The following is a 115,343-nucleotide window of genomic DNA, read 5'->3' as shown; positions in this document are numbered from 1 at the left end:
AAAGTATTTAGATTTATATCGACGTAAAAAACGTTATTCTGAAATTATTGAAGAAAATTTTTTATCTTTGCCTAATTGGCAACTTCAACCGGAACAAAATGAACTTCTATATACCGCTTTAAATCAATTAGATCCTTCTAGTGCTTCTTTATTAATTATGAAATACGAACAAGAACTCTCTATTAAAGAAATGATGAGCATTCTAGATGCTAGCGAAAGTAAAATAAAATCAGATTTATTTCGCGCACGAAAAAAATTAGTTCAAATCCTTGAGAAAGAAGGCTATTAAATGGAAAACACTGACAATTTAGATCAACAATTTAAAACTTTAGCTCGAAAAACGAAGAGAAAGCGCTGGCTAATCACGATTTTAATTTCGTTCATCGTCTCACTTTTTGTAGTTTTTGGCAGCTATAAGCTAACACAATTTTTCGCTAAAAAAAGTTACCTCCAATTAGATCAACAATTTGAATTGGTTGCTGATGTTGCCTCTCCAAATATCCATTCTGATTCACGTTACATTTCTTTGAGTAATGTATTGGGCGGTACCCTGGTTAGTAATCGCTACAAAAATGTGAATGGCTATCAAATTCCTTGGGAGCAAAAACAAGGCAGTTATGATTGGATTACTTACTCAGCAGATAGCGGAACAGATGCTGTTGTTGAAATTTCCAATGATCAACAAATAGTTGGTTATAGAAATAAAGCAACTCGTAACAAAATTCCAGTTTTCTTCAATCCGCATGCAAAAGACTCTTTGATTCCAGCTTCAAATGAGGCCCAGTCTTTAAAAGACATGCCTAATCATCTAGCTGAAGTTGGGATTACTTTTGATAAACCTTATACCTATCAAGAAATTCAAAAAATGATTCCAAAAAACTTATTAATCAACTGGTATTGGATTGGAACAAACGCTCATTTCGATACAACTGTATTAAGTTCTTATCTAGGGATTAACGCTAATGAAAAAAATGGTTCTTTAACAAAAAGTGACTATAACCACTTCATTAAACAATTGAATAAGGCTAATAAACAGATGGGTTATCAATTAAATAATGATGCTGTTTCTTACTCTCTTTACGAAGATGGTGTTGCTGTTACTGAAGAACACTCAACTCTTGAGACAGCTAAATTTAGCGGAATTATTTTAAGTGGTTCGACCGAAAACTTTAAATCTTTAGAAAACAAACCATGGCTTTATGCTTCATCTGTTGGTATTGTCATTGAAAAAGTTCCTTTTATCCAACCAACTAAATAAAAGAACCTCAACAAACCAATAGTTTATGATGCTATAACAACAAGAAAAGAGCCAAACTGAAAAATCAGCGTGGCTCTTTTCTATTAATCAATAATCACATGAAAGTTTTGGTTAGTTGTTGCTTCAATGACGGGATGCTCAACTAAATAATCGGCAATTAATTCTGTCATATCGGTTTGGACTTCACGAATAATCTTACTTGCATCATACATACCGTAGTCTCCACCACCTACTGCTCGATATTGATTAGCGGTAACTTCAAGACTATCTGTTGGTCGTACTGGCTGACCATGATACATTAATTTTTCAATACGTTGACCAATTGGATTTTTTACGTTAATCGTATAATCAACGCCTTCATACATATCATAGTTATAGTACTGCGGCTTAGGATTAATGAATTCTGGATTAATCCCTATTGATCCATCCTTTTCTATTTGGAAAAAGGCAGCAGATCGCTCTAAAGCGGCTTTTAAATCAGCACCAGATACATTTAAAACAGCTAATGTATTCGGATAAATGTAATTTGTAACTACATCTCGCATTGTAATGATTTCTCCAAATCCTTTTCCTTCATTATTAAACAAGGCGGTTCCTGAAATATCCGTTCCAGTAGCTGCCATTTGCACTTTCTGAATAAATTCGACATATGGATGCTCAACCATTCTCGCTTGATTAGAATCTTTAATTGTCATATCTCCTGAAACTTTTCCTAATGGTTGATCCAACCAATCTTCAACTTCCTCAGAAATTGAAGCAATTTGCTTCATAATGGTTTCATCTGGCAAAGCCTCACCTGTTGCAACCAGGCTAGCTTCTCCGGTCTTGACTTTAAAACCAGTGGCGTTTTTTTCTAAATCTAATTTGATTTCTCCCACATATTCTCCACGAAAGCCAGGTTGAATTACAGGTACACCATTAATTTGTGTCGCAATTACGCGGTGTTGATGTCCAGTAATTAATGCATCAATTCCAGAAACTTCCATCAATAATTGATAGGCTTCATTTTCACCGGTTAGTACTTCTGTTGGTTTTCCTGTTTCTAAATCTTTTTCAAACCCACCATGGTAACTAACAATCACTACATCAGCTAGCTGGCGTAACTTAGGCACATATTCTTTTGCTGTTTCAACAATACTTTTAAAGGTTAAGCCTTTAATATGATCAGGGTGTTCCCAATTTGGAATGTATTGAGTTGTCAAACCAAGAATAGCTATTTTAACGCCCTCTTTTTCAATAATTTCATAGGCATTGCCAAATGCAGGCTTTCCTGCCTCATTGAGTATATTGGCACAAATAACAGGATAATTCACAGCTTGGATTGCTTTTTTTAAATAATCGGTTCCATAATTAAACTCATGATTTCCTAACAAACCGACATCGTAACCAATTGTATTTAGTGTCGCCATCAAATCAGTTGGATCTTCTGTTTTACGTCTTTTAGCAATATAATAACTTAACGGTGAACCTTGGATAAAATCGCCATTTTCAATTAAAATAACTGGTCCTTGGGCTTTTTTTTGTTCCTCTTTTAAAATCGTCGCTACCTTGGCAACGCCAAAAGGTAAATCTTGCTGACGACTGCCAAAATTACTCGGTAGAATATAGCCATGCAAATCGCTTGTTGCTAAAATTGTTAATTCCATTTTTATTTACTCCTCCAAATTTATTTAGAAAAGAGAGGCTGAGACACTAGTTCTCAACCTCTTTTTTAAACTAATTTTTTCCGTAAAGCTCCTGAAATCAAATCGATACAGGTAACCATTACAATAATTCCAATTAAGATAATCCCCACACGATCCCATGAACGCGCATCAATAGCAAAAATCATCGGTGTTCCGATTCCTCCAGCTCCAACAATCCCAAGAATAGAAGCTGAACGAACAGCCAATTCAAAGCGGTATAGAGTATAAGAAATAAATTCAGGAACTAACTGAGGCAATGTAGCAAAAAATAGCACATTGACTTTGCTTCCGCCAGCACTAGTCACTGATTCACCAGGACCTTGATCCATGTTCTCAATTGCTTCGCTGTACAGTTTTGCTAGCATCCCGATAGAATGAATACTGACAGCTAAAACCCCTGCAAATGAGCCCGGTCCAACTGTTTTGATAAACATAATAGCTAGAACAATTTCTGGAAATGTTCGAATTGCAGTTAAAACGAATTTCCCACTAGTTGAAATAACTCGGTTGCTTTTTTTGTTCCGTGCTGCCCAAAAAGCAAAAGGTAAGCTTAGGATTGCCGAAATAAAGGTTCCTAAAAAAGCAATGGCAATAGTTTGAATTAACATACTAATTAAATCTTCTCCATCACCCGTATAAACATATGCCCAATCAGGATGAAACAGACCATCTAGAATCGATTTCGTTACCGTTCCAGCAGAATCTTTAATCCCATCAAAAGACGTTCCAGTGAATGCCCAGAAATAAATAAGTGCAATCATAATGATCAATGCGGCTGTTTTGTATCTATTTTTCTTTGGTTGAGTTGGCAACATTATAGTAATCTCTCCCTTAACTTGTTACTGATAGTATCGATTACTAATACCACCGCAAAAATAACTAAGACAATAATCGCAGTTCGATCATATCTGAATTGACTTAATGAACGTTGTAAATAAATTCCAATCCCACCTGCTCCAATATAACCTAATACGGTTGAAGCTCGGACATTAATTTCAAATGCATACAATAAATAACTAAAAAAATGACTACTTACTTGTGGAAAAATAGCATAGCGAATAATTTGCATTTTATTAGCGCCAGAGGCTGTTAAAGCTTCAACAGGTCCTTCGTCAATGGTTTCAATTGCTTCGTAAAAAAGTTTTGAAATCATCCCAAATGAGAAAATTGACAAGGTAATAATACCGGCTACAGGTCCAATTCCAACAATTGCCACAAAGACAGCGGCTAACATTAAATCAGGAATTGTACGAATAATATTTAAGATAAAACGCAAAATACCATTGATAAATTTATTTTTTACAATCGTACGTGCGGCTAATAATGAAAACGGTAATGCGACAATTGCACCAAAAGTTGTTCCTAAAATAGCCATACGAATGGTTTCTAGTAAGGGTTCAATCACAACCTCAACATAGCTCCAGTCAGGACTAGCCATTTTTTTCAAAATAACTGTCATTTGGTTTCCATTGGTAAAAAGCTTGGACATATCAACGCCAGACAAATTTGCACTATAGATAAAAGCAACTAGAAATAAGCCTAACCAAATTAAGTTTTTTAGCTTACTTTTTCCTTTTGGCAATAAGTTGGATTCTGTGTTCATACAACAGCCTCCTCATTTGCCTCAAGTATTTTCTCGCCATATATCCCGCGTAAGGTTTCATCTGTCGCCTCAGCAACGGAGCCATCAAAGACAACTTGACCATCACGTAACCCAATAATTCTTGAACCATATTGGCGTGCTAATTCAACCGAATGCAAGTTAACTACAATTGTAATACCTAATTCTTGGTTGATACGACTTAAATCGTCCATCACCTTTTCTGTTGTTAAAGGATCCAAAGAAGCAACAGGCTCATCCGCTAAAATAATCTTCGGCTCTTGTGTTAGTGCTCTAGCAATTGAAACACGTTGCTGTTGTCCGCCAGATAATTCATCTGCTCTGGTATAGACTTTTTCTGCCAAATTAACCCGTTGTAAAGCTTCATAGGCTAATTGTTTATCTTCCTTAGGGAAAAGACCAAACATAGTACTAAGTGTTGAATGATACGCCACTCGACCAGTTAAAACATTTCGTAAAACACTTGAACGTTTTACAAGATTAAAGCTCTGAAAAATCATTCCAATATCGCGACGGATTAAGCGCAAATTCTTTCCTTTAGCGCGAGTGATTGATTGTCCATCAATTTCAATATCTCCAGAAGTGATTTCATGCAATCGATTTATTGCTCGTAACATCGTACTTTTTCCAGCACCAGAAAGACCAACAACAATTACAAATTCACCTTTTTCTATCTCAATATTTAAATCTTTCAAACCTTGAACACCATTAGGATATACCTTACTCACATTCTTAAAAGAAATGATTGATGTCTTTTGTTCTGCAGTAGCTGCCATTCTGCTTGGTCCCCCATCTATATAATAATTATTAATATGAATTTTCTGCCTATCAGCAAGATAAACTCAAAATCATTATAACAAATTCTCCGCCATCAATCAGTACATTTTTAATTATTTCTGACATTTGCTAAAACGTTTTACGTAAAACCTTGATTCTATCAAGTTAGGTAGATTTAAAATGGCATTTAAGGATGTAAATTTAGATAATTCTGAATCTTTAGAGGTAGACTAACTTTTGAATTTTCACTTACTTTGCTACCACGATAAATCTCGGTAGTTATTTTTAATACTGCATTAAAACCTTTCACTTAACAGCTAAAATAATGAAGTTTTAATGATTTATTGCTATAATTGATTCAACTAGACTGACTATAGGAGAATCTGCCATGTTAAAATCACAACGTATCCAAAAAATTAAAGAGTATGTCAATGCTCACCAAACCGTCTCTTTAGATAAACTTATGGAAGAATTTCAAGTTTCTAAAAATACAATCCGCCGAGATGTACAGTACTTAGTGCGGAATGAAGAACTAAAAAAAGTTTATGGAGGTGTTTCAACCATCCATTCTGAACTAATTCCATACACTGAAAGAGCAGATAAAAACCAGTCAAAAAAACAAAAGATTGCTGAATTAGCTGCAACTTTCATCAAAAATGGCGATGTTATTTTTTTAGACTCTGGAACAACAACTTCTGAACTAATTCCTTTTATTAAACACTTAGATTTAACCATTGTCACCAATAATATCACAATTATTGTCGAGTGCTTGGCTTATGAAAATCTAACTGTTTTTTCGACTGGTGGGATGTTGGAACGCAAAACAAATTCCTTTGCGGGGTTTAAAAGTCTTGAGCTATTAAAAAGTTATAACATTAACAAAGCTTTTATGGCGGCAACTGGAATTTCTATTTCAAATGGAGTAACAAACTCCTCACCTTCTGAAAGCAGCATCAAAACGACAGTCGTTGAACGTAGCTCAGAAGTTTTTCTACTGGTCGACGACAGTAAATTTGATCGTTACGCCTTAACCACCTATTGTGATTTAAAAACAATTCCAATGATTATTACTAATGAAGAACCAAACGAACATTATATGACGTACGGAAAAGAACATGGTGTGACTTTTTTATATGACTAATCCATTTGTTCTTCAAACTAAAAAGCGCCAAATCATTGGCGTTTTTTAGTTTGTTTACAAAACTTTTTCTACTCCTCGCTTTTCCACTGACAGGCTCTTTAACAACAATTAAATCAAACTCTACCAGAACTAAATGACCTAAATTCTTTTGCTTCTTGAAATATTGCTAGTTTTTAAACTTTATGTACTAAAAAAATCACAACCAATTAGTGTGATTTTTTAGCTTCTTATGGATACAACCTATCAAAGTTATTTTTCAAAATAACTTTGATAAGTCAATAGTGCTGCAAATTGATCTGTTGCAGAAATCAGATCTTCTACTTTGTATAACAGTGAAACTCAAATCCATCAATACAGCTTACTTGCCATAGCTTTTATTCAAGTTTTTAACTTCAATAATTGGATGCATTATTTTTGTTTCTCTCTAAACTTTTTAATTTTCTTATTCATTTTGCTTTTACGATCTTCAATCCAAGTACTAGCAACTTCTCTAACGATTCCATCAGCAAATTCACCAACATCGTCCCCCGTTAAAGTAAAGACATCGACATTATTGGCTGCACCTTCTTCAAACATATCTAATAAATCGCTAAGAGCCTCCAATATTTTTTGGCCTGTAAAATCGGAAAAGGTCCACATATAATCTTGAATTTCCTTAAAAACAAATTTATAATCATCAGGCATTGCATCCACACGTTTAAGGTAAGCTTTATATTCTTTCTTTTCTTCACGCCAATTTTCAGTAACTCCAAATAATTTATATAGTTTCATCTTAATTCCCTCCCAAGTATTCTTTAATTGATGACATTTTTTCTGAAATAAAAGCCCAACGTTGCCAAAAACTTGCTAGCTCTTCCTGGCCTTTTTCATTCAAGGAATAGAATTTTCGAGCAGGTCCTTTTTCTGATGGCTTTTTCTCTACTGTCACAAAGCCCATTTTTTCAATACGAAGTAAAATAGTATAAACTGTTCCTTCGACAATATCAGTAAACCCTAGTTCATTTAATGTCTTTGTAATTTCGTACCCGTATGTTTCTTTATGGCTAATAATTTCCAATACCAATCCTTCTAAAATACCTTTTAGCATCTCTGTTAATTTATCCATATTTTTTCCACCACCTACTCTGTATTACTTAGTACGTCTATATAGTATTACTAAGTACCTTGAAAGTCAACTACTTTGTTTCACTAAGTAGTGATATTTATCAAATGAAAAACAAAATTTTCGGATTACTTCGTCCCTTTTCTGATCGATGTATAGTTTGTTTCTATAAAAGGATCACAGTCCATCTTTGATGGATGTGTATCATGTTTCTAAGTTGCTAAAGTAACAAGAACCATGATACAGCAGCAAGAACCTCTGTAAACCAACATTCATGGATCACAGTCCATCTTCGATGGATGTGTATCATGGTTCTAAGTTGCTAAAGCAACAAGAACCATGATAAAAAGGATAGCTAAGAAAAAATTCTTAACTACCCTTTCAAAATAACCTTATTTACAATAAAAAGCCTGATCTTTCGCTAAATAAAATGGGCGTAAATAAGCAACAGTATTGGATAATGGCAAAACATCTGGACTTAAATGAATGTTTAATTCATTTTCTAGATAGCTTCTTCTTGTTGCAATGCGTTCCCATAAGGTTGGATACTGCTCTTTAATCTCCATTTGTAATTCTTGATCTGCAATTGCGATGCACTCTTCAGCACTAACTCCAGTGTAACCTGCAATAGATGGAATAATGTCAATTTGGAAAATCATCCCACTTTTTAGTCTTTCTGTTGATCCTGAGTAGACTGGTGATGACATCCATTCTTCATCCGAAACTAAATGTCCTGGATTTAAATGCCAATTATAACTTGCTTTCGGGAAAACCTCTTCAACTAAATCGTATAATTCAGTGCCTTCCATGCCAATTTTAATGCCTTCCAACCAGCTTACAACAGCTTGATAATAAGGTTTTGCAACTCTATCCAAATAATCTTTTTGATTTTCTGGCAATTCTTTTTTTGAATGAATCACAAAACCAGCCCTGCTAGATAAACCACCCTTAAACGCTGTTGTTAGTGATAATGGATCGCCTAATTGAACTTTTTTATGTGTTGGATATAAATTTGCTTTTGCAAAACGTTGGCCTGCTGCTGCAATTGTAACGACTGAGTTAAATTGTCCTTCAGCGGTTAATAAATTCCCTAGTTCTGACTCTGTTACTCCACTGTCAACTGCATTCATCGCATTTAATATACAGGTAGAAGCCAAATTCGCACCATATTCATAATGAGCAATCTCGTTCGCATTATTGGTTGTCCTAACACCTTTCTCGCCACCAATAAATAAATACGTCGCATTCAGCAATTCAACTTCTGGATGCTTGACCTTTTTCAATGCTTCCACAATAAAATAAGGTAAATCAAAATAGGTTGAAGGATTGCTATTCTTAGTCGTAAACATTTTCCAGCCAACCAAACCAATTTTTTTATTTTTATCTAAGCCTAATTCAGTAAATAAATCCTCTAATGGTTGCTCATTGTCCATCGGTTGATTCGGTAAAGAAAGCAACGGGCTATGTTTCAATGTCACTGTTACTCGTGAAAAAGCGGCCATTTTCAAGTTTTCATTGCCTAATATAACCGTACATTCACCGGAATCTTCAACAATTAACAAACCTTCTTCAAAACGAGGAATAAAACCAGTTAGATATTCAAAATTACTGCCATGTTCTTTATCGGCATAAATGACCAATGTCTGGAATCCTTCTTTTTTCATTACGGCTAAAAGTTTGCTTTTACGCTCTACAATTGTTTCATCGGTTAATAAAGTTGGTGCTACATTTGAAAATAAAACTGGCTCATTAACTTTACCTAACACTATTTCTCTTTTATTTATCATAAACTATTCCTCTTCTCTAGTTAATAGTACTTCTACATTGCTTTTATTGAGACAATCCATTAATAATTCTTTTGGTTGTTTATCTGTAATTAAAATATCAATTTCAGATAATGAACAAATCTTAAAAAAACCAGTTGTATCCATCTTTGTATGATCGCAAAGGGCAATTACCTTACGTCCTTGAGCAATCATTTGTCTTTTGACTAATCCCTCTTCTTCAGTATGAATAAATAAACCCTCTTCAGATAAAGCAAAAACGCCTAATAATGTATAGTCAGGATTATATTGCTCAATCTTTTTAACTGTTTCAGTTCCTGATAAAAACAATTGATCTTTATGGAGTTTTCCCGGTAAAAGAGTAACTGAAGTTTTTTCATATTTTGCAAGTTCTATAGCCTGTGTTAAAGAATTTGTAATGGCATGTATGTCTTTATTTCCTAATTTTGAAACTGTCGCTTCGACAGTTGAAGATGAATCAAATAAGATACTTGAATGATCTTTAACAACCTCTGCAACCTTTTGCGCAATTTCCTCTTTCACATGATTAAGTTGACTTGCACGTTGTTGATACCCCATAATCAAAGCTTCTCGATTGGCTAAAACTGCCCCACCATGGATCCGTCTCACAATATTTTTTTGCTCTAATTTGATTAAGTCTCGTCTAATTGTATCCTTGGAAACAGACAAGTTTTCAGCCAAATAATCAATTGTAGCACTTCGATTTTCTTCAATGATTGTTGCTATTTTTTCTAGTCTCTCTTCGATTAACATCCTACTCTATCAACTCCTTTTGTCAACTTCTTATTAAGCTCTATCAAAATTCGAATAACAAATAGTCTCTCTTACTTCTATTGTTTTAAATCTATTATTAATTTAACACACTATGCATTCTTTTGCAAATACAATACCCAAAAACAGCAAATAATTGCAAAAAAACAACAGCCTAAAATAGCGCTGCTGAATTTCTCTACTATTAATGCCATTGGTCAAAAATTTTAACTACTTTCTTAACTAATGATAAGCCACCTTCCTCTTTCTTACGTTGACGCCATTCTGTACTACTAGCAATCGCAATCAATAGAACTCCACCTAGAATCAAATAAAACCACCAAGGTAAACTACTCCAAAAATGTCGTTGATTATAAACTAGGCTAATCGCAATTGTAGTCATTCCTACAATAAAGTAAGACTTAAATTTAAATATAAATCCCGTAATCATGCAAATTAATGCAGCAACAGAAAAAACAAGCAATTGACTCAGTGTTCCAACTTCTAGAGCCTGAACCATTAAAATACCCATACCAACAATTACATATCCCCATTCTAAAAGTAAATACTGTTGAGATACTTGCCAGACACGGCGTAAAATTAAACTCAGAATAATAAAAGCAACCGCAATTTGTGCTGTTTTATATAGAGGCTGGTAAAGACTAGCTTCAAAGTAACGCAACATCCAATAACTTAAATCAGCAATGCTTAAATAGAATGCTGTTTTAGTAATTAAAAGAATCATTGGTTGCTGTTTTTGTTTAGTCAGCATATACAAGAAGACAGTTGTAAATATAATAATAGCCAGTTCATAGATGACTTTATTATCACTCCATACTAATTGTCTTAAACTGAGAACTCCGACAAACAATCCAATTAAACCACTGTATTTGTACCCTTTAAAATGGAATTTATACCCAATTAAATAGCAAAGTAAACTAAATACTGTGAAACTTAAAAATTGCTTGATCGTGCCAGTCCATAATGCTTCTTGTAGCAAGATCATTAATCCTAATGCTACTATAGCCCATTCAACTTTTAATTGTTTTTCTGAAAGATGCCAAACATAACGAAGAATTAAAGAAACGACGATTAAACTGACTGTCACTTTCAGAGTTAAAACAGCTGGAATAGTTACAAATTTTTGTCCATAATGAATTCCCCAATAACAAAAATCCAATACACTGACTAGAAATGCTGTTTGTAAGATAGCTTTCGCCACTTTCCCCATTGTTTGTCGGGCAAATAGATAGGTATAGCACATGAAAAATAAAATTAAGCAAGCTTCTAAAAGAACCGCTCCCTCGATATAAAGTTGTATCCTTAGATAGCTAATACCAACTAATGTCACAATTAAATTAGGACTGAGTTGAAGTGGATTAACTGAAAGTAACGCTTCTTTTTTTAACCAAGTTAGAATCCCATTGATAACTAAAAATAGCAACAACGTTATGAAATACCACTTAAATTCTAAAACGTGTACATGCCACGCGATTAAAGTAAACCAACCTAGTAATTGACCAATTTTCAACCCTTTTAATGGATAATCCTTTAAATAATCGCACAATAAGAACCATAAAAACAGACTAACTATAAATGCTCCCCACATAATATGCTCAAAATAAATAGGTGTATTGATGGCTAATGCAATTAAAGTTGCACCCATGCCTAACCAACTAGCTACTATTTTCAGCTGTGGAATGCCACGATAACATCCATAAAGTAGCAAAGCCATAATCAATGAAATGACCGGTCCGTCTAGCCATGAAAAGCTAGCAAGTTGCCCTAGACTCATTAGAAAAAGAGTCATTAAGCTACTATTTATGCCTAAATAACTAAATTTAGATTGAATAGGACCTTCATTGATAGTAACCATTAATAACCAGCCATAACAAATCAATGGTAGCAAATAAATAATTGGAGCTGTTAACCATTGATTAAAACTTACTATACTTCCTAGGCTGACTAAAAATAAACTATGCATCCCCCAATGTACAGATTGTTTCAACTCCTTAATTAAAGGTGCGTTTCCTTTTAACTTCCAACTAACAATACCAAATAAAACGGCAATCACTTGGCTATATAAAATTATACCAATTGGTGTAACCTTGATTAGATGTAAGGGATATAAACTACTTAGCCCACTAAATAAAACTATTCCAATTGCACTAACTTTTACCGACAAATGAGATCTTAATAAATAACTAAACAAAATACCTAAAAGTAATACTCCAATGTTCAACCAAGTTCCTTCTATTAAATTTAGTTGAACAACTAAACTGATTAAACTCACTAAATAAATTACACTAGCTACTACTAAGCTACTAGCAGCCAAAATAGTTTGCTTAAAGTGAGTCAGAACAAAACTTAAAATCAGAAGGACTAAAGAAAATCCAGCAATCGCTAACCCATAGTTTTCTACATTTTTTACTAATGGTAATAAACTTATAACTAATGAAGTAGGAATTCCCCATTCTAGTAGCGGCCTGCTTTTTTCTTTTTCTACTAATTTGAAATAAATGGTTGTTCCTAAAATGACACTCCACAAAATAACTAACCAAAATGTTTGTTCCCAAGCGGTAAGTAGCCATAAAATCTTCGTTAAAGTACTTAAATACCAAATTAAACTAGCTGAACCTAACATTAATTTAGATTGAATGAATGGTTTTCTTAAGAAAATCAAACTATAGCCAATGATACTGCTAATCAATAATAGGCGCTGCCCAAAAATACCGTCTACTTGCATGAGCGTCAAACAACTTGCAATCGTTAGATAACTCATTCCGTAAAAATAGAAACAAGTAAATTTACTGTTTGTTAACTTCATAAATTGATAACTACCACCCAGAAATATCAAAGCTGCTACGCCTAAGAAAAGTTGATCAATAAATGGCTCCTTTAAATTTAAAGCTAACAGACTAAAGCCGTATAACGTTCCGTAAATTAATGTAACTAGACCTGAAGCCCAAACTTGACGTTTAATAAAAATAACTGATATTACTTGCAGTCTTTTTATTTTGCTTAACCAAAGAAAAGCGCTACTCAGCACAGCCATAACAACGACCGCTATACTTGGTGAGACTGGATAAGAAAGCAGTAAACTAATCAGTATCCCCATATTTAAAAAATATTTCCAATAATTTGTAATGCTAAATTTTCTTTTTTCAACTGGAGACTTAGACTAAAAAACAAGATTCCATAAAGCCCAAAATTAACAACTGTTAAAAAATTAGCCTGAATAGTCGTCAACAACCAAATACTACTGATTGAGAGGCTGCTAATTTGAAAAACTATTAGTTCCTTTTCGAAAAAATGGATTAAAGTCTGAATTTTTTTTTGTTTAATGATTCTACTTAAACTAATCACTAATAACAATAATCCTAAACTAAATAGACGATACCTTGTATAACCCGTCAGAGCCAATACTAAGAAGACCATAAAGCTATAGACAAAGAGTAACGTAATCCACTTAAATAACTTAGATTCATATTTTTTAGCCACACTACCATAAATAGCTATAAAGATTCCAGTGACTATCACACCTAACCAATCTCGCCCCTCTCCTGTTAAAGAAAAAAAGGAACCAAATAACTCATAATAAGCGGAACTGACCACGCTGATTGGTAGAAATAAAAAAGCCAGTGCCATAAAAGCAAAACTCGTTTGCTTAATTTTTAATTTCTGTGCAACAATGCCCATACCCCCAAAAACAATTGAAACTGATAAAATAAATAAGACCTTAATTACTGGGGCAAACATAAACCAACTTGTTGTAGCTAATACAAGTCCACCTAACAAAAGTAAAACAACCCCTGTAGATAAAATAAATGAAAGATTGCGACTACGTTGTTGCTCTTTTGTTAATGGTTTTGCTTTTGACGGTGTTTTTTCGTGATTTACAGAAATATTTTGTCTAGGTTCTTGAATTATTTTTTCAGCTTTAGCTTCAAAATCAACCTGAGATTCATCAGGTTCTATCTGATGGGAATTTGTTTTACCAACTAAACTATTAAGAAAAGCTCGACGTTCTTCTTCTTTCGTTGAACTATATTTTGTTTGGACTATTTTTTTACGATCAATAGATTCTAGCGGCTCTTTAGGTCCAACAGCTCCAATTTGCGAACGTCGTTTAGGAACCTCTTTCGAAATGGCTTGTTTTTTTAATACCTCCTTATTAGGAATCTCTACTTCACTGCTCACTTTATCTTTTTGATCTTCCACATAGCGCAAATAAGCTTCCGTTACTTGCTGACTCACATAAGCACCCAAATATTTTTTAGTTTTTAATTCTTCTATTTCTTCTAAGAAAATCAATTGCCGAGCTTTTATCGACTTGTCTTCCTCTTCATTATCTACCAAATAGTCCAACTCCTTCTCCATATATTCACTGCTTTTAGTTTACAGCTTTCATTAATAGCATACATTATTTCATAAATTAAGGCTATTTATTTTTTTATATTTCCACAACTAAAAAATAAGTATTTTTAGCCTTCTCAGACTAAAAATACTTATTTTCACTTTTATTTACTGCAAGATAGTTTAAAAATTTAGTCCATTCCACAAACCAGGCTCTTTTCAAAAAACACGATTATTCTTAAACTCTCTAATTTTTTCTTTTACAACTTTGCCAAGAGCTTCTTTAGCTGGCAATAAAATCGCTTGAGGATTATAGCTTTCAGGATTCTTCATGAAACTTGCTTTTACAGCTTGCGCCCAAACTTGATTTAATTCTGTATTTATATTTATTTTAGCATGCCCAAGCTCAATGGCTTTTTTGATTTGTTCCTTTGGAATTCCAGAAGCCCCATGTAAAACTAAAGGAATATTTGTCGCCTGTGAAATTTCCAGCATTTCAGTAAAACCAAGAACTGGTTCACCATGATAAGCTCCATGAACTGACCCTAAAGCTGCAGCTAAAGCGTCAATTTGCGTTTCCTCAACCATCCTGCAACAATCAGTTAAACGAGCATATTGAATCCCACCAGTAATGCCATCTTCGACTCCACCGACTGATCCAACCTCTGCCTCAACCGATACTCCCTTTAAATGGGCGTAATCAACTACTTGCTTAGTTAACTTAATATTCTTTTCTATCGGATATTTTGAACCATCAAACATAACTGATGAAAAACCAGCATCAATTGCAGCAAAACACCTTGCAACACTTTGACCATGGTCTAAATGCAAGACAACTGGATTTGTCACGTTTAAGGTTTGAACTAATCCTCTTACAAGAGTGACCACCATCTTAAAGCCACCTAGATAATCAATAACTCGATCAGAAGCAGCAAGAATAACTGGTGCATTTTCTTCCTGAGCTGCTTCTATGATTGCTTGAGCCCATTGGTAACCATTGATATTAAACTGGGCAATGGCATAGTGTTTCTGTTTTGCCTCTTTTACTAGCTCAGTCATTGGAACCAGTCCCATTTCACCACTTCCTTTCCTATAATATTCTCGCTACTTTATTAATTTAGTTACTCTGACAGGCTTCCCTGTTGTTAATGAGAGCTTTGCAGCTTGTGCAATTCTTTGTGCCATAATCCCATCTTCAAAACTACAGGGTACCGCTTTATCCTTTTGAATTGCTTCAAAAAATTCTTGAACCTCACGAATATAGGCTTCGTTATAACGCTCTAAGAAAAAGTGTAAAGGTTGGTCTAATTCAACACCACTATTTGTAGATAATTTGGCAAGTGTCTCTGTTTCATTGCCAATCTCAACAGCTCCATTTGAACCAAATGCCTCTACACGCTGATCATAACCATAGACTGCTTTTCGACTATTATCAATCACACCTAACGCTCCATTGGCAAACTTCAAGGTAATAATGGCCGTATCGACATCTCCAAGACTAGCAAATTCTGGATTAATTAAAGCCGCACCTTGGACATAAACTTCTTCAACTTCTGATCCAGACACAAAACGTGCCATATCAAAATCATGAATAGCCATATCCATGAAAAGCCCACCTGAACTTTTCACATAGTCTAAACCTGGTGGTTCTGGATCTCGCGAAGTAATTTTCAAAATATGCAACTCGCCAATTTTACCAGTCGCAACACACTTTTTGACACGATCAAAATTTTTATCAAAGCGACGGTTAAATCCAATCTGTAATTTGACTCCTGCTTTTTCAACAGCTTTAAAGGCTTCTATTGTCTCTTCATCTGAAAAACTAATCGGTTTCTCGCAAAAAATATTTTTCCCCGCTTTAGCAGCAGCTTTAATCATAGTTGTATGGGTATCCGTTGGCGAACAAATAAAAACACAATTAATTTCGGCATCGTTAAAAATTATTTCATGATTTGACACTAGCTGCTCGATACCTAATTTTTCTGCCCAGTCCTTTGCATGTTCACTATAAGGATCAGCAACCGTTTTCACTCGAACACCTGCCATTTTTAACATATTCTCCACATGCAAGCGTCCAATTCTTCCTGCTCCAATCACACCTATAACGATATTTTCTGACATATTTTCAATCCTTTCTTTTAACAACCTTTTTAAATTTTGCATTCTTTTTTTAGATAGTTTCGTGCTTTCAGTGCATATTCAAAGGGATTGGCTACCGCCGGATCTTGTTCAGCCTCAACAACAATCCAACCTGTATAATTCGCTTTTTCAATTTCACTCATAATCGGTTTAAAATCAATTACTCCATCGCCAGGTACTGTAAACGCACACTGTTTAACTGCACTTAAGAAAGAATTATTTTCAGCTTTTACTTCCTGTGTTACAGTATCTCGAATATCTTTAAAGTGAATATGTTTAATTCGATCTTGGTAGGCCTTATAAATTTGAAGCGGGTTTTCACCTGAAAATACAAGATGCCCTGTATCAAATAATAAAAATACCTTTGTAGGATCTGTTTCTTTCATTAAACGATCAATTTCAGCCGTTGTTTGTACTCCAGTTCCCATATGATGATGATACACAATCTCCATGTCTTTTTCGTGAGCTAATTCTCCTAGCGCTTCTAGACCTTCTGTTAATTTTACCCATTCTGCATCGGTAAATTGTGGTTTATCTTTAAATAATGGCGTGTCCATTTTCCCTTGGATACTGTGACCTTGTTCGGCAACAACGATTACTTTTGCGCCCATTGCCCAAAGAAAATCACGATGTTGAATAAATGCTTCAGCTGTTTCAGTATAAGGTTTAGTCGTTAAAAACGTACTAAACCAAGCACTAGCTACCTCTAAATTTCTTAGCTTTAATTTTTCTTGCAAAGCTTTTGGGTCTTTAGGATACTTATTGCCTATTTCTGTCCCAGTAAAACCAGCTAAAGCCATCTCACTAATGCACTGTTCAAAGCTGTTTTCGCTCCCTAATTCAGGCATATCATCATTCGTCCAAGCAATCGGTGCAATCCCTAATTTAATTTTAGGTTGATTCGTCATTCTTTCTCCTACTTTCTACTTTAATTCAATTAATTGATTTTTTTCAAAAGATTCTTTACAAGCCAGCGCTACTTTAGTCGCTTGTAACCCATCATAACTCGTTACTTCTGGTTGTTTTTCAGTTAAAATACACTCAATAAATTCTTTCATTTCAGTAATGAAAGCCCCAGCAAAGCGCTCAGGAAAATCTTGAGAGCAAGGACGAACAACCCCATTACTATTCAAAACAGTGACTAAATTTTTTTCAGGAAAATTCGCAATTCTCAGCATACCTTTTGTTCCAATTAGTTCCGTTTCAACATGATAGCCATGGGCACAATTACGTCCAGCAACTAAAAGCCCCATTGTTTTATCCGTCAATTGCAACATAGCTGCCCCTGTCTCCAACTCATTAACTTGATCTAATTCTGGATAAGCAGCATTTTTGCCAATTGCCCAAACTTTAGCTACTTCTGCCTTAGTAAACCAACGTACCAAATCAATATCATGGATTGACATATCTGCAAATAAACCACCACTATTGCTAGCCCCTGCAAACTTTACAAAGCTTTCCATCCCTGAACTAGGATCAATTCCATAACAACGAACAACAGTCAATTCACCTAGTTCGCCAGCCTCAACTAATTCTTTTGCATAACGATAAGAGTCATCATAACGTCGCATAAATCCTAACATAAAAATCTGTTTTGAATGACGATTAATTACATCCATCGTAGCTTGAATTTCTTCTAAATCTAGACCAATTGGTTTTTCACTATATACATGCAGCCCTTTTTCTAAAGCTGCATTAATTTGTTGGCAGTGATAGCCCGATGGCGAAGCAATCGCCACCGCATCCAGTTCAGAATCTGCAATCATTTCCGCATAATTTGCATAACCTTTTTCAACACCTAATTCTGTTTTAGCATAAATTAATTCTTCTTCATTTAAACTACAGGCTGCATATAACTGACAATTTGGTACATTTTGTGCCAAATTTTGTGCATGAATTTTTCCTAAACGCCCTAATCCAACAATGCCTACTTTTATTGTTCTCAATTCAACACCCCTTCGCTGTCTTTTATAGTCAATAATCCCGAGCTTGCTTTAACATTTCTTGTTTCTTTTGATAATAAGATTTCGTTGTATTGCCTTCGCTAACTTCTGCAACACCAACATTCCACCAGCTTTCATACCCATCTGTCATCGTCTTTGGTAGAACTTTAATATCAATTAATGTTGAAACAGTTTGTTTTTGTGCATCTTCCAATGCTGCTTTAAGCTCATTTAGGGTTCGAACCGTATAGGATTTTGCGCCGTAACCTGCTGCAACCATTGCAAAATCAATCTTCATTAAGCTATCATCTGGTTTTCTAAATTCCGTTCCAAAACTTTGACTACCATTCCCCATTTGTAAGTTATTAATACAACCAAATCCAGAATTATCAAATAAAAGAATCGTGATTTTTTGTTGATACTGGATACTTGTAATAAATTCAGAATGTAACATATGAAAGCTACCATCCCCAATCATCGCATAAACTTCCTGATGAGGATGGGCAAGTTTCGCCCCTAAAGTTCCGGCAATTTCATAGCCCATACAAGAATACCCATACTCAACATGGTATGTGTTTGGCTTTTTAGGTTGCCAAATTCGTTGCAAGTCACCAGGCAATGAACCCGCAGCCCCAACAATAATGCTGTCTTCTTGTACAAAGTCATTAATAGCAAGTAGCGCAGTCGTTTGTGGCAATTCTGTTTTTAGGCTTTGAGCGTAATCATTTAGCTTATCCTGGGTAAATTGTTCCGAAATTTCTGGCACAAAGTCTTGTTGTTTAAATTCTATTTGGCTCAAGCGCTGCCGCTCCATTTGCCATTCTTTTTTTAAGGCCTCGATTTCATGATTAAATTCAGCATGATACTCCTCTAGTTGTTCTAAAAGTAAACGTAGTGTCTCTTTTGCATCTGCAACGACTTGAAAAGAATCTAATTTATAAGCCTGCATTCTGCTAACATTAATCGATAAAAATTGCTTTTCTTCATTTGCAAAAATGGATTTGGATCCAGTTGTGAAGTCTGTATAACGTGTTCCTACTCCAATCACTAAATCTGCTACATGGGCTGCTTTATTGGCTGCTAAAGTTCCTGTAACCCCAATGCCGCCTAGATTATTTTTAAAAGCTGCTTCAACCGTTGATTTCCCAGCTTGAGTTTCAACTAATGGAATTCCAAATTTCTCAGAAATTGTCATCAACTCTTCACGACAATCTGAATACTTCGCTCCACCGCCCACAATAATTAAAGGCTTTTTACTGTTGCGAATCAGTTCAATCGCTCCAATTAATTCCCGTTCTGTTGGTGCTTTTCGATCTAAATAATGGACTCTTTTATTAAAGAATTCAGCTGGGTAATCGTAAGCTTCCCCTTCAACATCCTGAGCTAAGCAAATAGTAACTGGACCAGCAGTCACTGGATTCGTCAACACTTCAAAAGCTCTAATTAAACTACTCATTACTTGTTCTGGTCTTGTGATTCGATCCCAATAACGCGATACTGGTTTTAAAGCATCATTAGTTGTAATCCCTGCGCTACTTTCTTGTTCAATTTGCTGTAGAACTGGATCGGGTTGTCTTGATGCAAATGTATCCCCTGGCAATAAAAGGACTGGAAGATTATTGGCTAACGCTGTTCCAGCAGCTGTAACTAAGTTCGCAGCTCCCGGACCTACAGACGTCGTAACAGCAAAAATCTTACGTCGCAGTTTTTCCTTACTAAAAGCAATGGCTGCTTGGGCCATTCCTTGTTCATTTTTACCTTGAATTATTTTTAGAGATCCCGGATTTTGTTCCAATGCCTGTCCAATGCCTAAAACATTACCATGTCCAAAAATATGAAAAACGCCGTCTACAAAAAGAGACTCCTTCCCATCAACAGAAAGGTATTGTTGATTTAAAAAACGCACCAAAGCTTGGGCTGTTGTCAGCCTGATTGTTTTTTTCATTCTCTCACCATCCTTGAATTCATTAGAAAACAGCTCAACTAGTCCTCTTGTTCCTGAATTAATTGTTCGATTTCTGCTACAGTTGGCATCGCTTCTGAAGAACTGTGTTTGCTAACAACAATCGCTGCAGAGGCACTGCCATACTTCAAAGCTTTTTCAATTCCTTTTCCACTATTTAATGCAAAGAGAAAGGCAGCAGCATAAGAATCCCCAGCACCAAAAGTTTTTAACACTTGTGTTTTATAGGCTTTCCCTTGATAAATTCCACCTGCTTTTGTATAGGCATATGAACCTTCAACACCATGTTTAATCACAATTAGTTCAGGTGAATGTTGGAATAAATAAGCAATTGTGGCTTCATTCGTACCATTTACAATGTTTTCCATACTATCATATTCATCTCTTGTTCCAATCACAATATCTGCTTGTTCAGCAACTAAAGAATAATAAACCGCCGTTTCTGCTGGATTTTTCCATGTGTAAGGACGATAATCCAGTTCAAAGACAACTTTTAACTGATTTTTTTTAGCCAAACTAACAGCTTTTAGCACGGCCTCCCTCGAAGGACTTTGGGCTAAAGCGGTTCCAGAAACGACTAACATTTCTGCTGATTTTAAATACTCCTCGTTAATTTCATTTGGTGTTAAATATAAATCTGCAACTTGTTCGCGATACATTAAAATACTGCATTCTTCTGGACTTTTAATTTCTGTAAAAGCTAAACCAGCCTTATGTCCTTCCGTATCAAGAATCATATTTGACGTATCAATACCACTTTTTTTCATATAATTTTCAATAAACCGGCCATGTTGATCATCAGGAATTTTTCCAATAAAGCCAACATTCAAACCAAGTTTTGCTGATCCAATCGCGATATTTGCCGGTGAACCTCCAACATACTTAGAAAAAGTCATCGTTTCTTCCATACCACGATTGTACTCAACTGCATTTAAGTCAATACAAGCTCGACCTAATGAAATCATATCAAAGTTCTTTTTTTTCATTCTTATTAGCTCCCTTTACTTTATTTACGATTTAAAATCCATTCATGTGCTGGATCATTATGAAACTGCCACTTTTTAATTGGTCCCGCCATGATGTTTAAATAATAAGATTCATAGCCATCAGGAACTCCAACGGGATGATAACCCTTGGGTACCACAACAACGTCTCCATTTTCAACTGTCATGGTTTCATCTAATGAACGGTCGTCTGTATAGACTCTTTGAAAAACAAATCCTTGCCTTGGGTTCATTTCATGGTAGTAGGTTTCTTCAAGTAAAGATTCCCTTGGCAAATCATTTTGATCATGTTTATGCGGCGGATAACTCGACCAATTCCCACTATCGGTTAGAACTTCAACTACTAGCAACGCATCTGAAATCGAAGATGTATCTGATAAAATAGTATGAACTAAACGTTTATTTTGGTACATACCACGATTTTCGATACTATTATCACTAGCTTTAATTAATTGAGTTGGTAATTTTTTTTCAGACGGTGCATAACAGAGAACAATCTTAGCCGCCGTTTTTGCTGTTACTCTAAATTTTTGTTGCGTGGATAGATAAACACTATCGGTTGGGATACGTTCAAAAACACTTTCTCTAGTGCCAATTTCTGAAAAAGTTTCTGCAAAATCTGTTACAGTTATCTTGCCAGTTAAAGCAACAAGACAACATTCAAATTGCGTTAAACTCTCTTCGTAGCTGGCACCACTTTCCATTTCAATAATTTTCAAGCGAATATAAGTGAGTGGAGCATTTTTCTCACTAATTTCTTGAAGTAGCGTTACTCCTTCTGTCAATTCTTTGGATTTAGGTGGGTATAACAATTTGCTCATTTAAAGATATCTCCTTTAAGGGGTCCCAAGCGCACAGAGGGAATTTGTATCGATAAGGTCTGGAAATTCCCTATATAACAACGTCTGATGACGGGCTATTTTTTATGTTCAATTTTCTTAAGTGTTTAGGAATAGATAACAAATCAAATTTGTATTCGCCAAGAAAAGTAATATGCTCCCAATTAATCGGAGAGATATGCCTCATATACTTAGTAACTTGGGGATCAATTTTAACTAAATAATTATAGGCTTCCTGTAAATACACAGCGTTCCATATACTAATCGCATTTATCAAGACATTGAGTGCGCTTGCACTTTGAAGTTGACGGCGAATGTCGCGTTCCATAAATTTTCCACGGCGACCAAAAAATAATTCTCTAGCTAAGGCATTAACAGCTTCTGTCTTGTTTAATCCATGAGTGATTTTGCGACGCAATTGATCATCCGTTACATATCTTATTATGAAAATACTTTTTTCAATACGTCCTAATTCTCTTAAAGCAGTAGCTACTTTATTTTTACGGGCATATGAGCCAAGTTTTCCTAAAATTAAAGAGCTTGATACTTTACCTGTTTGGATAGAATAGGCTATTCGTTTAATTTCTTCATAGTTTTCTTCGATAATCTTTACATTAATCCTACTATTTATAGAGCCGGATAAATCAGGATACTCTGAAGAAGGTTTTATAGAAAATAGTTGAGATTTTTTTATATTTCTAATGCGTGGTTCAAATTTAAATCCTAATAAAGCAGTCATACCAAACATTTGATCACTATAACCATTTGTATCAGTGAAGTGTTCTTCAATATCTAAATCCGTTTCATGGTAGAGTAAACCGTCAAGTGTATGAGTAGCTTCTCTTGTGTTTGTTGAAACAACTTCAACATGATGCGAGGTATTTCTATCATTTATTGAGCGGATCATTGAAGCCCCTTTTTCTAGACTTTTATAGTGCGGGTTAACATCAGATTTGAGAGCGGAGACACCTACGGGTACGCGCATGCCATCTGAAGCACTTGTTTTTCCTTCTCCCCAAAAATCAGCAATTGGAATATCCAATTGATAGTTAACTAAAACAGATTGTGCACGAGTTAAGGCTTCTTTATAAAAACGCCATTGTTTAGCATTTGCCAATTGAGGATACGTGATTCCAGGCGTGGATTGTGCCATTTTTTCAAGACCTATATTGATTCCTAATCCCAGTAAAGTGGCAAACACAATTTTTTTCTCGGTTTCATTTGGTGGCTTTCCAGTTGAATCATGAATAAATTCTTGTGAAAATTGGGTCCAGCTATCCACTTCAATTAAAAGATCACTTAACCTTATTTTTGGAATCATTGAGTAGAGTCTTTTCCTAAAGATTTCGGCTTCATCTGGAGTAATCTTTTCTAATTTTTTAAGTGTCATTTTAGCTGTTTTTTTATCAGATTTTGCATAAAATTGAAGGTGAGAGTCTAAAAAAGATCCCCTAGCTTCAAGGTATTCATCAAAGGTGTCTGGTATGGTTAATGATCCAAGGCAACTATCAGAAGGAACTAAGTAGTCATCAATATTTCGATGGGCTAGACTTCCTTCAACAGAAATATTACCTGAACGAATGTTGTTTTTAAGTTCTGTGAAGGCTACTAATTCATAGAATGAGCGATCTATTTTTCCGTTTTGTGGTCGAACAAGGTTTTCCCATTTTTTGCTTACAAAATCAATAGATGTGTCTACTGGTAGTTTTCTTTTTCCATCATTGTGTAGTTCACTTAATTGAGTGAGAGCCGTAAGGACAGGTTTTGCTGACGTTGTTGCTTTAAACGATAGAGTTTTTAGCAACATCGGCGTGTATCTACGGAGATAAGTGGCTTTGTTCCTTACCATTTCTAAATAGCCATACTTTTTATGGCCAGTAATTTGTTTCGCTTCCTCTCCATCTTGAATTAACTCATTCCAAGGAATAATTCGTTCAATTTCGTCAAAGGGGTTACTATTGTTATCCTTTGCAAAATGAAGAGCATCAATTAGGGACACATAGTGTTCTAATTTTTCAGTAGTCAATTTGCCTTTTTCTTTTAGCTGTTCTTGTGAATCACGTGTTCCTTTCCGTTTAATGCTACCTAGAATACGATCGTTAATCTCAATTAATTGATCGATTAGATATTGATGATGATCTACTAAAAAAGCAATCAGTAAGGCATATTTTTTTTCAAATTCAAAACGAGAAAAATCATAGGCATCATAATTATCACCTAATCTAGCTAACTGAAGGAATCTATTACGATGAATATGGGCTACGTTAATTGTTCCAAGCTCAATAGCATTAATCGCTTCAACCTTTTTACAAATACTCATAAAACTCTCTGGATTAGCTTTCCCTGGAATATCTTTCAGCCAGGCAAGTTTAGTCATCTTTGTTTCTTTAAAAAGATGAAGTAAATCATCTAATTTTTCCATTTGTATTCCTTTTAATGGTTGGAGTAAAATTGAAAACAGAGTACTTTCTGCCTTAGATCGGCAGTGACTAATAACATCTTCAAGTGTGGCAATCGATGGAAAGATAATTCTATTACAAGATAAAAAATCTAGAGTTTCTTTCATCAGAAAAGTAGAATCATCATTTTCTAATGAAAGATTAACTAAATACTCTATTAGATGTTCTCGATTGCCATTACTCCCAAATCGTTGGTACCTAAACGTTTCTAAAATTTCGTTAAAATGATTGGCACGAGTGTTTCTGTGATTGTATGAAGCTAATTCGATTGGGCCCAGGTGAAGTTGATGTGTCACATAAGAAGTCAATCTATCTGGTTTAACAGACCAGTTGCTTAAAGAACAACCAGGATATCGAGCTAAGCAAAGTTGTATGGCAAAGCCTAATTTATTAATATTCCCTCGGTGTTGATTGATAATCTCTAAATCTGAATCCGAAAAACTAAAGTATGCTTTAAAATCTTCCTCTGATAGGTGTTCTACAGAAAGCAGTCGTTCACGTTGCGCAGCTGTTAAAATGATTTTTAAACCCATACTTAGTCCTTCCTTCCATTAATATAACGTAAAAAGTCGTTTTACTTAGTTTAGAAGCTTTAAGAATTTGCGGGATTGAATACTCCTTGCTTTCGTACATCTTTAAAGCTAAATCAACTAAAATACTATCTTTATGTGCCCGCCAACCATTTTTCTCGTGCTCTAACTACATCAAGGCCAGATTTGATTCGTTCAATAATGAGGTTACGTTCCAATTCTGCTAAACTAATCATCACTCGCAAAAAGAGTCTGCCCATAGAAACCGATGTATCAACATTATCTTGTATGGAGATGAAATTAACATTTTTTAAATATCCTTTGAACTTTATTCTTATAACTAAAGAGGGATGACTAAATCGGTCTCATTTTGTTTTTCTCCATCTTTCGACCGGATTTCTATTATTAATTTGTGTGGTAGACAAATACTGGTTTCTCCAACTTTACTAATCCAACCAGTTTTCACTGCGATTTGATCTGGGCTATTGTCTTTCTTATTTCTAATTCTTGTTCCGTCTACTTCAATGATATTATATTGATTCTCTGAGGGGTAAAGTGTAAACAGTTGATATTTTGTATTTGATGACAGTTCAATTTCTCTCACTGTCACTCCGTCAATCGAAATGACTGCTATATTTCCAAGTTTATTAGCTATATTTTGACTATACTTATTGAAAACAGCTAAAGGAATGAAAGAAATTATAACTAACAAACTAATAATCAAAACGTCGTATGGGCGAATAAAAACCAGGAACTTCTTCATATTTCCACCTCTCAATGATCTGCCTACTTTACTAGATATTCTTCTCAATATCAAAAGCTTTTGTAATTTTTTCAGTTGCTTCAGACATTGTTACTTCTTCTATTAATGTACCTTGGACAACTAATCTTTTAGATCCATCTTGATTACAAGTAACTAATGTAACTAAATTTTCACCATCCACTGGTTCAATTAAATCAACTCTTGTTGGATCAACAATTTCAAGAAACGTTGTTTCATAGACATAGACTTTTTTTAAGTCAGTTAGATAGATCACTTCTCCCATTTTCAAGTCATGTAATGGACTAAATAATAAATTTGTTTGATCTAAATTATGTCCTGCAAGTGAATAATTCCCATTTCCCATGGCCTGATTTTCTACCATTGTACCTGCACCAACTGCAAGATTGTAATTTGAAAGACCCTTTAAAATAGGTAAATTTATTTTCACACTTGGAACTGCTAAACCACCTATCACAGCCATTTTGTCCTGATATAATCTAGCACGAGCAACACTTTCAAAATCAAGACTTTCAACTTGATCAAAATCAAATTCTCCTTTTTTTTGATTGTTTTTCTCGATTTTTTTAACAGTCACTGTTGATACATTATTGTTCTGTCCTAAGTAGTCAATGAGCCAGTTTCTAATAGGTCGATTAAATATTAATAACAAACCTGCTACTAATAACACGATTGTCAGTACATTAATAAAATAAAGCTGAAATTTCTTTGATTTTTTAGTTTTCAATAATTACTCCACCTTTATATTCTATTATTTTTAGAGTCTATTCTTTATTGGTAGTTTTATAAAAAAACAACTCCCGGTACCTAAGTTGCTTTCAACTCGAATGGATCCAGAATGAGCCTCTACAATACTTTTAACAATCGCTAATCCAATTCCTTGACCACCTTGAGAACTGCTTCTCGCTGGATCTGCCATATAAAATCTGTCAAAAATATGTTCTACCTCTTCCTCATTAATTCCAATCCCATTATCTTTTACTTTTATCTCAACATTATTCCCTACTTTATTTAAACTAATGGATATCTCACCATATTTTTGAGTAAATTTTATAGCATTAGCAAGTAAGTTGGTCATAACTTGACTAAATTTATCTTTATCTGCAAATACAGAAATTTCTTCTCCATATAAATTAAACTGAATTTCTTTTTGTTTAATACTAGAATCAAAATTTGTAACCACTTGAAAAATCAAACTATTTAAATTAAAGTTAGATTTAATTAATTTCTCATAATTTTTTTCTAACTTAGTTAATTTTTCGATGTTACCAATTAATCTAGTTAAGCGAGTAACCTCGTCATAACAACTTTGAAGCCTCTCAGTAGATACATCCCATATTCCATCTAGCATTCCCTCAATATTGCCTTTTAAGGTTGTAAGAGGGGTTCTTATTTCATGTGCAATATCTGTAGAAAGTCTTTTGCGTAGTTCTTGCTGCTGCTCTAACTGTCTAGTTAATTCATTTACAGAGCTAATCAGTTCATTTATTTCTAATATAGACGTTTCTTGGGGGATTTGTTGTGAATAATCACCATTTGCAACTTTTTTAGTAAAATCATTCACATGGGTTAATGGGATACTCATCTTTCTTGATACCCATGTCGCAAATATAAACGAGATAAATAATGCAGCGAAAGAGACAATCATCAAATTCTTTTTCATATCGGATATAAAAACAACATCATGCTTCGTATAGGATAACGGACCTACATGTCTAAAAAGCACTTTACCAATTGTAGATTCTTTATATGTTAGATTTTTTTCAATTTTAACTACATTAGTATTAGTAATATCCAATTTGTTTTTTAAGTATTTTGCATATATGTTCATTTTTTTAGTTGCTTTGCTTTTCTCTGTTTTACTAGGGGCCCATAATATCTTGTTGTTTCTGTCATAGACTTCAATAATAATATTATTTTCCAATGCTTTTTTACCGATATCTCCGATTCCTTGTGTTTGCCAATTTTGTTCACTATAATTAAATAAAAGTTCAATCGATTCTACATATTGAGTTAGCGTCTCTTCTTGACGTTCCTTTACATATTTTTCGAAATGATTATTCATTAAACTTATTGTTATAAAACTTAATGAACCAATTATCAAAGAAGATAGCAACAAGAACGAAACAATTAATTGCCATTTTATCGTTCTTTTCATTTTCCCTCACCAAAACGATAACCGCTACCATGAACTGTTACAATATAATTTGGTTTTTTTGGATCTTTTTCTATTTTATGGCGTAAATTTTTTATATGTGAATCAATTGTTCTTTCTAATCCAGAAAACTCCATTCCCTTTACTATTTCTATCAACTGACTTCTAGAAAAAATACGATTTGGATTAGAAGCAATAATAGCTAAAATATCAAATTCAGAAGAAGTTAATGCTAACTCATTATTTGTTAAAAATACTTGTCGAGTACTTGGAATAATAATTAACTCACCATCGTTAAAGATTAATTTCCCATGACTAGAAAATGTTGAAGACCGTCTTAAAACGGTCTCAACTCTTGCAACAAGTTCCTTTGGACTAAATGGTTTCACTATATAATCATCTGCACCTAGAGCAAGTCCTTTCAAAATGTCTTCTTCTCCCGATTTTGCTGTTAGCATGATGATTGGTGTTTCCGTTTCTTTTCTAATTGTTTCGCACACATCAAGACCACTGATATCTGGCAACATTAAATCTAGTATAACCAAATCAGGGGAAATAAAATGATATTTTTCTAAAGCTTCCTTTCCTGATGTTGCTTTATATACTGAGTAGTTTTTTGATATCAAGTACGCATCCACGATTTCTAGTATTTTAGGCTCATCATCAACAATCAGAATTTTCATCTCAATTCCCCCTCAATTATCTATTAGTTACATATATTTTCGTTTTGCTAAATACTCTTCTTCTGTTATAGCCCCTTTTGCAAATTCTTTTAATAAAATATCCACCGGTGATTCTTCAAAATTTTGTTTCTGATTCTTTTTTTCAAAAGTTTTTAGCACTAGAATCACTATTAAAACAATTAAACTTACCCAAATTATCCCCATAAACATCATATTGAATCCACCTCCCATAAAAGATATACACTTATTCAACATTATACACACGCCTCCTTTCTATTTAGTAACTTTTACTTGTCCCATCATTCCATTTTCTTCATGCTCCAAGTTATGACAATGATACATAAAAATTCCAGTATTTTGGAATTGTACTTCTAATTTAACTGTTTCATCTGGGTTTAATGCAACAGTATCTTTCCATCCCGCTTCGTTTTCAGGAGGTGTTTTTCCATTTCTTGATAAGATTCTAAATTGGACCCCATGAATATGAAAAGGATGAATCATTCCACCCATCATATCAGGTGCATTGTAAATTTCCCATATCTCTTTTTCATCTTTCTTTTTTTCCAAATCAATTCTATTCATGTCAAAAGTTTTTCCATCAATAGACACCATGTGTGACATACCTTTTAATGTGATTTTTTGTTCAGGTAGTGATGAAGTATCTTCATTTGCAATTTCGTTTAACTTAGTTGGCAATTCTACTGATTTTAAATTATCTTTGGTAATTTTTAGAGATAAAATTTTAGAATCACCATCCATAAGATTTAGTACATCCCCTTTTTTGTATTTTTCAGTATTTACAATTATTTCAGCACGTTCTCCAGGAGTTAACATAACCTTATCCAAAGAAATTGGATTCGCAAGAAATCCACCATCAGACGCAATTTGTTTAAATTCTGACCCATCGTCAAAAGAAAACTCATAATTTCTTGCATTTGATCCATTTAACAAACGCAAACGTATATTCCCATCTGAAACATTAATATAAGGATTTATTGTTCCATTAACCAACAATGTATCTCCTTGAGTTCCGTCTTCATTTCGATCTGATTCATAATTCAACTGATTGTTATTATCAAAAACCCTATCTTGAACAATTACAGGTATATCATCCTTACCATAATTTTTTGGTATATCTAGTTTGTCAGAATTTTCATCTTCTACTAACAAAACGCCAGCTAAACCATCATATACTTGTTTAGCTGTTTCACCATCTGGATGTGGATGAAACCAGAGTGTTGCAGCTTCTTGTTCTACAGTGAAATCTACTTTTTTAGTCTCATTAGGTTTTACTGGTTGGTGTGGTCCACCGTCAACGTCTGAAGGGATTTTTAACCCATGCCAATGAAACGATGTGTCACTAGTTAACTTGTTTTCAGTGTTAATCGTTACCTTTTGGCCATTTTTAACTCGTAAAACAGGTCCAAGAAAGTTACCATTGTACCCAAGAGTCTTAGTTTTTTCGCCATCAATAAAGGAAGATTCTCCCTCTTGCGCAGTTAGAGTATATTCTACTGCTGAGTCTGTTTCAGAATCTGCCTTTAATAAAGGAGGAATCGCCAACTCTTTTTCTTTTTGATTTTTTTCCACAATTTCAACATTATTTTCGCTTTCTTGGTCCATCATTTCCATGCTACTGTTACTACTTGAATTTCCCTCAGACATACTCATATTCATTTTTTGTTTAGATTGATTATTTTCTGTTTTAGTATAATTTTTATCATACAAAAACCATCCAGTAACTGCTATGAAAGCTACAATTACAATTAATAAAACTGTTGTTAATTGTTTTTTACTCATAAACTCACTCCTCTATTTTCTATACACTATTTTACTATAGCCTAAAGTTTTGTAGATTTTATGGAGATTACTCTGAAACTAGTCTTCTATTTACTTATTTTCAATTAAAGAATTTAAAATTCTTCCTTTTCCTCAAAAACAATTAAATTAACAGCTCTTCTATCCCCCATAATTATAATCTACTTTTAATTAACTATCTTTTAATTAAATTAGCCTACTAAATCCTATCAAAAAAAGGATTCAGTAGGCTATTTCATTACATTTTAATTACTTGTGAAACTTTATAGTGAGAATCAATAAAAACTGAATCTAACTCTTTTTGACTAATTTGTTGAGAACTATCAATTGTTGCAGAATTATCTTCCAAACTTAAAGAAACACTTTCTACCCCACTTATAGAATGAAGTCTTCTGAAAACATTTTTAGCACATCCTTCACACTTCATACCGTCAATAATTAGTTTTTCCTTCATAATTAAAAACCTCTTTCCTAGTTATTTTGATGGTTTAAATTTTTTTAGTCGTAATGCATTTAATAAAACTGAAACAGAACTAAAGCTCATAGCAGCACCCGCAATAATAGGACTCAATAAAGGCCCGCCAAACAAGAATAATAATCCCATTGCTACAGGAATTCCTAGCGTGTTATATGCAAATGCCCAAAATAAGTTTTCTTTAATATTTCGAATTGTTTTTTTGCTTAATTCTATGGCGGTTGGGACGTCCATGAGGTCACTTCGCATCAGAACAATGTCTGCAGATTCTATCGCAACGTCAGTGCCTGATCCTATTGCAATCCCAATATCTGCCTGAGCTAATGCAGGAGCATCGTTAATCCCATCTCCTACCATAGCTACTTTTTTTCCATTTTTTTGTAGATTTTTGACTTCAGAAGCCTTATCTTCAGGTAATACTTCACTTAAAACTCTCTCAATACCTACTTGCTTTGCAATCGCTAAAGCAGTTTGTTTATTATCACCCGTTATCATAGCTACTTCAATTCCCATTTTATGAAGTTTATTAATTGCATTTAAACTGCTTGATTTCACAGTATCTGCAACAGCTATTATTCCTGCTAATTGACCCTCAATAGCGATATACATGGGCGTTTTCCCCTCAGTTGCTAGTTTGTCAGAAGTATCGGATAGGTATTCTTGGTTAATATTATTTTTGTCCATCAACTTTTTATTTCCTAATAGAAGAGTCTTATTTTCAATTTGAACCTCAATTCCATGACCAGGAATTGCCTTAAATTTTGAAACCTTTTTTAATGTAACTTTAGCAAACTCCGCTTCTTTTACAATGGATTCGCCTAAAGGGTGTTCCGAACCTTTCTCAGCAGAAGCCGCAAAACTGAGTAATTCATCTTTTGATATAGGATCTACAACGATAACGTCCGTAACTTTGGGTTTCCCTTCAGTAATTGTTCCAGTTTTATCAAACACTATCGTTTTAATTTGATGTGTTGTTTCAAGCGCTACCCCACTCTTTATCAAAACACCATTTTCAGCACCTTTACCAGTGCCTACCATAATAGCTGTAGGTGTTGCTAATCCCAGTGCACACGGACAAGCAATGACTAAAACTGAAATAAATATTGTTAAAGCGAATACACCAGATTGACCCGCAATATACCAAGCTCCTCCAGATATTACTGCTAAAGCAATGACTACTGGTACAAAATAACCAGAGATAATATCCGCAAGTTTAGCGATTGGAGCTTTTGATCCTTGGGCATCTTCAACTAATTTAATTATTTGAGAGAGTGCTGTATCTGTTCCGACTTTAGTTGCCTTATACTGAATGGTTCCATTCTTATTGATACTAGCACCAATGATTGAATTTCCAACATTTTTTTCAACTGGTAGACTTTCGCCAGTTAACATAGACTCATCAACAGAAGTTACTCCCTCTATCACAACACCATCAACTGGCATTTTATCCCCTGGTTTTACAATTAATATGTCACCAACTTCTACTTCTTCGATAGGAATAATTTTTTCAATTCCATTTTTTATAATTAAGGCTGTTTTTGGGGCTAATCCCATAAGCTTTTTAATTGCTTCAGATGTTTTTCCTTTAGAAAGTAATTCTAAATATTTTCCAAGTGTTATTAGTGTTAAAATCACTGCTGCAGCCTCAAAATAAAGTTCATTTGTATAACTATAATCTCCTTTAGCAATCATAATAGTTGCAAATATACCGTATAAGAATGCAGCACTAGTCCCTAACGCAATTAGTGAATCCATATTCGGGTGAAGCCGAACTAAGGTTTTAAAGCCAATTCGGTAATAACTATTACCAAGTACTATCACAGGAATAGTGAATATCAACTGAGTCATAGCAAAAATTTGCGGGTTTTTCATAGGATCGAGAATTTCCGGTAAGGGAAATCCAAACATATGGCCCACAGCCAAATAAAGAACAGGTAAAGTGAAAATTGCTGACCATACAAATTTTTTCCAAACTAATTTGATTTCTTTTTCTTTCATTTCACTTGTATCGTTAACTTTTTCTTCACTATTTATTTTTTTTGCACTGTAACCTGCATTTTTTACAGTTGCTATAATTATTTCATTTGATAACAAACTAGAATTATAGTCAACACTCATTTTTTCTGTTGCTAAATTTACAGAAACAGATACAATTCCATCTAATTTGTTTATATATTTTTCGATTGTTTGTGCGCATGAAGCACAAGTCATTCCCGTTATAGAATAAGAAGCCTTTATTTTTGATGTGGAGATTGTATAGCCTGCATTATCTACAGATTTTTTAATATCAGTAAAAGATACTTGGTTTTCATCAAATGAGATAGTTAACTTTTCTGTAGTCAAATTTACACTAGAAAACTCCACACCTTTTAATTTTTTTGTAGCTTTTTCAATTGTTTGTGCACACGAGGCACATGTCATTCCTTCAATTAAAAATACCTCTTTTTTCACAACATTCACCTCTATTTCTAATGATTTCTACATTCGCATTCTTCAGGAACACATTCACATGCTATCTTTGATTGGATTTTTTTTTCCAATTTATTTTTAATCAAAACAATATCATCACTGCTCAATTCGTATTCTGTAATAGCATTAGCAAGTGCTGTTCCAATTGATTTGTTGCATATAGTAGATAACAGTTTATTAACCTGAAATTTAATACATTCTTCTTCACTAATCGTTGCAGCATAAATAAATCTTTTTCCATCAGTTTTAGTTGATAAAATTCCTTTACGAACTAATCTGCCAATTAATGTTTTTGTCGTGGCTGGTTTCCAATTCATTTTATTGGTTAGAATCAAACTAACTTGTTTACTAGAGACCGTTCTTAAACTCCAGACAACGCGCATTACTTCCCATTCTGCTACAGTAATTTGAAGATCACAGTGATTTTCCATCCCTACCTCCCCTTTCATCTACAAGTGTAAACGAATTTACACTTGTAGTGTACACTTGTGCACTTTTCATGTCAAGTATCTATTTTTATATTGTTGAGATATCTTGATTCCTAAATTCATAAATGAACCTGTACTCTGCATATCTTTAATTATTTGAGCACTTAAAGTGGTTTCTGGATAATAAAATCGTTCTTGCATTTTCTTGAGGGTCCGTATATAGGTATTCGGTAACTTCAATTTTAGAACCATTTGTTCCATTTCCTGTAAAATAGAGACCCCTTTATAAAAATAGGTGGATTTTGAAAAAGGATCTTCAAGCGCAGTTACTTCATTCATTCCATGTCCTTCTAATATTTCAGCTTGACTGGCTGTCTCTTTTTTGTGAACTAAATATATTAAAAATAAATAAAGGAACTCCATATCATCTAAGTCAATTCCACAGGAACTGTATGGGTTGATGTCAATCATACGAATTTCAATATATTCAATTCCATCTTCTCTTAAGCTAGCCAACGTTTTTCCATTTTTCAAACGAATTGGTGAATAAAATTCTCTCTCATCATAAAGGTACTTTTTTTCAATAAACTCTTCCAATGTGGTTACGTAGCTATCTAATGAGTCAAAAGATACCTTTTGACTCGTTAGATTTCTATAACCGTAACTACTATTTCTTATACTCCTAACAGGAGTATAAGAAGGAAATATTTTTTTTTCGCCCACAGGTGAAGCACCAAACAAATAAGTAATTAACCATTTATCTTGTAGAAAATTTTTAGCTAACTTTAAATAGAACATGTTTTTAAATTCTTTAAATGAACACTTTTCTTGTCTTTCATCATATAAAATACGCAATAAACTATCATCAAAACCAAAATTATAATGAATACCACATATTAACTGTTTTGACTTCCCATATTTTTTTGCTAAATATTCTCTGTAAAGGATTTTATCTGAATCACTATAGGTAGCAATAGGAACCATCACCTCTTCTTTGTTTAAGGTAGGCATACTAAATGGCCATAAATATTCGTCTTCTGGCAAATTTTGATGAATATAACGTGTCATTTCAAGCATTAAGGCATATGTTTTTTTTAAGCTATTTTGTACAGGTATTACTAATTCAAGTTGCGCTTCACTAAAGTCTTTTTCTATTCCTTTTATATTCAATTTAGAGGGGTGCAATGAAAGTGAAAGTTCCCCATCTTTTTTTACTCTTAATGTTTCTCTTTCAATTCCGAATGTCCCTTCAGTGAACTTAGACATTAATAACGGGCTGATTTTTTTCATAATTTCTCCTTAAATTCTTTTTTAATAACAAATAAGTTAGAATAAGTTGCACTTCGAATAAAATAAACACGAAAATAAAGCAGGCAAGAAAAAATGATTGTGGCAGTACATTTATAATAGGATCAATTGACGGATTAAAAATCCACGCTTCATTATTAAAAAAAACTTCGTGAAAAAGTATGAATATCCTATCAAAATTTACTAATAATAAAATTAAAACGATTAATGGACCATACATTGTGTAGCTCATCAATTTAATCAATGCTGAAAGTTCGTTTTTCTTTTTTAAATACCGAATCAAAAAAAAACCAAAAATCAGTGAAAAAGCAAGGATACTATAATTAAGCATAAATAATTTTTTAACTTCACTAAAATGAAATAATCCTTGCGCTGAACTTTCAAAATTAGGCATATTTAATCTTTGTATCCAAGGATTATTTAAATAGTTAAGTAATATAGTATAATTTTTCATGATTACTTCCCTAGATAATTCACTAGTAGACAAATCTGTTAAACTCCATTTGAAAAGTGGTGTAAAATTTATCGCTACTGCAATTGAAAAACTTAAATTACCCAATAATATAACAAGCAAAGCCAAATATGTCCTTAATTTTTTCATAGTATCATCCTCTCTTATTAAAACTTATTTTACTAGTATCTTATGGAGATTCTATGAATTTGTTTTTTTTTTTGAATCTACACACAAAATCCATATTTCTTTGATAAATTATTTAAAAGAAGCACTTTCATATTTTCACTACACTGTAAAAGAGAAAAATAGTTTTTATCTGTTAAATTATTTTTAGTTTTTACAAAACTCGGAAGTGTGTCAATTTAATTTTAAGGAGGCTAATTAAGTGGAACCACTTAATCGTATTTTTATTTCCATAGGACCAATTACAATTTATTGGTATGCAATTTTCATGATTTCTGGGGCTTTTTTAGGATATTTACTAGTTGCAAAACAAGCTGAAAAAGAAGACATTAACGATGATACTATTCTTGATTTATTGCTGATTGCTTTTCCAATAGCTATCCTGAGTGCTCGAACCTATTATGTTCTATTTGAATGGTCAGATTATTCAACTAATTTTTGGGATGTTTTCAAAATCTGGGAAGGTGGCTTAGCAATTCATGGAGGGTTAATTGGCGCTATAATAACAGGGTACTTTTTTTCAAAAAAAAGAAATATTCCTTTTTTTAAACTTGCAGATTTAGTAGCACCTGGAATACTAGTCGGTCAAATAGTTGGCCGTTGGGGAAATTTTATGAATCAAGAAGCTTTTGGTGGTATCGTACCAAGAACATTTTTGGAAAGTTTAAATCTTCCTAATTTCATAATCAATCAAATGTACATTGACGGTGCATATCATCATCCCACATTTTTATATGAATCGCTTTGGAATAGTTTGATCTTAATAATTTTGTTGCTTGTTAGAAATAAAAAACATTTCCAAGGTCAACTCTTTTTCATGTATCTAATGGGCTATTCTATTGGCAGATTTTTTATCGAAGGATTACGTACAGATAGCTTAATGCTTACTTCAACTATTCGAATGGCTCAATTCATTTCTGTGATCTTAATCATTTTATCTACCGTAGCAATGATTGGACTTGCAAGAAAAGAAAAAAAAAGCACCTTATTGGAGTAGGGAAATTTACTATTTAAACAGAATATAAAAACAGATAAAGCAATTAAATGGCTTTATTGAAATACAAACTTTTAAGGAGGAATTTATATGAATTTAATTGTCTCTATTTTACCGTTTTTACTACTATTAATTTGTCCAATTATGATGTTTTTTATGCATGGGAAACATGGTCACAGTTCATCCCATGACCACTCTAATCATAACGGGATTTCAAAATCTGATTTTGAAGCATTAAAAGAGCAAAATGAAAAAATGAATTCTGAGTTAACTTTATTAAAACAAAAAATTAAATGAAATTAAGAACGGAGGATTTTTATGCAATGGCTTTTACTGTTAGTGTGTCCAATTATGATGATTTTTATGATGTCTGGAATGACACATGGAGGAAAAAATAAAGATAATGTTTCTAAAGATGAATTTGATCAGCTTAAACAGCATAATGAAAAATTAAGCGAAGAATTACAAAAAATTAAATCTAAATTAAATTAATTGTTTCTAGGAGGTTCATTTTGAAAAAAATTTTAAAAACTATTATCATTGGTTCTGTTTCTTTATCCTCTTTATTTTACAGTCAAGTTTCATTTGCAGTAAATTATGAGGAAGAAATTAGCAAAAGCACAACAGAAATTAATTCTATAAAAAATGAAATTGAAAATGAGAAAGTTGCCTTGGGGCAATTACTTACTGAAATCGAAAAAAAAGAAGACAAAAGTAACCAACTATTAGAGGAAATAAAACTTATTCAAATTGAAATGAATACTTTAAAAATAAGCAACGATGAGTTACAAGATAAAATTACTCAAAGAACTGAAAAATTAAATTCCCAACTCCAAACGATTCAAATTGAAGGTAATGCTTCGACTTATACAAATTTCATTTTGAATTCAGAATCATTTACTGACTTTATTGGACGAATAGAAGTATCTTCAAAACTAATTTCTGCGAATAAAGAAATTGTACTGCAACAAAAAAAAGATAAAGAAAAAATCGAATTACAAGAAAATAAAACAAGCGCGAATCAAAAAAATCAAAAAAAATTAATTTCTGAATTGCAAGAAGTACAAGTTAAATTAGAAAATCAAAAAAATTTAAAAGAAGCTAAGATAGTCACTTTAGCACAACAACAAGCTACCGCAGAAGATGAAAAAATTATTCTTATTTCTAATCAGGAAAATGAAAAAATTCAACTAGAAGCTAACGCTAATAAACCTGTAATAGCTAAGACTAGTGTTGATTTGACGAATATGACTTCTGCTAGTGAGACTCCGGAACCTCCAGCACCTTCACTAACTGTTGGAAGCTCGGGTTATATCTATCCACTACAGGCACCTATTTCTTCACCTTTTGGTGCTAGAGAAGGCTTAGATGCAAATGGATTTCATAAAGGTGTGGATTTTAGTGCTCCTGAAGGAACGCCTATTGCTGCATCTATGGCTGGTGAGGTTGTTGTTGCTCAGAATGATGGTATGCCTGTTTCTGGTTATGGAATTGCAACTATTATTAAGCACAGCAATGGCATGTATTCTCTGTATGGTCACCAATCTGAACTACTTGTTTCTGTTGGAGATAGTGTTCAACAAGGACAAATCATTGGAAAAGTCGGGAACACTGGAATTTCTTTTGGGGCTCATTTACATTTTGAAATTCGAACCTCTTTATATGGGGGAATGGGAAATGTGCTTGATCCTATGAATTTCTTAAATTAAAATACAGCTATGTTCGATTGTTCCTGGTTCCTATAAATGATTAGGTTAAAAGATAAATTTCTTGACAAAAATCGTTTACAGTTGTAGACTTTGTTTATCAAATGCAACTATAACAATACTGGAGGTAATTAATATGGGGGATAAAACAAATCATAGCCACATGAATCATAGCGAGATGAAACATGGAACAGGAACTATGGATCATTCAATGCACATGGGGAATTTAAAACAAAAATTTTTTGTTTCTTTATTTTTAGCTATTCCAATTATCTTATTTTCACCAATGATGGGGGGGAAACTTCCTTTTCAAATTAAGTTCAATGGTTCTGAATGGGTCGTTCTTATTTTAGCCTCTATTCTTTACTTCTATGGGGGAATGCCTTTTTTAAAAGGGGCTAAAATGGAGCTTGAAGCTAAAAGCCCAGCAATGATGACCTTAATTTCATTAGGTATTTCAGTGGCTTACATTTATAGCGTGTATGCTTTTATTGCAAATAATATTTTAACAAATAAAGTTCATGTAATGGATTTTTTTTGGGAACTAGCAACGTTGATTCTTATCATGTTACTTGGGCATTGGATTGAAATGAATGCTATAAGCAACGCTGGAAATGCATTACAAAAAATGGCAGAATTATTACCAGGGACAGCAAGCGTGCTTGATGCCACTGGAAATACAAAAGAAGTTGCTTTACAAGATGTCAATGTTGGAGATAAAGTGATGGTAAAAGCTGGTGAGAAAATCCCAACTGACGGAGTACTCATTTCTGGAAAAACAACCGTCAATGAATCAATGGTAACTGGTGAAGCAAAAGACGTTACCAAAAATATAAATGACAAAGTTATTGGTGGTTCAGTGAATGGTTCTGGAACAATTACTATAAAAGTTACCGGAACAGGTGAATCAGGATATTTATCTCAAGTAATGGCTTTAGTAAGTAGTGCGCAACAAGAAAAATCAAGTGTCGAATCGCTATCTGATAAGGTAGCCAAACTCCTATTTTACGTTGCTTTAATTGTTGGGATTTTATCTTTTACAACCTGGATACTCCTAACTGGTGATGTGAATATTGCTTTAGAGCGAATGGTTACTGTCCTGATTATTGCATGTCCACATGCACTTGGACTGGCTATTCCATTAGTAACAGCACGTTCCACCTCGCTTGGAGCTCAAAATGGATTACTAATTAAGAATAGACAAGCCTTAGAAGTAGCTAAAAAGGTTGATGTTATTATGATGGACAAAACAGGCACTCTTACTGAAGGTAACTTTTCAGTATCTACTTATAAATCATTTTCAGATGACTATACGGATACTGAAATTCTTGAATATATGGGTTCTTTAGAAAAAAACTCGAGTCATCCACTTTCAATTGGTGTTTTGAAAAAACTTAAAGAACTAAACTTAAATACACCCCTGGCTACCGACATTACAACAATTGCAGGTACAGGAATTGAAGGAACAATTTTAACTAAAGATGTCAAAATTGTAAGTGTTGCTTATTTAAATAGACATGCCCTAGATTATGATAAAAAACTCTTTTCCGACCTTTCGAGTAAAGGAAACTCTGTTAGTTTTCTTTTAGTTGAAAATAAGAATGTTGGGATAGTTGCGCAGGGTGATCAAATTAAACCAGAAGCTAAATCTATGATTGAAGCATTAAAAAAACAAGGTATTAAACCAGTGATGTTAACTGGAGATAATAGACAAGCGGCAGCTGTGGTTGCTAATCATTTAGGCATCGAGGATGTCCATGCGGAACTCCTTCCGGAAGACAAAGAAAAAATCGTCAGAGAATATAAAAATAAAGGTCTAATCGTCATGATGGTCGGGGATGGTGTTAATGATGCTCCTAGTTTAGTAAGAGCAGATATTGGCGTAGCTATTGGTGCTGGAACAGATGTAGCTATTGATTCTGCAGATGTGATTCTTGTAAAAAGTAACCCATCTGACATTCTTCATTTTTTAACCCTTGCAAAAAATACTTCAAGAAAAATGATACAAAACTTATGGTGGGGATCAGGTTATAACATTGTTGCAATACCTTTAGCTGCCGGGGTACTTTCCTTCGCAGGTATCATTCTTAGTCCGGCAATTGGTGCTATATTCATGTCGTTTAGCACAGTCATTGTAGCAATAAATGCTATGTTATTAAAGATAAAATAGTATATAGTAATAAAGTCTGTTTAAGTAGATTTTTATATTGAAAGGAATGAATATGAACGAAAAATTTACAAAAACTTATAAGCTTAGGCAGTCTGGCAACAGTTCAATTTCAACAATACCTTTAAAAGTAAAGCAATTAATTAATGTTGAAAATGGAGATGAAATTGAATTTATAATAGTAGGTAAGCAAGTTCTCCTACAAAAAGCCAGGTCAGTCATTGACAAATATAATGATACGTCCATTCAAAATGTGGCTAATCAATATAATTCTAAAAGTGAGAAATAAATAACTATAAACTTAAAAGTAAACCCAAAAAAACAAGTAATATATTTAATTTTTTCAAAGGACAGTATCAACTACTAACTCCTTACACTGTTGCTTGAAAAATTGCTATATTATTCTTAGTTTAATTGCAAAAATAGTAGTGAGATAGACAGTTTTAGATGTTGCGTAGCTAAAGATAGTATCATTTGTTTTAAATGCATTGCTTTATGGGCATTAATTTAAGGAGCTAGAAAATCATTGTACTCCTCTCAAAGATTCAATGCATTTAGATTATCCCACCAAAAAGAGGTCCCATGAATCATGGAGACCTCTTTTTTCAATTTAGTTAGTTTTTAATTCAGACTCAGTTACCCACATATGATTTTTAACCATTCCACTACCATCGGTTGCTTCATAATCAACGACATAGACAGTTCCTGTTATTGCTTCATCAACAGTTGCTTCAGCCCCCATCATGCCGACAGTATGATTTGCTTCTAAAATAACTGAATCTCCAATTTTCGCTACATTTTTTTTATCTTTCAATTCTTCTTGTACTACCCATTTATGATTTTTAACCGTTGCCCCACCATTCGTTGGATCAAAAGTGATTTCATAAATGGTCGTATCGTATGCAGCTGTAACTGTTGCTTTAGCATCCATCATTCCATCCATATGTCCCTCGGTTATGATGACTGAAGTGCCTACAGGATATTTTGGATTCACTGCTACAACCATTGCTGAGGGTGTTTGCCCCTCATGATTCATCCCTTCCATACTTCCCATTTCGCTTGAAGACGACTCTTTCATCGTATTTTTTTCTGAACTATCTGTCGATTTTGTTGTTGTTTGACTACAAGCCCCTAAAAATAATAGCCCACTAAATACAACAAGGGCAATTAGACCTTTTTTTTTCATGTATTTTCCCCCTAAATGAAATTGTTATAAATAGTGTAACTTACAATGGAATTAAAGTCGAATATTTCGTCTCCGCAGCCTAGCATGCATCTTTACTATCTAAAATTCAAATATTGGATAAATCTCACTTTGAATTCCCGTTATTTGATTCCTCCTTAAATTAATTTTAATTTGTTTAATGAAAAAACCATAGATTTTAATTTTATGAATCTTAATTCTATTGAGCTCCTTAAATCTCAAAAAATTGAAAAAAACTAATTCTTACAAATCAACTTTTATGATATATTATATTCATAAAATATTTAATATAAACGGCATTGTTTTATAATTTTATGTGACATATATTTAAGGAGTTCAAAGATGACATTCCTCTAACTTTTTTAACATACACAATTGTCTGAGTAAAATCAGTGAAAATTTAACCACTCAATTTATTTAAGTTCATTCTAAATTTGTAAGCTAAGAAAATAGACCTTAAATACAAATCAATTCCTATTGAAATCCAAATCCCTGCTATTCCCATTGATAACCATTTACCCAGAACGATTACTCCAATAATCCTGATTACCCACATTCCAAAAGCCGTACTATACAATGGGGTTTTCGTATCCCCCATGCCTTGAAGAGCACCAGTAAGAATCAAGCTCGTCGCCAGAGCTGGTTGAATGAATGCGTCAATTCTTAATGCAACGACAACTTGGTTTATTGCTTCTGGACTTGTAGTAAATAATTGTGCAAAAAATGGAGCTCCAAAAAACAAGCCAACCCCACAAATAGATAACACAGCTACTCCAATTTTAGTTGATTGATAAGCATATTCTTTCACATCTTCAAAGTTTTTAGAACCAATAGACATTCCCACTAAGGTAGTTGCTGCTGTTGCAAGTCCATAGGCAGGCATATAAGTAAAACTTTCAATATTTCCTGCTATTGAGTGCGCCGCAAAAGTTACAGACCCAATTCCAACAATTAATCCAAAGTAAACGACTTGTCCTATTCTCATAACCATGCGCTCTAATGTGGCTGGAATAGATAATTCAATTAAAGGTCTGTAATTCGACTTATTAGCCAAAGAACGGATTGAAAAATGCACCTCTGAAAGTTGGATTTTCTTATACAAAAGAATGGTGCCAATGAATCGTGATAAGGTGGTTCCAATCGCAGTCCCGACGACTCCTAAAGCTGGAATAGGACAAAATCCAAAAATAAATACATAATTCAGTATAATATTTAACACATTTATAATAATGCTAACCTTCATAGGTGTTTTAGTATCGCCAGTGGCCCTTAATATGCTTCCAAAAACAGTCATCAAAGCAATAAAAATCGAGGCCCCACCAACTACATAGAAAAATTGTAGTGAATAGTCTAGAACGTTATTTGTTGCCCCCATCATCTGTAACATTTGTTTACCAAATAGGAGTGTTCCAGCTGCAAATAAGAGGCCCATTCCGCAAGCAATTACAGTAGATTGTCTTGCAATTATTCTTGCATCCTCTTTTTTTAAGCTCCCCAATTTTTGTGCGATAAGCGAAGATGTTCCAACACTTAAAGCAATAAAAACAGCTAAATATACATTTAAAATGGAGTTTGCTACACCAACAGCTGTAACAGCAGCCAACCCAATTTTAGCAACCATTAAGGTGTCCACAAAACCGACTAAGGTCTGTAATAGATTTTCGATTGTTGCAGGTAAAGCAAGTTCAATAATTTTTTTTGATTTTTGATTTTTCATAGTATCTCCTAAAGTAACTTGCTGTATTGGTGGATAGCTTTTTGCAAGCTTGCAAGCTCTTCCGATTCAAGAGCAGAGTCCCCAACTGCATGCATAAACATATGATCTGCATGTGCTTCTAACAATAGTTGGCTGATTTTTTGGATAGCAGATTTTGTTGAATTTAATTGAATGATCACTTCTTCAAAAGGTTTTTCATCTTGAATCATTCTTCGAATGCCACCAACTTGACCTTCAATTCTGTTTATTCGTTTAACCAGATTTTCAATTTCATGGTTTTTATTATGAGACATATTATTTCCTCCTTTTCTACATACCCCTTAGGGGCAATAGGTATATTATGCCATTTAAAGTTAACTAATTCAATATATTAGTAATAGAATATTGAACTATCGGGTCTTTCTGTATTTAAATGCTTAATCATAGTGTACAGAAAATGGTCATTTTCTGAACACCCTTCTTTTCTTATTAAGATTATTAAAATCATTTGCATTTATTGTTCATTAAGCCGTAATTTATTCTATGTTCATTTATATAAGTGCTTTCAAGTTATGGTACAAACGAAAAACCAGCTCACAACTGTTAAGTTGTGAGCTGGTTTTTGAATGCTGATGAATAGTGAGATTAGAGCAGGTCATAAATAAGGGTCATATTTAAAAGCTAAAATTGTACGTTTTAGTCAATTACATACAAGGGTTCTGTTGCAAAGTTTTAAATAAAGAATAAAATCCCTTACGGTATCTATGATTTAGGCTGTTATTCCCATTAATACCTTGATTTCAGTAGACACCGAAAAGCCGAAGAGAGTGCCTTCTTTTCGGGTTTTCTTATATAATCCTCGAATGGCTTCCATGCCTTTAATCGTGGGTGAGGCAGTGCGTAAACTTCGATAGAATTTATTGCGTCTCTTTACTGGACGATGGTCTTGTTCAATCAAATTATTCAGGTATTTAATGGTACGATGTTCTGTCCCTTGATAAAAGCCGTATTCTTTTAGTTTCTTAAAGGCACTTGTAATAGAGGGGGCTTTATCTGTGACTACAACCTTCGGTTCATCAAACTGCTTCACTAACCGCTTAAGAAAAGCATAGGCTGCTTGTGTGTCCCGTTTTTTACGTAACCAAATATCCAAGGTTAAACCATCTGCATCGATGGCTCGATACAAATAATGCCATTTTCCTTCAATTTTGATGTACGTTTCATCCATTTTCCATGAATAAAAGGATTTTTTATTTTTCTTTTTCCAAATTTGATAGAGTAGTTTGCCATATTCTTGCACCCAACGATAAATCGTCGTATGAGAAACGTTAATGCCACGATCATATAAGATTTCTTGAACTTCACGATAGCTAAGGTTATAACGAAGATAGTAGCCCACGGCTACAATAATCACATCCTGCTGAAATTGCTTTTCTTTAAAATGATTCATCGTCATTCCTCCTGCTATCTTTTTCTATTATTCTACCTTATTTGATAGTAGATTTAAAACTTTGCAACAGAACCCTATATTCGTTACAATGGTTATGGGAAGTTTTTCAAAAGGTTAAGAAAAGCTTACGGGGGTTTTTGAAATCAAAAAGTAGTAGGGGACGATAAAATGAAACATACACACAAAATCATATTGGCTGTCACTTCTGTATGCACTGTTATTATTCTAGGTGTAAGTATCTTTTTTGTTACACAAGCAGTAACAAACAATAAATTAGAAAACACTAGTCAAACAACTCAACACTCAAGCAGCAGCTCAAAACCTGTTGAAGATAAACAAACGACGAAACAGCTTGATCAAGCAAAACAGCTTGCTGCAAGTTATCATTATGATGAAGCCATCGCCTTACTTGAAAAAGACGACGCCAAAGAAGCGCAACAATTGTTAGCAACTTTGAAAAAAGAAAAAGAATCCTTGGTAAAATGGGAAGACCCGACCAAAATCTCACACGTCTTCTTTCATAGTCTGATTGTTGATCCAGCTAAGGCTTTTCATACCCAGCAAGCACAAGGGTATAAAGATTATATGGTCACTATTTCCGAATTCAATAAAACCATTGATCAGTTATATAAAAATAACTATGTTCTTGTTAATCTAAATGGATTAGTCAAAAAAGGAACAGATGGAAAACTGACCTTTACAGGTGTTTCTCTTCCAGAAGGAAAGAAACCGTTAATTCTTTCGCAAGACGATGTCAGCTATTATGAATACATGGATAATTCAGGATTTCCAAGTAAGTTGATTGTCGATAAACAGAACCAAATCAAGAATATTTATATCGACAATAAGAAGGAAACTGTTGGTGACTATGATATGGTTCCATTGATCGATTCATTCATTAAAAAACATCCCGATTTTTCTTATCAAGGCGCCAAAGGAACATTAGCTTTAACAGGCTATAATGGTGTATTAGGTTACCGTACATCAAAATCAGAATATGGTGATAACGAAAAAACAAACAAAGAAATCGAAGCAGCCAAAAAAGTTGCTGATCAATTAAAGAAAGATGGTTGGAGTTTTGCTTCTCATACTTGGGGACACTTGAATATGACACAAGCTTCTTTAGCCGATATCCAACAAGATAATGAACGTTGGCAAAATGAAGTTGCACCTATTTTAGGCAAAACAAATATTTTGATCTACCCATTTGGCGCTGACATCAGCGATTGGCAACCTTATTCTGAAGCAAATCAAAAATTTGCTTACTTGAAACAACAAGGATTTGATATCTTCTGCAATGTCGATGCCTCAACTCCTGCATGGGGACAACTAGGAACTGACTACTACCGTAACGCCAGAATCAATATTGACGGTATCCGTTTCGAAGCTGACCTAAAAGGAGAAAATCCAATACTTGATCAATTTATCAACGTCAAAGAAGTGTATGACCAAAAAGATCGAGGATAGAGGTTGTGAAAGAAGCGTCCAGCTCCGAGCAAATAAGAACTAGATTTCTAAAATAGTTTCTCATATTTTGGAAATCTAGCGCTTATTGCTGAGGAGTTGCTTCTTGAACACCGTGGATAAGGTTATAACGAAGATAGTAGCCCACGGCTACAATAATCACATCCTGCTGAAATTGCTTTCCTTTAAAATGATTCATCGTCATTCCTCCTGCTATCTTTTTCTATTATTCTACCTTATTTGATAGTAGATTTAAAACTTTGCAACAGAACCATAGTTTTCGTGCTGGTCGTCGCAGCTACACAATTTTCCAAGTTGGGAAAGCGACCTTGCTACGTGTGAGTGACGTCATGAAATTAAAAAAACAGATGTCTTTAATCTTGATGGAACAGTCAAACAAACTGCATTTATTCATGATCAAAAAACTGGTAAGGGAAATACGTTATATTTAAAACCTGTCCAACAAGATTTAATGATTTATCATGCATGGCTCATCCAACAAAACATGAATTCAGAGTGGTTATTTCCTTCAACTTCTCGTCCTGATCGTCCTATTACCGAGAAACAGTTTTATAAGATTATGGCACGAGTTGGTGATATTTTAGGAATTAACTATCTAGGAACGCATACCATGCGTAAAACAGGCGCTTATCAGTTCTATACCCAGTCAAACTATAATATTGGTTTAGTGATGCACTTATTAAACCATTCAAGTGAAGCCATGACCTTAACGTATCTTGGATTAGATCAAGCTAGTCGAGAAACGATGTTAGACCAAATTGATTTTGGGTAATGAATGTTTAGAACTTAGTAGTCGTCCAAAAACGACTACTTTTTTTGTTGAATCGTCCAAGGACGATTCGATGCTTTTGACTTGTAAGAACAGAATTGAATGAAGCCATACTGTTCGCATATTTTTAGTGGATGAACAAACAAAATACGAGAGATTTTTTGTTCGTTCATCCAAAAAGAGGGACGATTTCGGAAGAAGAAAATCGTCTCTTTTTTTCTTCTTTTTGTATGACAAAAAGAAAGATCTTTTGCCCATTTTATTTTTATAAAATGGGTAGGTGGCGTTTGCGTAAAGCAAATCGACACAATCCAAAGGGGATAAAAGGGGAAAGTGAAACTTCCCCCTTTTCAAGCCACATTGTAATACAAGAACGAAGTGCTTTGTATTACAATGTGATAGCTTGCAGTATTTATGGTTTTATATTTTCTATTTTGTTGTGAGGATTGTAACCGAATAGGACGCAATTCTTATTACAAAATCAATGACGAAGGGCAATTGAGGAATGAGCGCTGAGGCATTTTATCTTTGAGGAAGTTCTTGATGGATCAGAAAAATGTATCACAAATTTAAACAAAGACTCACTCATTTAAGAGATGCTACTAGCATGAAATTTTGTTGTTGCGATAAGCAACCTCTGATACACGATTTTTAGCCATTACATCACTCGTTTTTAGAGTGATGTGTAAGTGCGCATTTCACTCTTTTTTTACGAAACAAGCCGACCAGCGTTTGAAACTTTTTAGTTTTTCATCATTCTATTTTAAAACGCTCTAAAACTCGATTTAAGCGACTTTAATTCGAAACTGTCTATTTGTTCAAAGGGAGCATTAAGAATGCTTAAACGAGCTTTTAAGTGGGTTTAAATTGATTTTGAATTGAATAGCTTGTTGTAAGTTGTAAAAAAACAAGTTAAACAAAGTATCGGTTTTTCATTTAAGGGTTGTTAGGGCTTGCCCTGACCGTCTGTAAGACGCTTGATTGCATGATATGAGTATTTAGCTAGTCAAACAGTTAAAACAGCTTATATGAGCAATTAGAGGGAATCCAATAAATTCCTAAAAGTGGTTTTGATCTTTTCTTTTAGCGAGTGAACGAAGTGAACGCTGCAAGTAAAATGTGAGCGTGGTTTTCGCTCACTCCTTTTTTTGATGACTTTGACCTTTGGTTTTAAATTTTTGAAAAAATAAAAAATAGGCGAAGCCTATATATATATTTATCTTATATATTTTAATCTTTTATTCTTTTGCGTCAAAAAAAAATCAATATTTTCAAGGCTTTATAGAATTATATACCAACAAAAAACTGTGTATATACCAACAAAAAACTGTGCATATACCAACAAAAAACTGTGCATATACCAACTTCTTTGTTTGTTTCGTTGGTATATAATGATATAATAAAAGCATGAAGAATCTCTCTACGAAAAGTGTTTCTTCATGCTTATCTAAACTCACTCACAAAGGAGCAGTTTTCTATGTCTAGTATATCAAAAAATGAACCTAATCAAAAGCAGGTGCAAACCTTGAACGAATTGTCAAAACGAAAAGTAGTGGAACATAATTCTTTAATTACCAGTATTGCGAAAATGGATAAAACGCCACTGAAAATGTTTGAATTAGCCGTGTCTTGTATTAATACCGAAGAACCACCCAAAGATCATACGGTTTATCTCTCAAAAGAAGAATTGTTTGCCTTTTTTAAGGTATCTGATAATGACAAACATAGTCGTTTTAAACAAGCAGTAGAGAATATGCAAAAACAAGCCTTTTTTCAAATTAAAGAAGAAGTAGGTAAAGGATTTAAATTTAGGAGTATTGTTCCCATTCCATATGTCGAGTGGACAGATTATCATGATGACGTAAAAATTGAATTTCATCGTGAAATCATGCCCTACTTAATTAATCTAAAACAAAATTTCACGCAACATGCTTTGTCTGATATTGCAGAGCTGAATAGCAAATACTCTATTATCTTGTACCGTTGGTTATGGGGTCAATGGAACATCTTTACGGAAAGTTGCGGTGTAAATGCGAATGATTAAAGAATAGTAATCCTCATTCATCGCTATTTCATTTTGGAAAACAGATACCTTTATTCTGTTTAAGGCTTTAATTTTCACAATCTCTTGTTCATTCAAAAGAGCCGATTAACAGCCTTTCAATAGAGTTAGTTCACTAGACCACTTCGTTTTCACAATCTATCAGGCTGTAACGCTTACGGGACATGGTACTTGGTAAAATGTGGATTATGTGAAGTAGTCTAAATTAAGGGTAAAAGTTTAACTTTTAGACCTTTATAATTATAGACATTGTTCGGTTTTTAAAAGATACCGCAACTTTTCGTTCAATTGTTCCAGACAATTTTTGGAATGTTAAAGCCTAAAAAAGTACAAATGCTGTTAAATCAATGTTTCTATTTTTTTGTAATCGATCATACCGCAACTTTCCGTAAAGTTGTTCCATTGACCCCTTAGTATATGGAACGCCGTCTATTTACAAGAAGCCTATGATTATCTAGTGAAAATAGATCCAGAAGTAACCAACTATATGAACCATATTTCTCCTATTAATTGGGAGCATATTACGTTTCTTGGTGAATACAAATTTGATTTGTTATCTATTCCCAAGAGGTTGAGAAAATTAAACATAGAAAAATAGAGAGTCGTCAAACGTTGATATTACGGGAATTTGTAATCCTTATCGATACAAATTTCCCGTAGGCGCTTGGGACCCCTACATAATGTTTTTTTAATGATGTATAGTAATGGTGCTTAACCTCAGTAAGTAACTCTATAATTTTTAAAAATTGATCTCAAAATAAACCTCAAAAATTTTGTCAGTTAACAAAATTTTTGAGGTTTATTTACTCATATTTAAAATTACTAGTAATTTTATTGTGGCGCACTTTAATGGTTTCTCTCAAACCTACATAAATAACTTAGATTAATTCAACCAATGAATCACACCCTATTGGTTGGTTTCATTTCTATGGTTTATGCTTTATTCAAAAGTAACTTCTTCATTAACTTTTTCATGAATATCAATCCTTGTTTGAATATCAATCTTATTAACCAACCAGCCATTTAGATTACAGTTTTTAATGAACTCATCTATCCTGTTTACACCATTAATTTCTTTTAAAGTTACTACTACACCGAAGCGAATACCAAAACCATCTTTTGGATTTAGCCTGTTATTAGTTTTTATTTCCATTCCCCAGTTTTTATTTTTTTTATATGCTTTTTTTGATTGCATTTTACTTTTTGATTTTTCTGATATATATTTCACATTATCCCATTTGCGAAAATTTAATCTAGCTTCTCCCTCAAGAAGGTAAGATTTTTCAGTCACTAACTCTTCCTCTTGCAATTGAGTATCTCCATTTATTACATTCATTTTACCATCATCTTTAATTCTTCCAAATTTAATGTTTAACTCAGTGTTAGTATAATCTACCCCCTGAGCTCGATCGCATATTGGAAAATAGCACATTGTTACTCTTGCAATGTATGGATATTTATCATCTTGTAAGGGAATTGGGAAACTATAATTATAGGTATTCCATTTTTCACTAACATCTGATACTAGAAATTTGATTTCATCTTCTTTTGTATTGATAATATCAGCTACCTTAATTGGCACAACACCATGACCGTACAAAGCAATTTGATCTGCAGAAGGCTTATCAGTCCATCCTCTTGCTGCATCTACGATCATAGCTTTAGCAACCTCTCTATTTAATCCTAATATATCAATTAAATACGATAATTTACGTGCAATCCAAGGGGCTGCAAAAGATGTACCTGCAACATTAGCTTCACCTAATGGTTCGCAAACTCTAATATATTTCTCCGTACTTCCTCCGTAGTAGCTAACATCTGGTTTTGCAAAAAATGATAACGCAATACCCTTTCTTGCATATTTTGTAGATAAACCATTCATAGCTACTGCATTTACAACCATACTGTTAATAGAATCTGCAGGTGAACCAATTCTTTCTATCTCGTCATTTGGTTTATTAGTTCCTGCTACAACAAAAATAACATCGTTTTGATATTGAATTTGATCCAAAATTGATGCCTCTGCGGAAATGAAATTATTATTAATTTCTTGGTTGCTACCTAACGAAATATTCCACACTTTTATATCCTTATTACTAGCCACAATTTCTTTTATCTGTTTTGTTATAGTGAACGAAGAAAATTTTGACCCTGTTGCAACACCAAAATGCCTTACTTTGAATCTACCACAACCGTCATCTAGCCATGGATTTAATCTTGATCCATCTACAATGATTGAAGTCACAGCAGTGCCATGCTTGTAATCATCTGGACTCTTAGAAATATGAGGACTCACCATATCATGATAATCCACCCATTTACTAAAGTACACGCGATCATCAAATAAAGTATCAATTACTCCGATGGTTGGTTCAATCTCTGGATCAGGAATTGAAAATACATTTTCTTTATAATCTTGAATAAAATCTGCTGGGGACAAATCTGACATATCTTCCGTTGCCATTGAAACAAGATAGGGAGCCTTTTCAAACAAAATATCAAGTTGTTGCTCATCTAAAAATACTGTTTGATTATCTAAAATTCTAGTAGATAAAATATCGATTCCCAATTCTTCTAACAATTTTTTTGTATCTGTCTCAGTATTGAATAATGTAATAATACTTTGTTTATACTGTTTGGGTGCTATTTCTATCTCAAAATCGTCAATATAGGAAACATCTGCAATTATTTGTTTAAAAAGAGATTTGCTTATTTTAAAATCACTAAACAACACACTTTTTAATTTCTCGTCATCTTCAAAAACATCTTTGCTAATGCTCCCATCAAATGCGGAAACCAAGACATTATTTGCATTATAAAGTGACTTAATACTCTTTTCTAGATCCTCTATACTAACAAAATAGGTAATGATATGTTTATCTATTGATTCGTTAAATTTTGCACCTACAACCGCACAATTAGAATCTTTTCCTTTAAACAAACCAGAAATTCTATTACTTTTTGCTACGATTTTATTATAATGAACACTGATTAAAACTCCATCAAATGGTTTTTCTTCTTTTATCCAAAAATCTTTAATTTGCATGATTTTCTCTTTTAACCTAACTAATTTTTCACTGGTAACGATTTTTTTCCCATTCATACTTGCTCCTCCACCTTTACCAGGCCTCGTTGCTTGAAAAAACCTCTTACCTTTCAATTCCAATACATTATTTCCCATTAATTATCCTCCTCACTCAATTTTCTAGCTACAGTACTTTTTGGTTCACCTTTTAATTTTTCTATTTCTCTTACAGTAAATCCTTGAGCATATAACTCTTGAATAGTAGTTTGATCAATATTTCCAATTAAATTATTGTATAATCTTCTCAAATAATCATAACTATTATCGACATCACTGAATGCTAATGATGTTTTTATAATATTTTTTAATTCTCCTGGATAAGGTAGCTGTTCTGAAGTTCTCAGCAATTTTTTAAACAACCTTACATCTTTTGTAATTCCTTTAAAATTCTTTATGAAAGACGAAAAATAGAACTCAGCTACTTCAATTAAATCATCTTTACTATATCGATTAAAATTTATTACAGCATCAAAACGCCTAGATAAAGCCTTATCAAAATTTTCGAATAAATTTGTAGTCGCAATAATCACTATTTCTTTATTTAAATCCGTTAATCTGTCCAGTTCCCTCAAAATAGCAGAAGTAACACGTCCCATTTCACGTACGTCATTACTATTTACCCTATCCAAAGCAATTACATCTATTTCATCAAATAAAACTACAGTTTTTTCTGGGTGAGGAATATTATTAATTTCATTAAATACATTAGCTATATTTTTGTTCGTTTGACCAAGCTTGCTATCCACCAAATTATCAAAATCTACATAAAATAATGTTCTGTCTAGCAACCGCGCAACATGTTTAGCTGCTTCTGTTTTACCACTTCCTGGCAAACCTTCAAATAGAAATTTATTTATTCCTATATTATGATTAACAGCATTTATCACGCCTTTTATATCATCAGTTATTTCCAATGGTAAATTCAAAGGTGATACTATTTTTACGTCTAGTGACTTTAGAAAATCACTTTCAAAGTTACTAGCTTGTGGGACGTACAAATTCGATTCAGCAATTAACCCCATGATGTATTCTGCCAATTGATCATCTCCAACACTATCAAAATGTCTCGCAATATTAATAGCTTCTTCTCTAAAAGCATTCTCATTTCTCTCAACATGGTATTTAATTAAATTTAGTACGTTCTGTTTTTTCACAATACCTGCCTCCTATATTCTTTCTCAAATAACAATAACATAAACTGGGACAAAAATCAATTTTATGGGACGAAAAATGATTTATTTTTTTTGTTCACCATTATGATTATTCAACATAATAGCAAACTACCTAATCCTTAATTTAATTTTTTATAAAAATTATTCTGTTGGCTACTTTTTTTGTATATTTATTAAATTAACACCTATCGTTATTAATTTTGTCGTCCATTTAAATTCTTATTTCCATAATTGAACCATATGGTTAAATAAAAACCTATAAAACAACCTAGTAACTAGTTACAAGTTACTAGGTGCATAGTTTCTAGTTATCAATGTATTTAACGTTAGGAACTTCTACTTCACCCATTTGCATTGGGGTTATAATTGGAACTAATCTCTGAAGCAGGTCTTTATCCATACAACGGTCAAAAAAGTTTCCAATCGTATCTAAAACAAAATTATCAGATAAATCAGTAATAACATAGCGCTCATTTAATTTTATTCTAGCAACAAATGCACATAAATTTTCATCTGTACTTTCAATTCTAATAGGCTTACCATGTTGCCCGCCTGCTGAAATTTTGTAGCATAAATATGACATGATTTTCCTCCCCTAAAAAAAGTTTTTAATTGATTGTAAAGAACCTGTACCATTAATTAACAAAAATCCTAAGCCTAAAAGTAGTAGCAATCTTAAAACGTGTTCATACATTCCACCGGTCGGAATGGTTACCGGACTTTTCACACTGGTTTTTAAAAATGGATAAAATAAAACAATCCCTTTTGGTGTAAATAAATCTAGCACTATATGACTAAAATATCCTAGTAAAAATGCAATTCCAATCCACGAATACCCGTATATTGTTGTTACTGACGTCACGATCAAAAATAATGGTACAAATAGCGTTAAGCTGTGGGTTAACGTCCTATGACCAAACGTTGTACTTAATGGATATGAAATAAAGGGGAACATTCTCCCTATTTTACTGCCTTTATGGTCAATATCAGGCAGTAAAGCCCCGAACGTACTAGCTAGTATAATAATGCTTAAAATAATCGCTTGATTTGGTAATGAGTTAAGCCCTTGTATCGATGGCAGCGTTACTGAATTTTCATAATTTGTATAAAGTGGCGATAAGCTAACAGCCAATAAAGCTCCGCCTACCGTATGCGTTTTACCTTCCATAAATGTTATACCTCCAATTTTTAATTAAAGGGGGAAAATTCCCCCTTCAGTCTTTTTAGTTGCCTGGTTCCAATCCATCAAACGATTTATCAGCTGGTTTTTTACCACCATTTTGCTCGATACGATTTTCAAGAGTTTCTTTTGTTTCTGCCAGCGTGTAATCTTCAACTACAATCTCTGTAACGTACACTTTCTGATTATCTGAATTATCATAAGAACGACTTTGCAAACGTCCTGTAATACCAATTAAAGAGCCTTTACGTGTATAATTAGCTAAACTTTCTGCTGACTTACCCCAAATAACAAAATTTAAAAAATCTGATTCTCTTATTCCATCGCCATTTGTAAAGTTACGAGATACTGCCAGCGTTCCACTTGCTACTGCTTTTCCGTTTCCTGTGTAACGTAAATCTAAGTCCTTTGTTAAGCGTCCCATTTGGTTAGTTGTATTCATCATTTTAATTTCCTCTTTTCTATTTTTTTGTTTTTTTATGAAGTCTGCAACTAAATGAATAGTTGCAAACTCAATTTTTACTTCAGTAAAACTTCAATTATTTGTTTATCCTCGTCACTATAAGCTGGATAATAAGGAGAAATATAAAAATTTCCATTATCATCAATTTCTAACGCTACTTTTCTAACACCTTTGACAAAATAGTAAACTGGTTTTTTCTTCCACTGATTAACCGCCCCGCTATCTATAAGCTTTTGCGTTTTTTCACTTACAACCTTGTTTTGGTCTTTTTCTTGCATTTTTTCAAGGTTAGCAATCTTATTTTTTAACTTGGTAATATCGGCGCCCAGCGTCTTCATTTTTCTTAATGGCTTTGTTTTGTTGTAAGCTTTGGCTTTTTCGTTTTGGTCTTCTAGCTCGATCAATTTATTTTTGAAATAATCTAAATTGTTTACGCTGGTTTTTGCTCCAACAGTTGCATAACTTGATTTACCAACTACATGAACATCTTTAAGCAACTCATTTTCACTTTTGAAATCGTCAACCTTTTCTAGCATTTCGATACGATTTTCTTGCTGTTCTTGTTGTTCTGCAAGGTTACGCTCTTTTGAATAATGTCTTTTAACAGTCTTATAAATGTCGCCACGTCCTATAATGTTAGGCTGTCCGAAAGGTATTAAATCATGCTGTTTTCTGATTGCGCTTCTTGTTTCAACTCGTTCATTTTTGATACGTTCTAATTTACTTTGTGCCTTTTCTAATGTGTTCATTGTGCCACGTCCTCTTTAGTTTTTTTGTTCTTTCTTTCCTTATCTCTATAATACTATGATACCATATTTGGTATCATAAATCAAGCTTTAACCTTGTAAAATGATATTAAATTTGGTATCATTTATAAAAAGAATTAGGAGCTGATTTTATGACAAGTAAAGCAGAATTAGAAAAACAAAAAAAATGGTTAAAAGAGAATTTAGTTGGAAAAGAGCAAGCCATTTTAATTACTGGTCAATCAATGACCGCCTTCAACCAATCTGTTAAACGTGGATTAATTGAACCGTTCTATGAAATTGAAGGTAGCACACGTACAAAAGTAAGACTTTACCTTAAATCTGACTTAGAAACGTATAAAGCAAACAAACGTAAATAACCCTCTCTAAGCCCTTTTGTTGCCAACGCATTTAATCTTTAAAAAAAGATTTTTCGCCACATTGTGTGGCATAGTGAGCGACCTTTAAGGGAGTCGAACTGTGAGCCAGCTCCTTAGAGCATGTTTGGCGAGAGTCGGCGCCTTAGCGACGCGGTTTCTCTAAAGCAATAGGACTCAAACCATGAAGGCGTGTAAATCAAGTAAAGCAGTGTTTGCCTTTTACCAGTTAATAAACTCATCTTCAGCAATAATTTTCTTCAGATTATCTTCAAAACTTTCACTTGAAAAAATGTGTAGGCGTTCAAAAAGCTCATCTGCTTTTTCGCCTACTTCTTTTTTCTTTTTATGCAAATAAAATCCTTTAAATAGTTCTAATTCCCTAAAAATGGATTTACTTGGCGTTACATAAATCAATCGTGCATTTTTATCTCGTTGTAACAATGCTAAATACTTTGGAAAAATATTATTTGTGTATCTATTTTTCGTTTTCATAGTCAGCTCAATTTCAAAATACCAGTTTATTTTTAATTCTGATTTAGCTTCAAAACAGAATAAAAAATCAGAAACGTTGTATATTTTTCCTTTCTTGCTTGGATCGCAATCCTTCACTTCAAAAACCTGTCTGCGTTCTGATTGAACGTATAATAAATGTGGGTGTTCATTAAATAACGTCAAAACATTAATTAAAGCATTGGTTACCATCAAATGATGAAATAAATTGTACTGTGGCACTTTTGGATAAGGGTAATAACCACCTATACTATTGTGACCGTCTCTAGTCATAAAATAGTAATGTGCGTTTCCTAACTTGTCATCTGTTATAAAATCTATTAATTCTTTATCTTTTAATTGATTAATTTGTCTTCTTAGGTTTTTTTCAGCAATCGGAAAAGTTAAATTGATTAATTCGTAAATCTGTTTGAACGATACAATTCTTAGTTCGTGTAAGATACACAAAATAATCCAGTCCGTATTAACTCTAGGTTTGAACTCTACATAATAATTCGCCAACAAAGCTTCCATTTTCCACTTCACCTTTCTTTTGACTTTGATTTTAAGTCCCCCAAGATTTGCTGGGGGATTTAGGGGGTTGTTGCCCTTAATCTTTTTTCAATTCAAACGAGGTTCTCGTTTGTTCCAAAAAGGAGCTGTTCCCTGCACTTGGGAATAGTTCCTTTCGCTCTTTAGTCCCCCATGTTTTGGTGGGGGATTTAGGGGGTTGTTGCTCTTTCTTTTGTTCCCCCTGTCTCAAGTTTTGTGAGAGAGGGGGCTAGGGGGTGTGAGTTGTTGCTCTTGACCTTCAGTTCCCCCTATCTCAAGTTTTGTGAGAGAGGGGGTTAGGGGGTGTGAGTTGTTGCCTTTCTTCCCCCAAAACTGGGGGACCGAGGGGGTTCATCTCTTGACCTTGACCCTGACCTTATCTTTATTTATTTATCTTCTTCTTTACATTTTTTGCACTAGCCAGCCTGCCTTTTATATTTTCGTAGTTATTTGGATTTTGACCATTTACTCTTATAAGTGGGGGGGTTTCCCCACGTTGAGAGTAAATGGTCAAAATCCAAATAAGCGTAGAAACGTTCATATGAAAGGCAGGCTGGCTAGTGCCAGCACTTCGCACTTACACCGTCATTTGCACCACCATATACACCAGTACGCACACCCTCGCACACACCACCGCTTAGACCTTTAGCTATCACATTTTTTCTACTTCAAACTGATTTTATTCTTACTTTAAATAGGTTTTCTCATATAAACTTTACGAATTGGCTCATGAGTATTATTTCCTTTTCTTAGAATATAAAACTCACCAGTTCGTAACTCTTTTATATTATTTGGGTGAACAATAAAGTTTTCTACATCTCTTTTAGTTCCTTTTTCACCTGTCCAATCGGTTTTATTTACATCAGAAAATCCTGCTTCTTGTTGGGTTACACTGGTAATTTCTATATCATCATAACTACCAAAAAGTTCACTCCAATAATCAATTTCAGATTTTTCATTCGTTTGCCCGACTATATAAGTGTTTGTATTTCCTATTAATTGTTTCAATAAAATTGGATCAATCGCTTCAATATCTGCTAATGTTTGTGGTGCAAATAAAGCATGAACACCCGCTCCCCTTGTCTTATTTACTGTGTCAATAAACTTATCAGAAAGATACGCTGAAGGTTCATCAAACAAAACAACAAAAGGAAAATCTTCCGTTATTTCGTATCGTTCAGAAGCTAAATGATTAATGTCTGCAATCATAAATTGCGCCAACGTATGGATATATTCCGTATAAATCAAACCATCTAAGGCTACATAAATGATTTCATTTTTTCGTGTAGCTTCCATTAAATCTAATTCATTTTTATTCGTTTTTGTATCAAACAAATGGCTCAATTCACTATCTAGCAACATGTAAAAATTGGTCTGCAAACTTTCAGCTGTAGCGTACAAATAGAAAGGATTGTCTTTATGTTCATACCTAGCAAATAGCTGTTCAAACATTCTTAGACTGGATTTTTTCAATCTTTTTTTCTTGTTGCTGATTACCCAATACATATCTTCTAACTTCATAGTTTCAGGATTTGCGGTGATAGTTTCAACTACTTCTGTAGCAACTCCATCATCTTCAATCTGATCATACTTACTTGAAGCCGAGTCTTTAACTTCTGCTTTTTCAACAACTTCAACCTCTTTTTTTACTGATTTTTTCGATTTATTTTTTGGTGATTCTTCCACTTCAAAGACTAATAAATCTGGATAAATTAGTAGAAGTTCATTGATAAAAAGAAGTAAAACTTTTCTAGGTGAAAAGTAGTCTGACATGTTTTCAAGGTCACGTTCAATATTGAAAACATCTAACAATTGAGTTGTTCCCATCAGTAATTGTTTGTTCGCACCTGAATAAAAAATACTTTCAGTTTCAGCTAAACTAACTAGTTTGTCTCTTACTTCAATACTGTTTCCATACTTTAAAGGATTATATGAAATATCCCCGCTATCTGTAAATTCCTTTACTTCACGATTATATTTTCCAGCTATATCTGATACTGCTAACCTAGTATCTTTGGCTCCTTTTCCATCTATAATTAAGCATGGACTATTAAATTTAGCACAATGTTCTACAATTATCTGAAGAACTACAGTCTTACCACCACCAGTTGTTGCTGGTAATAAAGCATGTTGGTTGAGTTCTTTTAAAGTGATAAAATAAGGTTTTCCATATTCATCTGTACCAAGTAAAATATTGTGTGCCAGCTCGTCCAATTTGGTTACATTTCCTTCTAATTTAGCTGTTGCGTATGCTTCTTCGTACTCTTCAACAAAATTCTTTGACTCTTCAAATTTATTACTCAATCGCTTTTTGTACGCCTTACTTTCTTTGACTTTAGCAATTTGAGATTTTTTTGATACTACTTTTCTACCTTCTATAAATGAAAAAATCGTTAGCATAATGCTAGCCATTCCAGCTCCACCTAGCAGTAAAGCAACTACCGTTTGCCAACTAAATACCAGGGCGTGGTGGATCATGTTTAATGGAAACAACAAGTATGCGGATAGATAACCTCTTGGAATTAAATAGATACTTGATAAAATATTTACTAGAATTAACCCACCACTTATTAAGCCAAAAGTAGAGTTTCCTTTTTGAAGGAAACTCTTAAATTCAATGTCATGTACATTTTCCAAGCGTTGTTGCTTATCTAAATAAATGAAATAGAGAACTGGAAAAATCCCAAATATAGCAAAGGGATATAGGAGAACAAAACTTATACTGACAACAATTGAGATTACATTGTATCTACTTGTTTTATCATTTTCGTTCCCATTTTTTTGATTCTTTTTATTGCCAAACAACCCATTGTATAGATTATCATCATCGTTCAAATTTTATTCACTCCTATAATTTATTTTCTACTTTTTGGCGTTCGTGTTACTTTTTTTTGAACTGTTTTTACTCCTGTATTTTTTCCACGTGTTTTGTTAGTACGTGTTTTAGCAGTACCTGCTTGCTTTTTATTTCTAGCCCGATTTTTTGGTTTTCTTGTATTCATTACAGGCTGTCTACTTTGCGTCGATGTTTGACTGCTTCCTGCTACTTGCGTTCCACCAGAATACATTGGAACGGAAGATTCCGCTTGATTTCCGCTGGTAACATCGGCTTGTTCGGCACGTTGAGGATTAGATACTTTACTTCCCATTTTTCTGCGTCTTGATTTTGGATTTAGGTTTGTTCTTGATTGTGGCATACTGTTTGGAGTATTTTTTTCTTTACCAGCTACTAACTCACCTTTAGCATAAATTGGAATAGAAGTATCATTTTGAGATTTATCTTCTGTGTTATTACTCATATTTCGACGTCTAGATTTAGGAGATACTGGTGTATTAGACTGTTGTTCATTATTTTTAGTTCCGTCTTTTGAATCACCTTGTACTTGCCCTCCACGTAAAGGACTTCTTTTTCTTGTTTGATGACCTTTTCCTTTAGATTGATTCATATTTTCAGACTTTTCTTTTCCATCTTCAGGAGTTTTATCCACTCGGTCTTTATCTTCAGCTTTGTTATTCTGCGGTTCATTAATGTTTTCTTTTTTTGTATCCCCATTTCTATGATTTGACCGTTTAGATTTAGTAGATTTAGGTGCTTTAGGTTCATTTTCTTTTTTACTATCACCATTAGGATCATCTTTTTCAGCTTCTGATTTTCTATCTGCTTTTGCTTTTTTACGCCTTTCTTTAGCTTCGTTAGCACGTTCTTTACTCTCATTTTGAAGCAATCTATTGGTTTTCATTGGATTAGCTAGTGCATGACCTACCATTCTCATATTCATACGTCCTGTAAACATAGCAGCAATGATAAATCTGAAAACATAAATACCAATCGGTGCTATTACATAAACAAGAATTGTTAGCATTTTATGATAAGGATTTTCAACTGATGAGCTTACTTGAAAACCAAACGTGACATACATTGCAAAAATGATACACGCAACTCCTGTCATGGATTTCATGAAAATAGTTAAACCAAACGCTTTCCCATAGTTTACGAACACATTACTTTCAAAATTAAATAGTCCTACCAGTAGCAAAATTGGCAATAGTGGCCATAACATCAACTGTAAAAACGCTAAAATGATTCGTAGCAATGCTAAAATAAAAAAGATAACCATTTGAATTAAATTAATCACCATGTAAAACAACGAAAATCCTGCCACTTCAAAACTTTTTGAGTAATGAATATTTTTATTTTTTAAATCTTTTGATTCGTAGTTCACAACAGATTCAAAGATTTTTTCGTTATCTCCTTCAGCAATATCATTATCAAGTAAGATCCCGATTCTGTCATAGTCCGCATTTTTGTATTTAACTGTTTTTTCTCGTATTTTTTCAACATTTGAAGTCCCATATTGCATGAGTAAATAAGGTTCATACACATTACTTCTATAAATTCGAGAAGCGATTAAATCTGCACTAGCTTTTAATTTATCTGAAGCTGAAGCTTCATTTTTATCTTTGTCTTCTATACTGTTTCCACCAAAAACTGGATTAATACTAACAAATTTAGCTTCTACCGCACTATCAATATCCATTAATTTAGTAAATGCTGTATCATTCGCACGACCATCTGACAATATGCTTAACCCTGTAAAAATAGCTATCGTCATAAAAAACACTCTGAAAATTTGTTTGTATCGTTGTTCTCCAAAATATTTTAGTAACATCACCAGCGCCACGATACAAATTCCAATTGTACTAGCAAGTGACGTCATATTCTTGGCTATTCCAGCGGTCAAAGACTGTATGGGTTCTTTTACTGGCGTCACAATATCCAACCCGAACATGAAACGAACCATTTCGGCATTGAATTTCCCAATCCCAACAACTCCTGACCAAAAAAAGCTCTTTATTCCAGCTGAAATACTAGCCACGATACCTCTACCTTCTTTTGTCATCAGTTCAAAGGAATTGTCTTTATATCGTTCGTAAATGACGTCTGTGTCATCTGTAGGTGCTTCTACGTTAACATCGGGGTTATCTGCGCTAGGTTCAGCTCTACTGATACCACTAAAGCCAAATAGAAGAAAAAAGCACGTAAACATAAGAATTACACGTTTCTTCCATTTATTTTTATTTTGCATGATTAGCTACCTCCCTCGTTCATTATGCTTGTTCCATTTCTAACGCCTTTTGTACGTGCTCGCTATCCCTGTTTGTTGACGATATAGCCATGAGCCAATAATCAAATAGAACGTCGATAGCTATCGCTTGATTGCGTCCTAAGTGGTCTTGAAATAGGCACGTCCCAAATTTCAAGCTATCTATCAGCTCCATATTGCCTTTATTCGTGTTCATACCAAAAAATTCTAATATTTTTGTTTGTGCTTCTTTTTGGTCTGGTCGAAAGGCAAATTTATAGGAAATTAATTCCTTTTTACTAGGAGTGTCATAGTCTGAAAAACTTTGAGTAACGAGGTAAATATCTGTTCCGTTCGCTCTACCTTTACGCAAATCTTGATCGATGTTATGCGCTCCCTGGGGCGTATCTTCAATAAACTTCGCTTCATCGTAAATAATCGCGGCGTCTTCATCTTTGTTCGTAGAAAATACATTTGTCAGCTTGGTAATATTCTCCATAATCGCAGTGCTTGCCACTTGTTCAGGTGATAAAGGCTTATTAGAGTTTTTACGTTCTTCTTTTGTAGGTACCATTAAACCTTGGATTCCTAAGACATTAATTTGATGTCTGAAATTAATAGCGGTGCTATCATCATTCCCAAGTAATACCTTGCCTAATCCGATATTGAAGCTTTTTAGAATTTTTCCTAGTTCTTCATCTTTTGTTGCAATTAAATTAACAACCCTGGTTAAATTATGTGGTTGTTTTGATTCCACAATTTCATTCACGCAGTCAATGATAATTGCTCGTTTCCGCACTTCTGTACGTGAATCTTTCCATATCTCTGCTAATGAGGAAAGCGTTGATATAGCGGTTTGTATGGCGTCTTCCAATGGTAAAAATATGAGTGGGTCTAACATTCCCCTAAATTCTTCTTTATCCGACAAGGAAAGAAAATTGATACGTCTGTACATTTCTGCAAATTCGGGAATGTGACCATATTTTTCCAATGCCTTTTTGAAAAAGATTTCAGTCTCATTTTTTGGATCAACATATAAAATTTTCTGCCCTAAAAATGTTAACCACAAAAAAATGTACTTCACTAAAACGGATTTCCCTTTTCCAGGTGGTCCTACAATTAGCGTATTTCCATTTGTGTGCATACTGCCTTTAATGGAACGCTTTGTTAGGTTAGGAAAGAACCATACAATATTGCTCGCAAATTCTAACGCTTGGTGAACTGAAGCAAATTTCTTAGTTGTAATCACTCGACCTAAAGGCATACCATATTTATTTCCTACCTTTTTATCTAAATCCAGTCCTAAATCAGCTATATAGCCTGTTGTGAGCGTTTGTTCATAACTTTTAAATGAGTAGGCACTGCCTAGTAAAGACTGGTTAAACAGCGTTAATTGGTCAACCATAGAACGATACAATTTGTAATCAGTCGTTTCTAATGAAAAATTCAAGTCTTTTATTTTTTCTTCTAATTCTTCTTTAGATGTAGCACTCACAACAAACTGAAGAGACGCCCTGCACAATCTCCTGTCCTTGCTTTTTAGCGTTTTATTCAAAACATTTAATCGTTCCTCACCATACAAGATAACCTCGTCTTCATCTAAAATGGCGTCTGTCGTATCTAGCTCTTTATCTTGCTCGTAAATCCTCTTACGCATTTTGTAAACCTTGTTTTTATCTTTCTTCTCATGGTCAAAACGCAACCGAATTTGAGTTTCCAGTGTAAATGAAACGGTATCTTGCAAACGCTGGACGACAGCTGTAGCAAATGCGCTCGCTGGCAAGTCTATTATGCTTAGAAATGCAATATAATGGGTTTGTTCCAGTTGTTTTATTGTTAAATAGCCTTCGTGATTCTCAATTTCACCCTCACACATTTCTAAGGAATTAATAGAACGACTAGGTAGCTGTTTCTGCGCCCTATGAAAGTGATAATACGTGATTTTTTCGATTTCTTCTTCAGTCATACGTCTTGCTTGTTTATGGTTGAGTAAATCATCAAAAAATTGTTCTTCCTTTCTCCTGTAATAAGAGAGTAAAACTTGAGTATTTTTATTTATTCCAGTCATTTTAGAGATAAGATTGCCTGCCACTTCCTTGAATAATTCAAAGTATTCTAAAGGATCAACAACCTGCATTGGCGTGGATAATTTGACTAGTAAATAGGTATTATACTCGTTCATTTGGACTTCACTTTCTAAGATTTTACCTGCTTTTTTAAAGTGAATTTCTCCCAAATCTTTAAATTCACCATGTACGATGTGTTCAATTGTTTGGTCAATGTGTTCCTTTACATCAAATTGAGTTGGAATGTTAAATAAATGATACTCATACTCGTCATGTTCAAACATGCCTTTTCCTTCATCAATATAATCCTCAAAGAACGCATAATCATTTAATGGATAGGTTTGTCGCCCAATGTGATAGCCGACATACACTTCACCATCACTTAGCATTGTTGGCTCTGTAAAGATAAAGTTTTTAGTGTACTCTTTTATTGGAAACTCTGCTTTTTTACTTTTTGTCTGTTTTACTTTTTGCATGGTCTCCCCCTCTTAATTGGGCGATAGTGGATTTTATTTATTTGTGGCACAATGTGACCATGTTCATATTTTGTGGCTTTACGTGCCTTATATCCAGCCCTTCCAATACAGTAATCAATAAAATTTTTGTTATCCCATTTTAAAGAAAAAAGCGCCCAAACAAGGACGCCTATTCCCACAAGGATTATCAACCAACCATTTTTATAAACAGATTGAATAAAATTAATTTTGGTGTAGAGTGAGATTAGAAAAATAACGAATCCTACAACTATCAATACACCAGTTAAAACAAGATAATCCAATCGCACTCCGTTTTTAGCATATGGTATCGCAGTACCATTAGGAAACGTATAAAATTTTATAGGTTGGTTAAATTCTCTTGTGTAATTGTATTCCATGTTAGAACCTCCAATAGCCTATTTTCGTTGGAAAAATTGCGGTACCAGCTGGCTTAATGATTATATCTTTTAACTTACCGCCGATAACTTCAACATCGTTAAGCATGATGATTAGCATTACTATTACAAAAATTAGTATCACTGCCATAATCCCTCTAGCAAAACCTTGTGTTACAATCGTACCTATCAGCATACATACACCAACGATACATAATAAAAAAATCACTTGTGTGGAAACGTTATCCCATAAAGGTTTTAAATCAAATCCCATTTTTTATTCCTCCATTTATTCGTTAAATTTTGTGACAAAGTAACTGTCTTTGTTTTGTTTAAGTTCTATTGAAAAGAATGAGTCAAAGCTTGCGCCTTCCCCATACTTGAAAGAATACGTTCCCTCTACCAGGTACATATCATTTTTTGTTTTTACTGCATTTTTTAACGTTACCTCAATCAATTCACCATCAGATAATCCCTGTACGTTTGAAATAAGCTCTAGTTTGGAATCATTTGTCACGTATAGTTCAAAAAATTGATTTAAGAAATTTTGTATCTTTGTTTCTTCTTCAGTCGTTACAGCTGTACCTTTACTGAAAAAACGTTCTTGCTTATAATCAATTAACGCCTGCTCGTCATGTTCAACTACTGTTAAATTAGTTAATGACAATTTATTTAGAACCGTTAGCTTTTGATTTTTATATTGAACTGGTACAATCACTTGCGCCCTGGTAAGCTGACTATTTTCGGTAAAAGAAATGTCGTAGTACAATAAATACGCATTTTCCAGCTCAATTGATTTATCTTCTTTCAGCTTCACAAAATTAACGTGATTCAGAACACGATCAAATTTTGAATCTCGAATCCCTAACTCATTCGCTCGCATTCCAGCTGGTAAATAACTAGTTAATTTTTCTTCACGCTCTTTTTGTTTGTCTGTATCGACAGAGTAATTAATCAGCGTTTCTAAGAAATTTTGACCTTCATATTTAATTTGGTCGGCTTGTAAAACTGTTTTTTGAACATCTGTTACGATCTCTGTGGGGTCTATTTTCTCTGAAATTGCTACACCTGCTATAATGTCTAATCTGTTGAAATACATAAATAAAACGACTGACTGAATAATAAAAAGGGTGAAAAAAAAGAACGATAGCCAATTACCTACCGTCCTACGTGCGAAGCGTATGCTTCTAGTATTTACTTCTTTTTCTTTTTTTACCTTTTTTTCTTTTTTTGGCTTTTTTTCCGCCTTTTTTTCTTCAATTTCGTTCGTATTAGACATTAAAGAGGGATTAAAATAGGGTTTTTCACTACTCATTGGTAATTCCATACCTTTGTAGCAGGTTAGGTGAAACTTTATCCGTTACGATAATGCCATCTACTGCTATTCCAGCACCTTCTAAAAATATCAATCCCATTCTGAAGGGCTCTTTTTTATTTTTGACCCCTTCGATGTGTTCTTCAATTTCTTCAAAGAAAATTTTTGACCCCACTGTATATTTTTTATTGTGAATACGCCACATCACAATTAAGGCTACCTGAAGGTTTGCCTTTTGATACTCCCATTGCGTGCTGTACTTGATTTTTTTTGGTTCTTGTTTAGTGTTTTCTACCTGCTGGTTGTTGTCGTACATCTTCCCACGTCCCTTTAATTAATCGTTAGTCGCCTTTTACTTTACCCTAAGCTTTCTGACTGCTCCAAAGGCAAAGGTACTGCTTCAGTTATTTTTTTCGTTTCTGGATCATACGTTACAGTGTATACAAACTTACTTAATTGAATTTGTCCTTGATACATTAGTCGAACTTCCATAGTAGCGATTCCCTCAATCCCTTCAGCTCGTTGGTTTCTGTAAAATTTATAGTCAGAAATTTTACTTTCAATCGTCACTTTAGGTTCTTCAGGATTAGTGCCTTTCATTTGTTCCACAACTGAAGCTGTAGCATATTTTCCTAATCCATCAAATCGGCTTAAAAAGCTGGTTTGATTGTAAGTGAAAAGTGCTGTAAAAAAAGCTTCAGTCTTATTCCAATAATCTAGCTCATTATCAACAATACTGGCTTTTTCTTCCGTTTCATTTGTAAAATCAACGTCTTTTTCTTCTTCATTTTTACCTGTTAATGGGTTAATAACTGGATTGGTTGATTCACTTTCACTGCTTTTTTCTTGCGTACTTCCGCTTATTTCAGTAGAATTACTCTGTTTAATGGTGGACTGCAATTCTCCGGTTATAAGAGTAAAGCTGACACCAATTACCGCAATGACCACAAAAGCCAATATACCCAATAGTACGTTCTTTTTGTTCAACTCCATTTATTGCTCCTTTCTATAAATTATTCTTCCTTTAATTTCACCCCCTCTCATTTCCTCCTCATTAGAACCTCTATTTAGTGCAAATAGCATTTTTTTTAAATAAACTATATTTTTGCCAATTACCGTCTGTTCGTAAATGTCTCCAATGAAAGTCATTCTTTTTTTTTCTTTAGATAAATCTTTCAAATGTAGTTTAACTTTTTTTAAATGCTTTTTACGCAATGATTTATCACGATAGGATTCTTTTAGAATTATTTTTCTATTGCTTTTATCTAAATAAAATTCTCTTTCCTCAAAATATTTTTTTACAGATAAATAAGGAACGCCTACACACAAAAAGAAAATCCCCAAAGTACCTATAAGTCCAAAAATGACCTCCATCATTACACTTAGCATAGTTTTAACACCTTTCTTTAGTTATTCAACACGCCCAAAGCCAGCAAAATGGGATTTATAGTAATCATTGTTCATATCTGAAATTTGAACTCTGTCTCCACCAGCTTGAATAAATTGGGTGTCAGAAATGACCATTCCAACGTGGGTAATGTATTCCCCTCGTCCAGTATCATATGTTGAATGGAAAAAAATAAGATCCCCAGCTTTTACTTCATTGTCATTAATTCGCCTTGTATTATCGTATTGATTTTGTGCTATACGATTGAATTTAACGGTGATTTTCTTCTGTTGGAACAACCACAATGTAAATGCTCCACAATCAAAACTAACGGGGTCTATAGAGCTAATATCAGCCCCTAGAACGTATGGTTTACCCAGCTGAAGCTTAGCAAGCTCGAAAATGTCATCAAAATAATTCATTTTGTCACCAGTTACACCAATATCGTTTATAGAACAACCGCCACCAGTTGCTAAATTAGAGTTATCATCAGTTCCACTGAATGTTTTCATCATATCTTTTACAGTTGGAACCCAATTCTTATTTAAGCCTGTAGGGTCGTTATCTGCCCCAACTGGACAGTATACGCTCCCTAATTTTTCTACCGTATCTAACTGACGTTCAATTACCAGGTTATGCAATGTTCGACCAGTAGCTTCTATACCTTCATCTAAGGTTGCATAAGAAATAATACCTGAAGCACTCATTTGCCCGCTTGGATTATTATTATTTCTTATGGCGCTACTCGTTCCCCATGCACTCTCATGCGCCATAATCGCAACAAATAAAATCGGGCTGACACCAGCTTTTTCAGATTCTGAAATAATTTTATCTGCTTTATCACTAAAGGCGTTCCCTTTTTCTTGAACGGTTTTAATAAAATGTTCCTTATTAAAATTCAAGTCTGTTACTCCACTTCCAGCTGTTTGACAGCTTTCTAGTGAAGTAGAACCGCTACTTTGACCACCTATTGAAAAAATGATTACTAGTACAACGGTTCCCATAAATACAACAGGAATCAATGAGGTTATTATTCCTATCCACATTTTTTTCAATGATTACACCTCTCAACTATACAAATAATTTTTTCACGCTTCCTTCAGGAACAAAAAAAGTGTATTGATAGCAATAGCGTAAATGAGAGCTAATAAAAGTATTAAATTCATTTTCTAATAATTTTGACGCGAATTTATATGCTTTTACTTCAAGTCTAGGTTTCTCATCGTCAAATTTATTAATTTGACGATAAAAAAACTCACTCTCATTTTCTTTTTCGTATACTCTAGTCTCATTCCCATTTTTAGATTTGGTAGAAAAATGAAAGGTTTGTTTCCTCCTTCCTCTGATTTCACTAGTTATAATAAGAAAAAATTTCTTTTCATGTTCTTGTAAAACATCGATTAATTCTAAAGTTTCATCTATTTCTAGCTTATAGATTTGGTCTTTATTTTCTCTAAAAAATGTTTCTTTTTTATTTTTATTCGAATTTTCTAAATAACTTATTATTAAAACCAAAGCTACTAAATTGAACATACAAAGAAATGCTGAATTAACAGCCATTGTATACTTATCAAGTTCAACAGCTATCATAAAGAAAATGAAAAATATAACCACTAATGAAGGTAGAATATAGTTTAATTTCTTAATAGTGTCATTTTGCATTTTTTCGTTTTTATATTTCTCCCATTTCAACTCAATATCCATAAGTCATACCACCTCTATAATAGTTATTCTTCTAAACTTTCTTCTTGAACAGGCTGTTCAATTTCTTCCAACTCTAGCTGGTTTAAAACTTCTTCAATTAACGCAACTGAATTGTTTACGTCCTCTTGTGTTGCATTATCATCTGAAGTAATCCCCTGCAGGCTATTAATTACCTGGTCTAATATAGTAAGCGATTCAACCGTATAAAGGTTTCTATCAATGCTATTTGCACGTTCTAAAGCTGATAGCAACGCTGTTTTATCTGCTTTTTTCACCAGCTGGCTTATTGCCTGCTCTAGTGAGCTTTGTTGCGCTTCGACTTCAGCCTTTGTTAAATCCTCTCTAGTAACCAATTCTTTGGCTAACTGCAATTCAGAAGCTAATACAGCATAACTATCAGGTGTGTAGTCGGTTTCTGTTAAAGCTTCAGCTTGTGCAATAACCCGATTCAGGAATACTAAACTTAAAAGTGGCTCGTCATGCTTAGTTAATTGGTCAATTGCGCTTTGTAATGCCTGCACTGCTTCATCAACTTGTACCTGGCTTACTTCAGGATTATTTCTGATTGCTACTGCTTTACTGTGCGCTACGTCAGCAATTGCTAATGATTGTGGTGTATAGATTTCTTTATCAAGTGAATTGTAATAAGAAATTGTTCTTACTAACTGTGTTTTGTCCCCTTTTAAAACAAGCTCATAAATCGAGTTTTGGAGTCTTTGTACTTGAACATCGACTTGCTCCTGGCTTGCGTTCGAATCAGATAAGATACGAGAAGATACCAACATTTCATTACTGAAATGTCCGATACTAATAGATAAATATAAATTTAATTGAATTGATTTTGACTCTTCATAAAGACTAGATAAAACAGTGTAGTCAGTTGGAATTTCTTCAGGGTCTGTTGGTTCGGTTGGGTCTACAGGGTCGGTCGGCTCAATTGGATCAATTGGTTCTATAGGTAAAACAGGTTTATCAGGATTTGTTGGTTTTTCGTTTTCATCAGGATTTTTCGGAACACTTGGTTTTTCAGGTGTTTTATTATCCAGCTGTATCAAATTGTTATTTTTTTCATTTTGTAATGCTAGTAATTTGTTTTGTTCTTCATCAACACTATTTTTTAAAGCCAACAATGCCGACTCTTTTTCGTTTTGGTTTGAGCTAGTCAGCTCTTTAGGTGGCATAATACTGCTAATTAGGTTTGATTTTTCTTTATCTCCACCAGCTGTTGATTTTGTAATTACGGATTCGTTTTTATCATTCGGTACAAAAGCGTCAACAATTTTTTTCGGTGTTTTATCGTCCTTTGTGGACTCTTTAACTGCCTGCTTAGTATTTACCGTTTCATTATCTAAAAGGCTGTAGGTCGCAAATACAGCACCCCCTAATACACATGATGATACTAATGTTATAACTGCTAATTTAATTTTTTTATTCTTCACTTTTTTTCCTCCTCGATAGAGATTAATTTTTTATCAATTACAAATTCTCTAAATTGTCTTTAGCTTCAAAAAGGCTATCAATCGCCTTTTCAATAGCTTGTTGGTTCTTTATAGGGTCTTTTTGCATTTGTTCAATGTCTTTTTCTTTTTCCTTTATAAAGAGGGTTAATTGATTAAATTTGTAGATATATTGCTCTAATTCAGTGCTATTAATTTCCTGGTTTATCTCTTCAGCTTTTTTTAGGTCGCCTTGTTTCAAATAAGAATAGCCTACTAAGATTAATCGGTTTTTTAAGTTACTGAAGGCTTTTTTATCTTTTTCAAAGATTTCAATTGCCCAGGTAAAATCGTGTTCTATAACTGCTAAATCAAACGTTCCTAGAATTGACTTATACACCTTGTTAAAGTCCTTTAAGTCTTGTATCGCTTCACTTCCATTTGCAGAAACACTGTTAAAAATTTCATTTTCTATTTCCTCGACCTTTTCAGGATAAAGTTTACCTGCTGTTAAATAATCCTGTTTTTTCATCAAATCTGAATACGTTGGTTTTTGGTTAAAAAATAGAGTAGCTGCGATTGCAATTGTAACGATTAAAACTAGACCAACACCGCCAATTATTAGTTTAGGATTCAACTTTATATGTCTTGGCTCTCTTGGTTCTTTTTGTATTTTTTGCTTTTTTTCTTTCGGGCCTTTAGGCTCCTTCAGCTTTTTTTCTTTCACTATTTTTTCTTTTTTCGCCTTGATAGGCTCGCCTGTTACTCCCTGAAGCCAATTTAAAAACTGTTCTTCATTTTCTCCAATGTCTGAACTTTCTTTCATTTCAGATTCAATAATTGTGTAAAGAGAAAAGCTTTCATAAGGAAACTTTAAGCTAGATGAATATATAACTCCGTCATTAAGCTGGATAGAGTAAGCACATGACGCTTTCCACTCTTCATTTAAACAGCGGTCATTTTGCCGATTTAGAATTTGTAACGCCTTTTCAATTTGAATTGGTTTTCCTGTTGGTACTTCCATATTTTCAATCTGATCAAAAATAAAAAAGACGGTCATTTTTCCACCTTCTTTCTCTATTTGTAATTTTTATAATTATTTGTTCTAATTTGATTCTAGTTTTACAGAATAAACAATTTGAGTCGGTCTGCTTAAAGAAAATTTCACTCGATACTCTTCGCTTTTTAATGAGACGATATAAAAGTCGTCAACATCTTCATAAAAATAAGTAAAATCATTTGACGCACAATTAAAAAAATTTTTTATCGCTTTTCTTTCTCTCATTGATTGGATTGTTCCCAAATTTGCTACTTGATAACCAGCGCCAATCCCAACACAAAAAAGTAACAATGAACTGATAACATTTACTATCATTTTTTCACACTCTTTCCTGATTTTTATTTTTTATTCTGTAAGCCTTGTTGAATATCAAGCCTTGTCCATGTTGACGTAACGACGAATTTTGCAAGCTTTCCGTCATTCGCTTTCAGTCGAAAATCTAATCGTATAGACTGTATATCAATTTTTACTGTTTCTTTGCCCTTTACTAAACAAATAGTTGTAATATTTTTTGTGTTTTCTTCAGTTAATAGATTATTGCCAATCATTTCAATTACCTTGTTTGTTTTTAAATGAATTTTTCTTAAAGTATTACTTCTAAATTCAAGTTTTACGTCTCTGGCATTTAAATAAAGTTCGGTCATACTATCCCCCTCGTTTCTAAAAAGAAAAAAGCGTATAAAATATATACGCTTTATCCGTTATTTTCTATTCAATTAAAGCTGTTCAACTGGCTGTAAGCCACTATTTTCAGCTGTATTAGTTAAATAAGCTAATTCTACTTTTTCTAGCAACCGTATAGCTTTTTCATTTTCTAAACCTATTTTACTACCAGTCTCAATAATTCCCTCAACGAGTAAAGTAGCAACTTCACATTCTACTTGATCTTCAGTTTCAGAGAAAATACTTTGTTCTCCGCCAAACCCATAAAGTGCAACTTTTTCCATCAATTTATTTTTTTCTTTTTTCATACGATTATTTCTAACTGCGAATCCAACAGCAACTAAACCAATAATTAATAAGCCAATAAGTGCAAAGCTACTTACTTCTTCGCCTGTTTGTGGCAATACAGCTTTAACAATTTGTCTTGGTGCCACTGTTTTAACTACTTTTGTTGGTACTGGTGTTGGAGTTGGTGCTGGAATTGATGGTACTACTGGTGTTTCAGGGATAGTTGGTACCACTGGTTTTTCTTTATAAAATAAAGTTTGTCCGTAATCATTTTTACCATCATGTTCAGTGTAAGGTTTTTCCCCTTTTTCAAAAGATTCTTCACTGTCATATGCTTCTTCATAGAAGTAAACATTTTCTTTTTTAATTGTGCCAGCTGGAATAAATGTTTCAATCACAACGATTCCATTTTCATCAAGTGTTTTTTCACCTTTGGCTTCATAGTAAATGGTTCCAGTTTTTTCACCAATTACTTTAGTGACAAAGAATTTTGTATCATTATCATAGTCTTCATTGCTGATTTTGTCGTATAATTTATTGTCGACATCAGGATCAAAATCTTTTCCGCCATTTTCAGCATAGGCTTGTGTACCCATTTTTGGAGTTTTTTCTTTCTCTATGATTGGAGCGTTGTTCCAATCGGTTGTTGTTGTTTCTCCATCTTTAATGGTAATAATTTTAACTTCACTTTCACCATTACTTTGTCCGAATCCATCAGGGAATTTAATTTCTGTTACTTTATAATTACCTGCTGGTAATTTAAACACATTTCCTAATTCAGAAGAAGTAAATACATAGCTCACATCTTTGTTATGAGTTGAGATTCCTTCAACTAAGAAAACCGCTCCTTCTAAGCCAGTTTGAGTAATTTCATTTAATTTATTAAAGTCCCACTCACCTGTTTTTAATAGGTTATCAATTGTTCCTAAATCAAAAGTAATTAGTTTTTCTGTGTTTACTCCGTAAGGAATTGCAAACGTTGTTTGAACATCACTAGGTTGGCGATAATTCGCTGGTACATTGCGTTCTACTAATTGATATTTATTTTGTGCGCCAATATAAAGTTCAACATTAGAGCTAAATTCACCTTTAGCATTTGTTGTAACAGTATCTACAATTGTTCCTTTAGTTTCTGTTACAGTTGATAAATCAGGCAGTGTAATATCTGTTAGGGCTACAATATCAAAGGTAATATTTGCCCCTGGGTGTGTGTCATAAATGGGTTTGTTTTGTGCTTCTGTTTCTTCTGGATTGAAAACTTCAATTTGTTTTAATCCTTTAACTTTTCCTTTTTGAATCGCATTTGAAAGAGTTAATTTTTGTGTTTCTCCTGCAACAATTTTAAGTGTGTACTCTTTAGTATCTAAAACATAACCTGGTGGGTTTGATGTCTCTTTTACCTTAATAACAGTATCGTGTAAAATATCTTTAAAACTAAATTGTCCGTTTGAATCCGTTGTTGCTTCTGATACTTCACCGTTAATAGTAACTGCATATTTAACACCTGCAATTGGTAAATTTGTTTCTTCTGATACTTTTAAGAACTCTGCATTACCAGTACGTGCAAAAAATTTAGCAGAAAAATTAATTGTAAAGTCTGGATCAAGCCACCCAGCGCGCGCTACTGTTTGTAAATTTCCATCTAAAGGCTTTGTTAAAATTGATTGCCATTTTCTCATAGAACCTTGCATTGCTCCTGTAGCAAAGTTATTTGTGTATTTCATGTCGGCTGTTAGATAGAAAGTATCTCCACCTTTAATATCTACTGTTCCATTCGTTAATGTCCCACCACCAACTAAATGAAAAGTCATTCCTGCTGGTATGTTTAATTTGAAAATGTTTCGTGAATCAGCATTTAAAGTAATATTTTCCGTACGTTGTTGACCGCCTACTACTGAAACAATTGGATTAACAGTCGAAAAACTAGCTGATGGTTCAGGTACAGCGCCTGTTGCTACTTTATTTAAAAGAGCTTCTGCTTCAGGTGTATTAATACCTGACGCTACACCAGTATAAAAATAACTTAAAACTAAACTAGTAGCTGTATATCCTTGTGCAAAATCTGTAAAAATATTTTCAGCACCATTCCAACCATAATAAAGCGTTTTAGCAATATCTGCATTAGCATAAGGGGCTTCCTCGGCAGGAGTACCAGATGGTGGAGTTGGTTTTGCATGTTCAATACAAAAAGCGTCCTCGCCGTTCACCTTAAAATGTCCTACAATATTATAGCCATAGGTTACTTGTCCTAAATATTCAATTGTTACGCCTGCTCTCATCATACGAGCATATCCACCATTAGTATTTCCTTGAATCATTAATTCTTGTAAATCTTCATTTGTAATTTGTTCTTCTGTTTTGTAGAACGTTTCTCCATCAAGCAATGGTGTTCCATTTTCATTAAACGTAATCATTTTTGCACTTGGTTCTTGTACTTCAAATGTCGGAGTTTCAATTGGTAAGATCGGACTATCATTAGAATTTTGACTTTCTCCAATAGTTGTCTCATTCATTTTATTTTGATCGATTGGAGCTTCAATTTCACTAGAAGCCTGTGTGTCGTTATCTTTTTCAGTTTCAATCATTGACTCATCAGCTTTTTCACCTTCTACTTGTTCGGTAGTAGGTTGATTCGAATTAGAATTTGATTGGTCTGCAAGTACCGTCATGCTAGGAATGAATACATTTGCTAACATAAATACTACTGTTAATTTAACCCATAAATTTTGGATTGTTTTTAATTTTTTCATTAGTACACCTCATATTTTTATTTTTTAGTCTTCAATGTTTCTGTTCTTACATTTATTTAATTGTTGGTGCTCGTATTTGCATATTAATCCTCACTTTCTAGGCAACAAAAAAAGACGACATCAATTTTTGATGTCGTCTTTTTTTATTTAATTTTATTTTTACCAATCAAAGCCTTCCCAAGTATTATTTCCACCTGTACCGTTATTATGACTTCCATCTCCAATAATTCCACCGGTACCATTGGTTGTACCATTCCATGAAGTCTCAGGTGCTGGGCTTGACGGTTGTTCTGGTGCTGGTGTTACTGGTTGTTGCGTAGCTCCGCTGTTGCTGTTATTCCCTTGAGAACCGCCAGCTGGTGGCGTGCTATTACTAGAACTATTGTCCGTATAGCCTGCATTTGAAGAGTTATCACCATTTTGTATGTTTGAATTATTAGTTGCTGCGCTAGCTTTTTCTTGTTCCGCTTTAGCTTGAACTTCTTGTTGTGCCTGCACTGCTTGTTCTTCAGCAACTACCGCTTGCTCTTTTTCAGATAATTTGGTATCGACAAGAACTAATTTTGCTGTTAATGCTTCTTTTAATGTTACTTGTTTAAGCGCTATAACATTATCTAAAGCTGTTTGATAAGCTTCTCTCGTCACATCATCTTTAACAGTCTCTTTATCGAAAAAGCTGTTAACTTGGTTCTCAACATCTTTAGCTAGTTTAAAACTTGCTTTAGCAACATTCAACTTTTCAGTCTCTTTTTTTGCAAAGACTTCTTTTTTATCTTGCAATTGTTTAATTAGATCACTTAGTTTATCAAAATCTTTTTCATTTAGTGTTGATTTTGCCACGCCTTCACTTTCGTACATGTCTGAAATAGTATTCTTAACATATACCATCTGTGGGGCTGTTACTAATTCATGAAGTTTTTTCTTTGTTGCTTTATTCATTTCACGACCTAACTTATTAGCTGTAAAGCGTTTTGCGTCATCAATAGTCTTTTGTTCCACATTGTCTTTAACGTCTGTGTACGTCTTATCAGTGTATATAGTAGCTAAATAGCCATCAACACTTTTTTCAAGTTCCTTATCTGCTTCATTTTGTTTCTCTTCAGTTTTAACTGCGCTGTTTGCTTGTGCAACATAAACACCGCCACCAACAACTGCTATAGCTAAAACACCTGCACTAACCAACGTAACTAATTTTTTATTTTTCATTTTTAACTCTCCTCTATTTTTTGTATTTGATAAAATCAGGAGGATTACATTCGTATTCTCCATCTTTCAATGCTAGATAATAGGCTTCTTTAAAAGTAACTTGATACGAAACATCTTTATCCAAATTCTCAATTATATTTCCATTTCCATCAACAAACTTTAAAATAAAATTTTTATCCACTATTGCTACTCCCATAACAAACGCTCCTTGTATAATGTATTTAATTCAAGAAAAAATAGTTTGTCAAAACTATTATACCATTTGACAATTATTTTTATAAGACAATAAATCTTCAACCTCTTCACAAGATAAAACCTTTTGCACTCTATTAAAGGCTGATAGTACAATTTGCTTAGCTTTTTCTTCAGTTGTTCCAAAATCCAAAACAATTGATTTGTTAATTATTTTTTTATCAGTTGTTAAAAATGAAACAAAAAATGTTGTTTTATCTTCCCAATGATCTTCTACCCTCATATTTATCTACTCCTTTCAATATTTTTGTATTTTCAACTGATTCTGTGATTTACAATGAACTCTTATTTTCAAAAAATTAAAGTCTATTGCGTAGTTTGGAGGCAATACTACGAACCTTTATGAAATAAAATACTTAATTAGTGTTTTGTGTAACTCCTAATTAATTTACTCCAACGTTTTAATCCAGTTTGAGTACACTCTGGCAACATAAGTTAATTGTTTTAAGACCACTGTTGACTTGCGAGATACCTTTTAGGTGTCTGCATTCTACCCTACCAGCTTCGGTAGTAACATTCCTAAACAGTTATTGGAATGCAGTAGTTTATTTGCTTTATGTAGTTGTCAAAGAGCATTTTTTGCGAGTTCAACGCAAATCACAAAATCAGTTTTTATATCCTGTTTCTTTATTGTTTGACTGCTATTTTACTTTTTTTCTGTTTCTGTTTCCGAACAAATCTCACGCTAACAAGTTTTCGTCCAATACCTTTTCGTTTTGCAATAATTAATCCATTTTTGCGAACATTTCTTATTTCATGAAATATTGATGTTAATAACTTCAAACCATTTTCGTGACTATAAACGTTTCCTTTACCAACATAAACATATTCAGATTTATCAAAAAGATAAAAGCTACAACCAATTTTTGCTATTTCTTCAATTTCTATAACTTTCCCAAAAACTTCTCGGTGCGTTTTAGTATTATAATTAATCAGCGTCATTTTATAGCCTCCTTTCTAAGCTTAAATTAGGAACGAGCAAACAAACAAAAAGAGGGGACTATCACAACAACAGAATTGTTAGTGATAGTCCCCTCTTAAAACTAATATACACAGCACAAATAGTTAGTAAAAATTTAGAATTTTTCTGAATTTTTTGCAGTAGTCATAAAATCAAATAAACACTTTTATGAGGAATTGCAACAATTCAATAGGAAAAACTGACTAAATTTGTTATACTAATACTCGTGGCTATGAACAATAGTCACAATAGGAGAGCCATTCTAAACCGGTCTGTTTAGAAAAACTAGTGAACTTTCTTACTGTGCTGATCCTGAATATAGAGCTGGGGAGCTTTTATATTCGGAGGAGCAGTTTGGAAAAGTAACTAGGCTCTTCTTTTTTTGTTTGTTTAAACTCGTTGTACAAAGCATACCATTAGTATTTAAATCGGTCAACTAATTAATTGATTTATATCCATGGTAAAACAACTGTCCAAATATTAACATGTGCAAATGCACTAATAAATCTCTCCATATTTTTCACCTCCATATTTGATTTACTTCTTACATATTTATTATTCTACTTTATAATAATATAAATACAGATATTTTAAAAGGCAATGGGTACATCTTACCCGCAATTTTCCAATATTTTCTCATATTTCGATAAAAAACACCTTTTTTACAATAAAATCGCGTTTTCATGGGTAACATGTACCCATTCCATTGACAATATAGTATAATTGTAGTAGGGGTCATAAAAAAAGGGGGACGCTATTATAGATATTGGACTATTTATAAAAAAAGTTCGTATTGGTAAGAATATGACTAAAGACGAACTTGCTGAAAATATTGTCACTAGAAAAACACTTGCCAAGATTGAAAACAATCAAATATCACCATCATTAGAAATATTGACTCAAATCTTTAATAGATTAGGTTTTGAATTTTCAGAGCTTAACCACATGCTTAAAAATAACTTTGAAAACACATATCTTAATTTAAAAAAAGAATTTATAGGACTTTTAGAATCTTCTGATACCGTTAGTAAAGCTGAATGGATTAATTTTGAAAAAAGATTAGCGCTTGAAAAAACAGCAAATCAATGGGTATTAAATTTATATTTAGTTTTTAAAAGTAGATTGGAAAATTCTGATTTCATTGCACCTCTAACGGATATAGAAATAAACGACATTAAAGATCAGTTGCTTTCAAAGTCAATTCATTCACTTACAGACTATAAAATTCTAGGTAATTTAACAACACTGATTCCATTTGAAATAATTGAAAGACTTTATTCTCATTTATTTCCTGTTAAGTTACCTGAAATTAGAAATGATGAATTTAATCAAGTGGTCATTCAGGCTTATAACAACATTTTAACTCAAACAATAAAATATGACTGGCATATCAAAACTAAATATTATTTAAGCGAAGTAATAAAAGAACCGCTAGCTAATTCTGATTACTTGTGTAAATTACAAATACTTTATTTAGAACAGCTTAGTCTCTTTTCAGAAACTGGAAATCCCATATATAATTCAAAAGCCTTTTATTATGCCAACATAGCTAAAGACTTAGGTGATAATCTACACTATGAATCATTAGTTGCTGAATTAGAAAAATTTAGTAATAAAACCATTACTCTTTTACCTGAGATCAAAATGCCAATGATTAAAAACAGATTGATAAATCCTTCGTCTGACTAGTTCTTAAGACAATACAATCTTAGTATTGTCTTTTTTTTATATTTAAAACCTATTCATTTTGTAGATAATTGTGTATTGGAACTTTTAGCTTATCAGAATTTACACTAGTATTTAGTGAGTTTTTTTCAAGAACCATATTTTCAAATGTTGTATACAAAGCTTTGAACATATAACTTTCGATTTGTTTTATTTTGTCATCTGTTTTGATTTTATGATATAAGCGCCTTAAAGTCTGTTCAATGTCTTCTTGCCAGGCATCACTTGAATCTAATAGCAATATCGTATTGTAATCATTTTGAGCTTTCTTCTTAGCTCGTAGTATAAGTCCAATTGTATTTTCAGCTTCTTTAGTCGTATCACTGAACAATCCAATTAATTCCAAAATATCTTCAGACAAAAATAGTTGGTCTCTTTGAGTTTTTGCAAATTGTGTCAACAATTCAAGTTGTTGTTTTTTCTGCTTTTCCGTATCGGTTTTTGTATCTATGTTTGTATTTGTTAATTTTAAACTGTTAATTTTAGTATTGTTAATTATATGTCCTTCATTTTGAAGGGTACCCCCTCCTTCATTTTGTGGGATACCCCCTCCTTCATTTTGAAGGGTACCCCCATGCTGTTGTTCATTATTATTATTGACTTGGTTAATTTCTTTTAATTGTTGAGGATTTGAAACAAGAGTGTACACATTTTTGATAATCATACCTTTAGCGTTTTTTACTTGTTTTACAGTTAAAAAATTGTGATTGATTAATAGTTTTCTGTGCTTGTAAAATCTATTTTCACTGATATTTAGTTCTGAAAGTATTTTTTTTAAACTTGGAAAAGCGCTAGAACCTGCACCAGCAAAACTTACAATATACGCATAAATTGCTTTAGCTTCGATTGTTAATCTTGAATCTTGCATTACAAGTTTAGGCATAATTCCATAACCTTTTGCGTTAACCCCTTCTATTTCAAGAATATCAGGAAGGTTTTCTGTAGGTAATCCGTTATCATTCATACTATGTCCCCCTTTCATTTTCATTGAGTAGCAAAATTATTTTTTAGCTTCTTTTTATTATTTCAAATAATTATTGAGTGTTTAAAGAGCATTTCAATTAAACAATACATCAAACAATATGTAAAGTAAACAACTAATTGTACAAAATATCTTTTGTTCAAAAAGAAAAAAGTATCTTTAGTATCTTAATATCCTAAGTATCTTTAGTATCTTAATATCCCAAGTATCTTATTATCTTTAATGTCTTTATTGTCTATGTATACTAAGTATCTTTTTATCCTTAATATCTTTTTGTTTTTGCACAATTCACATTTACAAATACTTATAAAACAACTTTTAAGGTATAACGAAGTATTAGACAAAAAGAAAAAGATACTAAAGATATTTAATATCTTTAGTATCTTAATATCCTAAGTATCTTAATATCTTTAGTATTTTTAGTATCTTAGTATCTTAAATATCTTAAGTATCTTAAAGATATTTATAGCTTAAACCGAAAAATATCTTTTTTGTTGTTTACTTAGTAATGCAAATGGTATATAATTGTATTAAAGATATTTCTTACAATTTGCTATAGGAGGAGAGACTATGAAAAATAAAAATAAAGCAAGAGTGTTAATTAATGCAAATCAAAAGGGTGGAGTAGGTAAAACGACTACTGCTACTATGGAAGCTGTTATTGCAGCGTTACCTAATTTCAACTTCAAAGTTTTATTAATTGATTGGGATGGGCAAGGGAATGCGACATCATTGTTAGGAAAAACATTTAATGCGAATTTTCCTTGTTCAATTATGCATTGTATTGAGAATAACGACTTACAAATGGGAATTACTGAATTATCAGAGAATCTGCATATGATAGCTGGTGCTAAGGACATAAAAAATTTAGTATACTTTTTGGAAAATAAATATCCAAATAGTGATCCAAACTTTATAGAAAATAGAACATTTCATTTTTCAAAATTGTTAGACTCAATAAAGGACAACTACGATTTCATTATAATTGATGTGGGTCCTTCTACAGATATTAAGGTAGATAATGCCATGGTATGTGCTGATTACATTACTATTATACAAGAAACACAAACGTATTCTTATGAAGGGTCAAAAGATATTGCATATGAATATTTTCAAACGTTAATTGATGATTTTGGTTCTAAAGTTCCTACTCAAATTATGGGCGTACTTTGTGTGTTATTTACTCAAAGGAAAGACCATCACAACAAAGTAATTAATGATACCTATAATACATTTGGAAGAAATTATACCTATACTACAAATGTAACTAACTTTTCAAGACTTGAAGAATACCCTGACTATGGTATTAATGTGGTTGATTACCACGATAGAAGGGTATTTGCAACATATGCTGATATATTTGCAGAAACACTAGAAAGAATTAGTTTTATAGAAGAACAAGGTGATATACCTGAAGATTATATTTATCAGAAACAGTATTTAAATGGAAATAAACTTACTAAACTTGCAAAGGAGCTTGATTTGAATGGCTATACTAAATAGAAATAAGGAATCTGCACCTAGACCTAGCGTTGATAATACATCTGACGAACCCATTATTGAAAAGAAAAAACCAGCTGTAAAAAAAGGTAATAAAGAAACAGAATTTAAAGCAACTGAACGTTTGAATTTAAAAGTTAATCCGCCTGATTTGGAAAAACTAAAATTAATAACAAGATTTGAGGGTGGTACTTTATATGGAAAATTTAATAAAATTATTGAGTTTTATTTAGAAAACAACTATGAAGATAGAGACAAAAAAATAATTAAAAGAATATTGGAAAATGGAAATGAATAAAGCAAAAAGAATCTAAAGGTAAATATATCTTTAGATTCTTTTTACTTTATTGTAAGACCATCATAAATCGAAATAATCATATAGCCATCTTATCATAAAAATCATTTTGCACTTGCCAGCGAGTGAGGGTAGCGAAGGGAGCCACTTTTTGCCAATTTCTTTTTTCTTTAAGGTCTGCTATTTAGGTTTGTTTTTTGGTATAATAAGGAGCTGTCACTTTTTAAGCTGAAATCATCAGTAAGAAAGGGGGCATTGTATGATCTATCTTTTCGAATTTTGCATTGCGATTCTGGCAGAAGTAACAGCCCATTACATCTGCAAATGGCTTGATCGCAACGATAATGAATGACAGTAAGCCTGCTCGTTAATCTGAATTGAACGTAAAAAAATACCAACAACCGCCCAGTTGTTGGTATTTGGCATAATATGATCTATCTCTCTTCTATTGTATTGTACCATGTTTTAGTACTTTTTGCTATTGAAAAGTACAAGCTTAGTTGTGTGTCCTTGTTAAGATAAGAAATAGTTTTTACTTCAGCTGTGATAAGCACTGAATGAAGCCTTGTGCAATTTCGTTGAATTGTTCATCTTCTTTATAGATAGAAGTAATCCACGCAGGCATAGGGCGTTTTAATTCTGCATATATTGGAATTAGTGTCTCCATAAACCTGTCAGATCGTTTTTTATCATAAGCTGACGCTATTTTACGTGACGCTGGTAGGATAAGCTGTGACGCATTTTTGTTGCCTTTGGATTCATTTACAATTATTTCAGCTTCTTTAGACGCATTTTTATATAAGTCTATGCTATCAGGTTCTTTAAATTTATTGTGTGCAGATTTGCTGATTTCGTATTCAGCTTGTAGTCTAAGTAATTCATGATAAACCTGGTCTGAAGTTTTGTTATTCATATCTGATAGGCTTGAAATAAAATACATGGGTAGATTTTGTACTTGAACCTCTCGCTTAATCCACATTGAGATAGTGGACTGTCCTATGCCTGTTTTTAGTGAAAAGTCGCTTATTGTCATGGCTAGATTACGTTTAATCATTATTTTTATTGGCGGTTCGCCAGGAGTGTAACGGTCTCTCATTTCCTTGTAGACCTCCTTTGATGTAAGATTATTATCACTATCGTGATAATAATACCACGATAAGTAAGAGTTAGCAAGGCTAGGGACTTTATTAGGTTTTATTAAATAACATTTCTTTGCGTGTTTAATTTATATCGTTAAGTCATACATTTTCATTACTTCTTATTCTTTGTATCTTAAACGTTGTTTTAATAGCTTTTATAATCTATTGCTGCACGTCGATATCAGGCTTTTTGGATCTTCCTGAAGAAAATTTAAAATAACATTATCTCCGAATAATATGTAACCGTAATTTTCCGTTTCATTGTTTCGCAGGTATTACAATAAAAGAAATGAAGAAATTTTAAGGAATCCTTTTATATTAGCATTTGCATTGTGGAAAAATCAATCCTACCGTAATTTTTGGTTCCATTGTTCCCTTGGTACTTTATGGGTATTTTTGCCTATCCCCTCGAAAAGGTGCATTAAGGGATAGAACACCAGCAAGTCCAAGTAAATCGGACATTTTGTAGCTTCAGGTGCCAGCTAAAACAATCCTGCTTCTAACTGAAGGCAGAAAAAGCCCCACTGTTTACGGAAACAGTGGGGTTACCTTTGGTTAAGCATTTGAAGGCTTGTCTTCCTTAGTTGTTGATTCTGTTTTATCCTGATAGTTTTTGTTAGTGAATAGTTCTTTAAAAAATGCTTGTAGCACTGCTTTTTTTTCTTTTCTTGTCATCTAATTTCCCCTTTCTTTGGCTAAACTAATTTCGCTCGATCTGATTTATTTGGTGATACCGCAACTTTCCGTTCCATTGTTCCAGACAATTTAGGAGCTGAAAAATTATTAAAATTAAAGAATGCTTTTAAATCAATGTTTCTCTTTTATTTCTTGCATTCGTACCGCAACTTTTCGTTAAGATGTTCCATCGATACAGTAAGCTTATTCTTTGAGGTTTCTATTTGACGAAACGACTATTGATTTTGAACCTTTAACTACCTTCGCAAATTTGTACCCTTGCTTTTTCAATTCATTTTTTGAAACTACATGATTATTCAACCCACAAAACAGAATAACTGTATTTTCTAATATAGCTGTTACGTTACCAGTAACATTATTTCCCTGGATTGAACTAGCTGAAATTTTATCCCCTATATCTACTTGCATATTTTCTCCTTAAAAATTGTGTTTAGTTGGTTTTATTTATTATTTTTAATCAAATAAGCTGTATGGATGAGATCATTTGTTGACGCAATAAATGCCCTGATTTTTGGCTTTAATTCATTATCTAATGAGCTGATTCTATCTTCCATATCGGATTCATTTTTTATATAAAAATTGCCTTCATCATCAAATTCTAACCAGACTACTGTGACTATCTCGCCTATCCCTACTCTATAAATGGCTGAATGATTATCTATATTGCCTAAATTAATATCCAAAATTATTCCTCCACATGAGCTATTGAGGTACTAGCTTCTTTTTTATTTTCTTGCACCTGGCGTTTGATTCTTTGCAACGTACTTTTACTAAACTCAGTCTCTTTAGCCACTTCTTTATAACTCTTACCAGACATTAATTTTTCGTAGGCTTCCATTTTTCTGGTCGTGAGTGTTGCCTTTGGACGTCCTTCCCGATAGCTCTTATTGGTCTTTTTAGCGTATGCCTTTCCCTCTTGTGTTCTAGTTACAATTAGGTCACGTTCAAACTCCGCAAACGATCCTAGCATATTTAACATCATGGTTTGCAATGGGCTAGATTTCTCAGCGCCATTAAATTCCATTTTGTCGTCGATAAAAATTACTGAAGAACCTTTTTCAATTATTTCATCTACAATCATTCTTAAGTCTCTGATACTTCTTGCCAAACGATCTATTTTCTTAACTAAAACTATATCACCTGGTTTAATTAATTCCAACAATTTTTTTAGTTCATTTCTTCCACTTCGATTTGTGGCAGACATTTTTTCCGAAAAAATTATTTCGGCACCATTTTTCTTCAGTAATGATTTTTGTTCTTTTAATTCTTGACCGAGAGTCGAGACTCTCGCATACCCATAAATTGCCAATTTTCCCCCTCCATTTACAAAAACATACAGAATAGAGTATCTGACTACCCCTCAGGTCAATGATACCAATAAAAAAAAGGGTAGTCAACAACTTATAAGTTGTTGACTACCCTTTTTCGTTACTAGTAATTTTACTATGGTGTTTTTTAATAGTGGCACCCAAACGTACATAAATTACTTAGGCTAAATCAACAAATAGATTACACCCACTTGTTTTACTCAAAAATCAGATTATTTTACCGACCTTAACCCAACTCGCTAACGTTTTTTATTCTTTCTAAATTTTTTCATACTTTTAATTTGGAATGTATCCAGTATTATTAATAAGAAATCAACTAAAATATCCAACGTATTCTCCCTCTTCAAAATATATTTTAAATTATCTTATCTTTTTAAATTTTTATTCTTCTTAATATCGTAGAAATCATCTATAGATTTACTCCATGGACCTAATCCAAAAAATCCCCACACAATTAACCCAAAAACTAAAATTACTTTGCTTTTTTTCATACTGTTATCCCCTATCTGTTAACTATTCAGAAAAAAATTCTTCAAAACTATTGTTCTTTTCATCATATTTTTCAATTTTACTTTTTTCTACCTTAAATAATGAGGGCACATATTCTAAATTAAACTTTTTACTAATTTCCTCATTATTTTCACTCTCTATATTTGTATCAAAGTAATAGATATTTAAATTCTTTTTATCAATTAAAAATTCGAACAAGTTTGGTAAAAAAATTTGGCAATACGGACAGTTATTTCTACCGAAATAAACAAAATATTTTTCTGGTTGAATTGCTTTAATGCGATTTTGATTTTCTATTATATTACCATTTATAAGTAAATGTTGGTTAAGCATATCTTCAATCTGTCTATCATATCGAATAACTTTATTTTCAAATTCTATTTCTTTTCTCTTATTTGCAGTAACGCCACTAATGTTTGCATAAATTAATACAAAAATTAATACTATAAAAATACTTACAAACAACTGAACACTTCTCTTTTTCAACATACTATTCCTCCAAATACTTTAATGATAATTTATCTTAGCCAAAAAAATTTTCTTTTTAATTCACTCTTTTATATACTTTAAAAATAAACTTAACTACTATATATGGTAACCATAGAGTACATAAATAGCTAAATGTATCAAGTGCTGCATTATTAGTCGGAAATTCAAAAATTGATTGTATTTTAGTAAGTGTACCTCCTGTATTAAATTGGAGTTCGATAAAAACCATCACTGAAATCATTTCTAGGTATATCATTCCAATAATACTTTCAAGTGGACGAACCAAATTAGGCACAGTATAACGTAAAAATAGAAATAAGTTTGTATAGCCTAAAGATCTGGCAAATAAAAAATAGTTGGATTGATAGCAATCTTTAATAAATGGCGTCATATACTTGATTAAAAAAATAGTAGGAAAAATAGTAACAATTAAAAAAGGAACAAAAATTACTGGTTGGCTAGCAGTTCCAATAGTATTCAACAGCCTTATTTGAGTCAGTTTGTAAATTTGAATAAAACTCCATTGAAGAAATATAACAATGGCAACAACTGGTAAATTTTCTATTAAATCTAAAATATAGTGTAAATTTTTTAAAAATTTCAGACTAAAAAATCTGTAAAAGAAAGCATAACTTAGAAATAATAGTAACGCAGAAAATAAACTAATCGATATAAGGAAAAGAGAATAATTTTCTGAAAAATTCCAATAATGTTCAAATGTAAATTTCCAAAAAGAAAGGGTAAATAAACTTTCAAAATTTTGTTGAATTGAAGTTCCATTTTCAAGAATTAAATTAAAACTATAAGAGATAAAAGCTAGTAGACCAAACACAATAAGTACTAGCGATACTATATATTTAAAAATAGAACTACATATATTCATATTTTTCTTCCCCTATCAAAATTATTTTAAGTAAACGATTGGTTTGGCTAAGAAAAAATATTAGTATACAGTAAAATAATAGTGGAATTAAAACAGTCCATGGAGAAGTAGATAAATATTTAATATTTTGCCCTATAATACCACTCCATTCATTGGATAATGATATAGGATACTCAACTCCTGCATCTAGTTTTACTTCTATCGTTCCTCCTAGAAAGAGTTGAAAATACGATAGATAGATAAATATTGCAAGATTTTGTATCATTGTTTTAAAAAATAAATTCAAAACTACGATAGATAATTGAGGTCGTAATGAACGGAAAACCATTCTCCATGAACTACTACCTAAAATACGACTCGCCTCAGAATATTCTTTTTTAAACAAATGTAATATTTCAGAATTAAAAATCAAAACTAAATCAGGTATTGTTATTCCCAATAAAACTAGTAACTGCATTAATAATAGCGTAGAGTTTGTTTTAGTATTTGGGGCTTCATTTAAATAAATAACAGAATATACTGGTAATATTAATAATGCTAATAAAAATGGTTTAGGAATTAAACTAAATATAGTTGCAAAATATTTAAACACTGTCACTATAAATGTTTTTTTCCATTTATAAATCGCTAAAAATCCTAAAATAAAGCTTAATGCTATTTGAAAGACACTTAGTACTAAAGAAATACTAAACGTATATTTGAAACCTTGAACCAATTTGCTTAACAATGTAAATCCCACTAAGTCCGTTCCAAAAGGTGGTACAATTTTAGGATTGAAAGGAGGGAATTTAATTTGATTATCTAAAGTAATACTAGAGACACGTGAAACTAAACTATTTTCCAATCCAGTCTCATAAAACAAACTCAACAATAAAAAAATGATAAAAAAAAGACCAATTCCGGCTAAATATATTTTTTCGCGTCTCATGGGTAAGCTAACCTCCAAAAATTTAATTAGATATTTATATTGTTCAACTATTAATTAAATTCGTGAAACAAAAAGGCGAAGTGACCTATTATCACTCCGACTATTTGTATTAATTAAAGTTGGTTAAAAGAATTGTTCTAAGTAACATAATATGCAAAAGAAGAATAATTATAATATCTAATATTTTTCACTCATCTATTATTAATAATCGTTAATTATAGATTTCCCATAGGAACACAAGATGCTTGTGAACGGGGATTTCCATAATAAGATCCACCTTTTTTCATGTACTTGCCTGGAGGGCATGGACCCATTTCTAACTGAACTGCACTCGCATCCTCAGCTACTAAAAAAATTGGTGCAGTAAACAAAATTATAATTGCAACCAAACTTAATCTCTTTTTCATATTTCAATCTCCTTTTAATTTATTATTTTTTAGTTATACATATTGCTTTGAAGATAAATGCACAAAATTATTGCAATGATTAAGAAAATTATTAAAAAGAAGTTTGTTGATTTTTCTTCTAATTTCCTTTCACTTGTTTCAAAATAGGGATTGGTTCTTTTTGCTTCATAATCAGAACTTGTTTTTACAAATCCATCTGAAGGCAACAAACAAAAAACAAGTATTACATAAATAATTGCACTTGTTATATAGATTGAATACCCAAAGGCTAACTTTATTAAAATTGATATAAAAATCGGTATTATAATAAATAAAAGATACTTAAATATTTTTTTACTCATAACATGCTCCTTTCCTCAATTCAATTTAATATAAAATTTGATGGTTTTACCATTAAAATTAAATTAAATATAACCAAACTTTATTTAATTATAATATCATAATAACGCCTTATGTCAATTTATTTTCAAATTTTGATCAATTATATTTTGAATCTCTATATTCGGTTCACATAAAACTGAAAATTAAAATACTGAATGTATTCAAACTATTTACATATGTTAAAACAATGAAAATAAGTTGGCATACATGCTTTCATGATAATTTCAATTTTACAAATAGCGATAATTGGAAAACATTTATGCGCTGTCTTTTATGAATCACTTTTTAAATTTAGCCTAAATCGACAATAAAAATAAAGGAAATATACAATATTGTTTTTTTGCTCATCCATAATAACTTAAATTTATTTTATAAATCTCATCAGATAAGTTTTTTAGCTTCTTATTAAAAAAAATAAACCTTTCTTGTATATATTGGTTTTAAGTAATAAACAAGTATTTTAGATATAAAAAGTTATAGTACATTTTTTCATTATCTCTATCCAATTACTATTTTTAAAAATTAATTTAAGTTATGGATTTCTTATAACTTTATTTCTTTCAATTTTCACTATTTTTCGCTATACTAAAACTACCTTCAAATAATTTTCATCTCTTAAGATGGATTACTTTCTCTCCTGTTTTTTTAGTGGGAGAGTTTTAAGTTTCAGAATCCTAATGAAGGTAATTACGATAGTTTTTTTAACTTAAGTTACTATTATACTAGAATGGAGTTGAAATGCATGACAGATTCAGGAAATATTGACAAAATCAAAGGCAAAGCAAAAGAAGTTGCTGGTAAAGCTACCGGAGATAAAGGTACGCAAGCCGAAGGTCTTATTGATCAAGTAGTTGGGAAAGTAAAAGAAGTTGCTTCTGATGTGAAAGACAACGCTGAAGATCTTATAGAAGATGTTAAAGAGAAGTTTGATAAAAAATAAAGATATAATACTATGAGAGATTTTACAATTTTGAATGTATAATTTCAGGTGTTGATGATTGTATTCATCAACACCTATTTATTTACACAAAATTATTACTAGATCCGATTTAAATCCACTGCACATCAAAAGAGTTTCAAAACGTATAAAAAGAGTAATCAACAACTTTTTTTGTTGCTGACTACTCTTTTTATTGTTACTAGTAATTTTATTATGGCGTACTTTAATGGTAGCTCGCAAACCTACCTACATCACTTAGGAAAAATCATCCAATAAATTACACCCTATTGGTTGATTTTAATTCAATAAATAATTTTTTCTAATGACCACCCATACTACACTCTAGAAAGTTCTATAAATGGGATTAAAACCAAATGACAATAAAGTATACCCTATTGTCATTCCATTTATTAATACACTTAACAGTTAATAAATAATAAAAAGAGTACTACGATTTACTTTTTCCATACTTTCACTATCAAGAGAAATATAACCGTTTTGTTTTGATTTTTTTAATTCCAGCTATAATTTAATGTTATAATATATTTTGAATAGAAACATAAAAAATATAGTTAATTGGAGGAATTTATGAAAAAGGTAATAAGTGTGCTGGTATTTGTTATAGGCATCATTATAACAACATTATTTGTAGGCATCATGCTATCAATCGAAAAACTTCCCTTTATTGGTGGTTCTCCCGAAGGCTGGCTCGGCTATTGGGGTGGTTTAATAGGTGCCGCACTTGGTACTATAGGTGCTTATTTAGTTATGAGATATCAACTCAAAGAGGAAAAAGAAGAAAGAAAAAGTGAAAAAAATCCAATCCTTGTAATTGGCGCAAAAAAGTACACTTTCCCTTGTATTAAAAATGAATATGAATTGGTAGCGAACAACATAGAGTTAAGCAATGAAAGCACAATTTTTGATTTAAGGGTACCATTAATCAATGGTGGTATTTCCCCAGTCTTCAATTTAAGAATAGCATATGAAATTGTAGATCATAACAATATGTTAAAAAACTATGAGACATTTTCAGAAAAAAAGACTGGATTAGAATTAAAAAAAGGGAGAAAGCAAACAGTCAAAAATAAGATCTTAATTTCTTCCTGTTATGGTGGAACATGGATGAATACTTTTTCAAGAGGTGATAGTATTTCGGTTATCATGCCTGGAGATACAGTTGAGTTAGAACTTCCAGATGCATACAGAAAGTTAATTCAATATTTATATATAAATGTTATTCCATCGTGCACTACTTCATATCAAAAACCAATTTTGAAAATTAGCATTTTTTTTGAAAACTATGAATTAAAGGAACAAGAAAAAATTTTTTTTATAGTTATAGGCAGAGAAAAATTCTCAATGAGTGAGTATATTTCAGGTGAATTTACTCTAGTTAATTTAAACAAAGAGGAAGAATATAAATTAAAATAAATAAACCTCTTACTATGAATTTTCCCTTATAATTTTATTTTATCTTCATTTTAAAAAATATAGGCATTTAAACCTTATAAAATAAAAGGTTTAAATGCCTATATTTTTCTACATTTAAATTGTAGTTGGGTTTATATCTTCTTCCTCTACGGTAAAATTAACCCCTTGTAAAAGTTTAAGTTTTACTGATAATTCTAAGTTACCTTTTGAAATTTCTTCTTGTAAGACATCGGAAGAAACGAGCCTTCCAGTATTATAACTACAGGGAATAAATTCAACATTTTCATCGTACCAAAAATTATAAAATTCATTTTTTGAAAAATTATTCAAAAAATTCAATGTTCTTAAAACTGATATATAACAATCAAATACTTCATCAATTGTTGGTATAACTGACGAAGAATGTACTATTTTATTTCTAATTCTTATATATTTGTCTATTTTTTTTCTCAATTCAGAAGGGAAAGGTTCAGAAAAATAGTTCTCAAACATTGTTCCTAAGAGTTTTACAACTGGCGGTGATTGTATTTCCTCAAGTAATATACTAGCACCTGGAATTTGTTCTTTATAGAATTCCTTAACCCCAATTTCACATGCAGTAATGATTGATACAAATTTTTCACTTAATCCTTCAATTGATTTTGTATTTTTAAGTAAAATCAAGGAAAAAGGTATTTCTTTTTTTCCATTTAAGAAGTCAGATATATTTTCAAAAGAATCATCTATAATCTTTTTTTGAAAATCCACATTTTCAAGTTTTCCGGTTTTTTCAGGATACAAATGTTTCCAATTTCCTGATTTCTCTACAAAATACTCAACAACGTAATTATTTACATTTTGAAACACAGAAAAATCATAAATTGCAATCATATACTGAATCATTCTTTCTGATATCTGTAAAAGAATTTTTACATCATCAATATTTTTTAAATATTCAAGAAAAATTATCACTTCTTCATTCTTCATTTCTATTTTTTTAATATTATTTTCGCTTTTGGGTTTTAAATTTTTAGGAATTATTGGGATTTTCTTTCCTTCATTTAATTTAATTACTATTTTATATTTCATTAGCAAGACACTCCCATTATTTTTAAGATTTATTTTCTTTTTTATATCCAGTCTGAAGCTTTAAATGATTGTTTAAATGTTTGCATATCTTCTACCGAATCCGCTACATTAGTTACTAAGGTGCCCATATCTTTCTGCAATTTCTTACCAGCATGACTCGTAAAAGCATCTTTTAAATTTGTTTTAGCTTGTGAAACTGAAAGCCCACTGTCCTGACACCATTCATGAGTTAGTAAGCTTTGTTGTTCTGGTACAGCACGCTGCAGTTCAGCTTTTAATTGTTCTCTCAATGCTTGCTTCTGATACCCTGCTTTGGCCCAATCAAGAACGTCTTCTAACGAATGACGAACGGCATCCGAAACTTCTTCTCCCAAATTTTCTAGTTCCTTTTGTACTTTATTCAATTCATAAAAAAAATCAATACTCATGATACGAACCTCCAAGAATAGTACTTAAATTTTTGGCCATGTTTTTATCTGCAGTATCAAATTGAGTGGCCGCTACTCCAATTTTATCTTTTAGGTGGGATAGTTTTTTCTTTGTTTTTTCCAAATCATCAATCAGACTCTCTTTCATTTTACGATCATAAAAATAGTACGATCTGCCTTTATAGGATTGTGACAATTCTTCAAAAATTTCTTCTACATCATTGCTTGTTAAATGACTAAAACTTCCAACCCCCATTTTATCCACATAAGTAGAATAAATTGTCTTAATTTCTTTATCTAAATTATCCGTTACTGTTGAAATCATTTCTTGTGTAAAATACAATTTTTGTATAGCGGAATCAAAATGATCTAGCTGATTCAGTATCTCTTCAGGATCAACTCGGACCATAATAGAACCATCACCGTTAAACATTCCTGCAAAACTTCCACCCATATGCCCTGCAACCCACAAATCGCTTTTCGCACTCTTTGCCATGATTCTTGAGCCAATTATTTCCCCAGCTGGTAGGTAACCGACTGGATCATTTTTATGTCGATAATCACGAATCATGTCATCATATTTTCCGTCACGAACGGCTTGTTGTAATTCTGGAGGTAATAATCTAAACGCTCTTGCTGCTGCAAAGGTAGTCGCTTTCGCATCCATCATGACCGCCATATATTGAGCTAACGCTCCACCTAAACTATGGCCAGTAAAACTGTAATTTTCTGGTTTAAAATCCTTAATAGTCTGTTGGACAAAAGCATCATATTGAATAAATTGGTTATTCGCATTTACATCTTTAAAATCATAATTTTCTATTTCATCTAAATTTAAATTTTTTAATGTTTCTGGCTTCCCACCACTACCTAACTCGATAGCATTTGTTTTCCAATCTGCCAATTCTTCGCTACCTCGAGAAACGAATACGAGCGTTTGTGGTTGACGGGGTCAATGGAACATCTTTACGAAAAGTTGCGGTATAAAAACGAAAGCTAGGTTGGATTAACAACTTAGCTTTCGTTTTTTATATCTTCTATTTTTTTCAATTTCATTTTATTTATTTCTCGATAAAGCGTTCCTTGAGAAATAGTGGTAGATTCAAGAATTTCTTTAATCGAATAATCTCCACTGTCATACATTCTCATTGCTAAATTCAATTTTTCTTGAGGAATTTTTGGTCTTCCAATATTTACGCCACGTCTCCTGCTTGCAGTTATTCCTTCTTTTACACGCTCGGCTAATAAATTCCTCTCTAATTCAGCAATCACACTCATCATCTGGAGCATTGCTTTTCCGGTAGGCGTAGAAGTATCCATATTTTCTTTCAACGAAATGAATTCTACCTTTTCTTTTTCTAAGTGCTGAAGAAGAGTCAATATATCCAAAGTATTTCTACCAAGTCGAGAAATACTTTCTACAACTACTGTATCATTTGTCCGGATTATTTTTAACAGTTCTTCAATTCCTGGCCGTGACTTTTTTGTTCCAGTATATTTTTCTTTAATAATTTTTTCAACTCCATATTTTTTTAACTGATCTAATTGTCGATCTAGATGTTGCTCATCTTTTGACACTCTTGCGTATCCTATTATCATATAATTCCTCCTGATGCTCTTTTACTTTATTATCGGTAAATAACTATATTTTTGCAAGTGTTTCTTGTAAACTTATTTATAACTAGTTTTTGTAACTTAGAAAAGCTAGTTATTCAGTATCGAGTTTCAAAAAATATGAGGTTACAAAAACATTGGTTTTTGGTAAACACTCAGGGGGATTAAAATGGTAGAAATTGAACAATTGAAGGGACACCACAAAGAAGGATTTGGGAAATTTATAAATGAGCCATCTAAAGAACAACTTAATCTCTACTTTTATTTAAATGATTCTGATAAAGAGGTTATTGCAAAAATGAAAAAATCGTCCACAAAATTAGGATTCGCAGTTCAACTAGGAACCGTCAGGTTCCTCGGATGCTTTACATCTGATTTTGAAACACTTCCAATAGTGGTCATTCAGCATTTAGCTGCGCAACTAAATATTGACTACAAGGAATTTTATGGGTACACACGTAAACAAACAATTTGGCAACATATGAAACTTATACAAGGGGTCCCGAGCGCGCAGGGGGAATTTGTATCGATAAGGAATTTATTGGTAACCAGTGTTGTTATTTTTGTCCAATAAGAAATCAATTTATCATTGCCATTAGGCCAAAAAATCAACACTAGCAAGTCATATAAACATAATAAACTGTAGTTTCTATATTTAACTATAGTTTTTTATGCAACTATTGAATCTGAATTACATGTATTTGCTATAAAATCACGAAAATAATTAGGACCTCAACACCTAATAGCATTGGCGAAAAATCCCTCGATTTCTCAACGACTGATCCCTTTTAGAGGGAGAAATAGGGTTGTTTTACGTAATCGCTTCACTGATTTTCAGAATACGTTGTCAATGGTTTAGGGGTTTTTTCCATTCTTTTCATCTTCCTTCATTTTATCCAGATAGCGATATATTGTGGTTCTAGAAACGTTCCATTTTTCAGCAATTGTTTTTATGGGCGTCTTGTTGTCTACCAAAGTTTTAAGCAAAATTAAATCTTGAGTAGTTAATTTCTCAGGTCGACCACCAAATCTACCTCTTGCTCTTGCTGCAGCTCTGCCAGCCGAAGAACGTTCTAAAATCAAATTACGTTCAAATTCTGCGAATGCTGCAAATAAGTGGAAAATTAATTGACCGGTTGAACTTGATTTATCCATTGTAATAGTTTCTTGTATGCTATGAAAACTCACCCCACGATCATTTAGTTTATTTACTATGGAAATTAGATCTTCCATATTTCTACCCAATCGATCTAATCTCCAAACAACAATCGAATCTCCTTCTCGTGCAAAATCAATTGCCGATTCCAAACCAGGTCGTTTATTTTTTGCACCACTTATATAATCAGTAAAAATCTTTTCACATCCAAAAGATTTCAAACTGTCTTCTTGTAAATCTAAATTCTGTAATCCAGTTGAAACACGTGCATATCCAATATTCAAAATTATCTTCTCCTTCTTTTCCTAACTATTGTACCATATCTTTAATCAGACAGTTTAATTGAACATAGATTTTATTACGGCTTTATGAACACATAATTAAACTAAATCATTAACAATTAGACAAAAAATAAGAGTGTACAGAAAAGGACCATTTTCTGAACACAATATAAAAAAAGAAAAACAATTATTAACGCTTTTCTTTTTTATGTCTATTTATTTGACCCGAATTGCTAGTGGACTAATGTCAAATATTTAGACACAAAATGAGCTATATTTTTGGAAAGGTTATAATAAACTAGACACAAAGTTAAGAGAAATCGTGGAAAGGTTTATTATGGCAAGAAGAAAATTCGATAAACAATTTAAAAATTCTGCAGTAAAACTCATTCTTGAAGAGGGTTACTCTGTTAAAGAAGTCAGCCAAGAGCTTGAGGTTCATGCCAATAGTCTTTATCGCTGGGTTCAAGAAGTTGAAGAATATGGAGAAAGTGCTTTTCCAGGCAATGGGACAGCCCTAGCTAATGCCCAACATAAGATTAAATTGTTAGAGAAAGAAAATCGTTATCTTCAGGAGGAACTTGAACTTCTAAAAAAGTTCCGGGTCTTCTTGAAGCGAAGCAAGTAAAACGTTTTGAATTTCTCTTGAAACATCATGGGAAGATAAAAATTAAGCATGCAGTAAAAGTTCTTAAGGTTTCTCGCTCAGGTTTCTATGAATACATGCATCGTCGTCCTTCAAAACAACAAGTGGAGAGAGAAATTCTCTCAGAGAAGATAAAAGCTGTCTTTCATGAGCATAAGGGACGCTATGGTGCGGTTAGAATTACCAAGGTACTTCATAATACTGGTATTATGACCAACACGAAACGTGTTGGAAAACTGATGCACTTGATGGGACTTTATGCCAAGGGAAGCCGTTATAAATATAAACATTACAACAGAAAAGGAGCTTCGCTTTCAAGACCCAATTTAATTAATCAGATCTTTAAAGCAACAGCTCCTAATAAAGTATGGCTGGGAGACATGACCTATATCCCTACCAAAGAAGGCACCTTATACTTAGCCGTGAATATCGACGTTTTTTCACGTAAGATTGTAGGCTGGTCAATGTCTTCACGGATGCAAGATAAACTGGTGAGGGATTGCTTCTTACAAGGTTGTGGGAAAGAACATCCTCAGCCTGGCTTGATTGTCCATACTGATCAAGGGAGTCAATATACAAGCTCTCGTTATCAATCTACTCTTCGTCAAGTCGGTGCTCAATCTAGCATGAGTCGTAAAGGAAATCCCTATGACAATGCAATGATGGAGTCTTTTTATAAGACGCTAAAGAGGGAGCTTATTAATGATGCTCATTTTGAGACAAGAGCTGAGGCTACTCAAGAAATATTTAAATACATTGAGACCTATTACAATACAAAAAGGATGCATTCAGGTCTTGATTACAAGTCTCCAAAAGACTTTGAAAAATATAATTCTTAAATTCTCTTAACTCCGTGTCTAGTTTTTCGTTGACTTTCCATTTCTTAAAATAATTTTCTTCTTTCTGATTTGGAGTGAGACCATTGTTTGAGGAATGAGGATTATAATTGTTATAAAATTGTTCGATGTATTCAAAGCAAGAGAGTTGTACTTGCTGAATCGAGGTGAATCTTCTGCGATTAATTTCTCCTTGTTTAAGATACTTGACAAATGACCTCAGTGACGGCATTATCATAAGGATATCCAGGCTTGGAGTAAGAAGCAAGCAATTGATGCTCATCTAATAACTTTCTAAAGGAAGCTGATTTAAATTGGCTTCCTTGATCCGAATGAAAGATAATTGGTTCCTTAGGCTCCCTCTTATTTATAGCTATTTCTAAGGTGTCACAGGCGAGTTTGGCATTAAATCAATCCTATCACTTACTTTCCACGCAATACATTTCCTTGAGTAGAGGTCAAGAATAGCACAGAGATAAACATGACGCTTAGGACCGATAGAAATATAAGTAAAGTCTGTTGTCCAAACTTGATTTGGGGACTTAGGATTAAATTCTTGCTTAAGCAAATTATCAGAAGAAAATTCAGGAGCTTTCTTTGATTTAAAACGAGGTTTAATCGTTGACATTTTAGGGAGGGTCATAGACTTGAGAAGTCGTAAGATACGTCCTTCAGAAATATTGACGCCATAATCACGCAGAAGAATAATTTTGAAAGCTCTCGTTCCAATTCTTTTCTTAGCTTTCATATAAATCTCAAGGAGTAATTTTCTCAAGCGTTGATTTTCTACTTCACGCTTCGAAGGCCTCTTGTTTATGAAGTTATAGTAGGTGGAACGATTGACATGTAAAACACGACAGAGCATAACTGTCGTGTATTCAAATCGGAGTCTATAGATGGCTTTCAATCTTACTTGGAGTTTTGCATGAATATGGCACTCGCTTTTTTTAAGATCAGATTGTCTTCCTCTAGTTGGTCATTCCTTTTTTGTAATTCTTGAATCTGTTTAGCAGTCAACACCGTATTATCTTCAAGACGCACTTGAGAGTACTGCTTAATCCATTTTGCAAGTGCAGAAGAAGATACCCCATAGTCTTTACAGAGTTCAGTTTGTGTTTTACCAGTTTGATAGAGATTAACGAGCGATTGTTTGAAATCCTCGTCCTAACGTTTAAAACCTGACATAAAAGTTCTTTCATTTTTGTGTCTTAATAGACAGATTATAACACACAATTTTGTGTCTACTTTTATAGTATATCTCCACTTGAACAAAAATTCATTTTTTGCTATACTTGGAGCGAAATGAACAAAGTTGTATATTCATTTTAATGTTATTATAAGGAGATGTTTATGAAAAAGATTGCAATTATTGGAATGGTTGCTTTATGTGGGATATCACTGAGTGCTTGTTCTCAGGATAAAGACAATACTGATACAAAAGAAAGTACTACACAGAGTATAATACAAAGTACGGGACAAAATACTGAACCAGAAAGAACTTTAACTGTAGATGAAAATGTGACAACGAATATTCTTGGGTATTTCACTGTTCTGGGGAAAACAGAGCCTAACTCAGAATATATAGTTGATTATGGTACAGTACATGAGATTAAAACATCAGATGATTATGGGGGCATTTTAGCTTCTTTCCGTTTAAGTGATAATGTTGTGGGTGCTCCTGTTTATATCACTGTTTATGAGGGTAAGGATAAGAAAATAAAAAAAGAGGCTTTTGCTATTCATAGCTATGATTCATATATGAGAATTAAAAGAGCAAAAGGTGAATAATAAATAGCTAACAAACAGTTGGACTAATGTCAAATATTTAGACACAAAATGAGCTATATTTTCTTAAAATAATTTTCTTCTTTCTGATTTGGAGTTAAACCATTGTTGGGGGAATGAGGAGTGTTTGAATAATAGTTCAGTATAACCTGGGGGATGGGTTTTTACCAAAAGAGTTAAAGATAGTACTTTTATATACTATCACCACTATACTCGTTCAACTAACAATTATTTGTAGATAAAAAGATTTGGGTGGATTAATACATACTTTATATAAATGTACTCTGAACATTGTCTTATGGTATCATATATTATATTATCTATTGATTTAGAATATGGCACCCGCCTTTTGCATATTTTCCTCTAAATAACCATGTTTCGCCCAACTATTCAAGAAATATAAAAAAGTAATCGAAAAAAAATACTATGTTGTAAATGGTATTTTTTTATATATTTGTTTATCCATGTAAAAAATAATGCTCCTGTCGTTGAGCAAACCAACGAAAAAGCACTAAAGAAATTGAAAAATGAATTTTTCACTCCCTTTAATGCTTGAATCGTCCTATAAGCTCATATTTTGCCTTTTAAGCCCTCTTAAATGGTTTTGAGTAGAATTTATGCCACTTGAATAATAAAAAGCCCTAAAATCTCATTTTATAGGCTTTTTGTCATTTCCAAAATTGATACCATTTTTTAGGAGTTGTCAATTCTGCTTTTAATTTTTCTCGTTCCTCTTGTGAATGTGTCTTTTGTTTGTTTAATTCCTCCTGTAAGGCTCGTATTTCAAATTTAAGAGCTTTAACTTCTTCTTTTGGTTGACTATTCGCCTGCTCCTCTTTTTTATCCTCTGAGGGCATTTTGAGAACTTTTAATCTGTCGTTTTCTGCTTTGTATTCTTCTAACAACTTTTTATCTTGTAAGGCTAGTCGTTGTTGTTGATCTAAAAGATTACTTAAAGTTTCTATCTGCTTATCTTTGTTGGTCAATTGTTTATCGTGACTCTTTCTAAGATATAAGATTTCTTCTTTCAAAAAATCGACTTCAAAATCAACTTCAGTATGCTTTTTAGTTGTCGATTTAGTGTGTGATTTTGTTGTTGATTCAGATGACCTAAGTCTATCTTTTATAGATTTCTCTTGTTTTTTAGAAATCACATACTTATTACCTACTTTATCTAATTTAGTATGCAATTCCAGTATGCGTATTATTTTATCAATATATGATTTACTTACACCTAACTCATCCGCAAGCTCCTTAATCGTTTTTAAATTCTCACTCATGGCTTGCACCTTTACCTCGAACCTTTGCACGTTCTGGTTGTTCAAGGTCTTGTAATTTTACAGTTGGTAGGTATTGTTCAATGGCTTTTTTAAGATATTTCGCTACATTACGTTTAGAATAGGCTTCTTTTTTGCTGGCAACATAAGACAAGTGGTCTTTGACGCCATTTAATCCTCTTAATTCCTTTAACTCGTCATACAACGGATAGACGTTCTTTTGCAAACCTGCCATAAGTGCCGTGTCCGTCATTTCAAGAGGGGATAAGAGAAAGTTTTCAATCAATAATCGTGTGTACTTGCTTTCCATTGCCTGTTTTAATAAGTCAGCTTCATTTCTTGATTTTTCCTCTTTGTCGGATTGATAATCTTTATCTTCTAACTTGTAGCTGTTATCATCTGCTCGACGTTTTTTCGTGATATGAAAGACAATAGAATCAATGCTTCGTCCTTTTTTTATCTTGTCATACGTCACGTTAAAAGAGGTGTTTTCGTTAATTTCTTCTATTGGTTCTTTTAAAACTCTATGTTCTAATCTATCAAAGCGGGGGTATTCATCAACTGTATCCGTCATTTCTCGTAATTCTCGCATTGAAATGGTAGGATTGCGGTAGGCTTCCACTTGTTCTTCTCTCCGTCCGCCCTTATAACTATAATGCTCGTATTGGTTATAATTCATGGATAACGGGGTCAATGGAACATCTTAACGAAAAGTTGCGGTATAATCGACTATTAAAAAATAGAAACGCTGATTTAACAGCATTTCTATTTTTTTTAGACTTTAAGGCTCCAAAATTGTCTGGAACAATCGAACGAAAAGTTGCGGTATCTTTATAAACACGAACATTAGAGAGAATCAGGTGTTTTTAATGGTCGTAATGATCCGTCTTCTAGACCTTGATTATACTGGAATGAATATTTACCAACAAAGTTTATATGCTCAAATAAAAGTGGAGATAATTTTCCTATAAGTTCTTCTGAACAGTCATATCCTTCTACTTTCATCTGCTCCAATACTTTTTCAAGATACAGTGTATTCCAATAAATTACTGCATTTGTTACAACGCTTAAAGAGGTTAACTGCTCCTCCATTCCATCAATATAAGTTTGATATAATTTTCCATTTCTTCCGTAAAATATACTTCTGCAAAGTGCATGACGTGATTCACCCTTATTTAGCTGTTCAAGTATTTGACGAGCATAAATTTCATCTGAAAGATAGCGTAGTTGATGTTTGGTCTTATAAACCTTTCCATATTCTGTAATTGCTTTTCCAAGTGAAGTTGGTTGACCAGATCGTTGTAACGCTCGAGTTAGTTCAGTTGCATTGACTTTACCAGATTTCAGGGAACCTGCTACTCGAAGTATATCTTCCCAATGTTCTTCAATTAAATCAGTGTTAATTCGACTTTTAGTAACATCATTCAATAAACCATAATCAGCATTTTTTTCAATTCTCCATAGTTTGGTACCATGTTTATTCGCAATTCTAGGACTAAATTGAAAACCTAGTAGTCCAAATAATCCAAAAATAAGGTCACTATATCCAGCTGTATCTGTCATTATCTGAGTGGGCTGTAATCCGCTGGTTTGATTAAGAAGTCCCTCTAATAAGTAAAGAGAGTCTCTTAACGTGCCTGATACAACCATTCCATGGAAACCAATATAATGATCTGAAACAAAGTTATAGAAAGTGATTCCACGGCCTTTGCCAAAGTATTTTGGATTACTAGCAGAGTAAAGTGATCTTTGCGGTGTTATATACCGAATTCCATCTGCAGACGCCATTTCTCCATTTCCCCAAGCAAGAGCCAGTTCCAATTTCTTATGTGAATGAATAATTTTTTGATTAGCTGCAGTTAAGGTATCAATACGTAAGTATTGATGAGCTACATAGGTGAGCCTATCATACTTCAAACTATCAATATTATTTTTGGAAACTGGAGAAAATCCAATATTACATGATTCCGCTAACAATACTGCTAAAATACTAATATCTAACTGTTTCATTCTGGATTCTTTCTCATTTAAATGTTTAAAGGATTGAGTTAACCCAACTCGTTGGTTTACTTCCAATAATAAATCGGATAAATCAATGCTAGGCATGAGTTGGCGCACACGTGATTTAAACTCTTTTTCATTAGGCTGCTCATTTCCCTTTTTCAAATTTGAAACAACTACTTTTACTTCACCATTTATTTCTTCAAGCCTTGCCATATTAGATGCATCCCAATTTGATTGTGTTTCTATAAAAGATAGAGACAAATCTTCGCTTAATTTTTGTACAGCTAAGGTGCCTGAAGAAGGTAAGTCAAGTTGAGTAATCAAAACTTCCCGTTGCTCTATCCACGTAGAATCATCCAATAAATAGCTCATTGGGTCTGCATATTTTTCACTATTAGTAACAAATATGTCATGCTTTTTTAATCCTTGAAAGAGAAGTTCTAGCCCAGCAATTAACACGCACTGATTTACTGAAGTGGGATTTTCATGTATATAATATTGCCATTTTTTAGATAAACAGGGTTCAATATCATAAAAATGGTCTAGTGTTATTGGTTTTGGAAAAACTTCTTTTATCTTTTCCCAAACGACTAAGCTATCTGCCCCGTAATTGTTACCTTCAAAGTTAATGGATAAAAGAATAGAGGGGATGAACTTTTTAATTTTCCTGAATGCTTTGCGAAGTTCATTAATTGCAATGGGTTCTTGCTCGTTACGAACAATATCCTTAACTTGAAAAATGGCTGCATCCATTTCTTCTTTTTGAAATTTATCTGAAATAACTTTTCGAATTTCTTGGTTAGTAATGGATTCGTCAAATAAAAGTTCTACAATTTTTGATAACGTAAGAGCAGCTCGATCTAAATCTTTTATTGTTCTCATTCGATCTTTTATTTCTTTATTTTTTGCACGTCTAAAAATAGCATCTACATATTTTGATAGTGCTAAAAGTTGTTCGTCCATTGCTTTTTTCTGATGTTCATAAACAAATGCCACTAAATGAGCTATTTGGCGATTTAGTGGCATTCTTTGTATAGCTTGAGCTTTTGCTTTGAAAGCATAGCTGGCAAGTTTTTTTAATTTCCCTTCAGGAATTACAGAAAAGTCCCAGTTTTCTGTATGAAAAGATTGGAACATAATCAGTCTATTAAACCCACGAATAAGCTCCTTTTGACTTTCGTCAATCAAAGGGCTTCGTAAAATATCCATTTTAAGCGTTGCACCACGTATAGGCTCACCAACAAAATCAAATAATTCTAACAAACGTTCTACCTCTGATGTAGCAGGAATCTCAGAAAGTAATTTATAGAGTTGTTTTTCAGAAGAATCAATAATTTTAGATACAAAGCGTTCAAAAGTAGAAAAACCTGGTAAAATAATTTTTTCATCCAAACATTTTTTTAATAGCATATCAAAAAGCATATTATCCGTCTCAGTTGTATACCATGACCGATCAAGTAACCAATCAGATAAATATTTTTCTACTGCATTATCAGTAAATAGTACATAGTTATAGTAGTCTTGTAGGGGTCCCAAGCGCGCAGAGGGAATTTGTATCGATAAGGACTGGGAATTCCCTCTATACTAACGTTTGATGACTGGCTATTTTTCTATGTTCAATTTTCTTAAGTGTTTAGGAATAGATAACAAATCAAATTTGTATTCGCCAAGAAAAGTAATATGCTCCCAATTAATCGGAGAGATATGCCTCATATACTTAGTAACTTGGGGATCAAGTTTAACTAAATAATTATAGGCTTCCTGTAAATACACAGCGTTCCATATACTAATCGCATTTATTAAGACATTGAGTGCGCTTGCACTTTGAAGTTGACGGCGAATGTCGCGTTCCATAAATTTTCCACGGCGACCAAAAAATAATTCTCTAGCTAAGGCATTAACAGCTTCTGTCTTGTTTAATCCATGAGTGATTTTGCGGCGCAATTGATCATCCGTTACATATCTTATCATGAAAATGCTTTTTTCAATACGTCCTAATTCTCTTAAAGCAGTAGCTACTTTATTTTTACGAGCATATGAGCCAAGTTTTCCTAAAATTAAAGAGCTTGATACTTTACCTGTTTGAATCGAATAGGCTATTCGTTTAATTTCTTCATAGTTTTCTTCGATAATGTTTACATTAATCTTACTATTTATAGATCCTGATAAATCAGGATACTCTGAACATGGTTTTATAGAAAATAGTTGAGATTTTTTTATATTTCTAATGCGTGGTTCAAATTTAAATCCTAATAAAGCAGTCATGCCAAACATTTGATCGCTATAACCATTTGTATCAGTGAAGTGTTCTTCAATATCTAAATCCGTTTCATGGTAGAGTAAACCGTCAAGTGTATGAGTAGCTTCTCTTGTGTTGGTTGAAACAACTTCAACATGATGCGAGGTATTTCTATCATTTATTGAGCGAATCATTGAAGCCCCTTTTTCTAGACTTTTATAGTGCGGATTAACATCAGATTTGAGAGCGGAGACACCTACGGGTACGCGCATGCCATCTGAAGCACTTGTTTTTCCTTCTCCCCAAAAATCAGCAATTGGAATATCCAATTGATAGTTAACTAAAACAGATTGTGCACGAGTTAAGGCTTCTTTATAAAAACGCCATTGTTTAGCATTTGCCAATTGAGGATACGTGATTCCAGGCGTGGATTGTGCCATTTTTTCAAGACCTATATTGATTCCTAATCCCAGTAAAGTGGCAAACACAATTTTTTTCTCGGTTTCATTTGGTGGCTTTCCAGTTGAATCATGAATAAATTCTTGTGAAAATTGGGTCCAGCTATCCACTTCAATTAAAAGATCACTTAACCTTATTTTTGGAATCATTGAGTAGAGTCTTTTCCTAAAGATTTCGGCTTCATCTGGAGTAATCTTTTCTAATTTTTTAAGTGTCATTTTAGCTGTTTTTTTATCAGATTTTGCATAAAATTGAAGGTGAGAGTCTAAAAAAGATCCCCTAGCTTCAAGGTATTCATCAAAGGTGTCTGGTATGGTTAATGATCCAAGGCAACTATCAGAAGGAACTAAGTAGTCATCAATATTTCGATGGGCTAGACTTCCTTCAACAGAAATATTACCTGAACGAATGTTGTTTTTAAGTTCTGTGAAGGCTACTAATTCATAGAATGAGCGATCTATTTTTCCGTTTTGTGGTCGAACAAGGTTTTCCCATTTTTTGCTTACAAAATCAATAGATGTGTCTACTGGTAGTTTTCTTTTTCCATCATTGTGTAGTTCACTTAATTGAGTGAGAGCCGTAAGGACAGGTTTTGCTGACGTTGTTGCTTTAAACGATAGAGTTTTTAGCAACATCGGCGTGTATCTACGGAGATAAGTGGCTTTGTTCCTTACCATTTCTAAATAGCCATACTTTTTATGGCCAGTAATTTGTTTCGCTTCCTCTCCATCTTGAATTAACTCATTCCAAGGAATAATTCGTTCAATTTCGTCAAAGGGGTTACTATTGTTATCCTTTGCAAAATGAAGAGCATCAATTAGGGACACATAGTGTTCTAATTTTTCAGTAGTCAATTTGCCTTTTTCTTTTAGCTGTTCTTGTGAATCACGTGTTCCTTTCCGTTTAATGCTACCTAGAATACGATCGTTAATCTCAATTAATTGATCGATTAGATATTGATGATGATCTACTAAAAAAGCAATCAGTAAGGCATATTTTTTTTCAAATTCAAAACGAGAAAAATCATAGGCATCATAATTATCACCTAATCTAGCTAACTGAAGGAATCTATTACGATGAATATGGGCTACGTTAATTGTTCCAAGCTCAATAGCATTAATCGCTTCAACCTTTTTACAAATACTCATAAAACTCTCTGGATTAGCTTTCCCTGGAATATCTTTCAGCCAGGCAAGTTTAGTCATCTTTGTTTCTTTAAAAAGATGAAGTAAATCATCTAATTTTTCCATTTGTATTCCTTTTAATGGTTGGAGTAAAATTGAAAACAGAGTACTTTCTGCCTTAGATCGGCAGTGACTAATAACATCTTCAAGTGTGGCAATCGATGGAAAGATAATTCTATTACAAGATAAAAAATCTAGAGTTTCTTTCATCAGAAAAGTAGAATCATCATTTTCTAATGAAAGATTAACTAAATACTCTATTAGATGTTCTCGATTGCCATTACTCCCAAATCGTTGGTACCTAAACGTTTCTAAAATTTCGTTAAAATGATTGGCACGAGTGTTTCTGTGATTGTATGAAGCTAATTCGATTGGGCCCAGGTGAAGTTGATGTGTCACATAAGAAGTCAATCTATCTGGTTTAACAGACCAGTTGCTTAAAGAACAACCAGGATATCGAGCTAAGCAAAGTTGTATGGCAAAGCCTAATTTATTAATATTCCCTCGGTGTTGATTGATAATCTCTAAATCTGAATCCGAAAAACTAAAGTATGCTTTAAAATCTTCCTCTGATAGGTGTTCTACAGAAAGCAGTCGTTCACGTTGCGCAGCTGTTAAAATGATTTTTAAACCCATACTTAGTCCTTCCTTCCATTAATATAACGTAAAAAGTCGTTTTACTTAGTTTAGAAGCTTTAAGAATTTGCGGGATTGAATACTCCTTGCTTTCGTACATCTTTAAAGCTAAATCAACTAAAATACTATCTTTATGTGCCCGCCAACCATTTTTCTCGTGCTCTAACTACATCAAGGCCAGATTTGATTCGTTCAATAATGAGGTTACGTTCCAATTCTGCTAAACTAATCATCACTCGCAAAAAGAGTCTGCCCATAGAAACCGATGTATCAACATTATCTTGTATGGAGATGAAATTAACATTTTTTAAATATCCTTTGAACTTTATTCTTATAACTAAAGAGGGATGACTAAATCGGTCTCATTTTGTTTTTCTCCATCTTTCGACCGGATTTCTATTATTAATTTGTGTGGTAGACAAATACTGGTTTCTCCAACTTTACTAATCCAACCAGTTTTCACTGCGATTTGATCTGGGCTATTGTCTTTCTTATTTCTAATTCTTGTTCCGTCTACTTCAATGATATTATATTGATTCTCTGAGGGGTAAAGTGTAAACAGTTGATATTTTGTATTTGATGACAGTTCAATTTCTCTCACTGTCACTCCGTCAATCGAAATGACTGCTATATTTCCAAGTTTATTAGCTATATTTTGACTATACTTATTGAAAACAGCTAAAGGAATGAAAGAAATTATAACTAACAAACTAATAATCAAAACGTCGTATGGGCGAATAAAAACCAGGAACTTCTTCATATTTCCACCTCTCAATGATCTGCCTACTTTACTAGATATTCTTCTCAATATCAAAAGCTTTTGTAATTTTTTCAGTTGCTTCAGACATTGTTACTTCTTCTATTAATGTACCTTGGACAACTAATCTTTTAGATCCATCTTGATTACAAGTAACTAATGTAACTAAATTTTCACCATCCACTGGTTCAATTAAATCAACTCTTGTTGGATCAACAATTTCAAGAAACGTTGTTTCATAGACATAGACTTTTTTTAAGTCAGTTAGATAGATCACTTCTCCCATTTTCAAGTCATGTAATGGACTAAATAATAAATTTGTTTGATCTAAATTATGTCCTGCAAGTGAATAATTCCCATTTCCCATGGCCTGATTTTCTACCATTGTACCTGCACCAACTGCAAGATTGTAATTTGAAAGACCCTTTAAAATAGGTAAATTTATTTTCACACTTGGAACTGCTAAACCACCTATCACAGCCATTTTGTCCTGATATAATCTAGCACGAGCAACACTTTCAAAATCAAGACTTTCAACTTGATCAAAATCAAATTCTCCTTTTTTTTGATTGTTTTTCTCGATTTTTTTAACAGTCACTGTTGATACATTATTGTTCTGTCCTAAGTAGTCAATGAGCCAGTTTCTAATAGGTCGATTAAATATTAATAACAAACCTGCTACTAATAACACGATTGTCAGTACATTAATAAAATAAAGCTGAAATTTCTTTGATTTTTTAGTTTTCAATAATTACTCCACCTTTATATTCTATTATTTTTAGAGTCTATTCTTTATTGGTAGTTTTATAAAAAAACAACTCCCGGTACCTAAGTTGCTTTCAACTCGAATGGATCCAGAATGAGCCTCTACAATACTTTTAACAATCGCTAATCCAATTCCTTGACCACCTTGAGAACTGCTTCTCGCTGGATCTGCCATATAAAATCTGTCAAAAATATGTTCTACCTCTTCCTCATTAATTCCAATCCCATTATCTTTTACTTTTATCTCAACATTATTCCCTACTTTATTTAAACTAATGGATATCTCACCATATTTTTGAGTAAATTTTATAGCATTAGCAAGTAAGTTGGTCATAACTTGACTAAATTTATCTTTATCTGCAAATACAGAAATTTCTTCTCCATATAAATTAAACTGAATTTCTTTTTGTTTAATACTAGAATCAAAATTTGTAACCACTTGAAAAATCAAACTATTTAAATTAAAGTTAGATTTAATTAATTTCTCATAATTTTTTTCTAACTTAGTTAATTTTTCGATGTTACCAATTAATCTAGTTAAGCGAGTAACCTCGTCATAACAACTTTGAAGCCTCTCAGTAGATACATCCCATATTCCATCTAGCATTCCCTCAATATTGCCTTTTAAGGTTGTAAGAGGGGTTCTTATTTCATGTGCAATATCTGTAGAAAGTCTTTTGCGTAGTTCTTGCTGCTGCTCTAACTGTCTAGTTAATTCATTTACAGAGCTAATCAGTTCATTTATTTCTAATATAGACGTTTCTTGGGGGATTTGTTGTGAATAATCACCATTTGCAACTTTTTTAGTAAAATCATTCACATGGGTTAATGGGATACTCATCTTTCTTGATACCCATGTCGCAAATATAAACGAGATAAATAATGCAGCGAAAGAGACAATCATCAAATTCTTTTTCATATCGGATATAAAAACAACATCATGCTTCGTATAGGATAACGGACCTACATGTCTAAAAAGCACTTTACCAATTGTAGATTCTTTATATGTTAGATTTTTTTCAATTTTAACTACATTAGTATTAGTAATATCCAATTTGTTTTTTAAGTATTTTGCATATATGTTCATTTTTTTAGTTGCTTTGCTTTTCTCTGTTTTACTAGGGGCCCATAATATCTTGTTGTTTCTGTCATAGACTTCAATAATAATATTATTTTCCAATGCTTTTTTACCGATATCTCCGATTCCTTGTGTTTGCCAATTTTGTTCACTATAATTAAATAAAAGTTCAATCGATTCTACATATTGAGTTAGCGTCTCTTCTTGACGTTCCTTTACATATTTTTCGAAATGATTATTCATTAAACTTATTGTTATAAAACTTAATGAACCAATTATCAAAGAAGATAGCAACAAGAACGAAACAATTAATTGCCATTTTATCGTTCTTTTCATTTTCCCTCACCAAAACGATAACCGCTACCATGAACTGTTACAATATAATTTGGTTTTTTTGGATCTTTTTCTATTTTATGGCGTAAATTTTTTATATGTGAATCAATTGTTCTTTCTAATCCAGAAAACTCCATTCCCTTTACTATTTCTATCAACTGACTTCTAGAAAAAATACGATTTGGATTAGAAGCAATAATAGCTAAAATATCAAATTCAGAAGAAGTTAATGCTAACTCATTATTTGTTAAAAATACTTGTCGAGTACTTGGAATAATAATTAACTCACCATCGTTAAAGATTAATTTCCCATGACTAGAAAATGTTGAAGACCGTCTTAAAACGGTCTCAACTCTTGCAACAAGTTCCTTTGGACTAAATGGTTTCACTATATAATCATCTGCACCTAGAGCAAGTCCTTTCAAAATGTCTTCTTCTCCCGATTTTGCTGTTAGCATGATGATTGGTGTTTCCGTTTCTTTTCTAATTGTTTCGCACACATCAAGACCACTGATATCTGGCAACATTAAATCTAGTATAACCAAATCAGGGGAAATAAAATGATATTTTTCTAAAGCTTCCTTTCCTGATGTTGCTTTATATACTGAGTAGTTTTTTGATATCAAGTACGCATCCACGATTTCTAGTATTTTAGGCTCATCATCAACAATCAGAATTTTCATCTCAATTCCCCCTCAATTATCTATTAGTTACATATATTTTCGTTTTGCTAAATACTCTTCTTCTGTTATAGCCCCTTTTGCAAATTCTTTTAATAAAATATCCACCGGTGATTCTTCAAAATTTTGTTTCTGATTCTTTTTTTCAAAAGTTTTTAGCACTAGAATCACTATTAAAACAATTAAACTTACCCAAATTATCCCCATAAACATCATATTGAATCCACCTCCCATAAAAGATATACACTTATTCAACATTATACACACGCCTCCTTTCTATTTAGTAACTTTTACTTGTCCCATCATTCCATTTTCTTCATGCTCCAAGTTATGACAATGATACATAAAAATTCCAGTATTTTGGAATTGTACTTCTAATTTAACTGTTTCATCTGGGTTTAATGCAACAGTATCTTTCCATCCCGCTTCGTTTTCAGGAGGTGTTTTTCCATTTCTTGATAAGATTCTAAATTGGACCCCATGAATATGAAAAGGATGAATCATTCCACCCATCATATCAGGTGCATTGTAAATTTCCCATATCTCTTTTTCATCTTTCTTTTTTTCCAAATCAATTCTATTCATGTCAAAAGTTTTTCCATCAATAGACACCATGTGTGACATACCTTTTAATGTGATTTTTTGTTCAGGTAGTGATGAAGTATCTTCATTTGCAATTTCGTTTAACTTAGTTGGCAATTCTACTGATTTTAAATTATCTTTGGTAATTTTTAGAGATAAAATTTTAGAATCACCATCCATAAGATTTAGTACATCCCCTTTTTTGTATTTTTCAGTATTTACAATTATTTCAGCACGTTCTCCAGGAGTTAACATAACCTTATCCAAAGAAATTGGATTCGCAAGAAATCCACCATCAGACGCAATTTGTTTAAATTCTGACCCATCGTCAAAAGAAAACTCATAATTTCTTGCATTTGATCCATTTAACAAACGCAAACGTATATTCCCATCTGAAACATTAATATAAGGATTTATTGTTCCATTAACCAACAATGTATCTCCTTGAGTTCCGTCTTCATTTCGATCTGATTCATAATTCAACTGATTGTTATTATCAAAAACCCTATCTTGAACAATTACAGGTATATCATCCTTACCATAATTTTTTGGTATATCTAGTTTGTCAGAATTTTCATCTTCTACTAACAAAACGCCAGCTAAACCATCATATACTTGTTTAGCTGTTTCACCATCTGGATGTGGATGAAACCAGAGTGTTGCAGCTTCTTGTTCTACAGTGAAATCTACTTTTTTAGTCTCATTAGGTTTTACTGGTTGGTGTGGTCCACCGTCAACGTCTGAAGGGATTTTTAACCCATGCCAATGAAACGATGTGTCACTAGTTAACTTGTTTTCAGTGTTAATCGTTACCTTTTGGCCATTTTTAACTCGTAAAACAGGTCCAAGAAAGTTACCATTGTACCCAAGAGTCTTAGTTTTTTCGCCATCAATAAAGGAAGATTCTCCCTCTTGCGCAGTTAGAGTATATTCTACTGCTGAGTCTGTTTCAGAATCTGCCTTTAATAAAGGAGGAATCGCCAACTCTTTTTCTTTTTGATTTTTTTCCACAATTTCAACATTATTTTCGCTTTCTTGGTCCATCATTTCCATGCTACTGTTACTACTTGAATTTCCCTCAGACATACTCATATTCATTTTTTGTTTAGATTGATTATTTTCTGTTTTAGTATAATTTTTATCATACAAAAACCATCCAGTAACTGCTATGAAAGCTACAATTACAATTAATAAAACTGTTGTTAATTGTTTTTTACTCATAAACTCACTCCTCTATTTTCTATACACTATTTTACTATAGCCTAAAGTTTTGTAGATTTTATGGAGATTACTCTGAAACTAGTCTTCTATTTACTTATTTTCAATTAAAGAATTTAAAATTCTTCCTTTTCCTCAAAAACAATTAAATTAACAGCTCTTCTATCCCCCATAATTATAATCTACTTTTAATTAACTATCTTTTAATTAAATTAGCCTACTAAATCCTATCAAAAAAAGGATTCAGTAGGCTATTTCATTACATTTTAATTACTTGTGAAACTTTATAGTGAGAATCAATAAAAACTGAATCTAACTCTTTTTGACTAATTTGTTGAGAACTATCAATTGTTGCAGAATTATCTTCCAAACTTAAAGAAACACTTTCTACCCCACTTATAGAATGAAGTCTTCTGAAAACATTTTTAGCACATCCTTCACACTTCATACCGTCAATAATTAGTTTTTCCTTCATAATTAAAAACCTCTTTCCTAGTTATTTTGATGGTTTAAATTTTTTTAGTCGTAATGCATTTAATAAAACTGAAACAGAACTAAAGCTCATAGCAGCACCCGCAATAATAGGACTCAATAAAGGCCCGCCAAACAAGAATAATAATCCCATTGCTACAGGAATTCCTAGCGTGTTATATGCAAATGCCCAAAATAAGTTTTCTTTAATATTTCGAATTGTTTTTTTGCTTAATTCTATGGCGGTTGGGACGTCCATGAGGTCACTTCGCATCAGAACAATGTCTGCAGATTCTATCGCAACGTCAGTGCCTGATCCTATTGCAATCCCAATATCTGCCTGAGCTAATGCAGGAGCATCGTTAATCCCATCTCCTACCATAGCTACTTTTTTTCCATTTTTTTGTAGATTTTTGACTTCAGAAGCCTTATCTTCAGGTAATACTTCACTTAAAACTCTCTCAATACCTACTTGCTTTGCAATCGCTAAAGCAGTTTGTTTATTATCACCCGTTATCATAGCTACTTCAATTCCCATTTTATGAAGTTTATTAATTGCATTTAAACTGCTTGATTTCACAGTATCTGCAACAGCTATTATTCCTGCTAATTGACCCTCAATAGCGATATACATGGGCGTTTTCCCTCAGTTGCTAGTTTGTCAGAAGTATCGGATAGGTATTCTTGGTTAATATTATTTTTGTCCATCAACTTTTTATTTCCTAATAGAAGAGTCTTATTTTCAATTTGAACCTCAATTCCATGACCAGGAATTGCCTTAAATTTTGAAACCTTTTTTAATGTAACTTTAGCAAACTCCGCTTCTTTTACAATGGATTCGCCTAAAGGGTGTTCCGAACCTTTCTCAGCAGAAGCCGCAAAACTGAGTAATTCATCTTTTGATATAGGATCTACAACGATAACGTCCGTAACTTTGGGTTTCCCTTCAGTAATTGTTCCAGTTTTATCAAACACTATCGTTTTAATTTGATGTGTTGTTTCAAGCGCTACCCCACTCTTTATCAAAACACCATTTTCAGCACCTTTACCAGTGCCTACCATAATAGCTGTAGGTGTTGCTAATCCCAGTGCACACGGACAAGCAATGACTAAAACTGAAATAAATATTGTTAAAGCGAATACACCAGATTGACCCGCAATATACCAAGCTCCTCCAGATATTACTGCTAAAGCAATGACTACTGGTACAAAATAACCAGAGATAATATCCGCAAGTTTAGCGATTGGAGCTTTTGATCCTTGGGCATCTTCAACTAATTTAATTATTTGAGAGAGTGCTGTATCTGTTCCGACTTTAGTTGCCTTATACTGAATGGTTCCATTCTTATTGATACTAGCACCAATGATTGAATTTCCAACATTTTTTTCAACTGGTAGACTTTCGCCAGTTAACATAGACTCATCAACAGAAGTTACTCC

105 protein-coding genes and 11 pseudogenes (1 of these 116 running past the window's edge) are annotated in these 115,343 nt (G+C 32.9%); 23 read left to right on the top strand and 93 right to left on the bottom strand.

Annotation, left to right across the window (positions count from 1 at the left end):
• Both BR77_RS00550 and BR77_RS00545 read left to right on the top strand, forming a co-directional pair.
• A protein-coding gene (locus BR77_RS00550; RefSeq protein ID WP_015076859.1) for an RNA polymerase sigma factor crosses the window boundary here: on the top strand, positions 1-289 show its 3' portion. Its footprint begins 191 nt before the window's first position; 289 of the gene's 480 nt are visible here — the last part of the coding sequence; its start codon lies off the left edge, out of view; it ends in the stop codon at positions 287-289.
• The gene (locus BR77_RS00545; protein ID WP_015076860.1) at positions 290-1,258 is read left to right on the top strand and encodes a sigma factor regulator N-terminal domain-containing protein; all 969 of its coding nucleotides are present in this window, start codon (positions 290-292) and stop codon (positions 1,256-1,258) included.
• A gap of 83 nt (positions 1,259-1,341) precedes the next feature.
• On the opposite strand, the gene BR77_RS00540 is transcribed toward BR77_RS00545, so the two are convergent.
• From BR77_RS00540 to phnC, 4 genes are all read right to left on the bottom strand, one after another.
• The gene (locus BR77_RS00540) at positions 1,342-2,904 is read right to left on the bottom strand and encodes a bifunctional metallophosphatase/5'-nucleotidase (protein ID WP_035063723.1); all 1,563 of its coding nucleotides are present in this window, start codon (positions 2,902-2,904) and stop codon (positions 1,342-1,344) included.
• Positions 2,905-2,969: 65 nt separating this feature from the next.
• Positions 2,970-3,761 (bottom strand): phosphonate ABC transporter, permease protein PhnE, encoded by a 792-nt coding sequence (gene phnE / locus BR77_RS00535; protein WP_029451093.1) that lies wholly within the window; start codon positions 3,759-3,761, stop codon positions 2,970-2,972.
• Positions 3,758-4,546: a phosphonate ABC transporter, permease protein PhnE gene (gene phnE / locus BR77_RS00530; protein WP_010050783.1), complete on the bottom strand. Its 789-nt coding sequence runs from the start codon at positions 4,544-4,546 to the stop codon at positions 3,758-3,760. The genes phnE (BR77_RS00535) and phnE (BR77_RS00530) overlap by 4 nt, the downstream gene beginning before the upstream one ends.
• A complete protein-coding gene (phnC, locus tag BR77_RS00525) occupies positions 4,543-5,340 on the bottom strand; it encodes a phosphonate ABC transporter ATP-binding protein (protein WP_010050781.1) in 798 nt (265 codons plus the stop codon). Before phnC ends, phnE (BR77_RS00530) begins: the two co-directional genes overlap by 4 nt.
• A gap of 389 nt (positions 5,341-5,729) precedes the next feature.
• On the opposite strand from phnC, the gene BR77_RS00520 reads away from it, so the two are divergent.
• A complete protein-coding gene (locus tag BR77_RS00520) occupies positions 5,730-6,482 on the top strand; it encodes a DeoR/GlpR family DNA-binding transcription regulator (protein WP_010050779.1) in 753 nt (250 codons plus the stop codon).
• Between the two features lie 408 nt (positions 6,483-6,890).
• On the opposite strand, the gene BR77_RS00515 is transcribed toward BR77_RS00520, so the two are convergent.
• The 26 genes and pseudogenes from BR77_RS00515 to BR77_RS00400 form a co-directional block, all read right to left on the bottom strand.
• Entirely contained in the window at positions 6,891-7,253 is a 363-nt protein-coding gene (locus BR77_RS00515) for a DUF1048 domain-containing protein (protein ID WP_015076864.1), read from the bottom strand.
• Position 7,254: 1 nt separating this feature from the next.
• Entirely contained in the window at positions 7,255-7,587 is a 333-nt protein-coding gene (locus BR77_RS00510) for a PadR family transcriptional regulator (RefSeq protein WP_010050775.1), read from the bottom strand.
• A 389-nt stretch (positions 7,588-7,976) separates the two neighbouring features.
• On the bottom strand, positions 7,977-9,371 hold the full coding sequence (locus BR77_RS00505; protein WP_015076865.1) for a M24 family metallopeptidase: 1,395 nt from the start codon (positions 9,369-9,371) through the stop codon (positions 7,977-7,979).
• 3 nt (positions 9,372-9,374) lie between these two features.
• Entirely contained in the window at positions 9,375-10,142 is a 768-nt protein-coding gene (locus BR77_RS00500) for a DeoR/GlpR family DNA-binding transcription regulator (protein ID WP_016356520.1), read from the bottom strand.
• A 202-nt stretch (positions 10,143-10,344) separates the two neighbouring features.
• A complete protein-coding gene (locus BR77_RS00495) occupies positions 10,345-13,257 on the bottom strand; it encodes a hypothetical protein (protein WP_257613131.1) in 2,913 nt (970 codons plus the stop codon).
• Positions 13,258-13,259: 2 nt separating this feature from the next.
• On the bottom strand, positions 13,260-14,498 hold the full coding sequence (locus BR77_RS19355) for a hypothetical protein (RefSeq protein WP_257613130.1): 1,239 nt from the start codon (positions 14,496-14,498) through the stop codon (positions 13,260-13,262).
• A 216-nt stretch (positions 14,499-14,714) separates the two neighbouring features.
• Positions 14,715-15,569 carry a class II fructose-1,6-bisphosphate aldolase gene (gene fba, locus BR77_RS00490; protein WP_015076870.1) on the bottom strand — a complete coding sequence of 285 codons (855 nt, stop codon included), beginning with the start codon at positions 15,567-15,569 and terminating at the stop codon, positions 14,715-14,717.
• Between the two features lie 30 nt (positions 15,570-15,599).
• Positions 15,600-16,616 carry an inositol 2-dehydrogenase gene (iolG, locus tag BR77_RS00485; protein ID WP_035063722.1) on the bottom strand — a complete coding sequence of 339 codons (1,017 nt, stop codon included), beginning with the start codon at positions 16,614-16,616 and terminating at the stop codon, positions 15,600-15,602.
• 29 nt (positions 16,617-16,645) lie between these two features.
• The gene (gene iolE / locus BR77_RS00480) at positions 16,646-17,542 is read right to left on the bottom strand and encodes a myo-inosose-2 dehydratase (RefSeq protein WP_015076872.1); all 897 of its coding nucleotides are present in this window, start codon (positions 17,540-17,542) and stop codon (positions 16,646-16,648) included.
• A 15-nt stretch (positions 17,543-17,557) separates the two neighbouring features.
• On the bottom strand, positions 17,558-18,580 hold the full coding sequence (gene iolG / locus BR77_RS00475; protein WP_015076873.1) for an inositol 2-dehydrogenase: 1,023 nt from the start codon (positions 18,578-18,580) through the stop codon (positions 17,558-17,560).
• Between the two features lie 28 nt (positions 18,581-18,608).
• The gene (gene iolD / locus BR77_RS00470; protein ID WP_015076874.1) at positions 18,609-20,522 is read right to left on the bottom strand and encodes a 3D-(3,5/4)-trihydroxycyclohexane-1,2-dione acylhydrolase (decyclizing); all 1,914 of its coding nucleotides are present in this window, start codon (positions 20,520-20,522) and stop codon (positions 18,609-18,611) included.
• A 38-nt stretch (positions 20,523-20,560) separates the two neighbouring features.
• Positions 20,561-21,526: a 5-dehydro-2-deoxygluconokinase gene (iolC, locus tag BR77_RS00465; protein WP_015076875.1), complete on the bottom strand. Its 966-nt coding sequence runs from the start codon at positions 21,524-21,526 to the stop codon at positions 20,561-20,563.
• A gap of 20 nt (positions 21,527-21,546) precedes the next feature.
• Positions 21,547-22,365 (bottom strand): 5-deoxy-glucuronate isomerase, encoded by an 819-nt coding sequence (gene iolB, locus BR77_RS00460; protein WP_035063721.1) that lies wholly within the window; start codon positions 22,363-22,365, stop codon positions 21,547-21,549.
• Positions 22,366-22,435: 70 nt separating this feature from the next.
• The gene (locus tag BR77_RS00455; RefSeq protein ID WP_035063720.1) at positions 22,436-25,375 is read right to left on the bottom strand and encodes a Tn3 family transposase; all 2,940 of its coding nucleotides are present in this window, start codon (positions 25,373-25,375) and stop codon (positions 22,436-22,438) included.
• Positions 25,338-25,680, bottom strand: a pseudogene (locus BR77_RS18520) (recombinase family protein); the annotation flags it as partial. The gene BR77_RS00455 and the pseudogene BR77_RS18520, both read right to left, overlap by 38 nt.
• 32 nt (positions 25,681-25,712) lie before the next feature.
• The gene (locus tag BR77_RS00450) at positions 25,713-26,135 is read right to left on the bottom strand and encodes a NusG domain II-containing protein (RefSeq protein WP_015076880.1); all 423 of its coding nucleotides are present in this window, start codon (positions 26,133-26,135) and stop codon (positions 25,713-25,715) included.
• Between the two features lie 31 nt (positions 26,136-26,166).
• Entirely contained in the window at positions 26,167-26,880 is a 714-nt protein-coding gene (locus BR77_RS00445) for a class A sortase (protein WP_015076881.1), read from the bottom strand.
• A 30-nt stretch (positions 26,881-26,910) separates the two neighbouring features.
• Positions 26,911-28,311 carry a sensor histidine kinase gene (locus tag BR77_RS00440; protein ID WP_035063673.1) on the bottom strand — a complete coding sequence of 467 codons (1,401 nt, stop codon included), beginning with the start codon at positions 28,309-28,311 and terminating at the stop codon, positions 26,911-26,913.
• Positions 28,308-28,991: a response regulator transcription factor gene (locus BR77_RS00435; RefSeq protein WP_015076883.1), complete on the bottom strand. Its 684-nt coding sequence runs from the start codon at positions 28,989-28,991 to the stop codon at positions 28,308-28,310. The genes BR77_RS00440 and BR77_RS00435 overlap by 4 nt, the downstream gene beginning before the upstream one ends.
• 27 nt (positions 28,992-29,018) lie before the next feature.
• The gene (locus BR77_RS00430; RefSeq protein WP_144060834.1) at positions 29,019-29,246 is read right to left on the bottom strand and encodes an SHOCT domain-containing protein; all 228 of its coding nucleotides are present in this window, start codon (positions 29,244-29,246) and stop codon (positions 29,019-29,021) included.
• 18 nt (positions 29,247-29,264) lie between these two features.
• Positions 29,265-30,791 carry a multicopper oxidase family protein gene (locus BR77_RS00425; RefSeq protein WP_035063672.1) on the bottom strand — a complete coding sequence of 509 codons (1,527 nt, stop codon included), beginning with the start codon at positions 30,789-30,791 and terminating at the stop codon, positions 29,265-29,267.
• Positions 30,792-31,047: 256 nt separating this feature from the next.
• Positions 31,048-31,263 carry a heavy-metal-associated domain-containing protein gene (locus BR77_RS00420; RefSeq protein WP_015076886.1) on the bottom strand — a complete coding sequence of 72 codons (216 nt, stop codon included), beginning with the start codon at positions 31,261-31,263 and terminating at the stop codon, positions 31,048-31,050.
• Positions 31,264-31,284: 21 nt separating this feature from the next.
• Positions 31,285-33,735, bottom strand: a complete 2,451-nt coding sequence (locus BR77_RS00415) for a heavy metal translocating P-type ATPase (RefSeq protein ID WP_016356524.1) — start codon at positions 33,733-33,735, stop codon at positions 31,285-31,287.
• A gap of 17 nt (positions 33,736-33,752) precedes the next feature.
• Complete coding sequence (locus tag BR77_RS00410) at positions 33,753-34,184, bottom strand: CopY/TcrY family copper transport repressor (protein ID WP_016356525.1); 432 nt, start codon at positions 34,182-34,184, stop codon at positions 33,753-33,755.
• 66 nt (positions 34,185-34,250) lie between these two features.
• On the bottom strand, positions 34,251-35,471 hold the full coding sequence (locus BR77_RS00405; protein ID WP_016356526.1) for a glutamate-cysteine ligase family protein: 1,221 nt from the start codon (positions 35,469-35,471) through the stop codon (positions 34,251-34,253).
• Positions 35,440-36,090, bottom strand: coding sequence for a TIGR01906 family membrane protein (locus tag BR77_RS00400; RefSeq protein WP_016356527.1), 651 nt, complete (start codon positions 36,088-36,090; stop codon positions 35,440-35,442). The genes BR77_RS00405 and BR77_RS00400 overlap by 32 nt, the downstream gene beginning before the upstream one ends.
• Before the next feature lie 238 nt (positions 36,091-36,328).
• On the opposite strand from BR77_RS00400, the gene lgt reads away from it, so the two are divergent.
• The 6 genes from lgt to BR77_RS00375 all read left to right on the top strand — a co-directional run bounded on the left by lgt (position 36,329) and on the right by BR77_RS00375 (position 41,282).
• Positions 36,329-37,123 carry a prolipoprotein diacylglyceryl transferase gene (gene lgt / locus BR77_RS00395; protein WP_016356528.1) on the top strand — a complete coding sequence of 265 codons (795 nt, stop codon included), beginning with the start codon at positions 36,329-36,331 and terminating at the stop codon, positions 37,121-37,123.
• Between the two features lie 87 nt (positions 37,124-37,210).
• The gene (locus tag BR77_RS00390; protein WP_015076894.1) at positions 37,211-37,417 is read left to right on the top strand and encodes a DUF2933 domain-containing protein; all 207 of its coding nucleotides are present in this window, start codon (positions 37,211-37,213) and stop codon (positions 37,415-37,417) included.
• A gap of 21 nt (positions 37,418-37,438) precedes the next feature.
• Positions 37,439-37,612, top strand: a complete 174-nt coding sequence (locus tag BR77_RS18515) for a DUF2933 domain-containing protein (protein WP_015076895.1) — start codon at positions 37,439-37,441, stop codon at positions 37,610-37,612.
• A gap of 20 nt (positions 37,613-37,632) precedes the next feature.
• Positions 37,633-38,829 carry a murein hydrolase activator EnvC family protein gene (locus BR77_RS18250; RefSeq protein ID WP_051926650.1) on the top strand — a complete coding sequence of 399 codons (1,197 nt, stop codon included), beginning with the start codon at positions 37,633-37,635 and terminating at the stop codon, positions 38,827-38,829.
• Between the two features lie 133 nt (positions 38,830-38,962).
• Entirely contained in the window at positions 38,963-40,996 is a 2,034-nt protein-coding gene (locus tag BR77_RS00380; RefSeq protein WP_035063719.1) for a heavy metal translocating P-type ATPase, read from the top strand.
• Between the two features lie 46 nt (positions 40,997-41,042).
• On the top strand, positions 41,043-41,282 hold the full coding sequence (locus BR77_RS00375; protein ID WP_185751403.1) for an AbrB/MazE/SpoVT family DNA-binding domain-containing protein: 240 nt from the start codon (positions 41,043-41,045) through the stop codon (positions 41,280-41,282).
• A 321-nt stretch (positions 41,283-41,603) separates the two neighbouring features.
• On the opposite strand, the gene BR77_RS00370 is transcribed toward BR77_RS00375, so the two are convergent.
• The 4 genes from BR77_RS00370 to BR77_RS00355 all read right to left on the bottom strand — a co-directional run bounded on the left by BR77_RS00370 (position 41,604) and on the right by BR77_RS00355 (position 45,343).
• Complete coding sequence (locus tag BR77_RS00370; RefSeq protein ID WP_035063717.1) at positions 41,604-42,179, bottom strand: YdhK family protein; 576 nt, start codon at positions 42,177-42,179, stop codon at positions 41,604-41,606.
• 418 nt (positions 42,180-42,597) lie between these two features.
• The gene (locus BR77_RS00365; RefSeq protein ID WP_035063716.1) at positions 42,598-43,914 is read right to left on the bottom strand and encodes an MATE family efflux transporter; all 1,317 of its coding nucleotides are present in this window, start codon (positions 43,912-43,914) and stop codon (positions 42,598-42,600) included.
• A gap of 8 nt (positions 43,915-43,922) precedes the next feature.
• Positions 43,923-44,207, bottom strand: a complete 285-nt coding sequence (locus tag BR77_RS00360) for a metal-sensitive transcriptional regulator (protein ID WP_035063715.1) — start codon at positions 44,205-44,207, stop codon at positions 43,923-43,925.
• A gap of 455 nt (positions 44,208-44,662) precedes the next feature.
• Positions 44,663-45,343 (bottom strand): IS6 family transposase, encoded by a 681-nt coding sequence (locus BR77_RS00355; RefSeq protein WP_035063714.1) that lies wholly within the window; start codon positions 45,341-45,343, stop codon positions 44,663-44,665.
• A gap of 168 nt (positions 45,344-45,511) precedes the next feature.
• On the opposite strand from BR77_RS00355, the gene BR77_RS00350 reads away from it, so the two are divergent.
• Entirely contained in the window at positions 45,512-46,810 is a 1,299-nt protein-coding gene (locus tag BR77_RS00350) for a polysaccharide deacetylase family protein (protein WP_014017385.1), read from the top strand.
• Positions 46,811-46,892: 82 nt separating this feature from the next.
• Here BR77_RS00350 and BR77_RS18925 read toward each other — a convergent pair whose 3' ends face one another.
• Positions 46,893-47,006 carry an IS6 family transposase gene (locus BR77_RS18925; protein WP_014334219.1) on the bottom strand — a complete coding sequence of 38 codons (114 nt, stop codon included), beginning with the start codon at positions 47,004-47,006 and terminating at the stop codon, positions 46,893-46,895.
• Positions 47,007-47,022: 16 nt separating this feature from the next.
• Here BR77_RS18925 and BR77_RS00340 point away from each other — a divergent pair.
• Positions 47,023-47,600 (top strand): annotated as a pseudogene (locus BR77_RS00340) (site-specific integrase).
• Positions 47,601-47,635: 35 nt separating this feature from the next.
• Here the strand turns inward: BR77_RS00340 and BR77_RS19350 are convergent.
• Positions 47,636-47,770: a hypothetical protein gene (locus tag BR77_RS19350; RefSeq protein WP_257613122.1), complete on the bottom strand. Its 135-nt coding sequence runs from the start codon at positions 47,768-47,770 to the stop codon at positions 47,636-47,638.
• Positions 47,771-49,074: 1,304 nt separating this feature from the next.
• On the opposite strand from BR77_RS19350, the pseudogene BR77_RS00335 reads away from it, so the two are divergent.
• Positions 49,075-49,602 (top strand): annotated as a pseudogene (locus tag BR77_RS00335) (replication initiation protein); the annotation flags it as partial.
• Between the two features lie 466 nt (positions 49,603-50,068).
• Positions 50,069-50,257 (top strand): annotated as a pseudogene (locus BR77_RS18500) (Tn3 family transposase); the annotation flags it as partial.
• 342 nt (positions 50,258-50,599) lie between these two features.
• On the opposite strand, the gene BR77_RS00330 reads toward BR77_RS18500, so the two are convergent.
• The 6 genes from BR77_RS00330 to BR77_RS00305 all read right to left on the bottom strand — a co-directional run bounded on the left by BR77_RS00330 (position 50,600) and on the right by BR77_RS00305 (position 56,308).
• A complete protein-coding gene (locus tag BR77_RS00330; protein WP_035063713.1) occupies positions 50,600-52,840 on the bottom strand; it encodes a S8 family peptidase in 2,241 nt (746 codons plus the stop codon).
• On the bottom strand, positions 52,840-53,898 hold the full coding sequence (locus tag BR77_RS00325; protein WP_035063712.1) for an ATP-binding protein: 1,059 nt from the start codon (positions 53,896-53,898) through the stop codon (positions 52,840-52,842). The genes BR77_RS00330 and BR77_RS00325 overlap by 1 nt, the downstream gene beginning before the upstream one ends.
• Before the next feature lie 322 nt (positions 53,899-54,220).
• On the bottom strand, positions 54,221-54,499 hold the full coding sequence (locus BR77_RS00320; RefSeq protein ID WP_051926646.1) for a hypothetical protein: 279 nt from the start codon (positions 54,497-54,499) through the stop codon (positions 54,221-54,223).
• Between the two features lie 12 nt (positions 54,500-54,511).
• The gene (locus BR77_RS00315; RefSeq protein WP_051926643.1) at positions 54,512-55,084 is read right to left on the bottom strand and encodes a metal-dependent hydrolase; all 573 of its coding nucleotides are present in this window, start codon (positions 55,082-55,084) and stop codon (positions 54,512-54,514) included.
• Positions 55,085-55,139: 55 nt separating this feature from the next.
• Positions 55,140-55,541, bottom strand: coding sequence for a single-stranded DNA-binding protein (ssb, locus tag BR77_RS00310; RefSeq protein WP_051926642.1), 402 nt, complete (start codon positions 55,539-55,541; stop codon positions 55,140-55,142).
• 74 nt (positions 55,542-55,615) lie between these two features.
• Positions 55,616-56,308 carry a hypothetical protein gene (locus tag BR77_RS00305; protein ID WP_035063711.1) on the bottom strand — a complete coding sequence of 231 codons (693 nt, stop codon included), beginning with the start codon at positions 56,306-56,308 and terminating at the stop codon, positions 55,616-55,618.
• A gap of 149 nt (positions 56,309-56,457) precedes the next feature.
• Between BR77_RS00305 and BR77_RS00300 the strand changes: the two genes are divergently transcribed.
• Positions 56,458-56,685: a hypothetical protein gene (locus BR77_RS00300; protein WP_035063710.1), complete on the top strand. Its 228-nt coding sequence runs from the start codon at positions 56,458-56,460 to the stop codon at positions 56,683-56,685.
• Between the two features lie 219 nt (positions 56,686-56,904).
• On the opposite strand, the gene BR77_RS00295 is transcribed toward BR77_RS00300, so the two are convergent.
• From BR77_RS00295 to BR77_RS00195, 21 genes are all read right to left on the bottom strand, one after another.
• Entirely contained in the window at positions 56,905-57,720 is an 816-nt protein-coding gene (locus BR77_RS00295) for a replication-relaxation family protein (RefSeq protein ID WP_257613119.1), read from the bottom strand.
• Between the two features lie 696 nt (positions 57,721-58,416).
• Positions 58,417-60,561, bottom strand: a complete 2,145-nt coding sequence (locus tag BR77_RS00290; protein WP_051926640.1) for a helicase HerA-like domain-containing protein — start codon at positions 60,559-60,561, stop codon at positions 58,417-58,419.
• A 20-nt stretch (positions 60,562-60,581) separates the two neighbouring features.
• On the bottom strand, positions 60,582-62,813 hold the full coding sequence (locus tag BR77_RS00285) for a CD3337/EF1877 family mobilome membrane protein (RefSeq protein ID WP_051926639.1): 2,232 nt from the start codon (positions 62,811-62,813) through the stop codon (positions 60,582-60,584).
• A 22-nt stretch (positions 62,814-62,835) separates the two neighbouring features.
• Positions 62,836-65,352, bottom strand: a complete 2,517-nt coding sequence (locus BR77_RS00280) for an ATP-binding protein (protein ID WP_035063708.1) — start codon at positions 65,350-65,352, stop codon at positions 62,836-62,838.
• Positions 65,340-65,750: a TcpE family conjugal transfer membrane protein gene (locus tag BR77_RS00275; protein WP_035063707.1), complete on the bottom strand. Its 411-nt coding sequence runs from the start codon at positions 65,748-65,750 to the stop codon at positions 65,340-65,342. The genes BR77_RS00280 and BR77_RS00275 overlap by 13 nt, the downstream gene beginning before the upstream one ends.
• Before the next feature lies 1 nt (position 65,751).
• The gene (locus BR77_RS00270) at positions 65,752-66,021 is read right to left on the bottom strand and encodes a hypothetical protein (RefSeq protein WP_035063706.1); all 270 of its coding nucleotides are present in this window, start codon (positions 66,019-66,021) and stop codon (positions 65,752-65,754) included.
• A gap of 15 nt (positions 66,022-66,036) precedes the next feature.
• Entirely contained in the window at positions 66,037-67,062 is a 1,026-nt protein-coding gene (locus BR77_RS00265) for a conjugal transfer protein (RefSeq protein WP_035063705.1), read from the bottom strand.
• Positions 67,055-67,378: a hypothetical protein gene (locus BR77_RS00260; RefSeq protein ID WP_035063704.1), complete on the bottom strand. Its 324-nt coding sequence runs from the start codon at positions 67,376-67,378 to the stop codon at positions 67,055-67,057. Before BR77_RS00260 ends, BR77_RS00265 begins: the two co-directional genes overlap by 8 nt.
• Before the next feature lie 41 nt (positions 67,379-67,419).
• Positions 67,420-68,055, bottom strand: a complete 636-nt coding sequence (locus tag BR77_RS00255) for a hypothetical protein (protein WP_035063703.1) — start codon at positions 68,053-68,055, stop codon at positions 67,420-67,422.
• Positions 68,056-68,451: a hypothetical protein gene (locus BR77_RS00250; RefSeq protein WP_035063702.1), complete on the bottom strand. Its 396-nt coding sequence runs from the start codon at positions 68,449-68,451 to the stop codon at positions 68,056-68,058. It lies immediately after the preceding gene.
• Positions 68,452-68,472: 21 nt separating this feature from the next.
• A complete protein-coding gene (locus BR77_RS18920; RefSeq protein WP_233463414.1) occupies positions 68,473-69,495 on the bottom strand; it encodes a C40 family peptidase in 1,023 nt (340 codons plus the stop codon).
• A 25-nt stretch (positions 69,496-69,520) separates the two neighbouring features.
• Positions 69,521-70,153, bottom strand: coding sequence for a hypothetical protein (locus BR77_RS00240; RefSeq protein ID WP_035063701.1), 633 nt, complete (start codon positions 70,151-70,153; stop codon positions 69,521-69,523).
• A gap of 23 nt (positions 70,154-70,176) precedes the next feature.
• A complete protein-coding gene (locus BR77_RS00235; RefSeq protein ID WP_035063700.1) occupies positions 70,177-71,592 on the bottom strand; it encodes an FIVAR domain-containing protein in 1,416 nt (471 codons plus the stop codon).
• A gap of 37 nt (positions 71,593-71,629) precedes the next feature.
• On the bottom strand, positions 71,630-72,649 hold the full coding sequence (locus BR77_RS00230) for a hypothetical protein (protein ID WP_035063699.1): 1,020 nt from the start codon (positions 72,647-72,649) through the stop codon (positions 71,630-71,632).
• Between the two features lie 45 nt (positions 72,650-72,694).
• Positions 72,695-72,964 (bottom strand): hypothetical protein, encoded by a 270-nt coding sequence (locus tag BR77_RS00225; RefSeq protein WP_035063698.1) that lies wholly within the window; start codon positions 72,962-72,964, stop codon positions 72,695-72,697.
• A 23-nt stretch (positions 72,965-72,987) separates the two neighbouring features.
• A complete protein-coding gene (locus tag BR77_RS00220; protein ID WP_035063697.1) occupies positions 72,988-73,293 on the bottom strand; it encodes a PrgU family protein in 306 nt (101 codons plus the stop codon).
• Between the two features lie 72 nt (positions 73,294-73,365).
• Positions 73,366-76,350, bottom strand: coding sequence for a SpaA isopeptide-forming pilin-related protein (locus BR77_RS00215; protein ID WP_035063696.1), 2,985 nt, complete (start codon positions 76,348-76,350; stop codon positions 73,366-73,368).
• A 159-nt stretch (positions 76,351-76,509) separates the two neighbouring features.
• Positions 76,510-77,556, bottom strand: coding sequence for a hypothetical protein (locus BR77_RS00210; RefSeq protein WP_035063695.1), 1,047 nt, complete (start codon positions 77,554-77,556; stop codon positions 76,510-76,512).
• A 13-nt stretch (positions 77,557-77,569) separates the two neighbouring features.
• On the bottom strand, positions 77,570-77,752 hold the full coding sequence (locus BR77_RS00205; protein WP_035063694.1) for a hypothetical protein: 183 nt from the start codon (positions 77,750-77,752) through the stop codon (positions 77,570-77,572).
• Positions 77,753-77,809: 57 nt separating this feature from the next.
• Positions 77,810-78,031 (bottom strand): hypothetical protein, encoded by a 222-nt coding sequence (locus BR77_RS00200; protein WP_035063693.1) that lies wholly within the window; start codon positions 78,029-78,031, stop codon positions 77,810-77,812.
• Positions 78,032-78,435: 404 nt separating this feature from the next.
• Positions 78,436-78,750: a hypothetical protein gene (locus tag BR77_RS00195; RefSeq protein WP_035063692.1), complete on the bottom strand. Its 315-nt coding sequence runs from the start codon at positions 78,748-78,750 to the stop codon at positions 78,436-78,438.
• 775 nt (positions 78,751-79,525) lie between these two features.
• Between BR77_RS00195 and BR77_RS00190 the strand changes: the two genes are divergently transcribed.
• Positions 79,526-80,458, top strand: coding sequence for a helix-turn-helix domain-containing protein (locus BR77_RS00190; protein WP_307781481.1), 933 nt, complete (start codon positions 79,526-79,528; stop codon positions 80,456-80,458).
• A 49-nt stretch (positions 80,459-80,507) separates the two neighbouring features.
• Here the strand turns inward: BR77_RS00190 and BR77_RS18240 are convergent, their stop codons facing one another.
• Positions 80,508-81,458, bottom strand: a complete 951-nt coding sequence (locus BR77_RS18240) for a helix-turn-helix domain-containing protein (RefSeq protein WP_051926636.1) — start codon at positions 81,456-81,458, stop codon at positions 80,508-80,510.
• 588 nt (positions 81,459-82,046) lie between these two features.
• On the opposite strand from BR77_RS18240, the gene BR77_RS00180 reads away from it, so the two are divergent.
• The gene (locus tag BR77_RS00180) at positions 82,047-82,979 is read left to right on the top strand and encodes an AAA family ATPase (protein ID WP_035063690.1); all 933 of its coding nucleotides are present in this window, start codon (positions 82,047-82,049) and stop codon (positions 82,977-82,979) included.
• Positions 82,963-83,274, top strand: coding sequence for a hypothetical protein (locus tag BR77_RS00175; protein WP_035063689.1), 312 nt, complete (start codon positions 82,963-82,965; stop codon positions 83,272-83,274). The genes BR77_RS00180 and BR77_RS00175 overlap by 17 nt, the downstream gene beginning before the upstream one ends.
• 529 nt (positions 83,275-83,803) lie before the next feature.
• Here the strand turns inward: BR77_RS00175 and BR77_RS18235 are convergent.
• The 10 genes from BR77_RS18235 to BR77_RS00130 all read right to left on the bottom strand — a co-directional run bounded on the left by BR77_RS18235 (position 83,804) and on the right by BR77_RS00130 (position 89,992).
• A complete protein-coding gene (locus BR77_RS18235) occupies positions 83,804-84,367 on the bottom strand; it encodes a hypothetical protein (RefSeq protein WP_051926634.1) in 564 nt (187 codons plus the stop codon).
• Positions 84,368-85,289: 922 nt separating this feature from the next.
• Positions 85,290-85,514, bottom strand: coding sequence for a hypothetical protein (locus BR77_RS00165; protein WP_035063688.1), 225 nt, complete (start codon positions 85,512-85,514; stop codon positions 85,290-85,292).
• A gap of 32 nt (positions 85,515-85,546) precedes the next feature.
• Positions 85,547-85,789 (bottom strand): hypothetical protein, encoded by a 243-nt coding sequence (locus BR77_RS00160; protein WP_035063687.1) that lies wholly within the window; start codon positions 85,787-85,789, stop codon positions 85,547-85,549.
• A gap of 2 nt (positions 85,790-85,791) precedes the next feature.
• Positions 85,792-86,415: a recombinase family protein gene (locus BR77_RS00155; protein ID WP_051926632.1), complete on the bottom strand. Its 624-nt coding sequence runs from the start codon at positions 86,413-86,415 to the stop codon at positions 85,792-85,794.
• A gap of 384 nt (positions 86,416-86,799) precedes the next feature.
• Positions 86,800-86,925 (bottom strand): hypothetical protein, encoded by a 126-nt coding sequence (locus BR77_RS19345; RefSeq protein ID WP_257613117.1) that lies wholly within the window; start codon positions 86,923-86,925, stop codon positions 86,800-86,802.
• Positions 86,926-86,947: 22 nt separating this feature from the next.
• Complete coding sequence (locus BR77_RS00150) at positions 86,948-87,433, bottom strand: thioredoxin family protein (RefSeq protein ID WP_035063686.1); 486 nt, start codon at positions 87,431-87,433, stop codon at positions 86,948-86,950.
• A 55-nt stretch (positions 87,434-87,488) separates the two neighbouring features.
• On the bottom strand, positions 87,489-88,316 hold the full coding sequence (locus BR77_RS00145) for a hypothetical protein (RefSeq protein ID WP_035063685.1): 828 nt from the start codon (positions 88,314-88,316) through the stop codon (positions 87,489-87,491).
• A complete protein-coding gene (locus BR77_RS00140) occupies positions 88,303-89,244 on the bottom strand; it encodes an ABC transporter permease subunit (protein WP_051926630.1) in 942 nt (313 codons plus the stop codon). The genes BR77_RS00145 and BR77_RS00140 overlap by 14 nt, the downstream gene beginning before the upstream one ends.
• Before the next feature lie 215 nt (positions 89,245-89,459).
• Positions 89,460-89,651 (bottom strand): hypothetical protein, encoded by a 192-nt coding sequence (locus BR77_RS00135; protein ID WP_035063684.1) that lies wholly within the window; start codon positions 89,649-89,651, stop codon positions 89,460-89,462.
• Positions 89,652-89,680: 29 nt separating this feature from the next.
• The gene (locus BR77_RS00130) at positions 89,681-89,992 is read right to left on the bottom strand and encodes a hypothetical protein (RefSeq protein ID WP_035063683.1); all 312 of its coding nucleotides are present in this window, start codon (positions 89,990-89,992) and stop codon (positions 89,681-89,683) included.
• 782 nt (positions 89,993-90,774) lie between these two features.
• Here BR77_RS00130 and BR77_RS00125 point away from each other — a divergent pair.
• The gene (locus tag BR77_RS00125; RefSeq protein WP_035063682.1) at positions 90,775-90,972 is read left to right on the top strand and encodes a CsbD family protein; all 198 of its coding nucleotides are present in this window, start codon (positions 90,775-90,777) and stop codon (positions 90,970-90,972) included.
• Positions 90,973-91,560: 588 nt separating this feature from the next.
• A complete protein-coding gene (locus tag BR77_RS00120; RefSeq protein WP_035063681.1) occupies positions 91,561-92,406 on the top strand; it encodes a hypothetical protein in 846 nt (281 codons plus the stop codon).
• Between the two features lie 114 nt (positions 92,407-92,520).
• On the opposite strand, the gene BR77_RS18230 is transcribed toward BR77_RS00120, so the two are convergent.
• The 4 genes and pseudogenes from BR77_RS18230 to BR77_RS00100 all read right to left on the bottom strand — a co-directional run bounded on the left by BR77_RS18230 (position 92,521) and on the right by BR77_RS00100 (position 95,501).
• Positions 92,521-93,474: a hypothetical protein gene (locus BR77_RS18230; protein WP_051926629.1), complete on the bottom strand. Its 954-nt coding sequence runs from the start codon at positions 93,472-93,474 to the stop codon at positions 92,521-92,523.
• A gap of 41 nt (positions 93,475-93,515) precedes the next feature.
• Complete coding sequence (locus BR77_RS00110; protein ID WP_035063680.1) at positions 93,516-93,902, bottom strand: hypothetical protein; 387 nt, start codon at positions 93,900-93,902, stop codon at positions 93,516-93,518.
• Positions 93,892-94,821 (bottom strand): annotated as a pseudogene (locus BR77_RS00105) (Tle-like phospholipase domain-containing protein); the annotation flags it as partial. The pseudogene BR77_RS00105 and the gene BR77_RS00110, both read right to left, overlap by 11 nt.
• Positions 94,822-94,916: 95 nt before the next feature.
• The gene (locus BR77_RS00100) at positions 94,917-95,501 is read right to left on the bottom strand and encodes a recombinase family protein (protein ID WP_010051903.1); all 585 of its coding nucleotides are present in this window, start codon (positions 95,499-95,501) and stop codon (positions 94,917-94,919) included.
• Positions 95,502-95,685: 184 nt separating this feature from the next.
• Between BR77_RS00100 and BR77_RS00095 the strand changes: the two are divergent.
• Positions 95,686-96,012, top strand: a pseudogene (locus BR77_RS00095) (DUF4158 domain-containing protein); the annotation flags it as partial.
• A gap of 359 nt (positions 96,013-96,371) precedes the next feature.
• Here the strand turns inward: BR77_RS00095 and BR77_RS00090 are convergent.
• Entirely contained in the window at positions 96,372-96,956 is a 585-nt protein-coding gene (locus BR77_RS00090; protein WP_035063678.1) for a recombinase family protein, read from the bottom strand.
• 334 nt (positions 96,957-97,290) lie between these two features.
• Between BR77_RS00090 and BR77_RS00080 the strand changes: the two genes are divergently transcribed.
• Positions 97,291-98,438, top strand: a protein-coding gene (locus BR77_RS00080) for an IS3 family transposase (protein WP_155520283.1) whose coding sequence is annotated in 2 segments (ribosomal slippage) — positions 97,291-97,543 and positions 97,543-98,438 — 1,149 coding nt in all. Because the reading frame shifts where the segments join, the coding sequence is not laid out codon by codon here.
• A gap of 37 nt (positions 98,439-98,475) precedes the next feature.
• Here BR77_RS00080 and BR77_RS00075 read toward each other — a convergent pair.
• Positions 98,476-99,620: pseudogene (locus BR77_RS00075) on the bottom strand (IS3 family transposase); the annotation flags it as partial.
• A gap of 165 nt (positions 99,621-99,785) precedes the next feature.
• On the opposite strand from BR77_RS00075, the gene BR77_RS00065 reads away from it, so the two are divergent.
• Positions 99,786-100,223 (top strand): hypothetical protein, encoded by a 438-nt coding sequence (locus BR77_RS00065; RefSeq protein ID WP_035063676.1) that lies wholly within the window; start codon positions 99,786-99,788, stop codon positions 100,221-100,223.
• Between the two features lie 665 nt (positions 100,224-100,888).
• Here BR77_RS00065 and BR77_RS00060 read toward each other — a convergent pair.
• Together BR77_RS00060 and BR77_RS00055 are read right to left on the bottom strand one after the other, a co-directional pair.
• A complete protein-coding gene (locus BR77_RS00060) occupies positions 100,889-101,500 on the bottom strand; it encodes a coiled-coil domain-containing protein (RefSeq protein WP_035063675.1) in 612 nt (203 codons plus the stop codon).
• Positions 101,493-102,182 (bottom strand): annotated as a pseudogene (locus BR77_RS00055) (RepB family plasmid replication initiator protein); the annotation flags it as partial. The pseudogene BR77_RS00055 and the gene BR77_RS00060, both read right to left, overlap by 8 nt.
• A gap of 8 nt (positions 102,183-102,190) precedes the next feature.
• Between BR77_RS00055 and BR77_RS18915 the strand changes: the two are divergent.
• Positions 102,191-102,334: a hypothetical protein gene (locus tag BR77_RS18915; protein WP_015076903.1), complete on the top strand. Its 144-nt coding sequence runs from the start codon at positions 102,191-102,193 to the stop codon at positions 102,332-102,334.
• 9 nt (positions 102,335-102,343) lie between these two features.
• Here BR77_RS18915 and BR77_RS18490 read toward each other — a convergent pair.
• The 11 genes and pseudogenes from BR77_RS18490 to BR77_RS00005 form a co-directional block, all read right to left on the bottom strand.
• A pseudogene (locus BR77_RS18490) lies at positions 102,344-105,028 on the bottom strand (Tn3 family transposase); the annotation flags it as partial.
• A gap of 75 nt (positions 105,029-105,103) precedes the next feature.
• Positions 105,104-108,019, bottom strand: a complete 2,916-nt coding sequence (locus tag BR77_RS00045) for a Tn3 family transposase (RefSeq protein ID WP_035063674.1) — start codon at positions 108,017-108,019, stop codon at positions 105,104-105,106.
• A pseudogene (locus tag BR77_RS18485) lies at positions 107,982-108,324 on the bottom strand (recombinase family protein); the annotation flags it as partial. The gene BR77_RS00045 and the pseudogene BR77_RS18485, both read right to left, overlap by 38 nt.
• A 32-nt stretch (positions 108,325-108,356) precedes the next feature.
• Entirely contained in the window at positions 108,357-108,779 is a 423-nt protein-coding gene (locus tag BR77_RS00040; protein WP_015076880.1) for a NusG domain II-containing protein, read from the bottom strand.
• Between the two features lie 31 nt (positions 108,780-108,810).
• Positions 108,811-109,524 (bottom strand): class A sortase, encoded by a 714-nt coding sequence (locus tag BR77_RS00035; protein WP_015076881.1) that lies wholly within the window; start codon positions 109,522-109,524, stop codon positions 108,811-108,813.
• A gap of 30 nt (positions 109,525-109,554) precedes the next feature.
• On the bottom strand, positions 109,555-110,955 hold the full coding sequence (locus BR77_RS00030) for a sensor histidine kinase (protein ID WP_035063673.1): 1,401 nt from the start codon (positions 110,953-110,955) through the stop codon (positions 109,555-109,557).
• On the bottom strand, positions 110,952-111,635 hold the full coding sequence (locus tag BR77_RS00025) for a response regulator transcription factor (RefSeq protein WP_015076883.1): 684 nt from the start codon (positions 111,633-111,635) through the stop codon (positions 110,952-110,954). Before BR77_RS00025 ends, BR77_RS00030 begins: the two co-directional genes overlap by 4 nt.
• A 27-nt stretch (positions 111,636-111,662) precedes the next feature.
• Positions 111,663-111,890: an SHOCT domain-containing protein gene (locus tag BR77_RS00020; protein ID WP_144060834.1), complete on the bottom strand. Its 228-nt coding sequence runs from the start codon at positions 111,888-111,890 to the stop codon at positions 111,663-111,665.
• Positions 111,891-111,908: 18 nt separating this feature from the next.
• On the bottom strand, positions 111,909-113,435 hold the full coding sequence (locus BR77_RS00015) for a multicopper oxidase family protein (protein ID WP_035063672.1): 1,527 nt from the start codon (positions 113,433-113,435) through the stop codon (positions 111,909-111,911).
• A gap of 256 nt (positions 113,436-113,691) precedes the next feature.
• Positions 113,692-113,907 (bottom strand): heavy-metal-associated domain-containing protein, encoded by a 216-nt coding sequence (locus tag BR77_RS00010; RefSeq protein WP_015076886.1) that lies wholly within the window; start codon positions 113,905-113,907, stop codon positions 113,692-113,694.
• Between the two features lie 21 nt (positions 113,908-113,928).
• Positions 113,929-115,343 (bottom strand): annotated as a pseudogene (locus tag BR77_RS00005) (copper-translocating P-type ATPase); the annotation flags it as partial.

It is taken from the genome of Carnobacterium maltaromaticum DSM 20342 (assembly GCF_000744945.1).
GTDB lineage: Bacteria > Bacillota > Bacilli > Lactobacillales > Carnobacteriaceae > Carnobacterium > Carnobacterium maltaromaticum.
The sequence above is the reverse complement of the archived record's forward strand: the minus strand, read 5'-3'. Positions and strand labels throughout refer to the sequence as shown.

Bases quoted from the DNA above. Each gene is read 5' to 3' on its own strand.
- BR77_RS00210 (WP_035063695.1), bottom strand. From the start codon at position 77,556: ATGAAAAATAAAAAATTAGTTACGTTGGTTAGTGCAGGTGTTTTAGCT.
- BR77_RS00020 (WP_144060834.1), bottom strand. From the start codon at position 111,890: ATGTTGAATAAGTGTATATCTTTTATGGGAGGTGGATTCAATATGATG.
- BR77_RS00225 (WP_035063698.1), bottom strand. From the start codon at position 72,964: ATGATAGTAAATGTTATCAGTTCATTGTTACTTTTTTGTGTTGGGATT.
- BR77_RS00230 (WP_035063699.1), bottom strand. From the start codon at position 72,649: ATGACCGTCTTTTTTATTTTTGATCAGATTGAAAATATGGAAGTACCA.
- BR77_RS00255 (WP_035063703.1), bottom strand. From the start codon at position 68,055: ATGGAGTTGAACAAAAAGAACGTACTATTGGGTATATTGGCTTTTGTG.
- BR77_RS19350 (WP_257613122.1), bottom strand. From the start codon at position 47,770: ATGAACGAACAAAAAATCTCTCGTATTTTGTTTGTTCATCCACTAAAA.
- fba (WP_015076870.1), bottom strand. From the start codon at position 15,569: ATGGGACTGGTTCCAATGACTGAGCTAGTAAAAGAGGCAAAACAGAAA.
- BR77_RS00545 (WP_015076860.1), top strand. From the start codon at position 290: ATGGAAAACACTGACAATTTAGATCAACAATTTAAAACTTTAGCTCGA.
- BR77_RS00025 (WP_015076883.1), bottom strand. From the start codon at position 111,635: ATGAAAATTCTGATTGTTGATGATGAGCCTAAAATACTAGAAATCGTG.
- BR77_RS00015 (WP_035063672.1), bottom strand. From the start codon at position 113,435: ATGAGTAAAAAACAATTAACAACAGTTTTATTAATTGTAATTGTAGCT.
- BR77_RS00300 (WP_035063710.1), top strand. From the start codon at position 56,458: ATGACAAGTAAAGCAGAATTAGAAAAACAAAAAAAATGGTTAAAAGAG.
- BR77_RS00420 (WP_015076886.1), bottom strand. From the start codon at position 31,263: ATGAAGGAAAAACTAATTATTGACGGTATGAAGTGTGAAGGATGTGCT.
- BR77_RS00315 (WP_051926643.1), bottom strand. From the start codon at position 55,084: ATGGAAGGTAAAACGCATACGGTAGGCGGAGCTTTATTGGCTGTTAGC.
- BR77_RS00260 (WP_035063704.1), bottom strand. From the start codon at position 67,378: ATGTACGACAACAACCAGCAGGTAGAAAACACTAAACAAGAACCAAAA.
- BR77_RS00040 (WP_015076880.1), bottom strand. From the start codon at position 108,779: ATGAAGAAGTTCCTGGTTTTTATTCGCCCATACGACGTTTTGATTATT.
- iolD (WP_015076874.1), bottom strand. From the start codon at position 20,522: ATGAAAAAAACAATCAGGCTGACAACAGCCCAAGCTTTGGTGCGTTTT.
- BR77_RS00145 (WP_035063685.1), bottom strand. From the start codon at position 88,316: ATGAATATATGTAGTTCTATTTTTAAATATATAGTATCGCTAGTACTT.
- BR77_RS00375 (WP_185751403.1), top strand. From the start codon at position 41,043: ATGAATATGAACGAAAAATTTACAAAAACTTATAAGCTTAGGCAGTCT.
- BR77_RS00435 (WP_015076883.1), bottom strand. From the start codon at position 28,991: ATGAAAATTCTGATTGTTGATGATGAGCCTAAAATACTAGAAATCGTG.
- BR77_RS00380 (WP_035063719.1), top strand. From the start codon at position 38,963: ATGGGGGATAAAACAAATCATAGCCACATGAATCATAGCGAGATGAAA.
- BR77_RS18235 (WP_051926634.1), bottom strand. From the start codon at position 84,367: ATGAGAGACCGTTACACTCCTGGCGAACCGCCAATAAAAATAATGATT.
- BR77_RS00250 (WP_035063702.1), bottom strand. From the start codon at position 68,451: ATGCTAAGTGTAATGATGGAGGTCATTTTTGGACTTATAGGTACTTTG.
- BR77_RS00270 (WP_035063706.1), bottom strand. From the start codon at position 66,021: ATGGGATTTGATTTAAAACCTTTATGGGATAACGTTTCCACACAAGTG.
- BR77_RS00240 (WP_035063701.1), bottom strand. From the start codon at position 70,153: ATGGATATTGAGTTGAAATGGGAGAAATATAAAAACGAAAAAATGCAA.
- BR77_RS00180 (WP_035063690.1), top strand. From the start codon at position 82,047: ATGAAAAATAAAAATAAAGCAAGAGTGTTAATTAATGCAAATCAAAAG.
- BR77_RS00130 (WP_035063683.1), bottom strand. From the start codon at position 89,992: ATGAGTAAAAAAATATTTAAGTATCTTTTATTTATTATAATACCGATT.
- BR77_RS00165 (WP_035063688.1), bottom strand. From the start codon at position 85,514: ATGCAAGTAGATATAGGGGATAAAATTTCAGCTAGTTCAATCCAGGGA.
- BR77_RS00450 (WP_015076880.1), bottom strand. From the start codon at position 26,135: ATGAAGAAGTTCCTGGTTTTTATTCGCCCATACGACGTTTTGATTATT.
- BR77_RS00200 (WP_035063693.1), bottom strand. From the start codon at position 78,031: ATGAGGGTAGAAGATCATTGGGAAGATAAAACAACATTTTTTGTTTCA.
- BR77_RS00135 (WP_035063684.1), bottom strand. From the start codon at position 89,651: ATGAAAAAGAGATTAAGTTTGGTTGCAATTATAATTTTGTTTACTGCA.
- BR77_RS00515 (WP_015076864.1), bottom strand. From the start codon at position 7,253: ATGAAACTATATAAATTATTTGGAGTTACTGAAAATTGGCGTGAAGAA.
- BR77_RS00400 (WP_016356527.1), bottom strand. From the start codon at position 36,090: ATGAAAAAATTAAGGACATATTTGGCTTTGCTTGTTATATTATTGGGT.
- BR77_RS00140 (WP_051926630.1), bottom strand. From the start codon at position 89,244: ATGAGACGCGAAAAAATATATTTAGCCGGAATTGGTCTTTTTTTTATC.
- iolG (WP_035063722.1), bottom strand. From the start codon at position 16,616: ATGTCAGAAAATATCGTTATAGGTGTGATTGGAGCAGGAAGAATTGGA.
- BR77_RS00390 (WP_015076894.1), top strand. From the start codon at position 37,211: ATGAATTTAATTGTCTCTATTTTACCGTTTTTACTACTATTAATTTGT.
- BR77_RS00100 (WP_010051903.1), bottom strand. From the start codon at position 95,501: ATGATAATAGGATACGCAAGAGTGTCAAAAGATGAGCAACATCTAGAT.
- BR77_RS00060 (WP_035063675.1), bottom strand. From the start codon at position 101,500: ATGAGTGAGAATTTAAAAACGATTAAGGAGCTTGCGGATGAGTTAGGT.
- BR77_RS18240 (WP_051926636.1), bottom strand. From the start codon at position 81,458: ATGAATGATAACGGATTACCTACAGAAAACCTTCCTGATATTCTTGAA.
- BR77_RS18925 (WP_014334219.1), bottom strand. From the start codon at position 47,006: ATGAATCATTTTAAAGGAAAGCAATTTCAGCAGGATGTGATTATTGTA.
- BR77_RS00125 (WP_035063682.1), top strand. From the start codon at position 90,775: ATGACAGATTCAGGAAATATTGACAAAATCAAAGGCAAAGCAAAAGAA.
- BR77_RS00320 (WP_051926646.1), bottom strand. From the start codon at position 54,499: ATGTCATATTTATGCTACAAAATTTCAGCAGGCGGGCAACATGGTAAG.
- BR77_RS00505 (WP_015076865.1), bottom strand. From the start codon at position 9,371: ATGATAAATAAAAGAGAAATAGTGTTAGGTAAAGTTAATGAGCCAGTT.
- BR77_RS00220 (WP_035063697.1), bottom strand. From the start codon at position 73,293: ATGACCGAACTTTATTTAAATGCCAGAGACGTAAAACTTGAATTTAGA.
- BR77_RS18915 (WP_015076903.1), top strand. From the start codon at position 102,191: ATGGAACATCTTAACGAAAAGTTGCGGTATAATCGACTATTAAAAAAT.
- BR77_RS00355 (WP_035063714.1), bottom strand. From the start codon at position 45,343: ATGAATCATTTTAAAGAAAAGCAATTTCAGCAGGATGTGATTATTGTA.
- BR77_RS00205 (WP_035063694.1), bottom strand. From the start codon at position 77,752: ATGGGAGTAGCAATAGTGGATAAAAATTTTATTTTAAAGTTTGTTGAT.
- BR77_RS00510 (WP_010050775.1), bottom strand. From the start codon at position 7,587: ATGGATAAATTAACAGAGATGCTAAAAGGTATTTTAGAAGGATTGGTA.
- BR77_RS19345 (WP_257613117.1), bottom strand. From the start codon at position 86,925: ATGAAAAAAAGCAAAGTAATTTTAGTTTTTGGGTTAATTGTGTGGGGA.
- BR77_RS00110 (WP_035063680.1), bottom strand. From the start codon at position 93,902: ATGAGTATTGATTTTTTTTATGAATTGAATAAAGTACAAAAGGAACTA.
- BR77_RS00405 (WP_016356526.1), bottom strand. From the start codon at position 35,471: ATGAAAAAAATCAGCCCGTTATTAATGTCTAAGTTCACTGAAGGGACA.
- BR77_RS00065 (WP_035063676.1), top strand. From the start codon at position 99,786: ATGAAAAAGATTGCAATTATTGGAATGGTTGCTTTATGTGGGATATCA.
- iolE (WP_015076872.1), bottom strand. From the start codon at position 17,542: ATGACGAATCAACCTAAAATTAAATTAGGGATTGCACCGATTGCTTGG.
- BR77_RS00520 (WP_010050779.1), top strand. From the start codon at position 5,730: ATGTTAAAATCACAACGTATCCAAAAAATTAAAGAGTATGTCAATGCT.
- BR77_RS18230 (WP_051926629.1), bottom strand. From the start codon at position 93,474: ATGAAATATAAAATAGTAATTAAATTAAATGAAGGAAAGAAAATCCCA.
- BR77_RS00500 (WP_016356520.1), bottom strand. From the start codon at position 10,142: ATGTTAATCGAAGAGAGACTAGAAAAAATAGCAACAATCATTGAAGAA.
- BR77_RS00265 (WP_035063705.1), bottom strand. From the start codon at position 67,062: ATGAGTAGTGAAAAACCCTATTTTAATCCCTCTTTAATGTCTAATACG.
- BR77_RS00540 (WP_035063723.1), bottom strand. From the start codon at position 2,904: ATGGAATTAACAATTTTAGCAACAAGCGATTTGCATGGCTATATTCTA.
- BR77_RS00195 (WP_035063692.1), bottom strand. From the start codon at position 78,750: ATGACGCTGATTAATTATAATACTAAAACGCACCGAGAAGTTTTTGGG.
- iolB (WP_035063721.1), bottom strand. From the start codon at position 22,365: ATGAGCAAATTGTTATACCCACCTAAATCCAAAGAATTGACAGAAGGA.
- BR77_RS00360 (WP_035063715.1), bottom strand. From the start codon at position 44,207: ATGTCTCATAATAAAAACCATGAAATTGAAAATCTGGTTAAACGAATA.
- BR77_RS00365 (WP_035063716.1), bottom strand. From the start codon at position 43,914: ATGAAAAATCAAAAATCAAAAAAAATTATTGAACTTGCTTTACCTGCA.
- BR77_RS00425 (WP_035063672.1), bottom strand. From the start codon at position 30,791: ATGAGTAAAAAACAATTAACAACAGTTTTATTAATTGTAATTGTAGCT.
- phnC (WP_010050781.1), bottom strand. From the start codon at position 5,340: ATGGCAGCTACTGCAGAACAAAAGACATCAATCATTTCTTTTAAGAAT.
- BR77_RS00495 (WP_257613131.1), bottom strand. From the start codon at position 13,257: ATGGGGATACTGATTAGTTTACTGCTTTCTTATCCAGTCTCACCAAGT.
- BR77_RS00150 (WP_035063686.1), bottom strand. From the start codon at position 87,433: ATGTTGAAAAAGAGAAGTGTTCAGTTGTTTGTAAGTATTTTTATAGTA.
- BR77_RS00215 (WP_035063696.1), bottom strand. From the start codon at position 76,350: ATGAAAAAATTAAAAACAATCCAAAATTTATGGGTTAAATTAACAGTA.
- BR77_RS00440 (WP_035063673.1), bottom strand. From the start codon at position 28,311: ATGAAAAGAACGATAAAATGGCAATTAATTGTTTCGTTCTTGTTGCTA.
- BR77_RS00455 (WP_035063720.1), bottom strand. From the start codon at position 25,375: ATGGGTTTAAAAATCATTTTAACAGCTGCGCAACGTGAACGACTGCTT.
- BR77_RS00305 (WP_035063711.1), bottom strand. From the start codon at position 56,308: ATGAACACATTAGAAAAGGCACAAAGTAAATTAGAACGTATCAAAAAT.
- iolC (WP_015076875.1), bottom strand. From the start codon at position 21,526: ATGAAAAAAAAGAACTTTGATATGATTTCATTAGGTCGAGCTTGTATT.
- BR77_RS00285 (WP_051926639.1), bottom strand. From the start codon at position 62,813: ATGCAAAATAAAAATAAATGGAAGAAACGTGTAATTCTTATGTTTACG.
- BR77_RS18515 (WP_015076895.1), top strand. From the start codon at position 37,439: ATGCAATGGCTTTTACTGTTAGTGTGTCCAATTATGATGATTTTTATG.
- BR77_RS00045 (WP_035063674.1), bottom strand. From the start codon at position 108,019: ATGGGTTTAAAAATCATTTTAACAGCTGCGCAACGTGAACGACTGCTT.
- ssb (WP_051926642.1), bottom strand. From the start codon at position 55,541: ATGATGAATACAACTAACCAAATGGGACGCTTAACAAAGGACTTAGAT.
- BR77_RS00030 (WP_035063673.1), bottom strand. From the start codon at position 110,955: ATGAAAAGAACGATAAAATGGCAATTAATTGTTTCGTTCTTGTTGCTA.
- BR77_RS00280 (WP_035063708.1), bottom strand. From the start codon at position 65,352: ATGCAAAAAGTAAAACAGACAAAAAGTAAAAAAGCAGAGTTTCCAATA.
- BR77_RS00350 (WP_014017385.1), top strand. From the start codon at position 45,512: ATGAAACATACACACAAAATCATATTGGCTGTCACTTCTGTATGCACT.
- BR77_RS00430 (WP_144060834.1), bottom strand. From the start codon at position 29,246: ATGTTGAATAAGTGTATATCTTTTATGGGAGGTGGATTCAATATGATG.
- BR77_RS00010 (WP_015076886.1), bottom strand. From the start codon at position 113,907: ATGAAGGAAAAACTAATTATTGACGGTATGAAGTGTGAAGGATGTGCT.
- BR77_RS00370 (WP_035063717.1), bottom strand. From the start codon at position 42,179: ATGAAAAAAAAAGGTCTAATTGCCCTTGTTGTATTTAGTGGGCTATTA.
- BR77_RS00275 (WP_035063707.1), bottom strand. From the start codon at position 65,750: ATGGAATACAATTACACAAGAGAATTTAACCAACCTATAAAATTTTAT.
- BR77_RS00175 (WP_035063689.1), top strand. From the start codon at position 82,963: ATGGCTATACTAAATAGAAATAAGGAATCTGCACCTAGACCTAGCGTT.
- BR77_RS00120 (WP_035063681.1), top strand. From the start codon at position 91,561: ATGAAAAAGGTAATAAGTGTGCTGGTATTTGTTATAGGCATCATTATA.
- BR77_RS00410 (WP_016356525.1), bottom strand. From the start codon at position 34,184: ATGGAAAATCACTGTGATCTTCAAATTACTGTAGCAGAATGGGAAGTA.
- BR77_RS00330 (WP_035063713.1), bottom strand. From the start codon at position 52,840: ATGGGAAATAATGTATTGGAATTGAAAGGTAAGAGGTTTTTTCAAGCA.
- BR77_RS18920 (WP_233463414.1), bottom strand. From the start codon at position 69,495: ATGTGGATAGGAATAATAACCTCATTGATTCCTGTTGTATTTATGGGA.
- phnE (WP_010050783.1), bottom strand. From the start codon at position 4,546: ATGAACACAGAATCCAACTTATTGCCAAAAGGAAAAAGTAAGCTAAAA.